This is a genomic window from Paraburkholderia sediminicola, assembly GCF_046027355.1.
GTDB lineage: Bacteria > Pseudomonadota > Gammaproteobacteria > Burkholderiales > Burkholderiaceae > Paraburkholderia > Paraburkholderia sediminicola_B.
Map to the genome: position 1 here is coordinate 1 of NZ_JAQQEK010000031.1, position 94050 is coordinate 94050.

80 protein-coding genes are annotated in these 94050 nt (G+C 63.4%); 48 read left to right on the plus strand and 32 right to left on the minus strand.

What is annotated here, in order from left to right; translation table 11 throughout:
- Nucleotides 1–24 precede the first annotated feature (24 nt).
- The 3 genes from PQR42_RS35725 to PQR42_RS35735 all read right to left on the minus strand — a co-directional run bounded on the left by PQR42_RS35725 (nt 25) and on the right by PQR42_RS35735 (nt 4438).
- Complete coding sequence (locus PQR42_RS35725) at nt 25–1431, minus strand: methyl-accepting chemotaxis protein (protein WP_408384254.1); 1407 nt, start codon at nt 1429–1431, stop codon at nt 25–27.
- A 454-nt stretch (nt 1432–1885) separates the two neighbouring features.
- Nucleotides 1886–2842: an alpha/beta fold hydrolase gene (locus PQR42_RS35730; protein WP_408384252.1), complete on the minus strand. Its 957-nt coding sequence runs from the start codon at nt 2840–2842 to the stop codon at nt 1886–1888.
- A gap of 105 nt (nt 2843–2947) precedes the next feature.
- Nucleotides 2948–4438, minus strand: a complete 1491-nt coding sequence (locus tag PQR42_RS35735) for a flavin-containing monooxygenase (RefSeq protein WP_408384249.1) — start codon at nt 4436–4438, stop codon at nt 2948–2950.
- A 144-nt stretch (nt 4439–4582) separates the two neighbouring features.
- On the opposite strand from PQR42_RS35735, the gene PQR42_RS35740 reads away from it, so the two are divergent.
- Nucleotides 4583–5266 (plus strand): TetR family transcriptional regulator, encoded by a 684-nt coding sequence (locus tag PQR42_RS35740; RefSeq protein ID WP_408384248.1) that lies wholly within the window; start codon nt 4583–4585, stop codon nt 5264–5266.
- A gap of 110 nt (nt 5267–5376) precedes the next feature.
- Here PQR42_RS35740 and PQR42_RS35745 read toward each other — a convergent pair whose 3' ends face one another.
- The 3 genes from PQR42_RS35745 to PQR42_RS35755 form a co-directional block, all read right to left on the minus strand.
- The gene (locus PQR42_RS35745) at nt 5377–6585 is read right to left on the minus strand and encodes a tetratricopeptide repeat protein (protein WP_408384246.1); all 1209 of its coding nucleotides are present in this window, start codon (nt 6583–6585) and stop codon (nt 5377–5379) included.
- An 88-nt stretch (nt 6586–6673) separates the two neighbouring features.
- The gene (locus PQR42_RS35750; RefSeq protein ID WP_132374200.1) at nt 6674–7354 is read right to left on the minus strand and encodes a PspA/IM30 family protein; all 681 of its coding nucleotides are present in this window, start codon (nt 7352–7354) and stop codon (nt 6674–6676) included.
- A gap of 569 nt (nt 7355–7923) precedes the next feature.
- On the minus strand, nt 7924–8559 hold the full coding sequence (locus PQR42_RS35755) for a hypothetical protein (protein ID WP_408384244.1): 636 nt from the start codon (nt 8557–8559) through the stop codon (nt 7924–7926).
- 491 nt (nt 8560–9050) lie between these two features.
- Here PQR42_RS35755 and PQR42_RS35760 point away from each other — a divergent pair, with 491 nt between their 5' ends.
- The 5 genes from PQR42_RS35760 to PQR42_RS35780 all read left to right on the plus strand — a co-directional run bounded on the left by PQR42_RS35760 (nt 9051) and on the right by PQR42_RS35780 (nt 17139).
- Nucleotides 9051–11552, plus strand: coding sequence for a penicillin-binding protein 1A (locus tag PQR42_RS35760; RefSeq protein WP_408384242.1), 2502 nt, complete (start codon nt 9051–9053; stop codon nt 11550–11552).
- Between the two features lie 405 nt (nt 11553–11957).
- On the plus strand, nt 11958–12836 hold the full coding sequence (locus PQR42_RS35765) for a lipid A biosynthesis lauroyl acyltransferase (protein ID WP_459252332.1): 879 nt from the start codon (nt 11958–11960) through the stop codon (nt 12834–12836).
- A 1098-nt stretch (nt 12837–13934) separates the two neighbouring features.
- Nucleotides 13935–16319 carry a DUF6531 domain-containing protein gene (locus PQR42_RS35770; protein ID WP_408384238.1) on the plus strand — a complete coding sequence of 795 codons (2385 nt, stop codon included), beginning with the start codon at nt 13935–13937 and terminating at the stop codon, nt 16317–16319.
- Between the two features lie 77 nt (nt 16320–16396).
- The gene (locus PQR42_RS35775; RefSeq protein WP_408220399.1) at nt 16397–16636 is read left to right on the plus strand and encodes a hypothetical protein; all 240 of its coding nucleotides are present in this window, start codon (nt 16397–16399) and stop codon (nt 16634–16636) included.
- A 236-nt stretch (nt 16637–16872) separates the two neighbouring features.
- Nucleotides 16873–17139 (plus strand): hypothetical protein, encoded by a 267-nt coding sequence (locus PQR42_RS35780; protein WP_408220401.1) that lies wholly within the window; start codon nt 16873–16875, stop codon nt 17137–17139.
- Between the two features lie 690 nt (nt 17140–17829).
- Here PQR42_RS35780 and PQR42_RS35785 read toward each other — a convergent pair.
- The 3 genes from PQR42_RS35785 to PQR42_RS35795 are packed head-to-tail and all read right to left on the minus strand — an operon-like array spanning nt 17830 to nt 23623.
- The gene (locus tag PQR42_RS35785; RefSeq protein WP_408220403.1) at nt 17830–19335 is read right to left on the minus strand and encodes an efflux transporter outer membrane subunit; all 1506 of its coding nucleotides are present in this window, start codon (nt 19333–19335) and stop codon (nt 17830–17832) included.
- Between the two features lie 2 nt (nt 19336–19337).
- A complete protein-coding gene (locus tag PQR42_RS35790; protein ID WP_408384236.1) occupies nt 19338–22475 on the minus strand; it encodes an efflux RND transporter permease subunit in 3138 nt (1045 codons plus the stop codon).
- Nucleotides 22472–23623, minus strand: a complete 1152-nt coding sequence (locus PQR42_RS35795; protein WP_408384234.1) for an efflux RND transporter periplasmic adaptor subunit — start codon at nt 23621–23623, stop codon at nt 22472–22474. Before PQR42_RS35795 ends, PQR42_RS35790 begins: the two co-directional genes overlap by 4 nt.
- 218 nt (nt 23624–23841) lie before the next feature.
- Here PQR42_RS35795 and PQR42_RS35800 point away from each other — a divergent pair, with 218 nt between their 5' ends.
- The gene (locus PQR42_RS35800) at nt 23842–24459 is read left to right on the plus strand and encodes a TetR/AcrR family transcriptional regulator (protein ID WP_408220409.1); all 618 of its coding nucleotides are present in this window, start codon (nt 23842–23844) and stop codon (nt 24457–24459) included.
- An 18-nt stretch (nt 24460–24477) separates the two neighbouring features.
- On the opposite strand, the gene PQR42_RS35805 is transcribed toward PQR42_RS35800, so the two are convergent.
- Nucleotides 24478–24690 carry a hypothetical protein gene (locus tag PQR42_RS35805; RefSeq protein WP_408220411.1) on the minus strand — a complete coding sequence of 71 codons (213 nt, stop codon included), beginning with the start codon at nt 24688–24690 and terminating at the stop codon, nt 24478–24480.
- 289 nt (nt 24691–24979) lie between these two features.
- Between PQR42_RS35805 and PQR42_RS35810 the strand changes: the two genes are divergently transcribed.
- Together PQR42_RS35810 and PQR42_RS35815 are read left to right on the plus strand one after the other, a co-directional pair.
- A complete protein-coding gene (locus tag PQR42_RS35810) occupies nt 24980–26041 on the plus strand; it encodes a LysR family transcriptional regulator (protein WP_408220413.1) in 1062 nt (353 codons plus the stop codon).
- Between the two features lie 146 nt (nt 26042–26187).
- A complete protein-coding gene (locus PQR42_RS35815; protein ID WP_408495062.1) occupies nt 26188–26637 on the plus strand; it encodes a GNAT family N-acetyltransferase in 450 nt (149 codons plus the stop codon).
- Nucleotides 26638–26684: 47 nt separating this feature from the next.
- On the opposite strand, the gene PQR42_RS35820 is transcribed toward PQR42_RS35815, so the two are convergent.
- The 8 genes from PQR42_RS35820 to PQR42_RS35855 form a co-directional block, all read right to left on the minus strand.
- The gene (locus PQR42_RS35820) at nt 26685–27074 is read right to left on the minus strand and encodes a cupin domain-containing protein (protein ID WP_408220417.1); all 390 of its coding nucleotides are present in this window, start codon (nt 27072–27074) and stop codon (nt 26685–26687) included.
- A 117-nt stretch (nt 27075–27191) separates the two neighbouring features.
- Nucleotides 27192–28073 (minus strand): AraC family transcriptional regulator, encoded by an 882-nt coding sequence (locus tag PQR42_RS35825; RefSeq protein ID WP_408220419.1) that lies wholly within the window; start codon nt 28071–28073, stop codon nt 27192–27194.
- Nucleotides 28070–28300, minus strand: coding sequence for a DUF2795 domain-containing protein (locus PQR42_RS35830; RefSeq protein ID WP_408220421.1), 231 nt, complete (start codon nt 28298–28300; stop codon nt 28070–28072). Before PQR42_RS35830 ends, PQR42_RS35825 begins: the two co-directional genes overlap by 4 nt.
- 189 nt (nt 28301–28489) lie before the next feature.
- Nucleotides 28490–28744: a hypothetical protein gene (locus PQR42_RS35835; RefSeq protein ID WP_408220423.1), complete on the minus strand. Its 255-nt coding sequence runs from the start codon at nt 28742–28744 to the stop codon at nt 28490–28492.
- A 280-nt stretch (nt 28745–29024) separates the two neighbouring features.
- Nucleotides 29025–30362, minus strand: coding sequence for a C45 family autoproteolytic acyltransferase/hydrolase (locus PQR42_RS35840; RefSeq protein ID WP_408384230.1), 1338 nt, complete (start codon nt 30360–30362; stop codon nt 29025–29027).
- 164 nt (nt 30363–30526) lie between these two features.
- Entirely contained in the window at nt 30527–32260 is a 1734-nt protein-coding gene (locus tag PQR42_RS35845) for a ClcB-like voltage-gated chloride channel protein (protein ID WP_408384614.1), read from the minus strand.
- A 112-nt stretch (nt 32261–32372) separates the two neighbouring features.
- Nucleotides 32373–33110 (minus strand): glutathione S-transferase, encoded by a 738-nt coding sequence (locus PQR42_RS35850; RefSeq protein ID WP_408220428.1) that lies wholly within the window; start codon nt 33108–33110, stop codon nt 32373–32375.
- Between the two features lie 169 nt (nt 33111–33279).
- Nucleotides 33280–34377, minus strand: coding sequence for a YeiH family protein (locus tag PQR42_RS35855; protein ID WP_408384228.1), 1098 nt, complete (start codon nt 34375–34377; stop codon nt 33280–33282).
- A gap of 121 nt (nt 34378–34498) precedes the next feature.
- Here PQR42_RS35855 and PQR42_RS35860 point away from each other — a divergent pair, with 121 nt between their 5' ends.
- From PQR42_RS35860 to PQR42_RS35895, 8 genes are all read left to right on the plus strand, one after another.
- The gene (locus PQR42_RS35860) at nt 34499–35389 is read left to right on the plus strand and encodes a LysR family transcriptional regulator (RefSeq protein ID WP_408220432.1); all 891 of its coding nucleotides are present in this window, start codon (nt 34499–34501) and stop codon (nt 35387–35389) included.
- Nucleotides 35390–35720: 331 nt separating this feature from the next.
- Entirely contained in the window at nt 35721–36494 is a 774-nt protein-coding gene (locus PQR42_RS35865) for an IolE/MocC family protein (RefSeq protein ID WP_408384612.1), read from the plus strand.
- Nucleotides 36495–36631: 137 nt separating this feature from the next.
- The gene (locus PQR42_RS35870) at nt 36632–37615 is read left to right on the plus strand and encodes a sugar kinase (RefSeq protein WP_408384225.1); all 984 of its coding nucleotides are present in this window, start codon (nt 36632–36634) and stop codon (nt 37613–37615) included.
- 125 nt (nt 37616–37740) lie between these two features.
- Nucleotides 37741–39036, plus strand: a complete 1296-nt coding sequence (locus PQR42_RS35875) for an MFS transporter (RefSeq protein ID WP_408495065.1) — start codon at nt 37741–37743, stop codon at nt 39034–39036.
- Nucleotides 39036–40001, plus strand: a complete 966-nt coding sequence (locus PQR42_RS35880) for a 2-hydroxyacid dehydrogenase (RefSeq protein ID WP_408447990.1) — start codon at nt 39036–39038, stop codon at nt 39999–40001. Before PQR42_RS35875 ends, PQR42_RS35880 begins: the two co-directional genes overlap by 1 nt.
- Before the next feature lie 43 nt (nt 40002–40044).
- Complete coding sequence (locus PQR42_RS35885) at nt 40045–41130, plus strand: LacI family DNA-binding transcriptional regulator (protein WP_408384219.1); 1086 nt, start codon at nt 40045–40047, stop codon at nt 41128–41130.
- Nucleotides 41131–41201: 71 nt separating this feature from the next.
- The gene (locus PQR42_RS35890; RefSeq protein WP_408384217.1) at nt 41202–42020 is read left to right on the plus strand and encodes a YhfC family intramembrane metalloprotease; all 819 of its coding nucleotides are present in this window, start codon (nt 41202–41204) and stop codon (nt 42018–42020) included.
- Nucleotides 42021–42115: 95 nt separating this feature from the next.
- A complete protein-coding gene (locus tag PQR42_RS35895) occupies nt 42116–42484 on the plus strand; it encodes a DUF3022 domain-containing protein (protein ID WP_408220444.1) in 369 nt (122 codons plus the stop codon).
- Nucleotides 42485–42623: 139 nt separating this feature from the next.
- On the opposite strand, the gene PQR42_RS35900 is transcribed toward PQR42_RS35895, so the two are convergent.
- Nucleotides 42624–44702: a hypothetical protein gene (locus PQR42_RS35900; RefSeq protein ID WP_408384215.1), complete on the minus strand. Its 2079-nt coding sequence runs from the start codon at nt 44700–44702 to the stop codon at nt 42624–42626.
- Between the two features lie 285 nt (nt 44703–44987).
- On the opposite strand from PQR42_RS35900, the gene PQR42_RS35905 reads away from it, so the two are divergent.
- Nucleotides 44988–46292 (plus strand): MFS family transporter, encoded by a 1305-nt coding sequence (locus tag PQR42_RS35905; RefSeq protein ID WP_408384214.1) that lies wholly within the window; start codon nt 44988–44990, stop codon nt 46290–46292.
- A gap of 98 nt (nt 46293–46390) precedes the next feature.
- On the opposite strand, the gene PQR42_RS35910 is transcribed toward PQR42_RS35905, so the two are convergent.
- Together PQR42_RS35910 and PQR42_RS35915 are read right to left on the minus strand one after the other, a co-directional pair.
- Nucleotides 46391–46828, minus strand: a complete 438-nt coding sequence (locus PQR42_RS35910; protein WP_408384212.1) for a PGDYG domain-containing protein — start codon at nt 46826–46828, stop codon at nt 46391–46393.
- Nucleotides 46829–47123: 295 nt separating this feature from the next.
- Complete coding sequence (locus tag PQR42_RS35915; protein ID WP_408384210.1) at nt 47124–47645, minus strand: Spy/CpxP family protein refolding chaperone; 522 nt, start codon at nt 47643–47645, stop codon at nt 47124–47126.
- Nucleotides 47646–47843: 198 nt separating this feature from the next.
- Here PQR42_RS35915 and PQR42_RS35920 point away from each other — a divergent pair, with 198 nt between their 5' ends.
- From PQR42_RS35920 to PQR42_RS35930, 3 genes are all read left to right on the plus strand, one after another.
- A complete protein-coding gene (locus PQR42_RS35920) occupies nt 47844–48728 on the plus strand; it encodes a LysR substrate-binding domain-containing protein (protein ID WP_408384208.1) in 885 nt (294 codons plus the stop codon).
- A 148-nt stretch (nt 48729–48876) separates the two neighbouring features.
- On the plus strand, nt 48877–49335 hold the full coding sequence (locus PQR42_RS35925) for an Lrp/AsnC family transcriptional regulator (protein WP_408221065.1): 459 nt from the start codon (nt 48877–48879) through the stop codon (nt 49333–49335).
- Between the two features lie 222 nt (nt 49336–49557).
- On the plus strand, nt 49558–50655 hold the full coding sequence (locus PQR42_RS35930) for a saccharopine dehydrogenase family protein (protein WP_408384206.1): 1098 nt from the start codon (nt 49558–49560) through the stop codon (nt 50653–50655).
- A gap of 130 nt (nt 50656–50785) precedes the next feature.
- Here the strand turns inward: PQR42_RS35930 and PQR42_RS35935 are convergent, their stop codons facing one another.
- On the minus strand, nt 50786–51406 hold the full coding sequence (locus tag PQR42_RS35935) for a P-loop nucleotide/nucleoside kinase family protein (protein ID WP_408221069.1): 621 nt from the start codon (nt 51404–51406) through the stop codon (nt 50786–50788).
- A complete protein-coding gene (gene cydX, locus PQR42_RS35940; RefSeq protein ID WP_408221071.1) occupies nt 51403–51552 on the minus strand; it encodes a cytochrome bd-I oxidase subunit CydX in 150 nt (49 codons plus the stop codon). Before cydX ends, PQR42_RS35935 begins: the two co-directional genes overlap by 4 nt.
- Nucleotides 51553–51922: 370 nt before the next feature.
- On the opposite strand from cydX, the gene PQR42_RS35945 reads away from it, so the two are divergent.
- The 12 genes from PQR42_RS35945 to PQR42_RS36000 all read left to right on the plus strand — a co-directional run bounded on the left by PQR42_RS35945 (nt 51923) and on the right by PQR42_RS36000 (nt 70209).
- Entirely contained in the window at nt 51923–52390 is a 468-nt protein-coding gene (locus PQR42_RS35945) for a hypothetical protein (RefSeq protein WP_408384204.1), read from the plus strand.
- 180 nt (nt 52391–52570) lie between these two features.
- The gene (corA, locus tag PQR42_RS35950; protein ID WP_408221075.1) at nt 52571–53548 is read left to right on the plus strand and encodes a magnesium/cobalt transporter CorA; all 978 of its coding nucleotides are present in this window, start codon (nt 52571–52573) and stop codon (nt 53546–53548) included.
- Between the two features lie 444 nt (nt 53549–53992).
- On the plus strand, nt 53993–54955 hold the full coding sequence (locus PQR42_RS35955) for a sugar ABC transporter substrate-binding protein (RefSeq protein ID WP_408384202.1): 963 nt from the start codon (nt 53993–53995) through the stop codon (nt 54953–54955).
- 302 nt (nt 54956–55257) lie between these two features.
- Nucleotides 55258–56856 (plus strand): sugar ABC transporter ATP-binding protein, encoded by a 1599-nt coding sequence (locus PQR42_RS35960; RefSeq protein ID WP_408384200.1) that lies wholly within the window; start codon nt 55258–55260, stop codon nt 56854–56856.
- Nucleotides 56853–57896, plus strand: coding sequence for an ABC transporter permease (locus PQR42_RS35965; protein ID WP_408221081.1), 1044 nt, complete (start codon nt 56853–56855; stop codon nt 57894–57896). Before PQR42_RS35960 ends, PQR42_RS35965 begins: the two co-directional genes overlap by 4 nt.
- Nucleotides 57897–58064: 168 nt before the next feature.
- Nucleotides 58065–59105: a LacI family DNA-binding transcriptional regulator gene (locus tag PQR42_RS35970; protein WP_408221083.1), complete on the plus strand. Its 1041-nt coding sequence runs from the start codon at nt 58065–58067 to the stop codon at nt 59103–59105.
- A gap of 598 nt (nt 59106–59703) precedes the next feature.
- On the plus strand, nt 59704–61473 hold the full coding sequence (locus PQR42_RS35975; protein WP_408384198.1) for a methyl-accepting chemotaxis protein: 1770 nt from the start codon (nt 59704–59706) through the stop codon (nt 61471–61473).
- 390 nt (nt 61474–61863) lie between these two features.
- Complete coding sequence (locus PQR42_RS35980; protein ID WP_408384196.1) at nt 61864–62625, plus strand: hydratase; 762 nt, start codon at nt 61864–61866, stop codon at nt 62623–62625.
- Nucleotides 62626–63434: 809 nt separating this feature from the next.
- On the plus strand, nt 63435–65357 hold the full coding sequence (locus PQR42_RS35985; protein ID WP_132374241.1) for a PrkA family serine protein kinase: 1923 nt from the start codon (nt 63435–63437) through the stop codon (nt 65355–65357).
- Between the two features lie 268 nt (nt 65358–65625).
- The gene (locus tag PQR42_RS35990; protein ID WP_408221090.1) at nt 65626–66897 is read left to right on the plus strand and encodes a YeaH/YhbH family protein; all 1272 of its coding nucleotides are present in this window, start codon (nt 65626–65628) and stop codon (nt 66895–66897) included.
- On the plus strand, nt 66894–68612 hold the full coding sequence (locus PQR42_RS35995) for a SpoVR family protein (RefSeq protein WP_408221092.1): 1719 nt from the start codon (nt 66894–66896) through the stop codon (nt 68610–68612). Before PQR42_RS35990 ends, PQR42_RS35995 begins: the two co-directional genes overlap by 4 nt.
- A gap of 292 nt (nt 68613–68904) precedes the next feature.
- Nucleotides 68905–70209 carry an MFS family transporter gene (locus tag PQR42_RS36000; RefSeq protein WP_408384193.1) on the plus strand — a complete coding sequence of 435 codons (1305 nt, stop codon included), beginning with the start codon at nt 68905–68907 and terminating at the stop codon, nt 70207–70209.
- 109 nt (nt 70210–70318) lie between these two features.
- Here PQR42_RS36000 and PQR42_RS36005 read toward each other — a convergent pair whose 3' ends face one another.
- The 3 genes from PQR42_RS36005 to PQR42_RS36015 all read right to left on the minus strand — a co-directional run bounded on the left by PQR42_RS36005 (nt 70319) and on the right by PQR42_RS36015 (nt 72183).
- Entirely contained in the window at nt 70319–70540 is a 222-nt protein-coding gene (locus PQR42_RS36005) for a hypothetical protein (RefSeq protein ID WP_012433250.1), read from the minus strand.
- A 159-nt stretch (nt 70541–70699) separates the two neighbouring features.
- Nucleotides 70700–71782, minus strand: a complete 1083-nt coding sequence (locus PQR42_RS36010; RefSeq protein ID WP_408384190.1) for a glycosyltransferase family 2 protein — start codon at nt 71780–71782, stop codon at nt 70700–70702.
- Between the two features lie 221 nt (nt 71783–72003).
- The gene (locus PQR42_RS36015) at nt 72004–72183 is read right to left on the minus strand and encodes a hypothetical protein (RefSeq protein WP_408221004.1); all 180 of its coding nucleotides are present in this window, start codon (nt 72181–72183) and stop codon (nt 72004–72006) included.
- A 229-nt stretch (nt 72184–72412) separates the two neighbouring features.
- On the opposite strand from PQR42_RS36015, the gene PQR42_RS36020 reads away from it, so the two are divergent.
- Nucleotides 72413–72664: a DUF1488 family protein gene (locus PQR42_RS36020; protein WP_132374246.1), complete on the plus strand. Its 252-nt coding sequence runs from the start codon at nt 72413–72415 to the stop codon at nt 72662–72664.
- Between the two features lie 53 nt (nt 72665–72717).
- Here PQR42_RS36020 and PQR42_RS36025 read toward each other — a convergent pair whose 3' ends face one another.
- Entirely contained in the window at nt 72718–73647 is a 930-nt protein-coding gene (locus PQR42_RS36025) for a LysR family transcriptional regulator (RefSeq protein WP_408384188.1), read from the minus strand.
- 251 nt (nt 73648–73898) lie between these two features.
- On the opposite strand from PQR42_RS36025, the gene PQR42_RS36030 reads away from it, so the two are divergent.
- Nucleotides 73899–74672 (plus strand): SDR family NAD(P)-dependent oxidoreductase, encoded by a 774-nt coding sequence (locus PQR42_RS36030; protein ID WP_408384186.1) that lies wholly within the window; start codon nt 73899–73901, stop codon nt 74670–74672.
- A gap of 18 nt (nt 74673–74690) precedes the next feature.
- Here PQR42_RS36030 and PQR42_RS36035 read toward each other — a convergent pair whose 3' ends face one another.
- Entirely contained in the window at nt 74691–76091 is a 1401-nt protein-coding gene (locus PQR42_RS36035) for a DHA2 family efflux MFS transporter permease subunit (protein ID WP_408384184.1), read from the minus strand.
- Between the two features lie 161 nt (nt 76092–76252).
- Here PQR42_RS36035 and PQR42_RS36040 point away from each other — a divergent pair, with 161 nt between their 5' ends.
- The 3 genes from PQR42_RS36040 to PQR42_RS36050 all read left to right on the plus strand — a co-directional run bounded on the left by PQR42_RS36040 (nt 76253) and on the right by PQR42_RS36050 (nt 79068).
- Nucleotides 76253–76651: a LysR family transcriptional regulator gene (locus PQR42_RS36040; RefSeq protein WP_408495071.1), complete on the plus strand. Its 399-nt coding sequence runs from the start codon at nt 76253–76255 to the stop codon at nt 76649–76651.
- Complete coding sequence (locus tag PQR42_RS36045; RefSeq protein ID WP_408495073.1) at nt 76548–77114, plus strand: LysR substrate-binding domain-containing protein; 567 nt, start codon at nt 76548–76550, stop codon at nt 77112–77114. The genes PQR42_RS36040 and PQR42_RS36045 overlap by 104 nt, the downstream gene beginning before the upstream one ends.
- 379 nt (nt 77115–77493) lie before the next feature.
- Nucleotides 77494–79068 (plus strand): methyl-accepting chemotaxis protein, encoded by a 1575-nt coding sequence (locus tag PQR42_RS36050; RefSeq protein ID WP_408495075.1) that lies wholly within the window; start codon nt 77494–77496, stop codon nt 79066–79068.
- Between the two features lie 12 nt (nt 79069–79080).
- Here the strand turns inward: PQR42_RS36050 and PQR42_RS36055 are convergent, their stop codons facing one another.
- Nucleotides 79081–79518 (minus strand): carboxymuconolactone decarboxylase family protein, encoded by a 438-nt coding sequence (locus PQR42_RS36055; protein WP_408220991.1) that lies wholly within the window; start codon nt 79516–79518, stop codon nt 79081–79083.
- Nucleotides 79519–79757: 239 nt separating this feature from the next.
- Between PQR42_RS36055 and PQR42_RS36060 the strand changes: the two genes are divergently transcribed.
- Complete coding sequence (locus tag PQR42_RS36060; RefSeq protein ID WP_408384180.1) at nt 79758–80807, plus strand: NAD(P)/FAD-dependent oxidoreductase; 1050 nt, start codon at nt 79758–79760, stop codon at nt 80805–80807.
- 83 nt (nt 80808–80890) lie between these two features.
- Here PQR42_RS36060 and PQR42_RS36065 read toward each other — a convergent pair whose 3' ends face one another.
- On the minus strand, nt 80891–81127 hold the full coding sequence (locus PQR42_RS36065; protein WP_408220987.1) for a hypothetical protein: 237 nt from the start codon (nt 81125–81127) through the stop codon (nt 80891–80893).
- A gap of 192 nt (nt 81128–81319) precedes the next feature.
- Here PQR42_RS36065 and PQR42_RS36070 point away from each other — a divergent pair, with 192 nt between their 5' ends.
- The 5 genes from PQR42_RS36070 (at nt 81320) to PQR42_RS36090 (ending at nt 86476) form a co-directional block, all read left to right on the plus strand.
- Nucleotides 81320–83290, plus strand: coding sequence for a PAS domain-containing hybrid sensor histidine kinase/response regulator (locus PQR42_RS36070; protein ID WP_408220985.1), 1971 nt, complete (start codon nt 81320–81322; stop codon nt 83288–83290).
- Nucleotides 83291–83486: 196 nt separating this feature from the next.
- The gene (locus PQR42_RS36075) at nt 83487–84665 is read left to right on the plus strand and encodes an acyl-CoA dehydrogenase family protein (protein WP_408384179.1); all 1179 of its coding nucleotides are present in this window, start codon (nt 83487–83489) and stop codon (nt 84663–84665) included.
- 25 nt (nt 84666–84690) lie between these two features.
- Nucleotides 84691–85296 carry a class I SAM-dependent methyltransferase gene (locus PQR42_RS36080; RefSeq protein ID WP_408384177.1) on the plus strand — a complete coding sequence of 202 codons (606 nt, stop codon included), beginning with the start codon at nt 84691–84693 and terminating at the stop codon, nt 85294–85296.
- Nucleotides 85293–85949: a glycosyltransferase family 2 protein gene (locus PQR42_RS36085; RefSeq protein ID WP_408220979.1), complete on the plus strand. Its 657-nt coding sequence runs from the start codon at nt 85293–85295 to the stop codon at nt 85947–85949. Before PQR42_RS36080 ends, PQR42_RS36085 begins: the two co-directional genes overlap by 4 nt.
- 32 nt (nt 85950–85981) lie before the next feature.
- The gene (locus tag PQR42_RS36090; protein WP_408220977.1) at nt 85982–86476 is read left to right on the plus strand and encodes a DUF421 domain-containing protein; all 495 of its coding nucleotides are present in this window, start codon (nt 85982–85984) and stop codon (nt 86474–86476) included.
- A 10-nt stretch (nt 86477–86486) separates the two neighbouring features.
- Here PQR42_RS36090 and PQR42_RS36095 read toward each other — a convergent pair whose 3' ends face one another.
- Nucleotides 86487–87884 (minus strand): MFS transporter, encoded by a 1398-nt coding sequence (locus tag PQR42_RS36095; protein WP_408384175.1) that lies wholly within the window; start codon nt 87882–87884, stop codon nt 86487–86489.
- A 228-nt stretch (nt 87885–88112) separates the two neighbouring features.
- Between PQR42_RS36095 and PQR42_RS36100 the strand changes: the two genes are divergently transcribed.
- Entirely contained in the window at nt 88113–88262 is a 150-nt protein-coding gene (locus tag PQR42_RS36100) for a hypothetical protein (protein WP_408220973.1), read from the plus strand.
- 298 nt (nt 88263–88560) lie between these two features.
- Here PQR42_RS36100 and PQR42_RS36105 read toward each other — a convergent pair whose 3' ends face one another.
- Complete coding sequence (locus PQR42_RS36105) at nt 88561–88698, minus strand: hypothetical protein (protein WP_408384173.1); 138 nt, start codon at nt 88696–88698, stop codon at nt 88561–88563.
- A 490-nt stretch (nt 88699–89188) separates the two neighbouring features.
- Between PQR42_RS36105 and mprF the strand changes: the two genes are divergently transcribed.
- The 3 genes from mprF to PQR42_RS36120 form a co-directional block, all read left to right on the plus strand.
- Complete coding sequence (gene mprF, locus PQR42_RS36110; protein WP_408221008.1) at nt 89189–91741, plus strand: bifunctional lysylphosphatidylglycerol flippase/synthetase MprF; 2553 nt, start codon at nt 89189–89191, stop codon at nt 91739–91741.
- Complete coding sequence (locus PQR42_RS36115; RefSeq protein WP_408384171.1) at nt 91738–93000, plus strand: virulence factor family protein; 1263 nt, start codon at nt 91738–91740, stop codon at nt 92998–93000. The genes mprF and PQR42_RS36115 overlap by 4 nt, the downstream gene beginning before the upstream one ends.
- A gap of 642 nt (nt 93001–93642) precedes the next feature.
- Nucleotides 93643–94050 (plus strand): pyridoxal-phosphate dependent enzyme (locus PQR42_RS36120; protein WP_408384169.1); only part of this gene is annotated, 408 nt, incomplete at its 3' end.

Genomic DNA, 94050 nt, shown 5'->3' on the forward strand with positions numbered 1-94050 from the left:
GACACAAAGCAAACCAAAAAAACCTCAAACCTTATACCCAACCCGAACCCCACCCCAATGCCGCCCACCAACAAAAACAGGCGCGGACGCATCCTTCATCAACACAAACTGGCCGCCGCCCATATCACGCCGATACGTCTGCAACAAAAACCGTTTCGTATGTGAAGCCGCGGCAATCCCAGTCCGATCATCGAACATCCGCCGGTTCCGGCAATTCGCCGTATTCCAGACCACGTCATCAGCACGCTGCGGCATAGAGAACTTCAGATTATGCGTCGGCAAATAACCCCGCAAATCGACCGCCGCACAAAACGCGACCCGTGGATCGAGAGCAAGCAAAGGCTCCTGAATAGCCGGCAACATCCGGTCGGTCAACGCAGTAAACCGCGTCAAGAACTGCGGAGGATGACTCCCAGCCACTGGCACATAGTGCTGATCGAACAGATCCTCAATCGACACTTCGCCACGCGCCACGGCCGTTTCGAATACCTTGCTCACGGCGGCTGCCGCCTGCTGCACGGCCTCGATAAAACGCGTGTCAGCCGTTTCCACGCCCGTCGCGGCGGTCAGTTCAATCAGGGTTTCGGACACACCGAGCAGATTCCCCAAACGGTCCTTCGCCTGCACGAAGTTTTCGCTCGAATCCTCGACGCCGCTTGCCATTTCCAGCACCTGCGCCTCAAGCCCGTCACACTGCGATTCGATCTCGCCGGTCAATACGGCGATCTGTCCCGCCTCGTCATTCAGATGCGCGATCGCATCGCCAGTCGCATGCACGACGTCGCCGATCTTGCGTGTGCCTTCGCGCACCCGGTGCGCCCGCGCGGTGTTGACGGAACCCTCGCTGATCAGCTGCTCGGTCTGTTGCGTGAGCTGCGCCAGCGTCGTCTCGATCTGCCCGGTGGCTTGCGCGGTCTTCGCCGAGAGGTTCTTCACCTCGGCCGCGACCACCGCGAAACTCTTGCCGGAGTCGCCGGCGCGCGCGGCTTCGATCGCGGCATTCAGCGCCAATAGATGAGTCTGACGCGCGATCAGCGAAATCTCCTCGGAGACGCGGCTTACATGCGCCAGCGCGCTACGCAGCGCGCCGATCTGACTCTCGATGACCGTCACGCCTTCCACGAGTCCGTGGATGTCGGCAAGCGACGCTTCGAGCGTCTGCTGCGATTCCTGCACGCCGGTCGCGGCTTCAGTGGATACGTGGCTCATTTTCCGCGCGGCAGCGGCAATGCGATGATTGCCCGCGAGCGTCTGCGCAGCCGATTCGCGCAGCGCGCGGCATACTTGCGCCTGGCGTTGCACGCGCGCGGCCACTTCCTCGACGTGGCCCGATACGTCGCAGATCTCGATGCCCAGTTTGCCGGCTTGCGCGGCAATATCGCCGACGACCTTTTGCGAACGGGCCGCGCGGCGAAAGCTGAAACGCATCATGGTGATCTCCATTGTTGACCAGAGTTGGTGCCAAGCACTTACTCATGGTCCCATGCAACATGTTTGCTGATGGCGCGCTCGGCGCATTCACTCGGCGCAGTCACCCAGCGCGGATGCAGCGTCTCCTCGACGCGTTTACGGCGGACTTTCAAGCGACTTGATACGGGGTATCCCGCAGTCGTTATGATGTGCGGTCAAACTGTGATCCACAGCCTTATCCGCAGACCTTTCCGTTTCTTACCGGCAACCCATGATCGACTCCTTCGCGCGCGTTTCGGGCTGGCAACAGCTCTATCACCTGTGGGAGCTGATCGTCATGCTCTGCAAGTTTCTCTGGGGACTGTTGCGTCTTCTGGGCGGCGGCTGAGCGCGTTGACGCGATGCGAAGGAAGGGCGTGCGACATCCGTGCGCGAAGTATCGATTGAATGAATCAGCGGGAAAGAAGCAGCCAGGTCAGGCCGGCGCACCGCGCGTGCCGAGAAACGCACGCAGATCGGCCATCACGCGCTCGGGCGCTTCTTCCATGGGAATATGGCCGAGTCCCTGGTACATGACCGACTTCGCGCCCGGAATGCGGCTTGCGAATTCGGCGGCGTGCGCAGTCGGAATCCAGCGATCCTTCGCACCCCATAGCACGAGTGCGGGCACATTGAGAGTCTTCAGCACGTCGGTGTCGACGTCCTTGAAATCGAGCGTGGGCACCATCTTGCCGATCGCGGTGCGGGTGTCTTCACCGTGGAAGAACTCGACGTAACGCCGCAGCATCACCGCGTCGATCTTGCGCGGATCGCCATAGACGTTGCGCACCGCGCTCTTGACGATGACTTCAGGCAGCCACCACGGCGAACTGACACGCACCAGCGCGCTGTTGAACAGGCTGATGTAAATCGGCAGTTTCATCGGAAAACCGGCCGAGTCGATCAGCACGAGCCGTTCAACGGCTTCGCGATGGCGCACCGCGTAGTCCCACGAAATCAGCCCGCCGAGCGAATTGCCGATGAAGGTCGCGCGCGAGATGCCGAGTGCCTGCAGGAACGTGTCGATGAAACGCCGATAGGTCGGCAGATTCATCGTTTCGATTTCACCGCCGCTGGAGCGCAGCGGTCCTGTCACGCCGAACGGCGGCAGATCGAGGCGGACCACGCGATGCTCGCGCTTGAGTTCATCGGCGACGCGGTCCCAAGTGTGCAGCGACGACGCGAAGCCGTGAATCATCACGATGATTTCGCCGCTGCCTTCGTCGACGTAATGCACGTCGGCGCCCATGATCTTCACGAATCTGGAGCCGCTTTGCGTGTAGCGCCGCCGCAATTCGTCGCGCGGCACGCTGGTGATGCCGAGGCGCGCGGCGAGCGAGCGCGGCGGCAGCGGGGATGTCGAGGCGGGCGTGCCGGAGTCGATGCTTGCCATGTTTGTTGTCTCCCTTGTCGTTCGATTTTGTAGTTCGCCTGGCTTCGACTCGGATTGCATCGGCGGCGTCTCGCGCTCCCAGTCCATCAGCCGCCGCTCACGGCGTCAGGGCGCGAAGCGATAGTCGTGCGGACGCACACGCCGCGTCCGTTTGCGAAAGCTGAAGGTGAAGCCGGGCCACAACGCGGTGACCTTGCCGCTTCGGGTCTGGTACCAGCTACGACATCCGCTCGCCCACACGGAGTGCTGCATATCCTTCTGCAAACGCGCGTTGAATTCGCGCTGTACGTCGGGCCGCAGATTCATCGTGCGTGCCTTGCGGCGACGCAGTACGCGCAGGCAATCGGCGATGTACTGCACTTGCGACTCGATCATGTAGAGCAGCGAGTTGTGGCCGAGCCCGGTATTCGGGCCGACGATCATGAAGAAGTTCGGGAAGTTCGCCACGCTGACACCGAGGTAGGCTTCGGGCCCGTCGCGCAGCCACAGGGCGCTGAGATCGGCGCCGTCGACGCCGGTCACGTCGAACGGTGCGCCGACGTCGTTGACCTGGAAGCCCGTGCCGCAAATGATCGCGTCGGCGCGGCGATGCACGCCGTCTTCGGTCACGACTCCGTCGGCGACGATCTCGCGGATGCCGCTCGTCACCACGTCGACGTTCGGCTGGCCGAGCGCGGGATAGTAGTCGCTCGAGAGCAGCACGCGCTTGCAGCCGAACCGGTAGTTCGGCGTGAGCTTGGCGCGCAGGGCAGGGTCCTTGACGCGTCGTTCGAGGTAGCTCAGGCCGAACTTCATCGGCACCTTCATCAGTTTCGGATTGACCACGAACGCGATGGCGCGCGATTCGAGTTGCCAGTAGATCGCGCTGCGCACGAAGCGCTGCGTGAATGGCAGATGGTGGAACAGCCATCGGGCGCGCGCGTCGATCGGCTTGTCGGGCTTGGGCATGACCCACGGCGCGGTGCGCTGGAACAGATCGAGTTGCGCGACGCGCGGCTGGATTTGCGGCACGAACTGGACCGCGCTCGCGCCGGTGCCGATCACCGCGACGCGTTTGCCTTCGAGCGGATACGCATGGTCCCAGCGCGCCGAATGAAACAGCTTGCCTTCGAAGCGTTCGAGCCCGGCGATCTTTGGCATGGCTGGGCGGGACAGCGGGCCGCTCGCGGCGATCACCACATCGGCCTCGATGTTTTCGCGCACGCCGTTCACATCGAGCTCGACATGCCAGACCTGGCGCGCTTCGTCGAAACGGGCCGCGGCCACGCGCGTGTTGCAACGCACGTAACGCTCCACGCCATACTTGCGGACGCAGTGCTTCAGATAGGCGAAGATTTCCGCCTGGCCGCCGAACGCGCGCGACCACGCGGGATTTGGCTCGAACGAAAACGAATAGAGATGCGAGGGCACGTCGCAGGTCGCGCCGGGATAGGTGTTGTCGCGCCAGGTGCCGCCGATATCGCCGGCCGCCTCGTAAATCGTGAACGACGTGATGCCCATTCGCAGCAGACGAATCGCCATGCCGATGCCGGCAAAGCCGCTTCCGACAATCGCGATGCGTGGCGCGGCAGGTAGGGCGGATGAAGCAGGCGTCACGGCGGTCTCCGGCATGGGGTGAAGTCAAGCGTCTACATGTGTCTACGGCAACATAACGCGCAGGGTAGACAACTGTGCACTTGGCGTCAAGATCGTTTAGAGTACTGCTATTAAACGCGCGTAGCGCGCATCGATTGAAAACACATGACATCCGTATCCGACGCGGCAGCCGCCGCGGAGCATGGCGTTGCCGCGGGCCAGGAATTGCCGGCCGGCAAGCGCAAACTGATCGAAGCCGCGTTGCGTCTGACGGCGGGCGGCCGCAGTTTTACGAGCCTGGGCTTGCGCGAACTGGCGCGCGAGGCCGGGCTCAATGCCAATACGTTCTATCGTCATTTCGACACGCTCGACGATCTGGCGCGTGAAGCCGTCGAATCGGTGAGCCGCCGTTTGCGGCCGATGCTGCGGCGTGAGCGCTGGCTCGCCGCGCACGACGAGCCGCATAGCGTGCCGCGTCAAGCCTGCGTCGCGTTCTTTGCGTTCGCGCTGGAAAACCGCGAGGCGTTTCTGAGCGCGCTGGCCGAATATCATGGTACATCGTCGGCATTGCGCGAGGCCGTGCGCGCGAACCTGCACGAGGTGTCGGCGGAAATGGCCGACGACGTGGTGCAACTGGAACTGATGCCGACGCTCACGCGTGAAACCGTCGACGAAGTCTGCACGCAGATCGTGCTGCAACTCTTTCATCTGTCGGCTGACTATATCGACGCGGACGACACTCGCCGCGATGCACTGATCGCGTATGCGGAGCGTTTCATTGTCAGGCTGTTCGCGGGGGCGGTGCTGCTGACGCAGCATGAGCCGGACAGGGTGCCGGTGCAGGCGTGAAGCCTTAAAACGAATCGCCATAATGAAAACAGGCTCCGTTCAGAAGGAGCCTGTTTTCATTGACGCATACACTTGTCCGGCTTGATTCGATTTCAGCCGCGCGGCGAAGCTCAGGTGTTGTCGTTCCAGCCGCCGGAGTCGTCGCTGCTGCCCAGATCGACACCGCCGCCGTTGTCATTCCAGTCGTTCGACCCCTGGCCGAAGTCGAGGCCGCCGCCATTGCCGCCGTCGTTGCCACGACGGCGCGCTTCGTCGTCGACGACCACGTCGCGCTCCACCACGCGCTCACGCCCGGAATTCAGCGCTTCGCCGAGCAGCACGCCGGTCAGCAGACCGCCCATGCCGCCGCCGAAACCGCCGCCGCCTTGCTGCACGATGACCGGCGGCTGTTGCTGATACGGTCCTTGCTGCGGATAGGGCGCTTGCGGCGGATTGCCGAAACGTTCGGCTTCCTGCGCGTACGGAGATTGCTGCTGCGAGCTGGCGGCCGGTGCGGCATACGGATCGGGCCGGCCCTCGAGGCGCGCGCGCATGCTGCCGAGTCGTTGCTCGAGTTCGTCGAGCTGATACGGCGGCAGCGGATTCTTGCTGTTCGACAGTGTTTCGACGAGGCCGCGCAACTGGTCTTCGGTTGCTTCGACTTCCTTCTCCAGCGCCTCATGACCTTGCACGGTGGAGAGCTTCACATCGAGCTTGAGCGAACGCACGGTGTTGAGCATCTCCGTGGCGCGCTTGAGTTGCACGCGACGCTCGTCGTCGGCACGCGTATCGCCTTGCGTGCGGGCGCGGCGCAAGGTCCAGCGCAGCACCAGCGCGATCACGCCGACGAGGACAAGAATGCCGATCCACATGCCCATGCCCGGACCATGCCGCTGCGGCGCTTGCGGCGCTTGCGGCGCCACGGCCGACTGTTGCTGCACGGACGGCGCCGTCTGCTGCTGTGCGAACGGGTTGGGCGCGCGGCTGGTCGTGTTGCCACCCGCGGCGCCTGCGCGTTCCGCGTCCTTGCGAATGCGCGCTTCGGTTTGCGCGAAACGGGTCGGGTCCGTGAAGCGGATTTGCGGGTCGAGTGTCTTGGCCTGTTGCACCTGGGCGAGTGCGTCGGCCGAACGGCCTTCGCGATCGAGCACCTGGGCGTACAGGTAGTGGGCGCGCGCATTGTTCGGATGCGCCTGCAGCACTTCGCTCAGACCGGCGTCGGCTTGCTGCCAGTTGCCTTGCGACATGGCCGATTCGATCTGCTGAACGGTGGGCACAGCGAACGCCGCGGCCGACACGAACAGCAGTGAGGCAAACGCGGTTGCGAGAAATTTTTTCATTTACGGACCGGGCGCGTTGCGCCCGTCTCCTTCAGTCGATTCCGGCGGCTCACACGAAGGCCGCCGGTATGTACTGCCGCTGACGCAATTACTGGGCCGGCGTATTGATCTGCTTCTTCAATGCTTCGAGACGATCTTCGACGGACGGGCCGCGGTTCAGATCCGCGAGTTTGTCCTCGAGCGCCTTGCCGCTCTTCACGTCAGCCGAATTCAGGCGTGCGTCCGAACGGGCATTCGACAACGCGACCTTGTCTTCCAGTTTCTGGAAATCTTCGGAAAGATTCTTTCCGCCGATGCCGCCCAATGCCGTGGCTGCCACATCTTTCGCCTGAGCGATCTGCTGCTTGGCTTGCAGAATGTTCGAGCGTGCGTTCAGGTCGTTGCGACGGGTGCGCATGTCTTCGATCTGACTCTTGAGCTGCGCCACCGACGGCTCCAGCGTAGTCAGTTCCTTCGCGAGCGCATCGCGTTCGGCTTCGGCCGTGGCTTGCGCGCCGAGGGCTTCGCGCGCGAGCGCTTCGTCGCCGGATTGCAGCGCGCGTTTCGCGCCGTCTTCGTACTTCTTCGCCTTGTCCGCGGCAACATCGCGCTTGCTTTGCTGCGTGGCCACTTGCGCCTGAATCTCGATCAGCGAGTTCTCGGCTTTGGCGATGCTCTCGTCGAGTTCGCGCACGATCTGGCGCGAGTCGCGCGACGGATCCTGCACGGAATCGGCTGCGTCGTTCAGGAGACCTTTAAGCGTGCGCGAAATGCTGTCAAAAAGCGACATGAAAACCTCCAAAGAATGTAAACGGCGCTGAATAATCCCGCGCGCTTAACTGCATTCAACTGCTACTTTACGCCGCTGCGCGCGAAGCTGCGCAACGTTCGGACCGGAGTTCGGGGCGCGCGCACCGATTGCAATAGCGGCGACGTAAATTGTTCGATTCGAATATCGAGTGACAAACAGCTCAAAGGTTAAATCGCGCGGCGCGTCATTCAGCCGCTCGCGGATATTACACCACGCGCTCTCTTAAAACCGACTTAAAGGGCGCGATGACAAATTGGTCAACTTTGCGCGCGGCAAGTGTCGCCGGCGTGAATAGATGCGGTGCGCGCGCGCTTTGTTTGCGGCCATTGTCGCCGTACGTGAGCATGGCTGAACACGTCTGGCAGCCGTGCATTAACGACACAAAAGACGCGTACGCCGAGCGTATTTTCAATGCGCAACAAGCCGCTGCGAATCGCTGGGTGAATGCCAGGCTTGCAACGCCGAAAGCTCGCGCATTTTGAATAACGCCGATGTAACGATATGCAACATGCCGATACGCGTCGTGCGATAGGCGTCGCACGTGTTCATTAAGCGAAACGGCCGCCTTTCGTGCTCGGGTCGCCGAGCGGATCATCGTCGTCGCGTGGGGTGTCGAGGCGCGGGCGTTTGAGCACGCTGCGCAATTGCGCTTCCGTATCGGTCTGCCGGGGCGCCGATCCTTCCGCCGAAGCTGCTTCGGCCGCTGCCATGCGCGCGACGGCTTCGGCCGTTGCCGCGGCTTCTTCGTCGATGCCGGCGGCGAGGGCGGCGGCGAGACCCGCCGGCAATAAAGGCGCGGATTGAGCCTCTGCTTGCCCTGCTGGCGCACTCGGCGACGCGCTCGCAGCCGGCGCCGGCGCATTGGAATCCGCCGCGCTATCCGTGGACGCGCCTGTCGTGCTGTCGCCACGCGTTTGCAAAGCCGGCGGCAAGGCGGCGCGCGCATGCCGCGTGCCGCGCGCGACCCGTTGCAGCGCGGCGTCGAGCGCGTCCGGCGCGCGGGGCGCGCGCAACCGGTCGACAATGCTCGCCGCTTTCACCTGTTCGCTGGTCGCGCCGAAGCTCAACACCGCGCGCCGCATCAGCTCGCTGACGCTAATGCCCAGATTCTCGGCGGTGGAGGTGATCGCGCGTTTCTGCGCGGTTGTGACGAATACGACGATGCGTTCGCTGGGCTTGTTCATAGTCGGCTCGCATACTTGTTGGCATGGGCGGTTCAAAGCGTGCATTTGGCGGACGCCGTGGCGCGAGCAGGTGTTGGCGCGCGCCGAGACCATCATATGACGAGTTGCTCCGATGCGGAACGGGCGCGACATGAAAATCCCGTGACATCAATGAGTTGTAGCGTTTGCGGGCGGCTTGTCCACAGGCCTTTCAACATTTTCTGTGAATAACTCCAGCCGCGCGTGAAAGCGCTCGGATGACCGCCCGAAACTACAGACTCCTTTCGCACGAAGGGAATTCTTACAAAAAAACTAACTTGGAGCGCGCTTGATTTCTTTTAAAATGCGCTGTTACGTTGCGTCGGACACGATCCGGGCGCGCCGTGCGGCCGGCCGGGGGCAAAGGGCCGTGCGGTGGTTTGCGCCTCAGGCTACGATGCTCGATCACGATCCATGTGCGCGCCAGGAGCGCGTGCAGAAAGGCGTTCAGTCATGCGCCCACTATTCCAGTCATGCCAATCATCAAACGACCGCATTCATCCAATTCTCCGTCTGGTGAAGACCGGGATTCCTACCAACGCACGCCAGGACGCAACGCAGCTTCGCGCGACGCCGAGGCCGGCCGCCGTTCCATCGGCGCGACCCTTGCCATCTGGTTCGCGAGCCTGCTCGCGACCATCGCGGTGGTGGGCGCGCTGATCGTCGGCTATGCGCTGGTGGTGATGGGGCCGCAACTGCCGTCGCTCGACGCGCTGACCGACTATCGCCCGAAGGTGCCGCTACGGGTCTATACCGCCGACCATGTGCTGATCGGCGAGTTCGGCGAGGAGCGGCGCTCTCTCGTGCGCTTCCAGGACATTCCGGACCAGATGAAGAAAGCGGTGCTCGCGATCGAGGACTATCGCTTCTACGAGCACGGCGGCGTCGACTTCATCGGCATTCTGCGGGCGGGGGTCTCCGACCTTTCGCACGGCGGCGCCTCGCAGGGCGCGAGCACGATCACCATGCAGGTGGCGCGCAACTTCTTCCTTTCGAGCGAGAAGACCTACACGCGCAAGATCTATGAAATGCTGCTCGCGTACAAGATCGAGCGCGCGCTGACCAAGGATCAGATTCTCGAGCTGTACATGAATCAGATTTATCTGGGCGAACGCGCCTACGGTTTCGCCGCGGCCGCGCGCGTGTACTTCGGCAAGGATCTGAAAGACATCACGCTGGCGGAATCGGCGATGCTGGCCGGCTTGCCGAAGGCGCCGTCCGCGTATAACCCGGTGGTCAACCCGAAGCGCGCGAAGATCCGTCAGGAGTACATTCTGCGGCGCATGCTGGAGCTGAGATACATCAGCCAGGATCAGTACGACCAGGCCGTGAAGGAAGAGATTCACACCAAGAATCCAGGCAACGAATATAGCGTGCATGCCGAGTACATCGCCGAAATGGTCCGGCAGATGATGTACGCGCAGTACAAGGACGAAACCTATACGCGCGGCCTGAACGTCACCACCACGATCGACTCCGCCGATCAGGACGCCGCCTACCGCGCGGTGCGCAAGGGCGTGATGGATTACGAGCGGCGCCATGGTTATCGCGGGCCGGAAGGTTTCGTGCAACTGCCCGCGCCGGGCGACGACCGCGATCAGACCATCGACGACGCGCTCACCGATCACCCCGACAACGGCGAGATCATCGCCGCCGTGGTGACGGACGCGAATCCGAAGCAGGTCAAGGCGCAACTGGTGGACGGCACGCAGGTGACGATCAGCGGCGACGGCCTGCGCTTCGCCGCCACCGCATTGAGCGCGCGCGCCACGGCCGCCACCAGGATCAAGGTCGGCTCGATCGTGCGTCTTCTCGCGGACGACAAGGGCAACTGGCAGATCACGCAATTGCCGCAGGTGGAAGGCGCGCTGGTGTCGCTCACGCCGCAGGACGGCGCGATTCGCGCGCTGGTGGGCGGCTTCGACTTCAACAAGAACAAGTTCAACCACGTCACGCAGGCGTGGCGTCAGCCGGGTTCGAGCTTCAAGCCGTTCATCTATTCGGCGGCGCTCGACAAGGGTCTCGGACCGGCCACGATCATCAACGACGCGCCGCTGTATTTCCCGTCGAGCACGCCGGGCGGCGACGCGTGGGAGCCGAAGGACGACGACCAGCCTGACGGTCCGATGCCGCTGCGTCTCGCGTTGCAGAAGTCGAAGAACCTCGTGTCGATCCGTATTCTGTCGTTCATCGGCACCAAGTACGCGCAAGACTTCGTCACGCAGCGTTTCGGTTTCGACGCCGACAAGACCCCGCCGTATCTGCCGATGGCGCTCGGTGCGGGCCTCGTCACGCCGTTGCAGTCGGCGGGTGCGTATTCGGTGTTCGCGAACGGCGGCTTCCGGATCAATCCGTATCTGATCAACGAGGTGACCGATGCGCGCGGCGAACCGCTCTCCAAGGCGCAACCGCTGACGGCCGGACGCGATGCGCCGCGTACGCTGGAACCGCGTAACGCGTACATCATGAACAGCTTGCTGCATTCGGTGGCCACGGCCGGCACGGGCGCGGGCACCAACGCGCTGCATCGTTCGGACTTGCAGGGCAAGACGGGTACCACCAACGACGCGAAAGACGGCTGGTTCGCCGGTTATCAGCAGTCGCTCGTGGCGGTGGCGTGGATGGGTTATGACCAGCCGAAGAGCCTCGGCAGCCGCGAATTCGGCGCGCAACTCGCGCTGCCGATCTGGGTGGAATACATGCAGCGCGCGCTGCGCGGGGTGCCGCAAGGCGAACCGGCGCAGCCCGACGGCGTGACTTCGGTCGACGGCGAACTGTTCTATACCGACATGACGCCGGGTAATGGCTTCGTCGCCAGCATCGGTCTGGATTCGGCGAATCCGACCGCCGGCGTGAGCGACGCGGTCGGCGGCGTGGGGCCGGCGGGCATGACGCCGCCGGCGGTGCCGCCGCCGAGTGTCTCGTCGAACGAGAAGAAGCAGATCATGGATCTGTTCGAATCGAACAAGCCGTGATGGGCTCCAGGGGCACGCCCCTGGAGCGCGGCGGGCGAGTGCGGGCCGTTCGAATCTTGTGACCGCGCACGCAATTGAGTTTTGAAAGAGCGGCGAAGCGCCGCCCGGCGCGGTTCTCGCGCCGTTTGTCGGGTGGTCCGTCCGGCGGATTGTGTGCCCGGCATACGCGGTGTGTTCTAATCACGCTGGCGGTGCTTTCATCAAGGGTCCTGAAGGACGCCTGATCCCTAACCGGTTTCGGTCTCCGGCACCACTGCGTCTCGCCGCGAGCGACACGTCCATTCTCGAACCCCCGCGCCGCGCGAGACCCGGTATGACGCGCGCGCATGTCACTTCGTCCGCCGGCAATGTTGAGGTTGCCGCGGCCGGCGTGTTTGCCATCCAGCATCCACCGGGTCCCGCCTTGTGAAGAGTCGAATCCTGATCTGTCTGATGACAGCTCTGCTGCGCGCGTTTGCCTTTCTGCCGTATAGCGTTGTCGCGCGAATCGGCACCGGTATCGGCGCCTTGCTGTACCGCATTCCCAGCACGCGCCGGCGTGTCGTGCATACCAATCTGAAGCTGTGTTTCCCGGACATGAGCGACGAGGCGCGCGAACGTCTGGCGCGCGCGCACTTTTGTCACGTGATCCGCAGCTACGTCGAGCGCGGGCCGCAATGGTTCGGCAATGCGCAGGCGCTGGCTCGGCTTGTCGAAGTGGAGAGCGCGATCGATCTGTCCGACATGGCGGGTCAGCCGACGATTTTCGTCGGCTTCCATTTCGTCGGTATCGAGGCGGGCTGCATGATGTACTCGACGCGGCATCCCGTCGCCTCGCTTTATACGCCGATGTCAAATCTCCTGCTCGATGCGATGGCCAAGCGGCAGCGCGGCCGGTTCGGCACGGAGATGATTCCGCGCAGCGATAGCGTGCGGCGAGCGTTGCGTGCGCTGCGCGAAGGCAAGCCGGTGATGCTGGCCGCGGACATGGACTTTGGCTTGCGGGATTCGGTGTTCGTGCCGTTCTTCGGCGTACCGGCTTGCACACTGACCTCCGTCTCGCGGATGGCGCGCGCGGCGAATGCGCGCGTGGTGCCGTTCGTGACGGAAGTGCTGCCGGATTATCGCGGGTACAAGCTGAGCATCTTCGAAGCGCTAAGCGATTTTCCGTCCGATGACGTGGCCGTCGACGCGCGGCGTATCACCGAGTTTCTCGAGACGCAGGTGAGGCGGATTCCTGATCAATATTATTGGGTGCATAAGCGGTTCAAGAATCGGCCCGCGGGGGAGGCGAGTGTTTATTGATGTGGGGCGGCGCGGAACGCGGCGGAGCGCGAATGTGGTGTTTGTTCAGGTATTTAGCGCGTGTCTCCAGGCGTTATCAACAGGGCTGTGCACTTAAACTGTGGATAAAGTGTCCCGCGATGCACAAGGTCTCCAAACATCTGTTCCGTTTGAATTCGACAACTTAGTAGTTGGCACACGGCCTCCGGTTGTCCGTGTCATCGGCACACGGCCGGTGTTTTGTTGGGAATATCGGAGGGGAAAATCGTTCGCAAACCTTTAGAAGGCGTGCTTCTTAAACTCAACACTGCGGATCATGGTCGCACGTGGACGACGGCACCGGCCTCTCCGGCCGAGTGCATACCGGGGCGAAGGGAACCAGTGTCCACATTCCGCTACCGCTTCGACGGCGAGTCGCGCGAAATGCCACTTGGTGCATGGCCGCGCGTGGCGTTCCTCGCGAGATCAACCGCGCAGCGCGCGGCCCTCGCAGCGGGAACGTTCGACCACAGCACGAACACACTCCTACAGACCGCGTCGTGCGGGCGGACCACTAGAGTCTGATATCAGCGCTTGATCGCTAAGGCGAGAATGCCGAGCCTATTTGCTGAAATGAAGGCGGGTCGCCAGCTCTGCATCTATAAAAACGTCGCAATCGTCCTCGGTGCTCCAAAAATTCTTGGTATGTTTGCACGTAGCAGAGATCGCGTGCCCTCCATACTCCCCTCGACCTCTGCCGCCTGAGCCGCCTGACAGCTGGTCGTGTGCTGCCAATTTTCCATTTACATAGGCCGCACTTCCCTTGGGTGGCCTTCACGGCACCCCATCTTTTTGCGGTGACGACTCCTCGTCCGAGCTTTGGCCGCCGGCCATTTTCCCGCGTGTTTTTCTCGCGTTCTCCGAGCGTGCGGCCGTTCGCCTGCAATTTTCCACAGCGTGCGTCGGCGACGTCTGACAGGTGTGTCATCGATTTCCTGCTTGCTATGTCAGAGCTGATGGAGCGACGTTTGGCTGAACGCAACGGCGCAGCGATTTTAGGAATTATCGGATATGCAGGCATTGCAATCTCAATAAGAGTTGCTGGGCATGTCGGCTAAACGAAAAAACTAAAGGAGAAAAGTGAAAGCGTGGAAAGTCTTAGGCAGAGTTTCGGGCGGCATCGGCCGCCTGATTGTCGCAACTGGCCTGCTCATGTCTGTTGCTCTCAGCCATGCGGCAACAGAAGACCAATGCATGAATCTCTTCCGAAAATCTTTGGGAGTTCCTGGGACACCGGAGTGCGCGATACAGACGGGCGGCACTATGCCAGGGAACGATGGTCCAGATGATCCCTTTAACTTCCTGAATTACTACAACTGCGGAACCTGGATACCGGATTACTGTGCCGGGGCGACGGGCGGCACTCCATCGGACGTCACATGTCCGGTCAGCGATCCCGTATTCGCAGCCAGCGGTGTCGTCAAGACAACTGAAAATGATTTCGTCAGCGGCGATGAAATTCCGCTCACATTCACGCGCACCTATCGTTCCGTACCTTACCCGTTAAACACCCCGGCGATGGGCACAAACTGGGTTCATAACTGGCAGCGCAAGCTGGGTATTGTTGGTACGGGCGACAACGCAGTAAAGGTCAATGCATACCGCGCAAACGGTGAACCGTTAACTTTCACCCTGACAAACGGCGCATGGCGAACTGCGGTTTTCAGCGGCCTGACCCTTGCCCGGAATGGCGCTGGATGGTTGCTCACCGATCTCGTTGCCGAGACGGTTGAGGCCTATTCCGCGCAGGGTCTACTGCTATCGGAGACGACCAAGACCGGGTTCGTCAGGACACTGAACTATGATGGATCGGGCCGTCTTGTCACCATCACCCAGCATGGCCCCGGAACAAAGGCTAAGTACGATCTCACGCTCCAGCTTGAATATGACCAGAGTGGTCGCCTTGCTCGACTGACCGACCCCACGGGTGGTATCACGCAGTACAAGTACGGTATCTGGGGCAATCTGACGTCGGTCACATGGCCGGACGGGAATGTTCGCCAGTATGCATACGCCGACGCGTATTCAAAGCGCGCGCTGACGGGGGTCATTGACGAGACCGGCTCGCGCATCGCGACGTGGACCTACGACACACAGGGCCGGGCAACTGCCGTTAGTCACCCGGACACAACTAAGAACGTGCAGTTTGTGTATGGGTCGGGAACGACCGCTCTCACGGATAGCAATGGCGCAAGAACGCTTTCTTTCTCGACGATAGCAAACACGGTTGTCCCGACCGGCAGTAGTGGCTACATAACAAATGGATTCAGCTGGGACGCGTCGGGTGCTCTGCTGGGCACCAACGCGGCGGCACGTAACGCTGTCTACGCATACGATGGCACCGGTCGCCCGGTAAAGGCAACGGTGCGGACCTCGTCTGGCGCCTCGGTTACCTCAGTGCAATACGCCGATGCAATGAGCCTTCATCCGGCATCCGTCGCCATGCCAGGAAAGCTGATGTCCTTCGTCTACGACGGCAATGGCAACGTCACGGGTTATAGCGAGCGCATCACAAACGATCCGACTGGCGAGGCCGGTTTTAATGCGACCTGGAACGGGCAGCAACAGCGGACCGTAGGCGCCCGATATGATCAGTTCAACCGGCTGGCCGAGGCGATCACCTATGTGAACAACGTCATGACCGCTGACTGGGTCTACGTCTACGATTACACGGGGAATCTCAACACCGCGCAGGATTTGGTCTCCAAATGGCTCTTCGGCGATCAGGACAGGGATGCAACGCACCGTGTCACGTGGCAGACCGGCAATTACCGGGAGGCCCGAATTGCGTACGACGCGAGAGGACGGGTCACACACTTCACATATGATGAACAGGCTATACCTGCAACGGGTCGGGCGCGTCGTCTGCTCACCGTAAATTACGGGTATTCGGCCGATGGCAAGCCGGTGTCTCGCAACGCAACTGTCGCGACAAATGGGAGCCCAGCGGCTGCCATCAGCAGTGACGACACGGACAAGTGGCTTGATAACTACCAGGCGGGGCTCGACCCAGTCGGACCTCCAGCCGGCGTTCTTGGCTGGGTAAGGTCACTGGCATCGGATGCGCCTGTGAGCATCAGCACCCTGTGTACTGGGTGTGGTTATATTCAGGCTCGCCCCGCGTGGTCCCTGTTCCTTCAGGACCTCTATGTCAATGCACAGACCGGAAAACCGGTCACTGATAACCCGGTAGAGATCCAGGTCGCGGCGCAGAACCAGTTACCGTTCCCGGTTTTAACGCCCAACCTGTCGCAACGGAACGCACTTTACGCAAAGCTGTTTGCAAGCAGTACAGTTGATTCAGCAGGGTTCATCAAATGTACCGACTCTGGAGATTGCGCGCAGGTAAGAACGGCGTGTCGGGCGAAATGCTCGAGCACCGTCCTGCCGACCCGTGATTATGGCGTTACGTTCTGGAATTGCGTCAACGATTGCGCTGAGCTCAAAGGGTGTCCGCGAATGTAACACGTACAGTTCATATGCCGGGAAGAAGCGCTGGTAACGAAATCTGAAAGAATCAACCTGACAAGGAGTGTGGAACAATGATTCAGGATAAAAGAGCCGCTGCGGAGGTAAGCAGCCGGATGCTGAAGATTAACGGTGCGCTGGATGATGCGATTTGTTTTGTTCGGGATCATTGTTCAGCGGAGGAACTAGAGCAATTCAAACTTGCTGTAGGAGAGGTTATGTATACGGTGTTCGAGAAGACCATCATCCCAATCTATAAGGAACATCCTGATTTGGTTCCCGATGGCCAAAGAGTGAGTGGAATTACCGACTGACAAGTGGCCATCGCAGCAACAGGACGAAAGAGCGATTCGTCCGGAAAGTACGGACCGTCCTGCCTTGCGTGAACATCATTCGGATGTGCACGGGCGTACCTCACCGGACGTCAAATATCTGTTGAGGGAGGTGACCAGTTCGCCTCCCACATCGCGCAACGCGCAAGCATGCGCCGAAGGCGATCAAGCGTGCACCGACAGAGGCGACGGCGTGAACTAGTCACGAGGAATGATTTATGGCGTTGAGTTTCCGGCCAGACTTGAGCGCCTGTGCCTTCATCGTGGACGGTCTTTACCGGTATCTGAAAGAACACGAGGGCGGGGAACCCGCGGAGCGGGTTCTGCACCCTCAACATAAACGTGTGCTGAACGATGAACTGCGTGTGCGACGTGCCGGGATCACGTACGACGCGTACAGCTTCAATAACATCGCTGTGCTGGAAGACCCCTGTTGCCGTGTTCCCTGGCTGGTGACAGCTGAGGGGCACCGTTGGGATCTGTAACCCTATCATCGCTCGCCGTGGGGAATGCGCCTGTCCTTCCCATGCGACGTGCACCGCAGCATCGACAATGCATCCCTCTATACTCCGAACAAGGCATATGTGTTGTTAGACTCGTTCCGGCGTTGCAATCGACTTAAACCATAGACCAAACGCACGTCTAGGATGTAGGGCCGTCCTTTCGTGGGGGGGCGAAGGTTCGCCGCACCGCAGGGTGTCGGGAAACGTGGGGGAATGGATGTTTGAGGGCGCGAGAGGAAAGAATTTCTCCTCACACGCCACCCGGACAGCCTTATGTGGCGGGGCTGTTTATCATAGGGTGTGATTTGCCCCCAGCCCTGTCAACACAAACTGTGGATAAACAGGAGCGGCACCGGTCATTCGAGAGTGGCCAATGCAACTGCATCCATCGGCACCGCAAGCGACAAACCCATTCGCATCAACGACTTAAGCCCGTAGCCCTGGACTTATCAACAACCCTGTGCACACAAACTGGGGATAACGTTGAGGCATGCCAGGCTCTTCGTTCTGTGAAAGAGCTGCCATTCAACGTCCACTGGTTCATTCCGTACCGCCCGCACAATTTCCTCTGCGTTCAACGCGTTAGCTTGCTTGTCAGATAGTTTTCAACAGGCTCATCAACAAAAAGTGGGGATAAGTGCGGGGCCGTCAGTACGGAATCCCCAGGCTTCGCTAGTTGACGAGCCCCGCGTTGGTTGCCGGAACGGCGGAGGCCGAAGCCGAAGCCGACTCCACCGGCGGATTCCCCATCGCCTGAAACAACGCTGCCGTGTCCGTCAGACGCGCGCTCGTATAGCGGATCTCATCGAGCTGCGCGTTGCGGAACTGCTGCTCGCTCGAACGCGCCGACGCGATCGGCAACGCACCCAACCGGTAGCGCCCCGAGGTTTCGTCAAAGATGCCTTGCGCCGAGCGCGCGGCAATGTTCGCCGCGTCCAGCGCCTGCGAGTCGTGTTCGAGCGCGGCGAGCGTGTCGGCGACGTTCTGGAACGCGGTCAGTACGGTTTGCTTGTACTGCGAGACCGTGGCGTCATAGGTATCGATCGCCGCGCGCCGTTGCGCGAACAGGGCGCCGCCATGGAACAACGGCTGCGACAGCGACGCACCGATGCTCCAGATCGCGCCCGCACCGGAGAGCGCCACTGGCCAGCTAAAGCCGCCTTGTCCCATCGACGCACTCAGCGACAGACTCGGGAACATCTGCGCGGTGGCCACGCCGACGTCGGCCGCAGCGGCCTTCAAGGCGGCGTCGGCGGCCTGAATGTCGGGGCGCGCGCGCAGCAGCTCCGACGGCACCACGACGGGCACCTGCTCAGGCACATGCAACAGCGCGAGTTCGAGATCGTCCGGCGCCGCGTCCGGTGTGCGGCCGAGCAGCACCGCCAACGCGTGGCGCGTGGTCAGCCATTGCTGCTTCAGGCCCGGCAAGCTCGCGGACAGACTGGCCGCGCTTTGTTGCGCGCTCAACTGATCGGCGTGGGTGACGGCGCCCAATGCATAGCGCCGCTGCGTGTCGCGGGCCTGATCGTTGGCGATCGTCACGAGCCGTTCCGTCGTCTCGATCTGCGCATGCAGCGCGGCGCTGGTGATCGCCGCGCTCACGATATTGGCGGCGAGCGCACGGCGCGCGGCGTCGAACTGATACGCCTGCACGTTGACGCGCGCGGCGAGCGCCGCGTCGGCCAGCCGCGCCGCGCCGAACAGGTCGAACGTGTAGTGCGCCTGCAATTGACCGACGAAGATGTTGTACAGAAACGTGTTCGGCCCGATCTCCGGAATCGCCAGCGCGCGATTGCGCGTCACCTGGCCGCCGGCGTCGATGGTCGGCAGCATCGAACTGCCGATCTGCGCGCGCAATTGCTCACGCGCGGCGGCGAGGCTCTTGTCCGTCGCCGCGAGCGTCGGGCTGTTGCGCAGGCCTTCATCGACGAGCGCGTTCAGCGCATCCGATCGATACAGCTTCCACCATTCGGGCACCGGCTTCGCGCCGACCACGAACTGCTGCGTGACGCCTTGCGCGGGCACGGTTTGCGTCGGTTGCGCTTCGGCGCCATAGTGCGACGGCTGTGGCATCGCGGGCGGCTCGCCGCTCGGTCCGAACGAACAGGCGGCGAGGGCGCATGCCATGCCAGTAAGCGCGGCGATGCGCGAGTATCGGAACAACGTGGGAGTGGCCATGCTCAATTCCCCGTATGCGTCGTGCCGGACGCGGACGGCGTCTGCGGCTCGCGTTCATCGACACGCACGCGGAACGACGCGGCGTACAGCGCGGGCAGATAGAACAGCGTGAGGATCGTGGCGCTCGTAATGCCGCCCATCAGCGCGGTGGCCATCGGGCCGAAGAAGTTCGAACGCAACAGCGGAATCAACGCGAGCACGGCTGCCGCCGCGGTCAGCGTAATAGGCCGGAAACGCCGCACGGTCGCGCCGACAATCGCATCGAAACGCTTATGCCCCGCGGCGATGTCCTGCTCGATCTGATCGACCAGAATCACCGAGTTGCGCATGATGATGCCGAACATCGCGATCACGCCGAGCATTGCGACAAAGCCGAACGGCTGGCCGAACAGCAGCAGCGTGAGCACCACGCCGATCAGCCCGAGCGGCGCGGTCAGCACGACCATCAGCACGCGCGCGAAACTTTGCAACTGGACCATCAACAGCGTGAGCACGGCGATGATCATGATCGGCATCTGCGCATTGATGGAGGTCTGGCCTTTGCCGCTTTCCTCGACCGAGCCGCCGATTTCGATCCGGTAGCCCACCGGCAGAGTAGCGCGTATCCGGCTCAGCGCCTTGTCCACGGCATGCGTGACGTCGATGCCTTGCGCGCCGGGCGCGACGTCGGACTGCACGGTGATGGTCGGCTGACGGTCGCGTTCCCAGATCACGCCGTATTCGAGGTCGTTGCGCAAATGGCCGAGCGTGCCGAGCGGCACGGGACCGTTCGGCGTGGGCATGGCGAGCGTAACGAGCTGCGCGGGGTCGACGCGTTCGGCCTTCGGCGCGCGCAGATCGACGCTGATCAGTTTGTCGCGTTCGCGGTACTGCGTGACGGTGTAGCCGGAGAGCGTCATCGCGAGGAAGCTCGAAATGTCGTCGGAGCTCACGCCGAGTTCGCGCGCTTTCTTCTGATCGACTTCGAAGCGCACCGAGCGCTCGGCGGGTTCGTCCCAATCGAACTGGACGTTACTGGTGCCGCGATCCGCACGCATGGTCGCGGCGACGCGCTCGGCGATCGAGCGCACGGTGGCGATGTCGTCGCCACTCACGCGGAACTGCACCGGATAGCCGACGGGCGGCCCGTTCTCGAGACGCGACAGACGCGTGCGGATTGCCGGGAAGTGGTTGCGCAATTCCGGTTCGAGCCATTGCGCCAGCTTTTCGCGATCCTTCACCGACTTCGCCGTGATTACGAACTGTGCGAAATTCGGTTGCGGCAATTGCTGATCGAGCGGCAGATAGAAACGCGGCGCGCCGGTGCCGACGAAGTCGACCGTGTGATCGATTTCCGGTCGGCCCACCAGCGCTTTTTCCAGCCGCGTGGCCTCACGCAACGAGGCTTCGAACGACGCGCCTTCGGGCAGGCGCACATCCACCAGCAACTCGGGACGGTCCGAACTCGGGAAAAACTGTTGCGGCACCAGCGTGAAACCGGCCATGGCCAGCACGAACAGCACGACGGTGATCGCCAGCACGACGAAGCGCCGCTCGATGCACCAGCCGACCCAGCCGCGCAGGCGCCGGTAGAAACGCGTGTCGTAGATATCGTGCTCGTGATCGTCGGGCAGATGCGACTCGTGCGCCTCGCGCTTACGCTCGGGCAGCAGGTGATAGCCGAGCAGCGGAATCAGCACGACGGCGGCGAGCCACGAGGCGATCAGCGCGATCGCCGACACTTCGAAGATCGAGCGCGTGTATTCGCCGGTGCTCGACTTGGCCAACGCGATCGGCAGAAAACCGGCGACGGTGACGAGCGTGCCGGTCAGCATTGGAAACGCAGTGCTGGTGTACGCATAAGCTGCCGCGCGCGTGCGGTTCCAGCCTTGCTCCAGCTTCACCGACATCATCTCGACTGCGATGATCGCGTCGTCGACGAGTAGCCCCAGGGCGAGCACCAGCGTGCCGAGCGACACCTTGTGCAGGCCGATGTCGAACAGATACATGCACAGCGCGGTGACGGCGAGCACCACCGGGATCGAGATCACGACCACCATGCCGGTGCGCACGCCCAGCGACACCAGGCTCACCACCAGCACGATCGCCACCGCTTCGGCGACGGCTTCGAGAAAGTCGTCGACCGAACGCGCGACCGCGTCCGGCATGCTCGATACTTCGACCAGTTGCAAGCCGGCGGGTAGCGCGCGGCGCAAATGCACCATCTGCTGATCGAGCGCCTTGCCGAGACGGATCACGTCGCCGCCCGGCTGCATCGTCACGCCGATGCCGAGCACGGCCTTGCCGCCGGCGCGCATTTGCGTGGCGACGGGATCGTCGTAGCCGCGTTTGATCGTGGCGATATCGCCGAGACGGAACGAGCGGTTGTTGATGCGGATCAGCGTGTCGGCGAGCGCGTTGACGTCCTTGAACTGGCCGGTGGGACGGACGAACACGCGGTCGTCGGCGGTGGTCAGCGTGCCGGCCTGCGAGACGCTGTTCTGCGAATTGATCGCCTGGCCGAGTTGCTGCGGCGAGATGCCGAGGCGCGTGAGTTGCGTGTTGGCGATCTCGATGTAGATGTGCTGATCCGGATCGCCGAAATAATCGACCTTGCCGACGCCCGGCACCCGCAGCAGCACCGTGCGCAACTGGTCCGCGTAGTCGTGCAGTTGCGCGGGGGAGAAGCCGTCGCCTTCGAGCGTGTAGATGTTGGTGTAGACATCGCCGAATTCGTCGTTGAAGAATGGCCCCTGAATGCCTTGCGGCAGCGTCGCCGCAATATCGCCGACTTTCTTGCGCACCTGGTACCAGGTCTCGGGCACGTCCTTGACCGGCGCCGAGTCCTTCATCGAGAAGAACATCAACGATTCGCCGGGGCGCGAGTAGCTGCGCACGAAATCGATGGCGGGCGTCTCCTGCAATTTGCGGCCGATGCGGTCCGTGACCTGTTCCTGCACCTGGCGCGCGGTGGCGCCGGGCCAGAAGGTGCGGATCACCATCACGCGGAACGTGAAGGGCGGGTCTTCGGATTGCGCGAGCCGCGTGTAGGCGAGGACGCCGAAGGCGGTCGCGAGCGCGATCAGGAAAACGACCAGCGCCTGGTGGCGCAGCGCCCATGCGGACAGGTTGAAGCGTCCTTCTTCATGCGTGGTGCTCATGAAGCAAAGTCCTCGGGATGCAATGGTGCAATCGCGCGGACTCTTTCGCCGGCGGTCACCGTATGCACGCCTTGCAGCACGACGCGTTCACCGTCCTTGAGGCCCTGACCGATCACGACGGTGCGCTCGTTGTAACGCGTGACGGTCACGCGGCGCAGTTCCAGTGCGTTATCCGTGGCGCGCACGATCCACACGGCGGGCTGCGTGCCGTCGTGGAACAGCGCGGTGGCGGGCACGGTAAACGAACCGTGCTGATCGGCCGAGGCGCTAGCTTGCGCGGCGAGTTCGATATCCGCGGTCATGCCGAGGCGCACGTCCGGGCCGGCATTCTCAAGCGTGAGTTTCGCGCGATAGGTGCGGCTTTGCGGGTCGGCGGCGGGCGACAGTTCGCGCACGCGTGCAGTGAACTTGCGCCCCGGCAGCGCGGCGAGCGTGACGTTGGCGGTTTGCCCGACCGAGAGCGCGGCGAGCGCGCTTTCCGGTACGTCGCACACCACGTCGATGTCGCCGCTCCACGCGAGGTTGTAGACGGCCTGGCCCGCGGAGACGTTCTGGCCGGTGTCGGCCTGTTCGGCGGTAATCACGCCGGCGTGATCGGCGGCGAGCGTGGTGTATTGCAACTGGTCTTTCGACAACGCCGCCTGCTGCGCGGCCTGATCGCGCTGCGCGACGGCGGATGCGTACGTATTGGTGGTCTGCTCGAGTTGCGCGGGCGCAATCAGGTTCTCCTTGGCCTGCGCCTGATCGCGATCGAGTTGCTGCTTCGCATACACGAGAGCGTGCTGGGCGGCGGCGAGCTGCGCCTGGGCGCTCGCGGCATTCTTCTGCGCGTCCGCCGGATCGAGCCGGGCGACGATCTGTCCGTTCTTCACGACATCGCCGAGACGCACGCGCCGCTCGACGATCTTGCCGCCGACGCGAAACGACAGCGGCGTCGAATAGCGCGCCTGCACCTCACCGGGCAAGGACGCAGCCTGCGTCGCGCTGCCGTCCGCATGCACGGCGACGGCCACCACCGGACGCGGCTCGGGCGCCACGGCTTCCTTCTTCGAACACGCGGTCAGCGTGACGACGCCGGCCAGAGCCAGCACGAATGCGGCTCGATGCAACCGCGCGCAATGACGATACCGATGGGACTGCGGGCGCATCGCGGACGATGCGGGAAGACCAGGACGCTTCACAATTACCCCAACTGGAGACAGCGAACGAACACGGCAAGCCACAGCGGCCCGCCAGCGAAGATGCGTCGGCCGTTCATGCAATTGGCATACGCATCTGATTTCGAATGTTGATTTGCATTCTAATACACACCTGTATTTGAATGTTGAGGTGAATTGGAATTCTTTTCAGTGCTAGACTTGCGCCCATGAAACGGCAACGACTGACACGCGAGCAGAGCAAGGACCAGACGCGCGAGCGCCTGCTCGACGCTGCGCAAGCGATTTTTATGAAGAAAGGTTTTGTCGCGGCGAGTGTCGAGGACATCGCCGAGGCGGCGGGCTATACGCGCGGTGCGTTCTATTCGAACTTCCGCAGCAAGAGCGAGTTGTTTCTCGAACTATTGCGGCGCGACCACGAGATCATGCAGGCGGGGCTGCAAGCCATTTTCGCGAGCGCGGCATCGCGTGAGGAAATGGAGGAGCGCGTGCTGCGCTACTACAGCAACCTGCATCGCGAGAACAAGTGTTTCCTGCTGTGGGCGGAGGCGAAGTTGCTCGCGGTGCGTGACGGACGCTTCCGGATTCGCTTTAACGCGTTCATGCACGAGAAGCTCGAGCAATTGAGCGCGTACATTCGCGAGTTTTCGGCGCGTGTCGGCACGCCGATGCTGATGCCGCCGGAGACCCTGGCGATCGGCTTGATGGGCTTGTGCGACGGCGTGCAGTTCTTCTACACGGTCGACCCGCAGAACGTGCCGGCGGAGCTGGTTGAAACGGTGCTGGCGGGATTTTTCGCGCGCGTGGTGTTCGGGCGCGACGCGTAAGCGCGTTGAAACGCGCTATCAGTTGGTCGGCAACTGCGCGCAGGCGTCGGCCACCGGCGTGGCGCACACGTACGAATACTGGCCGCTGTAGCGCAGCACTTCTTCACCCACGTGCAGGACCACCTTGATGTCCGGGCATCGTTCATAGGCAATGAAGGCCGAACAGGCCGCGGCGGACCAGCAGACCAGCGAGAACGCGATTTTTTCGAAAAGCTGAAAACGGTGTGTCATGGCGATTGATTGCGATTGATTTCCTTTCGGGCGCTATGTTACCAGAGTACTAGGGTTTATACCTAGTCGAAATCCGCAATAATGCTCGCAATAAAGCCCGCCATGGGCGCGCAAAAGTGACGCGAACGCCTCGGAAACCTGTCTGGATTGTCATGTTCAGGTCAGGGTTGGGACATGATCGGGTCGATACAATCGGATCGTTGGGCAAACCCGCGCGCGCCTTGCCGCACGGGTCGACACAGGCGCGAGGGGTGCGCCGGCCCGGCTTTACCGAGGCAGGAGTCGTCCCATGAACCAATTGCAGTCGATGCGCGTATTCGTCAAAGTGGCCGACCTCGGCAGTTTCGTCGGCGCGGCCGGCGCGCTGGATCTCTCCACGGCGGTCGTCACACGCCACGTCGCCGATCTGGAAGCGCGCCTCGGCACGCGCCTGCTCAATCGCACCACGCGCCGCCTGTCGCTGACGGAGTCCGGCACGACCTATCTGGAGCGCGTGCGCCACATTCTCGACGACCTCGAAGGCGTGGAGCAGATGGTGGTGGCGCGCAATCACGAGCCGGTCGGCACCTTGCGCATCGTCGCGCCGGTGGTGTTTGGGCTGCACAGCCTCGCACCCGTGGTGCAGTCTTATGCCGCGCGCTATCCGGACGTCGTGCCCGACGTCACCCTGGCGGATCGCCATGTCGATCTGGTGGAAGAGGGCTTCGACGTCGGCATTTTCGTGGCGCGGCACATGCGCAGCGCGAGCATCGTCACGCGGCGACTCACCACCGGTTATATGACCGTTTGCGCGACGCCTGCCTACCTGGCGCAGCACGGCACGCCGACCCGGCCTGAGCATCTGCTTTCGCATCCGTGCCTGAGCCGGCCGTCCGAACAGGGCGGCGAGGAGCGTGTGTTCACCGGACCGGACGGCGAAGTCCGCGTGCGCCCCACGAATGCGATCGTCGCGAACAATACGGAGATGCTCAGGCAGTTCGCGCTGCTGGGCATGGGCGTGGCGATCCTGCCGAGCTATCTGATCGGCCGCGATCTGGCGTCCGGGCGGCTCGTGCCGCTGCTGCGCGACTACCGTCTGCCGCAGATCGAAATCACGATCGCCTATCCGAGCCGCCTGCATTTGCCGGCGAAGGTGCGTACTTTCATCGATCACCTCGTCGAGTATTTCCAGCAGCCGGGCCAGCAGACGCGCGATCCGCGCGCCGTGGCGCCGACGCGTTCCGTGGCCCAGGCGGTGGAGGCTATAACGGAGGACGTGGACGATCTGCCGGTGACCGAATTGTCTTCCGACGCGGCGCGTCCCTTGCACAAGGCCGCGCGCTCGCGGATCGCGGCGTCGTCGCCGTTTTGATGTCGAGTGCGGGGGGCGTTGGCGTGTGAGTTGCGGCGCCAAGGTTTTCGGCTCAGACGTGCGAGACTGGGTTATCTTCTTCGATTCGAGGCTGGTGCAGCCGCACGAGTTCGATAACGACAAGATTACCCAGAGAGCCGAACCGCATGAACCTGAGTTTCGCCAGCACTACGTTTGCTGACATCGACACGCTTGTGCACATCCGCATCGCCGCGATGCGCGAAAGCCTGGAGCGCCTCGGCCGCTTCGATCCGGTGCGCGCTCGCGAGCGCTTCGTTGCATCGTTCAATCCGGCGTTTTGCCGGTTTATTCTGATCGACGGCGCGCAAGCCGGATTCGTGCTGTTCAGGTCCCAGGGCGATCACCTTGTGCTGGATCATCTCTACATCGTCCCAACGCAGCAAGGCAGGGGAATCGGGCAAGCGATACTAGCCGAGTTGTTCGCCGAGGCGGACTCGAAATCGCTGCCGATCAAAGTAGGCGCGCTGCGCGACAGCGATTCGAATCGTTTTTACCAACGCCACGGCTTCGTCAAAACCGGCGAAAGTGAGTGGGACATTTATTACGTGCGCGAGCCGCGCAGACGAATCTCGTAGATCAGCCCCGTGCCGCCGGCGCCGCGGCGAACTGCGAGATAGATTGCCTAAACCCACACGTCGTTCGCCGCGGTCCGTTCGCTGACTTCCTCGCCGGTATTCTTCACGCCGCGCGGCTCGATCAGCAGCAGTTTCACTTCGTGTTCGGCGTACGGCTTGTGCTCGGTGCCCTTCGGCACGACGAACATTTCCCCCGCCGAAATCAGCACGAAACCATCGCGCATGTCGATGCGCAATTGCCCCTCCAGCACGATGAAGGTTTCATCGGTGTCGGCGTGCTCGTGCCAGATGAAATCTCCTTCGATTCGCACCAGCTTGAACTGATAGTCGTTCATTTCGGCGACCACGCGTGCTTGCCACTGGTCGTTGAAGAGCCGCAGTTTTTCCGCCAAATTGATGGCCTGATACGGCCGTTGAGTGACCTGAGTGTCGGACATCGCAGTGCTCCTCCTGAGCGGTTATGTCAGGCAGGAGCGTACGGCGTGAGGTATCGCCGGGTCTTGAACGTTTGTGCGCGCGACCCATCCGGCGCGGCACGATCAGGCGCGCCTCGCTCAGCGCGCGCCGGGCGCCGACGAGCCGAGCATCTTCAGCCAGTGTGCCGGCGCGACGCCCCAGGCGTGCTTGAAGTGCCGCGTCATGTGACTCTGATCGGCAAAGCCGCTTGCCGCCGAGGCGTCGGCGAGCGACACACCCTTGAGCACCAGTTGCCGTACGAGATCGAGACGCCGCATGGTCAGATAGCGATGCGGACTGGTGCCGAACAGCACGCGAAAATCGCGCGACAGACTCCAGCGGTCGCGGCCCGCCGCGGCAGCGAGTTCGTCGAGCGTGACGGCGCGATCGAGCGACGCCAGCAAGTAGTCGCGCGCAAGCGTTGCCGCGCGGTAATCCACCGGACGCGCTGTATCCGGCGCGCCTGCCACCGTGTCGAGTGCGACGGCCAGATCGAAGAGTGCGCTGTCCTGTTCGAGCGGGTCGATGGCGCTGTCCATCGCGCGCAACAGGCTCTCGGTGGCGGCGAAGAGGCGCGGATCGTTCGACAGGCCGCCTTCCAGAAACGGCAGCGGCTTGCCGCCGAGCACCTGCTGGAACAGCGCCGGATCGACATAGATCATGCGGTAGTGGAAACCGTCGCCGGTGCCGGCCTGGCCGTCGTGCGGTTCGTCGGGATGCAGCACCATCGTGCCGCCCGGCAAGCTGTTGCGCGTGCTGCCGCGATAGCGAAAGCTCTGCACACCGGCCAGCGTGCGGCCGATCGCATAGGTATCGTGCCGGTGCATCGCGTAGCCGGCCTGATGAAAGAACGCCTCGATCCGTTCGATGCCGCTCGCGCCGGCCGTCTGCGGCGAGCGATAAATCCAGTCGCTACCTCGCTTCTGCCTGGACGAAAGCGGCTGCGAACGCGGCGGCGATGAAGCCGGTTCCTCGCTCATGCACCAAGCCCCGGACCGTAATTGCCGCTGATGTAGCGCGTCACGGACGCCACGTCGGCGTAATCCTGTTCCGGCAAGCCGTCGAGCATCGACAGCACTTCGTTGCTCGCGCCGGCTTCGCGCGCGGCGTCGACCAGCGCGTCCTTGTAGGTCGGAAATTGGACTTCGCTCAGAATGTCGGTGATCTGCAGGTCAATCGATTCGCCGGGAATAGCCGATGCGGTCATGCAAACGCTCCTGTTGATACGGTTGGACGTGATGAGGACGTGAGTGTTGCCGCTGAGCAAGGAGCCAAAGCCTGCGCGCCCCGTTGCACACCGCTTTGGAAAGTGCACAGCCGCGCTCGCGATCGTCGCCGTGTCAGGGCCACGAAGTCTCACGCATACAACCGGCGCGCAAGTCTGCACATGCTGGCGTCAGGTCTGCAAATGCTCGTTCTGTCCGGTAAAGCTTCGATCGAGATGCCGCGATTTGGGCAGCGCGATATGTTGCCATTGTTGCGGACGATTATCGTCCGTGGCGGCAAAGTCCGGCGCCGCGGGGGCGACGGGTGCTGCGTTGGCGCGTTCGGCAAGACTATTGGCGTTCGTGCTATCCGGCGCGGTGTGAACCGGCGCGGCGAAACACGAGGCTGACAGCGTCACCATGGTCAACAGTGTCGAGGTTTTCATCGCCCGACCTCCTAAGCTCATGCGGCGCTGACAGTTGAGCAAGCGCTGTGCCGTCCCCGCGTCGAAAGGACGGCGCATGCTACACGCGGTGCTGCCGAGGTGTCGCAGTCGGCGGCCAACGCGCATCTTCCATCTTAGGTGCGCAAAATTTGCAGGGCGCGCACATTTGCGGCAAAACGGTATTGTAGATTTCAGATAATGGCAGAAACGCGGCAACAACGCAGCAGCGCCGTCGCGAACGGTCGTGCGGCAGCTATGTTGCAGTGCGGCGAACGCGGTGCTAACGCAGTATTTCGAAGCGCGTCCACGGCCAGGAAGGCCGGTCGCGCATATAACCGTTCAGCCAGTTCCACTGCGGATGACGCTTCATGAACGCCTGTGCGTCGAACGGCCGCCCGCACGGATGCCCCCAGCGCGCGCTGAACGCCATCTCGCGCGCCATTTCGCTATCGACCACTTTGCCGTCGTTGGCACCCCACGGATTGAACGGTCCGTGATCGGTGCCGCCGAAGCGCGCATCGTCCAGTTCCAGATGCCCGCAGATGGTGCGCGAGCACGGGTTGTCGTTGCGGTCGAGGTAGACGTCGTGATGATCGGCGATCATTTCCTTGGCCAGTTCCACGTCGATCTTGCCGTGATGCATTTCCTCGAGCTGCATGAAGCGCAGACGCCGCGCGCCGTTCTTGCGCACGTCCGTATAGTCCTCGCCTTCGCCGAGGCATTCCTGGTTGCGGATCTTCAGATCGGTCGCGGTGTTGTAGCCGCTGTAGAAACCGTCCTTGGTGCTCTCGAAACCGGAGAAGTGCAGGCCCAGTTCGTAGCGGGCGATCTCGCCGGTCTTGGCGTCGCCGAGCAGCCAGCTATTCGCATAGCCGCCGTTATTGGCGATCGCGAACATTTCGCACCATTCGCCGATGCTGTTCGCGTACTGCGACGCGCGCCGCGAACGGTAGAACTCGGGCGCGCCGGCCGCGTTGTAGCCGGCGAAGTTCGAGATGGTGGTTTCCGTCACCATCAGCCCGGCGGCGGTGACCCAGAAATCGGTGAGGCTGGAAATGCAGCCGGGCAAGCCTTGCATGAGGATGCGGTTGCCCTGGTCGGGCACGATGTCGAAGATCACGTTGAACGCGTCGCCCGCGGCGTAGCGGTCCCACGAGTTATGCGCCATCACGATGCGGCCGTCGCGGGTCGCGTGGCCGGTGGCGATGAACGCGCTGCAATGGTGTCCGCGCCGTCCGCGCCACGGCTTCACGCCGAGGCCCGGCTGCTTCTGCGACGCGTGGGTCGGCCACCAGCTTTGCAGCAGATCCATGTAGCCGTTCCACGCCAGCACTTCGGCGAACGGCAGTTTCGCGCCGTCGGCGATGCCCTGGATTTCGTCGGCGAATTCGGTGTCGAGTTTGTTGGCGAACTGGGAGACGGCGGCGTTGACGAAAGTCTCGAAGTCTTCGCCGGTGTCCCACTTCGCGAGGTAGCGGGCGGTGTGGATCGCGTTGCGGATTTCGCTGGCGAGCAGCTGGCCGTGCTGCTCGCCACGATCGTACGGCTCGCCTTCGATATGCAGGAAAATCCAGCCCGCCTGATCGCGGCGCACGGCATCGAGGGACGGTTCGCTCATCTTCGCTCCGATCGAAGGACGGGCGTCTCGGTGCGCCCGTTCTGGCGTAACGCGCGCTGTCGGCGTTCGCCGCAGCGGTCTGTCCATTGTAGAGAATCTGCCGCGCTTTGCACGCGCCCCAAAGGGAGCGCGGGCGCGGCCTGAAGGCGAATTGCGCGCGGCGCCTAACGCGTCGGATTCATGCGGAAGTACGCGTCGAGCAGCGAGGTTTTATAGACCACGCCGGCGAGCGTGGGATGCGCGGCGCTTTCGATCACCGGCAGGCGCTCGCCCTGAAACGCGAGGAAGTGCTGCAACGCCACGCCGAGCGGCATGTCCGGCGTGAGCACGTCGAAATGCGGCTGCAGATAATCCGCCGCGGTCTTCGCGGACGTGTCGCTGCCGTCGAGCAGATCGGAGGTGATGTCCTTGAGCGCGACCACGCCGAGAAACGCGCCGGACTCGTTGGCCACATAGAGATACTTCACCGGATATTCGAGGAACACGCGCGTCATGTCCTGCACGGTCGCGTTGGGCGGCACGACGGTTTCGGCGGGCCGGATCAATTCGCGCATCTGCGTGGCGCGCAGACGCGAGCGCTCCTGTTCCTCGTGATTGCGGCGCAAGGTGATTTCATACATGGAGGTCTTGCCGATCGCGCGCGACACGAAATAGGCGACCACGCAGGAGAGCATCAGCGGCAGCACGACCTGATAGCTGAGCGTCATCTCGAAGATCATCAGGATCGCCATCAGCGGCGCCTGGGTAGCGCCTGCCAGAAACGCGCCCATGCCGACCATCGCATAGGCGAACGGCGCCGACGTGCCGTGCGGCCACAGCGCGTGCATGCCCTGGCCGAACAGCGAGCCGACCACCGCGCCGACGAAGAGCGTCGGCGTAAATACCCCGCCGACCGCGCCGGAGCCCGCCGTGGCCGCCGTGGCGACGAGCTTGAACACCAGCACGAGGACGAGCGCGGTCCATGTCCACGGCGAATGCAGAATCGAGTTGACGACGCTGTAGCCGTTGCCCCACACCTCGGGCGTCCAGACCGACAGAATGCCGACCACCAGACCGCCGAGCGCGAGCCTCACGGGCAGCGGCACCGGCAGCTTGCGAAAGCTTTTTTTCGACACGTCGAGCAGCCGCAGAAACTGCGGAGCCGCCGCGCCGCACAGCACGCCGAGCGCGACGAATAGCAGCACCTCGACGCCGGCCACCGGCGGAAACACCGGCATTTCGTACGGCGGCTTGTAGCCGGCGAATTCACGCATCGTGATGTTGGCCACCACCGCCGAGACCACCACGGGTCCGAAGCTCTCCATCGCGATCGAGCCGAGCACGATCTCGGTGACGAAGAACGCGCCCGCGATCGGCGCGCTGTACGCCGAGGTGATCCCGGCCGCCGCGCCGCAGGCCACCAGCAGGCGCAGCCGCGGCGGATCGAAATGCACCCAGCGTCCGATCAGCGAACCGGCGAGCGCCGCCAGTTGCACCATCGGACCTTCACGGCCGATCGACCCACCGCTCGAAATCGTGAACAGCGACGACACGCTGCGCCACAAGCTCAGCTTCACCGGCACCACGCCGTCGCCGATCGCGACCGCTTCCATGTAGTCGACGTGATTGCATTTGTCCTCGTAACGCCGCGCGATCAGCAGAACGAAGCCGGCGATCAGGCCGCCCGCCGCGGGCAGCCAGATTCGCACGGTCCACGGCAAGCTGCGCGCCATTTCAACGAAACTGCCGGACTTGCCGACGAGCGCGAATTGCAGCAGCGCGATGCCCTCGCGAAAGGCGATCGTCGCGAAGGCGCCCGCGACGCCGACCACGACCGACCAGATCAGCATCGTGTGGGCGTCGGAGAGACGGAACAGGTCTTGGGCGCGGGTGCGCAGCTTCAGCAGGAATGAAAGCACGTCGACGGTACGGGGCGTGAAAGTGGGTGGAAAAGCGCGCACGGCAACAGCATCGCGCCCGCTTTGGCCGGCGGGCGCGAGACGGTGAGCGAGCGAGGGAAGATGGCGTGGGTCAAGTCGCCGCCTTGTCGAGTTCCGGGTAGTGCCGGAAGATGCAGGCCTCGTTGTGTTCGATGCGCCGCTCTGACCGCAGGTACGCGGCGATGTTCGGCCGCTCGATCACCGCGTCGTGCAGGGCGGCGAGCCGCGGGTAATGTTCGCCGAAACGCTTGAGCGCGCGCGGGAATGCGTACAGCAAGCCGTCGATCAGCTGGAACATCGACAGGTCGACGTAAGTGAGCGCGTCGCCCACCATGAACTGATCGCCGGCCGGATTCTGTTTGAGCACGCGTTCGAAGTACGACATGAACTTCGGAATGCGGTTGTCGATGAAGTCATGCGCGCGCACTTTGGCGGCGTCTTTCTGGTCTTCGTAGTACAGCGCGCTGGCGAGCGGGTGATGCGTGTCGTGGGCTTCGGTGACCATGTCGGCGATGGTCAGTTGCAGCCCGTTGGCCACGTAGCGCAGGCTCTCCACCGTGGGCGCGAGATTCAGCCTCGGGCCGAGATAGAACAGGATGTTGGCAGTCTGTGCGATCACCAGGTCGCCGTCTTTCAGAAACGGCGGCGCGAACGGCGGATACGGCTCGTCCTTGCTCTTCATCACCGACATCATCGCGTTCGTGCCGAGACCCTCCGACCGTTCGCCGCGCGCCACTTCCACGTAATCGGCGCCGGCTTCTTCCAGCGCGAGCCGCACGAATTCGCCGCGGCCTTGCAGGCCGTCCCAATAGTAGAGTTCCAGACTCATCGATCGATCCTCATTCCGGTTGCATTGACGGGACGCATAAGCGGATTGCCTAAGCGATTGCATGAGCTGACGACGTCAGCAACCAGTATGCCGCGCGAGCGGGCCGGATGGGTCTCCAGAATGCGCAAAACCCCGCACGCGGCGGGGTGGGTGTGAAGGCGAGGGCGGCTTAGCCGAACAGGTGCTGGACAGTCCATGTAATTCCCAGTCCACCGGCAATCAGCCACACATATAGGATGAAGCCGGTGGTCAGTGCGCGGGGGCCGGCCTGACGGATCTGCGCAATACGCGTTTCGATGCCGAGCGCCGTCATGGCCATGGTCAGCGCGAAGGTGTCGAGCGTATTGAGCGTGCTGGTCGCGGCTTCCGGCAACACATGCAGGGAGTTGATCACGACGAAGGCGAGGAAGCCGAGCGCGAACCAGGGAATCGCCAGCTTGCGAGGCGCGTCGCCGTGGGCGCCGTCTTGCGTGCCGGCCGCAGCCGAAGCGCGGCGCGCCGAGCGGTTCACCCACATGCCGACTACCAGCAGCACCGGCACCAGCAACATCACGCGGGTCATCTTGACGATGGTGGCGATGTGCAGCGCTTCCGGGCTCACGTTGCTGGCCGCGCCGACCACTTGCGCCACTTCATGGATCGTGCCGCCGAAAAAGAGGCCTGCGCCGACGGTGTCCAGATGCAGCCAGCCTGCCTTGAAGAGAACCGGGTAAAGGAACATCGAGAGCGTGCCGAACAGCACCACGCTGCCCACGGCCATCGCGCTCTTGTGCGGCTTCGATTGCAGCGTCGATTCGAAGGCGAGCACGGCGGCGGCGCCGCAGATCGCGCTGCCCGCGGCGGTCAGCAAGGCCGTGTCGCGGTCGAGCTTCATGATTTTCATGCCGGCCCACGTACCGATCACCAGCGTGCTCACCACGATCAGGACGGATTCCGCGAGGCCGGGCACGCCGACCTGAGCGATTTCCTGCAGGCTCACGCGCAGCCCGAAGAAGGCCACGGCGATGCGCAACAGCTTGCGCGCCGAGAAATTGACGCCGGCCGCCCAGCTGGCGGGCATGCCGTCGCGCAGCGCGTTGCCGTAAATGGCGCCGGCTACGATGCCGACGATCAGCGGGCTCAAGCCCAATCCGGCGATGGCGGGAATCGCGGCGATGCGCGTGACGGCGGCGGCAAACAGTGCGACGAACAGAATGCCGTTGAGCTGCCCACGGGTGGAAAACCCGGCAGGCGTCGTACTGGCAGCGGTGAGATGAGCGGTGGACATGGAGCAGCCCTTTTCTGTGACTGACTAAGATTCGATGGGGCTAATCCTAAATTAGATATATCGATATGAAAAATCATGATTTAGAATGTAAGGTATCGCCTGAGCCGATATTTGGACCCCCATGACCCCGGATCAACTTATAACGTTTGCTGCCGTCGCCGAGCATCGCAATATCAGCCGGGCGGCTGTGGCGCTGCATTTGTCGCAGCCCGCGGTGTCCGGCCAGCTGCGGCAGTTGCAGGACGAATTCGGCGAACCGCTGTATCAGCGCGACGGCCGCGGCGTGCGCCTCACGCCCGCCGGCGAGCAACTCGCCAGCTACGCTACGCGGCTGCGCGACACCTGGCGGCAGGCGCATGCGTACCGCGACGCCTTGCGCGGCATGGAGCAAGGCACCTTGCGGATCGGCGCGAGCACCACGCCGGCGAGCTACCTGCTGCCGTATCTGATCGCCGACTTCCATCGCCGCTATCCGGACGTGACGCTGCATACCGCTGACGGCAACACCACGGAGATCGTCGGCGCGCTCGACTCGGTGGACATCGCGATGATCGAGGGGCCGGTCGGCGTGGATCTGCCGCCGGACACCGCGGTGCATGCGTGGCGCGAAGACGAAATCGTCGCGATCATGCCGCGCTCGCATCCCTTGGCGCAGTTGGGCGACGGCGGTCCGGCGGACCTCGCGGCCTTCGGCGAGCATCCGCTGGTGTTGCGCGAGGCGGGCTCGGGCGTGCGGCAGATCGTCGAGCGGGCGTTTGCGCGGGCGGGCGTGCCGATGCGCGTGGCGCTGGAGATTGCCGGCGTCGAAGGCGTGAAGGAAGCGGTGCGGGCGGGCATGGGCATCGGTTTCGTGTCGGCGATGTCGATGCGGCACGAGGACCGCGCGCTGTGCCTGCTGTCGCTCAGTCCGGAGCCGCTCACGCGGCGGCTGTCGATTCTGGTGCCGCATGCGAGCGCGCCGTCGCGGGTGGTGGAGCAGTTTCTGGCGATGTGTCTTACCGACGGACCTTGAGTCTTCGGAACTGGCAGCCGATGCCCCGCGTTCGGATGGTTTGGCGCAAAAACGCGGTCTGGCGCCCCGGCCTGCTACGGTCGCGGCTCGTTGCTAACGTCGGTGGAACCGTCGGCCGCCGGATGAATTTCCCCGGTGAGAGTCTTCAACCAGCCAAGCCGGCCCCCAAATCCCACACCGTGCCAACCCGCGCCTGGGGATTTCCACTATGGTGCATGACGGCGGCCTCGGCGACTATTCGGGCATCGGAAGCGCCTCGGCGCTTTTTTTCGAAGTGTGTTTGGAACCGGTTCCAAGTGCCGATCACGAGACAGATTTGAGTAAATTCGACATGACTGACGCAGTGGATGTGGTGATCGTCGCAAGCGCATTCGGGATGGACGCGGTCCGCACGGACGGTCATCTGAAGTGGGCGCAAGCGAGCAAGCAGGCCGGCGCGGCGGGTTTCGAAGTGCGCCGCGAACTGTTCGCCGACGAAACCGACGCCGCGCCGCACAACCTGCGCGAACTCGGCAGGCAGATCGCGGAACTGGGTTTGTGGACCGTGTACTCCACGCCGGCTTCGCTGTACACGGCGCAGGGCAAGCTCGACGCCGACGCGTTGCGCCTCTCGGTCGAAGAAGCGCTCGCCCTCGGCGCGCGCTTCGTGAAGTTGCAGCTCGGCGGTTTCACCGCCGACGCCAATGCTGCCGTGATCGCCGATCACATGCGCTGCGCAGAGCTGCGCCTCGTCGTCGAAAACGGGCAGTTGTTCGAGGGCGGCTCGCTCGCGCAGTTCACCGGTCTGTTCGACGCATTGGCGCGTGAAGGGCACGCCGACGTGCTCGGCATGACCTTCGACATCGGCAACTGGGCCTGGCGCGAGGTCGCGCCGCTCGAGGCCGCCGCGCCGCTGGCGGCGCATGTCGAATACATCCATTGCAAGACGACGGTGGGCGAGGGCGCACGACGTTTTCCCGCCGCGCCCGCCGCCGACGACGCCCAGTTTGCCGCCGTGCTCGACAAGCTGCCGCGCCATGTGCCGCGCGGCATCGAGTTTCCGTTCGATACGCGCCGTATCGACACGGACGCGGCGCATTACGTCGCATGGCTGGCCGCTGCGTGAGCGGCAGCAGGACCTGAGAGAAAGCAGCGACACCGGAAACAGCACGCGGCAAGAAGCACGCGGCGAACGGTAAGCGGCAAGCACCCACGTAAAACTCGCCAAACACGCGGCAAAAAAGGATCACGCAGGAGCGAAGCATGAGCAAGACAACCGCAGCACTCGATGTCATCACCTACGGCGAAGCAATGGCCATGTTCGTGGCCGCCGAAACCGGCGCGCTCGCGGGCGTCGGGCAATTCACGAAGCGCGTCGCCGGCGCCGATCTGAACGTGGCGATCGGTTTGTCGCGCCTGGGCTTCAAAGTAGGCTGGATGAGCCGTGTCGGCAACGATTCGTTCGGCCAGTACGTGCGCGACACGTTGACGAAAGAGGGCATCGACCAGGGCTGCGTCACCACCGACGAGCGCTATCCGACCGGCTTCCAGCTCAAGTCGAAAAACGACGACGGCAGCGACCCGGCGATCGAGTATTTCCGCAAGGGTTCGGCGGCGAGCCATCTGTCGCTGGCCGACTACGCGGCGGACTACGTGCTGCCGGCGCGTCATCTGCATCTGACCGGCGTGGCGCCCGCGATTTCAGCGAGTTCGCGTGAACTCGCGTTCCATCTGGCGCGCGAAATGCGTGCAGCCGGTAAGACGATTTCCTTCGACCCGAACCTGCGTCCGACGCTGTGGCCGTCGCGCGCCGCGATGGTCGAAGGGTTGAACACGCTTGCCGCGCTGGCCGACTGGGTGCTGCCCGGCATTGGCGAAGGCGAGATTCTGACTGGCTACACGCAGCCGGAGGACATCGCGAAGTTCTATCTGGATCAAGGCGCGCGCGGCGTGATCATCAAGCTCGGCGCGCAGGGCGCGTACTTCCGCACCGCCGACGATGCCGCCGTGATCGCCGGCCAGCCGGTCGCGAAAGTCGTCGACACGGTCGGCGCGGGCGATGGTTTCGCCGTCGGCGTGGTGAGCGCGTTGCTCGAAGGCAAGTCGCTGCCGCAAGCGGTGGCGCGCGGCAACCGCATCGGCGCGCTGGCGATTCAGGTGATCGGCGATTCGGAAGGGCTGCCGAGCCGCGCCGAACTCGACGCGCTAGAAGCAGCCGGCGCGCCGTCCGTCGCGGCCGCGGCCTGACAACCCGCGACGCCGGCAAGGCGTCGCGTTCAGCCAGCCCGCCTCGATAACAGCAAGAGCGCTCGAACAGAGCGCCCCATGACCGTCCATCATTGTTTCGGGAAAGCCGTCCAAGGAGACACCCCATGACCTCATCGCTTGCGATTCGCCGTTGGTGGACGATCATGCCGATCGTATTCATCACGTACAGCCTCGCGTATCTGGATCGCGCGAATTTCGGTTTCGCGTCGGCCGCCGGCATCAACCAGGATCTCGGCATCAGCAAGGGACTGTCGTCGCTGATCGGCGCGCTGTTCTTCCTCGGTTATTTTTTCTTCCAGATTCCCGGCGCGATCTACGCGGAACGCCGCAGCGTCAAGAAGCTCGTGTTCTGGAGCCTGATTCTGTGGGGCGGTTGCGCGTCGCTCACCGGCATGGTCAGCAATATCCCGTCGCTGATGGTGATCCGTTTCGTGCTCGGCGTGGTCGAAGCCGCGGTGATGCCGGCCATGCTGATTTTCATCAGCAACTGGTTCACCAAGAGCGAACGCTCGCGCGCCAACACTTTCCTGATTCTCGGCAATCCGGTGACGGTGCTGTGGATGTCGGTGGTGTCGGGCTATCTGGTGCATTCGTTAGGCTGGCGGCACATGTTCATCGCCGAAGGCGCGCCCGCGATTCTCTGGGCCGTGTGCTGGTGGTTCATCGTGCGGGACAAGCCGCAGCAGGTCTCGTGGCTCACGCAGCAGCAAAAGGACGACCTCGCTGAAACGCTGCGTGCCGAGCAGGCCGCGATCAAGCCGGTGCGCAACTATAGCGACGCGTTCAAAACGCCCGCGGTGATCAAGTTGTGCGCGCAATACTTTTGCTGGAGCATCGGCGTGTACGGCTTCGTGCTGTGGCTGCCGTCGATCCTGAAGAACGGCTCGACGCTCGGCATGGTCGAAACCGGCTGGCTTTCGGCGCTGCCTTACCTCGCCGCAACCATCGCGATGCTTGCAGCTTCGTGGGCATCGGATAAACTCAACCGCCGCAAGGTATTCGTGTGGCCGTTCCTGCTGGTCGGCGCGGTCGCCTTCGCGGCTTCGTACGCGCTCGGCTCCACGCATTTCTGGCTCTCGTATGCGCTGCTGGTGATCGCCGGCGCCGCGATGTACGCGCCGTATGGCCCGTTCTTCGCGATCGTGCCGGAACTGCTGCCGAAGAACGTCGCGGGCGGCGCGATGGCGCTGATCAACAGCATGGGCGCGCTCGGTTCGTTCGTCGGCTCGTATGTGGTCGGCTATCTGAACGGCGCGACCGGTTCGCCCGCCGCGTCGTATGCCTTCATGAGCGTGGCGCTGATCGCCGCCGTGATTCTGACGCTGATCGTCAAACCGCAGGCGCAAGAACAGAACAACGCGCCCGCCGCTCGCCACCCCGTTGCTAGGAAAATAAGCTGATGAAGAAGATCGTCGCCTGGAAGTCGTTGCCCGAAGATGTGCTCGCGTATCTGCAACAGCATGCGCAAGTCGTGCAGGTCGATGCCACGCAGCACGACACGTTCGTGGCCGCGTTGAAGGACGCGGACGGCGGCATCGGTTCGAGCGTGAAGATCACGCCGGCGATGCTCGAAGGCGCGACGCGGCTCAAGGCGCTCTCGACCATTTCGGTTGGCTTCGATCAGTTCGACGTGGCCGACCTCACGCGCCGCGGCATCGTGCTCGCGCACACGCCGGACGTGCTGACCGAGTCCACCGCGGACACGGTGTTCTCGCTGATTCTCGCGTCGGCCCGGCGGGTGGTCGAACTCGCCGAGTGGGTGAAAGCGGGGCACTGGCAGCACAGCATCGGACCGGCTCAGTTCGGCGTCGATGTGCAGGGCAAGACGCTCGGCATCGTCGGGCTTGGGCGGATCGGCGGCGCGGTGGCGCGGCGCGCGGCGCTCGGCTTCAACATGAAGGTGCTGTACACCAACCGCAGCGCGAACCCGCAGGCCGAAGAGATTTACGGCGCGCGGCGCGTCGAGTTGGCGGAACTGCTCGCCGTGTCTGACTTCGTCTGCCTGCAGGTGCCTTTGACGCCGGAAACGAAGCATATGATCGGCGCGGCTGAATTGAAATCGATGAAGAAAAGCGCGATCCTGATCAACGCGTCGCGCGGCGCGACCGTCGACGAAAAGGCGCTGATCGAAGCGCTGCAAGACGGCACGATCCACGGCGCCGGTCTCGACGTGTTCGAGACCGAACCGCTGCCGGCCGACTCGCCGCTGCTGAAGCTGGCGAATGTGGTCGCGCTGCCGCATATCGGTTCGGCGACGCTTGAAACCCGTCACGCGATGGCGCGTAATGCGGCGGAGAACCTGGTCGCCGCGCTCGACGGCACACTGACCAACAATATCGTCAACCGCGACGTTCTCGCCAAGTGAGGCGATCAATGAGCCGAACGACCAGCCGATCCACGAGGAGCCGATGAGCACGACGCCGCAGGCCACGCCACGCCGCGCGACCATCACCGACGTCGCGCGCGAAGCCGGCACCGGCAAGACCAGCATCTCGCGCTATCTGAACGGCGAGATGAGCGTGCTGTCGCCTGAATTGCGCAAGCGAATCGAGGCTGCGATCGCGCGGCTCGACTATCAGCCGAACCAGATGGCGCGCGGCCTCAAGCGTGGCCGCAACCGCCTGATCGGCATGCTGCTCGCCGACCTGACGAATCCCTACACGGTCGAAGTGCTGCAAGGCGTGGAGGCGGCATGCCACGCGCTCGGCCTGATGCCGCTGATCTGTCATGCGGCGAACGAAGTCGAGATGGAGCGGCGCTATCTGCAACTGCTCACCACGTACCGGGTGGAAGGCGTGATCGTCAATGCGCTCGGCGTGCGCGAGGAAACGCTGCGGCCGGTGGGCGGCGGCGGGATTCCGGCGGTGCTGGTGGACCGTTCGGTGGATGGGCTCGTCACGGACATGGTCGGTCTCGACAACCGGGCGGCGGCTGAACTCGGCACGCGGCATCTGCTGGACAACGGCTTTAACGATATCTGGTTCGTCGTTCAGCCTTTCGAGCAGGTCAGCTCGCGGCAGCTGCGCGAAGCGGCGTTTCGTGAGGCGATGAGTGCTCAGACCGAGCCGGATGGAAAGAGCGCCGCGCGCGGTCACACGCTGGTGCTGAACCTTGCGGATGCCGCCGACGTCGAGCGCAGCCTCGCCGAACTGGACCGCGCGATCGACGCGGCCGCCCACGCGCGCGACGCCGGCGCCACCGGCAACGCCGCGCGCGTCGCCTTGTTCGCGGCCAACGCACCCGTCGCGCTGTGTCTCGCCTTGCATCTGAAAGCGCGCTACGGCGCCGACTGGCAGGCCCGCGTCGCGCTGCTTTCCATCGACGACCCCGACTGGGCCGAATTGACCGGCGTCACGACGATCCGCCAGCCGACCTACGAGATCGGCTACCGAGCGGTCGAGTTCCTGCACGAACGCATCGAAGGCGTTCAGACCACTGCGCGCGACTGCCTTTTGCCGGGCGAATTGATCGTCCGCGCCTCCACTTTGCGCTGAATTCTCGCCGATCTGCGATCATTCGGGCTGCGGCGCGCAGCGGGTGCGCGCCGGACATCGCAAGGAAACTCATGGTTGTTGCACCGCTTACCCTCTCGAGCCTCGCCCTCGCGACGCTGCTCGTCGCCGCTTTACCCTTTCTGATCTACCGCCGTCTGCGCCGTCCGCTCGCGCTCAAGCCGCGTGACGCCATCACCGGCATCGCCGTGTTCGCGCTGTTCGCCATGGTGATCGAGCGCGCGCTGAACGACTACGTGCTGCATCGGAATGAAGTGACGGCGAACTTTTTGTCGAATCCGCTCGCCTTCGTCGTGTACGGCGCGTTGGCCGCGGGTATTTGCGAGGAAGTCGGGCGGTTCATCGGCATGCGGTTGCTGCTCAAGCGTGCGACCGCGAAGTCGGGCTCCACGGCGCTGGCAGCGGGAACGAATGATGGCACCGCGCTGACCTATGGCCTCGGCCACGGCGGCGCCGAAGCGTGGCTCGTCGGCGTGCTGGTGCAGATTCAGTGGATCCTGTTCGCCGTCTTTGAAAATCGCGGCCAACTGGACGGCTATCTCAGCAATCTGCCGACTGATTCGTTGATGCGCATCCACCTGATTCTCGCCAGCCTGACGCCGCAGACGGCCGGCATTTTCGCGCTCGAACGCATCGCCGCGCTGGTGTTCCAGATCGGCTTGTCGGTGTTGATGTGGCGCGGCTTGCGGGCCGGCTGGCGCGGTATCCTGCCGCTCGCGATCGTGTTGCACGCGCTGGTGGACGTGCCCGCCGCGATGTTCCAGGCGCAACTCGTGCCCCTCGCGGCGGTGGACGCCGTGTATGCGGTGGGTGCCGTGATCGTCACGGGATTGCTGTTCCGGGCGTTCAGGCGTCCCACGGTAGCCGCTTGATGCCGCTGATGCCCACTTGATGCGCGCTTTACGTTGAACCGTTCGCCGTTCCCTACAATCGGCCTCCCATCACGCCTATCCTTTCGGCACACCCCATGGAAGAAGCTTACCAATACGACTGCGCCAATCCCGAGTTCGAGGAGCTGGCGCGCGTTATCAGCGATCTGTTTCCCGAGCAGACGCAGTTCATCCAGCGCGCCGCGGAAGACGGCACGCCGACGCTGGCGATTCACTGGGTGGCGATGCGTTTCGGCGCGACCGCGCGCCGCATCGTGATGACCGTGGTGATCGCGCCGGCCGCGTTGGCGCGTTATCGCGCGCTGCCGGCGCGGCTGCGCGGCCGCAGTTTTGCGGTGCTGCGCGCGTATGTCGAAGCGAGCATCGGCTCGCTCGAGGAGCAGTATGCGAACGGCGAAGCGGTGCCGCGCGATGTCACCGTGGATCTCGGCGAGGAGTTTGCGTAACGGCGTTCGCTTGAATCATCGGTGGATCGCTCGTTGCGATGTCCGCGGCAGAACGATGCGATGGCACTTCGCGTTCGTATGAGCATGAGCATGAGGCGGCCCGACGTGCGAACGGCGTCGTCGCGCACGTCGGCGCTGCTCAACCTCCGTCGAAGGGCTCGGAGATCGTCTTGCCGGGGTGCTTCGCGTTGTATTCCTCGCGTATCTGCACCTGCAGGTTGTACTTATCGGTCTCGAGCATGCGGGCGTCATACTGATCCGCCATTCCGCCGACGATCAGCCCGAGTGTCGCCAGCGCGAACGACAGCGCGGGGCCGACAACCGGCACGAATCCAACTATGCCGCTCGACAGATTGACGACGGATGCGGCGAAGTCCAGCCGGTCCTGTGGCGTCAGCGTACCCGCACTCTGCTTTTTCAGATACGTATCCAGCGCAACGCCAAACGACGCGCTGCCAAGGACGGTATTGATCGCGGCGGGCACCATTTGCATGCGCAGCGGCTTGGAGATCTTCATCCAGTCGGGCCAGTTGTCGGTTTTCGCGAGTATGCTGGCTTGACGTTGCCCGAAGAACTTCGTGTATTTGTCGGTCCACTCCTTCAACTTCGATGGACGCTCGCTCGCGGGCGTGTCCTTCAGCAGCCTGCCGAGGTCGGCGAAAGCGGTTTTGGCATCGGCGAGCGCGTTTTCCCGCTCTTGCATTGCGCTGTTGAACTGGTCGTAGGCTGCGTGTTTCAGGCCCGCCAGTTGATCGAGCTGTTTGCCGAGTTCGATCGCGTCCGGCTTGCCCGACTGGCGCGCGGCGTCGGCTGTGTCGAAGCCCTGGCTCTTCAGTTTGGCGATGACATCCTGCGCCTTTGCATCGATCGTCTTGATGTTTTGGTGGGCGTCGTTGGCCGCATCGACCGCCGAATCTTTGAATTGCTTCGCCATGTCCTTCATCTCGAAATAGCTGGGCGCGAGATCTTCCGTCGCATCCTGCAATTCGAGCTGCTGTACATCACGATTCGTCTTCTCGAGCTTCGCGATCACATCGTTGCGCAAGGCTTGCTGTTGCTGCGTGAGTTGGTCGTCGATGTGTCCAGCGGTTTTCTTTTCGAGTTCGTCGACCTCGTCATCGAGCTTGTCGTGCGGGTCGAAGTCGGCGAACTCCGCTGTCTGGCTGGGTCCGGCGACCGGTTCCGAATGGCCTTGCGTCGCGCCGCCGGGGCGTTGGCCAACCTGGCCCGTGGACCCGCCAGTGCCGGTGCTCTGCGGTCCGGGCATTTGAACCTTTGCTTTCGCCTGCTGCAGCTTGACCAGATGATTGCCCACATCGGTACCGATGCCGACTGTGACCTCGTTGATGCCCTGTCCAATGGTCGCACCCGCCGTGATGAAGTCCTTCGTCGGATCCTGGCCGTTGCGCAATTTCTCCATGCCGGACAGAAACGATAGCCCGCCTTTTGTGAAATAACTCGCGGCGGCATTCAGACGGGTGCCAGTCAGGATGCCTAGCCGGCCGTTCGGTCTCAGAGGATCGAGTACGCTCTTGTTCGGCCGCTGCCACGCTGCGAAAGGCGTGTTCTTCAGGAGAGCGGAGTTGTTGAAGCGCGCTTCGTCGAAGATGAATGCTCGTGTGTACGTGCTCGCCGCCTTGCCATATTTTCCGTAGTTCGAAGCGGGATCCGGATGATGAGTCAACGCGGACAGGTCGACGTTGGCTTGCTGGCCGATGGCCTCCAGCGACTCATCGCCTTTGGAGTTCTGCAGCGCGGTCGTGAGCCGGTCGATCTTTGCCTGCAATTCGGGCGTCGGTTTGTCCGATGCGCTCAATTGCAGCACCCGGCTGTAGGCCGACGCCGCTGCGATCATGTGGTCGGTCGTATCGAGATGGTGTTCGACGTCGTCATCAACCGTGGAGAGCGACGCATAGAACGTTTCCATATCCGCTGCGATCTCGTTGCCTATCACCGCCTTCGTCGCAATGGCGTTAGCTTCGATATCGACCTTGTTGGCTGCGGCGGCCCGGGTCGCGACGGGCCCTTTGGACGGCGAACGTGGATCGGTTTTTGGAGCTAAGCCGGCGTTTGCGAGGGACGTGGAAGGCTGGTTCGAACGCTGCCCGTGGCCGGCAGCCGCCGGCGCGGCACGACTCTGCGAGCTCTGCGCGTTGTCCTGATTATTCGATGACGTTCCGTCTGGCCAGAGCGGGTAAGAGCCGGTATTGACTTTCATTGAAACTCCTGCAGGAAGGTGCCTCGTTCAGTCACAGCTTGCCGTCGGGGCACATTGAACGGCGTCTCATGTTCGCGCCGCCCAATGGTCCGGAGGAAGTGAACATACATTTGGTGACACGTAGCTCGCTGGTCGACGCGCTCGATGCGCAATTTAGAGATGCAGAATATCGAGCTGCGCGACGTGACATTCATTTAGAATGCCGAGCCAAGAAGTGAATAAAGCGTGGCGGACCCGCGCACTACAAATACAAATCAACAGGGACATCTAGGAGTACAAAGATCAATGACAAATCTCAATATTCCGGCGGCGGTTTCCGCACTCGACACCCGGCGCCGTATCTTCGCGATCGTTGGCGCTTCATCGGGCAATCTCGTCGAGTGGTTCGACTTTTACGTGTATTCGTTCTGCGCGCTGTACTTCGCGCCGGCGTTCTTCCCCAGCGGCAACACCACCACGCAGCTGCTCAATACGGCGGGCGTGTTCGCCGCCGGCTTCCTGATGCGTCCGATCGGCGGCTGGTTCTTCGGCCGCCTCGCTGACAAGCGCGGCCGCCGCACCGCCATGATGGTGTCGGTGTTCATGATGTGCGGCGGTTCCCTCGTGATCGCCGTGCTGCCCACGTACGCGCAGATCGGCGCGCTGGCGCCGGCGCTGCTGCTGGTCGCGCGGCTGTTCCAGGGCTTGTCGGTGGGCGGCGAGTACGGCACCAGCGCGACCTATATGAGTGAGGTCGCGCTCAAGGGCCGGCGCGGTTTCTTCGCGTCGTTCCAGTACGTCACGCTGATCGGCGGCCAGTTGTGCGCGCTGCTGGTGCTGGTGGTGCTGCAACAGACGCTTTCCACCGAGGAGTTGAAGGCATGGGGCTGGCGCGTGCCGTTCGTGATCGGCGCACTGGCGGCATTGGTCGCGCTGTATCTGCGTAAATCGCTCGACGAAACCACTACCGCCGAAACGCGCCAGCGCAAGGAAGCCGGCACGCTGCGCGGCCTGTGGCTGCACAAGGGCGCGTTCATGACGGTGCTCGGTTTCACGGCCGGCGGCTCGCTGATTTTCTACACGTTCACCACCTACATGCAGAAGTACCTGGTCAACACGGCCGGCATGCATGCGAAGACGGCCAGCAACGTGATGACCGCGGCGCTGTTCGTGTACATGGTGATACAGCCGGCGTTCGGCGCGCTGTCGGACCGCATCGGCCGCCGTCGTTCGATGCTGTTTTTCGGCTTCTTCGCGACCATCGGCACCGTGCCGCTGCTGCACGCGCTGAAAGACGTGACGAGCCCGTATGCGGCCTTCGGTCTGGTCGTGGTGGCGCTGGCGATCGTCAGTTTCTATACGTCGATCAGTGGTCTGATCAAGGCGGAAATGTTCCCGCCGGAAGTGCGTGCACTCGGCGTGGGGCTGTCGTACGCGGTGGCGAATGCGATCTTCGGCGGCTCGGCGGAGTATGTCGCGCTATGGCTGAAGTCGGTCGGCAACGAGTCCACCTTCTACTGGTATGTGACGGCGATGTGCGCGATCGCCGGTGTCGTGTCGCTGCGGATGCGTGATCCGTCGAAAGAGGGGTATCTGCGTCACGAGCCTTGAGGCTTTGAGGCTCGTTCGAAAAACGCGCTTAGGCGCTGATCGCGCAAGCGTGGCCGTTATCGGTCAGGCGCCCGCGCGGTCGGCGTCGTTGACGACGCCTAGCTTGCCGCGCGATAAACTTTCGCGAAGCGGGCGGCCTGCACCACGCCGTAGTCGCCCGGCGCGTATTGCATGACCCAGTCGCCGGCGGCGCCGCGCAGCACGTCGCCGCCGTTTGCCGAGCGCGCGAGCGTGAACGCTTCATGCATCTGTTTGGCCAGCACGACGGCGGGGCGGTTGCGGTACGCGCCGGTTTCGCCGTGCGAGACGGCTGCGTCGGCGGGAACGTATTTGGCGTCGAAGCGTTCGCGCGAAACGACCCAGCGGTCGCCCGTCGAGCCGGTGATCAGCGCGTCGCCGCGAACGTAGCGGTTCGGGCCTTCGAGACTCATCAGTTCGCCTTCGGCGGCGGCGAATTCGACGCTGACCGTTTCGTCTTTGACGACACGGCGAGCGTCGGCGTCTTGACTCAGGTCGAGATTTTTCAGTTCGGTCATGAAGCGAGCAGGTGTGGAGAGTTTTGCGGCGGCACCGGACTTCAGGTGTTCAGTGCCGCGTACGACTCGCATCATGCCAGATGCATCGGGCGACCGGTTTCTTTTGCAATGGACGGCGGCGCGGATCGTCCGTCTGTCGTGCATAGTCGCAAGGACGGAATATGCCGGACTGGCATGCAGATTCGAGGAAAGATCGACGTGCCGCAAGCGTGCCAGCCGATGCAGCCGCCCAAGGCAAAAGATCCGGCGCGCGCCGCGCGGCAAATCCGCGCTGCGCGCCAGCGATTTGTTACGGTTACGGCTTCACCGTGGCGTCGCTTGCCGGGGCAGGCGCGGCCTTGCCGCCTTTGCCCTTGCCTTTGCCATGGCGACCGTGGCCTTCCACGCCGCCCGGCTGATGGAAGGTCACGTCAGCCAGCTTCTTCTGTTCCGGCGAGAAGCTGTTGTACAGCGGATCGAACGCATCGACGAGCTTCTTCATGCCGTCCGCATGCGCTTGCGCGATCGTCGCGTATTGCTTCATGTCGTCGAGCGCCGACACGTTGGTTTCGGCCCGGCGTTGCTGGAATAGTTGGCCCATCGTTTGGCCGTTGCTGCGCATCACGTCGGCGAACGTGTTCCACTGCGATTCCTGCGCCGAGGTGATCTTCAGTTGCGAATGCAGGTAGGCGATGCGGTCTTCGACATTGCGCTCATGGCCGGCCTTGCCGGCGGGTGCGGAAGCGGCGCTCACCGGTGCCGACGCCGGCGCGGATGTTTGTGCGAACGCGCCGCTCATGGCGACTGCGGTGGCCAGCATTACCAGTGCTTTTTTCATCGAAACTCCTGATGTCTATTCGAATTGGGACAAGGCTCGCGTGCGAGCGGCCCCTGGTGCGTTAGTCATGCGCGGGTCATGATGATGCACGGCGGCCGGCTGCCCACTTTGCCGTCCCCGCTATTAGTATCACGATATCCCTACAATGCGGCTCTTATGCGACAAACGCTTACAACCGAAACGAACAGGAAATAGCGGGTGGATAAATTCGTCAGCATGGAAATCTTCGTCGCCGTGGTCGAGGCGGGTAGCCTGACGGCGGCCGCCGAGCGCTTCGACATATCGTCGGCGATGGTGGGCAAGCATATCCGTGCGCTCGAAACGCGGCTCGCCACGCGGCTGTTGACGCGCACGACACGGCGGCAAAGTCTGACGGAGATCGGCCGGCAGTATTACGAGCAATGCAGGCGCATCCTGGCCGATGTCAAGGAAGCCGAGTCGCTCGCCGAGGCGATGGCGGCCGCGCCGCGCGGCGTGCTCAAGGTGACCGTGCCACTCACTTACGGCGTGGAAGTCTTCGCCCCGGCGATGACCGAGTTCCTCACCGCATGGCCGGATATCACGCTCGAGCTCGATCTGTCGAACCGTATGATCGACCTGGTGGAAGAGGGCTTCGACGCGTCGGTGCGCATCGGCCAGTTGCCTGATTCGAGTTTCGTCGCGCGGCCGTTGAAGCCGTACCGGATGCGCGCGTGCGCGTCGCCGGCGTATCTGGCGCGCGCCGGCACACCGCGCACGCCGGAGGATTTGATGCATCACGAATGCCTGGGGTTTCTGCATTGGGGCCGCGAAGGTTTGTGGCGCCTCGGCGGCGAGAGCGCGACCGAGTGTCAGTTGCGCGCCGGCCGCTTTCGCGCGAACAACGGCCAGGCGCTCAAGGTGGCCGCATTGCGCGGCTTCGGGCTGGTGTTGCAGCCGGAGGCGCTGCTCGCGAGGGAGATTGCCAGCGGCGAACTGGTGTCGGTGCTGGAAGATTATTTGCCCGAAGGCGCGCCGGTCCATCTGTTATATCCGCGCGATCGGCGCGCCACGCCCAAGCTCACCAGCTTTATCGATTTCGTGATCGAACGGTTCGGTGCATGAGTCCGGCGGCCGATGCGATGCGTCCGTGACGCGCGGAACGCCTGCCATTTCGCTCATGATGTTCAAGGTGGCCGGTTTGGTGACTTCTCCATTTGTCGCAGAAGACGCGCGATAATCCGCCTCACCTGAGCCACTTCCTTTTCCCTCGATGAGACCTCCGCGCCTCGACCAACTCGACGACCTCGACCGCAACCTCGTTGCGCTGCTACAAGTCAACGCTCGCGAGAGCGTCGCCAATCTCGCTCGCCAGCTGGGCGTGGCGCGCACCACGGTGATCGCCCGAATCGCGCGGCTCGAGCGCAGCAACGTGATCGCCGGGTACAGCGTGCGGCTCGGCCAGGACGTGCTCGACTCGAGCATCGTGGCTTATGTCGGCATCATCATCGCGCCAAAGCATGGGCCGGCCGTGCAGAAGCGCCTCGGCAAGATGCCCGAGGTGCAGTTGCTGTGCGCGGTGAGCGGCGAGTTCGATTACGTTGCGTGGTTGCGCGCCGATTCGCCCGATCGTCTGAACGATCTGCTCGATCAGATCGGCGGGCTGGAAGGCGTGGAGCGGACCACGACTTCGATCATCCTCGCGCGCAAGATCGATCGCGGCATGGTGTGAGCGCGGCCCGACGTTTACGCCGTTTTAACAAGTTTTCGACATATCGACTGACACGTTCGTCATAACGTCGAACTTCATGGTCATAGCGCAGCATTTTGCGCGTATAAACTGTTTTTGCTTCTCCCTAAACTGTTGCTCAAGGGTTCAGCCCGCAGGGCGCCGCGCCACAAGCGCAGCGCACTTCCGAAGCTGGAGACAGCACACATAAAAAGGAGAAGCGCAATGAAAGTAGCTATCGTTGGTGCAGGTTTGATCGGTCACACCATCGCTCACATGTTGCGCGAAACCGGCGACTACGACGTCGTCGCGTTCGACCGCGACCAGCACGCGCTCGACAAACTCGCCGCCCAGGGCATCCCGACCCGCCGTGTGGATTCCGCCGACGCCGCCGCGCTGCGCGCCGCCGTGCAAGGCTTCGACGCGCTCGTCAATGCGCTGCCGTATTACCTCGCCGTGAACGTGGCCTCGGCGGCCAAGGGCGCGGGCGTGCATTACTTCGATCTGACGGAAGACGTGCGCGCCACCCATGCGATCCGCGCGATCGCCGACGACGCCGACCACGCCTTCATGCCGCAGTGCGGTCTCGCGCCGGGCTTCATCGGCATCGCCGCGCACGAACTGGCGAACCGCTTCACGGAAATCCGCGACGTCAAGATGCGCGTGGGTGCGCTGCCGGAATTCCCGACCAACGCGCTGAAGTACAACCTGACGTGGAGCGTCGACGGTCTGATCAACGAGTACTGCCAGCCGTGCGAAGCGATCCGCGACAGCCGCACGCAGTGGGTGCAGCCGCTCGAAGGTCTCGAACATTTCTCGCTCGACGGCACCGAATACGAAGCCTTCAACACCTCGGGCGGCCTTGGCACGCTGTGCGAAACGCTGTCGGGCCGGGTCGAGTCGCTCGACTACAAGTCGGTGCGCTATCCGGGCCACCGCAACCTGATGCAGTTCCTGCTCGAAGACCTGCGTCTTGCCAGCGACCGCGACACGCTCAAGAACATCATGCGCCGTTCGGTGCCGTCCACCGCGCAGGACGTGGTGCTGGTGTTCATCACGGTGAGCGGCATGCGCGATGGTCAACTGGTGCAGGAAGTGTTCACCCGCAAGATCTTTGCGAAGACGGTGTGCGGCGTGCCGATGAGCGCGATCCAGATCACCACGGCCGGCGCGATGTGCGCGGTGCTCGATCTGTTCCGCGAACAGAAGCTGCCGCAAAAGGGCTTCGTGCGTCAGGAGCAGGTGTCGCTGCGCGACTTCCTCGCGAACCGCTTCGGCCAGTTGTACGAAGGGCAGTCGCTGGAGACGATGGCTACTGTCTGAGGGATCGGCACCGAGGGCCGTGCGACAACGCGGCAGGCGATGTGAATGGTCCGCCGCGAGCAGGATAGACGGCTCCGCAGAGAGCCGAGGAAACGCCCCGTTATACGGGGCGTTTTTATTGGCACCTATGCTATACGGGCACCGGCGGCATGATCGTCGCCGCTGCCTGCGGCCCGCCCAGGATGCGCGCGAGCAGGGCTTCATGATCCGCCGAAGTCGGCGCGGTATTGTCGAACATCAGCAGGTCGTCGCAGATATCGCCGCTGGGCACGAAGCGGCGCTGCCGATACTCGTCCCAGTGCGCGAGTTTGTAGGCGTCGTTCGGATTGGCGCGCTCCATGATTCGCCGATGCGCCGTCTCTTCCGACGTATAAACCCACACGACCCGTAACGTCACGTCCGCACCGACTCCCAGCCACGCGCGATCGAACAGGCGCCGCTCGCGCACTTCGCGCGAAAGCGGCCCGACCACCATCGCGCTGATGCCGAGTTCGAGGTTGTCGCGGGCGGTATCGAGCAGGCCGCGATACTCGGGATCGCGCAGATGCTCAAGGAACAGCGGGCTGTCGCGGTCGTTCGGGTCGCCAGTCAGCATGGCCATGGCGGCCGCGCTGTAGCCGCCGTAAAGCGTGTCTTTATCGAGCAGGCAGAAGGGCGTGGCGCTCGCTTTCATCAGCGGGCCGAGCAGCTTTTTGGCGAGCGTCGTCTTGCCAGTGCCCGCGTGACCGCAGAAGAAAACCAGATGAGTCACGAAGGCGTGTCCTCGGGCGTGGCGGGTACGGCACCCGCGCGCGGCGGGTCACGCGTGAACTTGTCGCCGGCCTCGAGCCACATCACGTTGATGATGCCGAAGCCCAACGCCACGCCGATGCCGAGAATCCAGGTGAAATACCACATTGCAGTCTCCTTGGTCGTATGTCGGGCAGGTCCGGCGCCGAAGCGTTGCGGATAGTCGGTAAAGCGAAGCCGGCAGAAGTGGCGTGTGCTGGAACCCGGGGTAAATCCGCAACGGAAATACCGCACGCGGCTGCCCACGGGACCGCCCTTTGCAGCGATCATGAAGAAGAACGCGGCGCCATGCAAGAGGCTGCGGGGTCGTCCGTTCGGCCAGGCTGGCGGAAAGGGCGCGCGTTGCTATCATGCATGGCAAAGCTTGAGTGCTGGCAATGAGCGGCAGCAATCAGGATGGCCAGGCATCGTCCTGCATGCCCATGAGAAAGTAGAAGCACGAAAGCAAGACCACAACTAACAACACGGGAGACCCACCATGCCGACGCGTCCGGATCACCACCGCCAAGCCGTGTGGGTCGCATTGGCGAAGCTAGGCGCGCTTGCCGCGCTGAGCCTCGGCGTGCTCGCCGGCTGCGCCTCGACACCCGCCGAACCGGTGCCGTTCAAGCCGGTGCCGGCCGCGCGCATCGTCCAGCCCGGCTACACGGAACCGGGGACGGGGCTCGTCGCCGTGGATGTCCGCCGTGAGCGTTCCCGCGACGTGATTGTCCGCTTTCGCGACGCCCTGGTGTATATCGACGGCGAACAGGTCACCGATCTGATGAACGGCGAGCATGTGGTCTTCTATCTGAGCCCGGGCGTGCATCGCATCGCTGTGTCGACGCAGTTCGATCCGGTCGTCGAAGTGCGCTTCACGGTGACGGCCGATACGCGCTACACGAACCGCGCCTCGGTCACGTTCGGCGACGATCACCGCATCGCGCTGCGCCGGGTCGCGCAATAGCGTGCTCTGTCTCGTGGGCGTGGCGCACCGGCATCCGCGCGGCTTAACAATTCGATACATGAGCTTCGCGCATAGCCCTTAACATGGCGGCTAAAGTAAGTTCGTTCATGCAGATTCGCCGTCAGGCTTACGTATCGTAAGCGTCCGGCCGGTCTGTTCCGTTTTCAAGGTAAGCCAAACATGCTGATCAATTGCGCCGCCTATCAGGACGGCCGGAAGCTGGCAGACATCGACATCGATAGCATCAGCGACTACGTGGCGCGGCCCGAATGTTTTGTCTGGGTGGCGCTGAAGGACCCGGGCCCGGGTGAGCTGGCCGTGATGAAACACGAGTTCGGTCTGCATGAACTCGCGATCGAAGATGCGCAGAACGGCCACCAGCGTCCCAAGATCGAGGAGTACGGCGAGTCGCTGTTCGCCGTGATGCACACGGTCGAGATGGACGAAGAGGGCGAATTGCTGATCGGCGAAGTCGACGTGTTCGTGGGAAGCAACTATGTGCTCTCGGTGCGGCGCGGCACGCGCATCGGCTTTCAGAACGTGCGCGCCCGCTGCGAGCGCGAGCCGCAACTGCTCAAGGAGGGCGCGGCGTTCGTGCTGTATGCGCTTGCCGACGACATCGTCGATCGTTATTTCCCGATCATCGAGGCGATGAACAGCGAGATCGAGGCGCTCGAAGACCGCATTTTCGACCGCAACAATTCGGCGGCGTCGCGCGCGATCATCCAGGATCTGTACTCGCTCAAACGCCGCCTCGTGATTCTGCAGCACCATATCGCGCCATTGCAGGAAGCGATCAGCAAACTGACGGGTGGCCGCATTCCGAGCGTCTGCGAGGGCATGCAGGCGTACTTTCGCGATGTCTACGACCACCTCGAGCGGATCGTCAGGATCATCGACGGGCGGCGCGAAATGGTCGTCACCGCCGTGCAGGTCAATCTCGGCATGATTTCGCTGGCCGAGAGCGAGGTGACCAAACGGCTCGGCTCGTTCGCGGCGCTATTCGCGGTGCCGACCATGATCGCCGGCATCTACGGGATGAACTTTCAGAGCATCCCCGAGTTGCACTACCAGTACGGCTATCCGATCTGTCTCATGGTCATGCTGACCGTCGACCTCGTGCTGTACTGGCGATTCCGCAAGGCCGGCTGGCTTTGAAGAGCGGGCGGGGCGGCGTCCGTGGGCGCCGCCCTTCATCCAGCTCTCACCGGCCGGAATGAGCGACACCGCGCCTGCACCTCGATCCCGCAGTAGATCCACCCGCGGACCGTCCGGCGTTGTCCCCGCTTGCACCGCGCGCAATAAAAGTCCAGCATAGGCGGCCCGTCGGCCTATGATCTTGCAGCCGGCGGCAAATTTGCCACGCACGGACCCAGCGAGGAACCCTTTGCCACACGCCGTCTGCCGGCGCGCTGCAACAGCGCGCCGCTCCGATTCGACCGGGCGCACAGCACCGCTGCGCGTCGCCACGCGCGGATGCACTGCAACACCGCGCACCGTTGACAATCAGAATAGACTGCGCTGAAAATGGGCCTCGCAAACGTTTGCGCACTAATTAAAAATAAGGCTCCGCCGCGAGCCTGACAGACCCTGGAGATATGCATGAGCCAACGCATTCGCCGCCGCATCCTGACGGCCGCCGTCCTCGCCACCGCCACCGCCGCCTTGCCGTTTTCCTCCGCGTACGCGCAGAGCTCGCCCGCTCATAAGCCGAAGGTCGCGCTGGTGATGAAGTCGCTTGCCAACGAGTTCTTCCTGACCATGGAGACGGGCGCGAAAGACTATCAGAAGCACAATCCGTCGCAGTTCGACCTGATCACCAACGGCATCAAGGACGAGACCGATACCGCGAACCAGATCCGCATCGTCGAGCAGATGATCGTCTCGAAGGTCGACGCGATCGTGCTGGCGCCGGCCGATTCGAAGGCGCTGGTGCCGGTCGTCAAGAAGGCGGTGGACGCGGGCATCATCGTCGTGAACATCGACAACCGGCTCGACCCGGACGTGCTCAAGTCGAAAGACCTGAACGTGCCGTTCGTCGGCCCGGATAACCGCAAGGGCGCGCAGAAGGTCGGCGACTACCTGGCCAAGAAGCTGAAGGCGGGCGACGAGGTCGGCATCATCGAAGGCGTGTCGACCACCACCAACGCGCAGCAGCGCACTGCCGGTTTCAAGGACGCGATGCAGAAGGTGGGCGCCAAGGTCGTCTCGGTGCAATCGGGTGAATGGGAAATCGACAAGGGCAACGCGGTGGCGTCGGCCATGCTCAACGAATACCCGAATCTGAAGGCGCTCCTCGCCGGCAACGACAACATGGCGATCGGCGCGGTCTCGGCCGTGCGCGCGGCGGGCAAGCAGGGCAAGGTGCTGGTGGTCGGCTACGACAACATCAACGCGATCAAGCCGATGCTCAAGGACGGCCGCGTGCTTGCCACGGCGGATCAGTACGCCGCCAAGCAGGCCGTGTTCGGTATCGACACGGCGCTGAAGGCCCTCAGCGAACACAAGAAGCAGGCGGATCTGTCGGGCGTGGTGGAAACGCCGTGCGATCTGGTTACGAAGTAAGCATTGCCCGGTCAGTGCCGGGGTAAGTCGGGTACGCGGGTTTGCGCCGGCGCCGGTTCGTGCTCAATGCATGACATACGCTCGCAAACCCGCGTCTATTCAATAAACGCTCAAGAAACCTGCCGCGCCGCCGTTAATTCCAGAGGTAAGCGTCATGACGGTGCCGCGCGACGGGAGGGTGCGTGGCTGTTAGCGCCTGCGCATTCCGCGCATTGGGCCGGCATGACACGGGGCGGGCGGCTGCGGCTTCATTCGAGCGAATCGCATGAGGCCGCGGCCACCGCCCCGGAACCAGGATTGCGATGGATTCAACCGACCACGACGCCGTGCCCGCCGTCCTGTCTGTCAGCGGCATCGGCAAGACCTACGCCGAACCGGTGCTCACCGACATTTCGCTGTCGCTGCGCGCCGGCGAGGTATTGGCGCTGACGGGCGAGAACGGCGCGGGCAAGAGTACGCTGTCCAAAATCATCGGCGGCCTGGTCGACCCGACCACCGGAACGATGCAGCTCGGCGGCACGCCTTATGCGCCGGCGAGCCGCACCGAAGCCGAGGCGCTCGGCGTGCGCATGGTGATGCAGGAGCTGAATCTGCTGCCGACCTTGTCGGTGGCCGAAAACCTGTTCCTGAACCGCTTGCCGCGGGTCGGCGCGTTCAGCTTCGGCTGGATCGACCGGCGCAAGCTGCGCGAGGACGCCCGTCAGGCGATGGCGCAGGTGGGCCTCGACGCGATCGATCCGGACACGCTGGTCGGCGAACTCGGTATCGGTCATCAGCAGATGGTGGAAATCGCGCGCAATCTGATCGACGACTGCCGCGTGCTGATCCTCGACGAGCCGACAGCGATGCTGACCGCGCGCGAAGTCGATCTGCTGTTCGAGCAGATCGACAGGCTGAAGGCGCGCGGCGTGGCGCTCGTCTACATCTCGCACCGGCTCGAGGAGCTCGCGCGGGTGGCCGAGCAGATCGCAGTCCTGCGCGACGGGCGACTGGTGCATGTCGATGCCATGGCCAACCTGACCAGCGACGAAATCGTCACATGGATGGTCGGCCGGGAACTCGGCGAGCGGATCGATCTGGGCGTGCGCAACATCGGCGCGCCGCTGTTGAAAGTGGACCGGCTCACGCGCGGCAAGGTGGTGCGCGAGGTGTCGTTCGAAGTGCGCGCGGGCGAGATTTTCGGCATCAGCGGGCTGATCGGCGCGGGCCGCACGGAGTTGATGCGGCTGATCTACGGCGCCGATCCGAAGGACGGCGGCACCGTGTCGCTAGCGCAAACGCCTGGTGTGCCGCCCACGCCGGTGCAGATCGCTTCGCCCTCGGACGCGGTGCGCGCGGGCATCGCGCTGATCACCGAGGACCGTAAAGGCGAAGGCCTGCTGCTGCCGCAGCCGATCGCGGCCAACGTGTCGCTCGGCAATATCGGCAGCGTGGCGCGGCACGGCATCGTCGATGCGAAGCGGGAGAACGCGCTGGCGCAGACGCAGATTGCGGCGATGCGGATTCGCACTTCCGGGCCGGGGCAGATTGTCGGCGAGCTGTCGGGCGGCAACCAGCAGAAGGTCGTGATCGGCCGCTGGCTGGCGCGCGACTGCCGCGTGCTGTTATTCGACGAACCTACGCGCGGCATCGACGTCGGCGCGAAGTTCGATATTTATGGCCTGATGGGTGCGCTGGCCCGTGAAGGACGCGCGCTCGTCGTGGTGTCGAGCGACCTGCGCGAGCTCATGCTGATCTGCGACCGGATCGGCGTGATGTCCGCGGGCAGCATGACGGGTGTGTTCGAGCGCGATAACTGGTCGCAGGATGCGTTGCTGGCCGCGGCGTTCGCCGGCTACCGCAGCCGCGACGCGTTGCTGCACGCCGCCCCCGACACCAGCGAAGCAGGGAGTCTGTCATGAACGATCAACCGTTGCGGGAAGCATCGGGCGACAAGCCGGGCACGGGCACCGTCACGCCGCCGGCCGATCCGTCGGCGCCGCTCGCGAGCGGCAAACCGGCCGGCACACGCCTTGGCTTTTCGAATTACCTCGGGCTCGCCGGCGCGTTGCTGGCGATGATCGTGCTGTTCTCGCTGCTGAGTTCGCACTTTCTGACCTACGACACGTTCAGCACGATCGCCAACCAGATTCCCGATCTGGTGGTGATGTCGGTGGGGATGACCTTCGTGCTGATCATCGCCGGGATCGATCTGTCGGTGGGATCGGTGCTGGCGCTGGGCGCGTCGGTGGTGAGCGTGGCCGCGCTGAAGTGGGGCTGGGGGCCGTTGCCGTCGGCGCTGCTCGGCGTCGCCGCGGCGGCGCTGACCGGCACCATCACCGGCGCGGTGACGGTGGGCTGGCGGATTCCGTCGTTCATCGTCTCGCTCGGCGTGCTCGAAGCGGCGCGCGGCATGGCGTATCAGATGACGAATTCGCGTACCGCCTATATCGGCGACGCGTTCGACTTCCTGTCGAACCCGATCGCGCTCGGCATCTCACCGGCGTTCCTGATCGCGGTGGCGGTGATGGTGATCGCGCAACTGGTGCTCACGCGCACGGTGTTCGGCCGCTATCTGGTCGGCATCGGCACCAACGAGGAAGCGGTGCGGCTCGCGGGCGTCAATCCGCGGCCGTACAAGGTCATCGTGTTCGCGCTGATGGGCGCGCTTTCCGGGCTGGCCGCGCTGTTCCAGATTTCGCGTCTGGAAGCGGCCGATCCGAACGCGGGCCAGGGCGTGGAACTGCAGGTGATCGCGGCCGTGGTGATCGGCGGCACCAGCCTGATGGGCGGGCGCGGTTCGGTAATCAGCACCTTTTTCGGCGTGTTGATCATCTCGGTGCTGGCGGCCGGGCTCGCGCAGATCGGCGCGAACGAGCCGACCAAGCGCATGATCACCGGCGCGGTGATCGTGGTGGCGGTGGTGCTGGATACGTATCGCAGCCGCCGCAAGCGCGCCTGACCGGTGGCCGGCACCGCAAGCCGGGAGAATAACGCAACGAAGGCAGTCGCAGCGTCATGAGCGGTAAAGCGTAAGAATTCATGGGTTTGGTGTGTCTTCGATGAAGACGTCCGGTGGGTCGCCAGATGGCGCGGCCGGCGGGTAAAACAGGCGGGAGAGCAACAGGTTATGGCGACGATCAAGGATGTAGCGGCTGCGGCAGGCGTGTCGTTCACGACGGTATCGCACGTGGTGAACAACTCGCGGCCGGTGTCGGCGGACGTGCGCGCGAAGGTCGAACACGCGATCCGTCAGCTCCACTATGTTCCGTCGGCGGTGGCCCGCTCGCTGAAGGCACGGGCGACGGCGACGATCGGGCTGGTCGTGCCCAACACCACGAACCCGTATTTCGCGGAGCTGGCGCGCGGCATCGAGGACGGTTGCTCGCGTAACGGCTACTGCGTGTTCTTCTGCAATTCCGACGACGATCCCGCCAAGCAGCGTAACTATCTGCGCGTGCTGCAGGAAAAGCGCATCGACGGCCTGATCGTCGCTTCCGCCGGCGACGACGCCGTGCTCGCGCAGACGCTCGCCGACTCGCACGAGCCGTTGGTCATCCTGGATCGCAACATCGAAGGGCTCAACGCGGATCTGGTGCAGATCGACCACGAGAAGGGCGCGTATCTCGCGACCCGGCATCTGCTCGAACTGGGGCACGTACGGATCGGCTGCATCACCGGGCCGGTTCAGACGGCGGTCAGCGCGATGCGCGTGCACGGCTTTATCCGCGCGATGACAGAGCGCGGCATCGAGATTCCGCCCGATGCGATCGTGGAAAGCGATTTTTCAGGCACCGGCGGCCACCGCGCGGCCGCGCAGCTGTTCGACACGGTCAAGCCATCGGCGATTTTTGCCGGCAACGACATGATGGGTATCGGCGCGTTGCGCGCCGCCGCGGAACGCAATATCAGCGTGCCGCGCGACTGCTCGATCATCGGTTTCGACGATATCGAGCTGGGGCGTTTCACCTATCCCGCGCTCTCGACCGTCGGGCAATCGGTGCGCGCGCTCGGCGATATGGCCGCGCAGACGCTGATCGAACGGATTGCCGGCACCTCGTCGGGCACGCCGCGCGCGCCGGGCCGCCGGCGCGTGGTGTCGCCGCGGCTGATCGTGCGCGAGTCCACCGCGACCTGGGCCGGCGCGGCCAAGCGCGATCTGGCGGCGTGATTGGACGCCTTGCGCGGATTTCATGCGCGCATTTGCGGTTAGCGGCGCGGGCCGTTCGCGCCGGGCGATTCGCTTTCCGCAACACGTAGCCTTCGATTTTCGTCCGCGGCGGACTGAACGGTTCGGATGATCCGCTGAGGTGCTCTCAAGCGAGGCGCGCGAATCGCGCGCGTGTCCTCGCGCTTAATAACGCCTCGGCGGCAGCGCTTGCCCTCGTCGTAGCAAAAACGCAGGCCGATCGGATTCAACCTTGTGGCGCGCTAGCTGTGCTCGCGTATTAAGAACCCGCGGCGCGACGCTGTCAGCACACAGTCGCGGCCGTCGTAACGGCTTGCCATCCCTCGCTTCCATCCCTCAACCACCGGCGCGCCCGTTCCGCATCACCGGCCCGCAAACCCACAGCCTGTCAGTACCTTGTAATTCCTTCTGGTTGCTTACAGCGCCTTTCCTCATACCATATAAATCCTTCAAGTACGCAGTCACCATGCCGTAAACAGGACTATTAGAGCGCGGCATAAAAAAGCGCCATTACGCAGATGCCACACGCCAAACCGCGCTGCGTGCGCAGCCTCTTATTTTGTTAAGCACAGGAACAAGCATGTTGAACAAAGGCATTACGATCAAGGCGCGGATAGGCCTCACGATGGCTTTTCTCGCCGCGCTGCTCGTCGCCATCGGCGTCTTCGGTTTGTTCGGCATGGGCCGTTCGAACGATGCCTATAAGGACACCTTCACCAACGCCATGCCGAGCGCGGTCAATATCGGCAACGCCGAGCTGTATGCGGCGCGCGAACGGCTGGCGCTCGACCGCGCGGCGTTCATGATCGGCACGCCGGAAGCGGCGCCGACGCTCGAGCGCGCGCGCACCATGCGCGCCACCTCCGACACGTGGTGGAAGAAGTACACGGACCTGCCGCGCGACCCGGATGAAGACCGCCTCGCGCAGGATGTCGTCGCCAAACGGGACGCGCTGCATCAGCAGATGGACACCTTTGCGGCGATCGTCGCCGCGAACGAGCAGCCCAAGCTGGTCGACGGCGCCAAGCGTCTGCAAGTGGCCTACAACGACCTCTCCAATTCCGATGATGCCCTGCGCAAATTCCAGTTCGTGTCGGCGAAAGACGGCTACGACGCCGCACAAGGCAGCTTCGAAGTGTTCCGCATGGTCAGCGTGGGCGCCTTGCTGATCGGCGTGCTGGCCGCGGCGATCTCGTACCTGACGCTCAGCCGCGCCATCGCCCGGCCGCTCGATGCCGCCCTCGGTCATTTCGACGCGATTGCAGCAGGCGATCTGCGCCGCCCGGTCGTCGTGACCTCGCGCGACGAAATGGGGCAGTTGCTCGAAGGCATCGCCAAAATGCAGCGCAGTCTCACCGAAACGGTGCGTACCGTGCGCAGCGGCAGTGAATCGATCGCGACGGCCACGCGCCAGATCGCGGCCGGCAATATCGACCTGTCCTCGCGTACCGAAGAACAGGCTTCCGCGCTGCAGGAAACCGCGTCGAGCATGGAAGAGCTGACCGGCACGGTCAAGCAGAACGCCGACAACGCCCGCCAGGCGAGCTCGCTTGCGGCCAATGCGTCGGAGATCGCCAACAAGGGCAGCGCGGTGGTCGGCCAGGTGGTCGGCACGATGGGCGACATCAATCAAAGCTCGGCCAAGATCGCCGACATTATTTCGATCATCGAAGGGATTGCGTTCCAGACCAACATTCTGGCCTTGAATGCGGCTGTGGAAGCGGCGCGGGCCGGCGAGGAAGGGCGCGGCTTCGCGGTCGTGGCCGGTGAAGTGCGCAGCCTCGCGCAGCGCTCGTCGGCGGCGGCGAAGGAAATCAAGGAACTGATCGACACGTCGGTGGAGCGCGTGCAGTCGGGCTCGGCGCTGGTCGACGAAGCCGGCCGCACCATGACCGAGATCATCGGCGCGGTGCAGCGCGTGACCGACATCATGGGCGAAATCGCCGCGGCGTCGGAAGAGCAGAGCAGCGGCATCGATCAGGTAGCGCGCGCCGTCACGCAGATGGACGAAGTCACACAGCAAAACGCCGCATTGGTCGAAGAAGCCGCGGCGGCAGCGTCGTCGCTCGAAGACCAGGCCGGCAAACTGCGTACCGCGGTGGCCGTGTTCCAACTCGAAGAAGGCGGTTACAAAGCGCCCGTGAGTGCGCCGCCGAAGCGCGCGGCAACACCGCTGCGTTCGGTGGTCGCCCGCAAGGTCTCGCCCGCTCGTGCCGCGCAACCCGCACCGCAAGCCGCAGCCGCGACGAAGGTGCCGGCCGCGACGGCACAGCCCGCTGCCGCACCGGCACGCGCGCCTGCTAAAGCGATAACGACCGCTGGCAGCGATCAGGATTGGGAAACGTTCTAAGCGGAAGTCAGTCGCAACATTCATTCCCGGCGCTGCAGTCAATCCCATTAGATGGGTAGATGCCGCGAGAGGATGAACGCCCCAGCTTCAAAAAGACCGCGATTGCGCACGCATTCGCGGTCTTTTTTTATGGTGTGCGCATTAAGTAACGTTTGCGACGGCAGTCGGTCCCCTGGCGAGCGCCATGATCCGGTACATTGACGGACGCACCGAAGCAACTCCCCCTGGGGGACGCTACCCGGCGTGGTGCGGCGATCGCCGACGCGGCCCGTTAGCCCACGAGCGTGGTTCCGTCTCCTTCGACCGCCGCAACGCATGGCCCAAAGCATGGCCACCACCCACTAGCACGCCACGACCAACCGCTCAATGCGCCAGCCACAAAGGACCGACATGACGCCATACGACCTCGCGAACCGCCTCGTCGAAGCACGCCGGCAGCATCGCCCGATCGATGCGCCCGCACCCGACAGCCTGCCACCCGATGCGGCAACCGCGTACGCAATCCAGCAGGCGGTCATCGCAGGTCTCGGCGACTCGACCGGCGCCTGGAAGATCGGTGCCAAAGCGCCGGGTGGCGCCGCCGCGGGCGCGCCGATTCCGGCCTTGCTGGTGCTGCGCTCGCCGGCGCGCGTCGCGCATGACGGTTTCTTCCGGGTGCTGGTCGAGCTGGAAATCGCCTTCCGCTTCGCCGAGCCGATCGAACCGCGCAGCCAGGCCTATGCGCGCGACGAGGTGCTCTCGAAGGTAGGCGTCGTCTTGCCGGCCATCGAGATCGTCGATAGCCGCTTCGCCGAGTGGCCGAATGTCGCGCCGCTCGCGCAACTGGCCGATGCGCAGAACAACGGCGCGTTGATCACGGGCCATCCGGTCGCTTATGCGGGTCTCGCGCGCGGCTTCGATTTCGTTTCACCCGAACTGGAACTGAGCTTCGACGGCGATTCGCTGCTGCCGGAAGCCACCGGCAATCCGGCCGGCGACCCGCGCGAACTGCTGGTGTGGTTCGTCAACCATTGCGCCGCCATGGGCATCACCATCGAGCCCGAGTGGACTATCACCACAGGTTCGTACGTCGGCGCACACAGGCTGGACAAAGCGGGCATCGTGCGCGGCCACATCGACGGCCTTGGGGAAGTGGAGATTGAACTGACCTGAGAGGCCGCGCTTGTAACAGCGCCGCTTGTAACAACGCATTACGAAGCTTCATTCAAACGGCTGCCTGCGGGTAGCCGTTTTACATTCTTCGCATCTGTGCCGGCGGCTTTGCCGTATACACCTATGAAGCGACGCATGGTCTTGTCGTCATTCAGTTATACATGCGGCTAACCATGCTATCGACGCGGTTAATGCCCCGCGCGCTTCGCACGACGATTCATGACGCGCCATGTCAATGACGCGGAACAAAACCGTTCGTGGCTTGACGAACCGCATGAAGCTGCACGGACTTTGCTTATGCGTGAAACGGCGCGTGAATCACGCATGAACATGTAACAGGCATGTGTCGGTGTAGACCGAACGCTTGTGTCGCGCGTTGAGGAAAAAGGTAGCCGGACACACAAAGCGTGCAGACGTCCGCGCTTTCAGCAACAAAGTGTGCGTGTGCAGACATGCCGTCCGGTACAGCAGTGGGATCGTTCGATGAACGTAACGGCTGACGCAAGAGAGTATTGCAGGACAGTGAGAGAGGAGCACTGAGCAGCACTGCAGTAGAGTGCTGATGAGGCGTCAAGGCAGCAGCGCAAAGGCAGGGACGTATGGCCGCAATCGCTGCGATATGAGTGCAAGATTGTAGGTGGTCGAAACTTTGTTTCCAAGTGAGGAATGTCGGGAGGCGAACACGGCGCGATTTTCGCAACGTAGTTCGTGAAAAAAAATTTAAAAGGGTTTAGGATGAATTCGAGCGATGTCGTTTCCGAATAGCGCGCCGCGCACGACATCGGTCTAGACTTCGGCGAGGAGGTAGCATGGATATCTACAGCAGTTTCGCGACCCGCTTCGAGAAAACGCGAGAAGATGAGCTCTCGCTCGAGGAGTATCTCGCGCTCTGCAAAGACAATCCCGCCGCGTACGCCACGGCTGGCGAACGCATGTTGACGGCGATCGGGGAGCCGGAACAGATCGACACTCGTAACGATCCGCGCATGTCGCGCATCTTCGCGAACAAGGTCATCAAGGTATACCCCGCATTCCGTGAGTTCTACGGAATGGAAGAGGTGATCGAGCAGGTGGTCGCCTACTTCCGGCACTCGGCCCAGGGGCTCGAAGAAAAGAAGCAGATTCTGTATCTGTTGGGCCCGGTCGGCGGCGGTAAATCGTCGATTGCGGAACGTCTGAAGCAGCTTATGGAACGTGTGCCGTTCTACTCGATCAAGGGCTCGCCCGTGAACGAGTCGCCCCTCGGTCTGTTCGATTACGAGGAAGACGGCCCGATTCTCGAAGAACAATACGGCATTCCACGCCGCTACCTGAAAAGCATTCTGAGCCCGTGGGCGGTCAAGCGCCTGCACGAATTCAACGGCGACATCCGCAAGTTCCGCGTGGTGCGCCGCTACCCGTCGATCCTTCGCCAGATCGGTATAGCCAAAACCGAGCCGGGCGACGAAAACAATCAGGACATTTCGTCGCTGGTCGGTAAGGTCGACATCCGCAAACTCGAACAGTACGCACAGGACGACGCGGACGCATACAGCTACTCCGGTGGCTTGTGTCTCGCCAATCAGGGCCTGCTCGAGTTCGTTGAAATGTTCAAGGCGCCGATCAAGGTGCTGCACCCGCTGCTGACGGCTACCCAGGAAGGCAACTTCAAGGGCACGGAAGGCTTCGGTGCGATCCCGTTCGACGGCGTGATTCTGGCTCACTCGAACGAGTCCGAATGGAAGGCGTTCCGTAACAACCGCAACAACGAAGCACTGCTCGACCGGATCTTCGTGGTGAAGGTGCCGTACTGCCTGCGCTACGGTGAAGAGGTCAAGATCTACGAGAAGCTGCTGCGTAATTCGTCGCTGGCGAATGCGGTATGCGCGCCGGGCACGCTGAAGATGATGGCGCAGATGTCGGTGCTCACGCGTCTGCAGGAGCCGGAGAATTCGAGTCTGTTCTCGAAGATGCAGGTGTACGACGGCGAGAATCTCAAGGACACCGATCCGAAGGCCAAGTCGTATCAGGAGTACCGCGATTTCGCGGGCGTGGATGAAGGGATGACCGGCGTGTCGACCCGCTTCGCGTTCAAGATCATGTCGCGCGTATTCAACTTCGACTCGACCGAGGTCGCGGCCAATCCGGTGCACCTGATGTACGTGCTCGAACAGCAGATCGAACGCGAGCAGTTCCCACCGGAAACCGAGCAGAAGTATCTGTCGTTCATCAAGGACGTGCTCGCCTCGCGCTATGCGGAGTTCATCGGCAAGGAGATTCAGACCGCGTATCTGGAGTCGTATTCCGAGTACGGTCAGAACATCTTCGATCGCTATGTGACGTATGCGGACTTCTGGATTCAGGATCAGGAATTCCGCGACCACGACACCGGCGAGAGTTTCGACCGCGCGGCGCTGAACGCCGAACTGGAGAAGATCGAAAAACCCGCGGGCATCAGCAACCCGAAGGACTTCCGCAACGAGATCGTGAACTTCGTGCTGCGTGCGCGTGCTGCCAACGGCGGGAAGAATCCGGCATGGGTCAGCTACGAGAAGCTGCGCGTCGTGATCGAAAAGAAGATGTTCTCGAACACGGAAGAGCTGTTGCCGGTGATTTCGTTCAACGCCAAGGGCTCGGCGGAGGAACAACGCAAGCACGAAGACTTCGTCAATCGCATGGTGACGAAGGGCTATACGCCGAAGCAGGTGCGCTTGCTGTGTGACTGGTATCTGCGCGTGCGCAAGTCGTCATGATGCGCATTGCGTGCCGCCCGCGCGGTCCGACCACGCGGGCACCCTGCGAGGCGCAAGCTGCATGGACATAGCGTGGCACGGAGCAGCGTGCGTCTCGCGCACCGGAAATTAGCGCAGCTGCATGGGGATTGGAGTAAGAGCTTTGCATGAGACCGGAGTAAGCGTTAAAGCGCCAACACCGATCGACAGCTAAAGCACCAACTCTGGTCGACATGTGGTGCATGGGATGGGCGAAAGCGCTAACGCCCATCGACACGGGAGACCGGGCGTGCTTCATCAAATCATCGACCGCAGGTTAGCAGGCAAGAACAAGAGCATTGCGAATCGCGAACGTTTTTTGCGTCGCGTTAAGAACTATATTCGTCGCGCCGTTTCGGAAGCCGTGCGCGATCGCAGCATCAAGGACATTCAGAACACCCAGAGCATCACCATCCCGCGCAAGGACATTGCGGAACCGTCGTTTCGGCATGGCCCCGGCGGCAAGCGGGAAATGGTGCATCCGGGCAATTCCGACTACATCCGTGGCGACAAGATCCAGCGCCCGCAAGGCGGCGGTGGTGGTGGCGGGGGCAATCAGGCCAGCAATGAAGGCGAGGGTCAGGACGACTTCGTGTTCGAGCTGAGCCGCGAAGAATTCATGCAGTATTTCTTCGACGACCTCGAACTGCCGCGTCTCGTCAAAACCCATCTGATGGCCGTGCCCACGTGGAAAAGCATCCGCGCGGGCTGGGCGGCCGAAGGCACGCCGAACAACATCGACGTGGTCCGTTCGCTGCGCAGCGCGCTCGGCCGCCGCATCGCGCTCGGTGCGCCGCTCGTCAACCAGTTGCACGAGATGGAACGGCAACTGGAAACGATGAAGGCCGATCCCGACGATCGTCGCGAAGACATCAAACTGCTCGAAGAAGAAATCCACCATTTGCGCGGGCGCATCTGGCGGATTCCGTTTATCGATCCGTTCGATCTGCGCTATGTGAATCGCGTGAAGCAGCCCACGCCTTCCAGCCAGGCGGTGATGTTCTGTCTGATGGATGTGTCCGGTTCCATGGACGAGCAGCGCAAGGATCTCGCCAAGCGCTTCTTCATCCTGCTGTATCTGTTCCTCAAGCGTAACTACGAGAAGATCGAAGTGGTGTTCATCCGCCACCACACGCGCGCCGAGGAGGTCGATGAAGATACGTTCTTCCATTCGACCGAAAGCGGCGGCACGGTCGTGTCGAGCGCGCTGGAGCTGATGCAGAAGGTGATGGACGAGCGTTATTCGCCGACTGAATGGAATATTTACGGCGCTCAGGCGTCGGACGGCGACAACTGGACCGACGACTCGCCGAAGTGCCGCAAGATACTCTCGGATGACATCCTGGAGAAGGTGCGCTATTTTGCGTATATTCAGGTGACGCCGGAAGAGCAGAATCTGTGGCTCGAATATGCGCAGTTGGCCTTGAGTCAGCCGCACATGGCGATGAAGAAGGTCGAAACCGCGGCCGACATCTATCCGGTGTTTCGCGAGCTGTTTGAAAAGCAGGCGGCTAATTCATGACGAACAAGCACCTGCACAACGAAGCGCGCGGCTATCAGCCGGAGCGCGGGAAAGGCGTGCCGCAGCAGCAACAGTCGGGGCATGCCGAGGCGAAGGCGGACGATACCGGAACCGCCGCAGCCGGAGCAGTCGACACCGCTGCAGCACGGGGACACACCGGAACGCCCACTGCGGGGCAAAGGGAAGTCCGTATGAACGTAGCCGATAGACGGCCTCTGCCGTGCCCGTCCGACTGGACCTTCGAATTGATCGAAGAGTACGACTCGCATATTGCCCGTGTTGCAGAGCAATATGAACTCGACGTGTATCCGATCCAGCTCGAACTCATCAGCGCCGAACAGATGATGGATGCTTACGCGTCCGTCGGCATGCCGGTGAACTACCGTCACTGGTCGTTCGGCAAACACTTTCTCTCCACCGAAAAAAGCTACCGTCGCGGGCAGATGGGGCTGGCGTACGAGATCGTCATCAATTCGAACCCTTGCATCGCGTATCTGATGGAAGAGAACACGATGACGATGCAGGCGCTCGTCATCGCCCACGCGGCCTATGGGCACAACTCGTTTTTCAAGGGCAACTATCTGTTCCGGCTGTGGACGGATGCGCACGCGATCATCGACTACCTCGTCTACGCGAAGAATTACATCGCGGAGTGCGAGGAGCGCTTCGGGCTCGACCGGGTCGAGGAGCTGCTCGATTCGTGCCACGCGTTGATGAATTACGGCGTGGACCGTTACAAGCGGCCGCAGAAGCTGTCGCTGGAAAAGGAGTTTGCGGCACGCCGCGAACGCGAGGCCTATCTGCAGTCGCAGGTCAATGAACTGTGGCGCACCTTGCCGACCCGGCATACGCCGTTGCCGGAGGAGATCGAGGAGCGCTATCCGCCGGAGCCGCAGGAAAACCTGCTGTATTTCGCGGAGAAGAACGCGCCGCTGCTGGAGCCGTGGGAGCGGGAAGTGATCCGCATCGTGCGCAAGGTTGGCCAGTATTTTTATCCGCAACGGCAGACCCAGGTGATGAACGAGGGCTGGGCGACGTTCTGGCACTACACCTTGCTCAACACCATGTACAACCAGGGCAAGCTGGAAGACGGCTTCATGATGGAGTTTCTCCATTCGCACAGCAACGTGGTCTACCAGCCGCCGGTCACGAAGCCGTACTACAGCGGCATCAATCCGTACGCGCTCGGTTTTTCGATGATGAGCGATATTCGCCGCATCTGCGAGGCGCCGACGGAAGAAGACCGCAAGTGGTTCCCGGAGCTGGCGGGCAGTCCGTGGCTGCCGGCCATGCACTACGCGATGCGCAATTTCAAGGACGAGAGTTTCGTTGCGCAGTATCTGTCGCCGCATCTGATCCGCGAAATGCGCCTCTTCTCCGTGCTCGACGACGACATGCGCGATGCGCTCGAAGTCTCGGCGATTCATGACGACAGCGGCTATCAGTACGTGCGTCAGGCGTTGTCGCGGCAGTACGACATGCATCACCGCGAGCCGAACATCCAGGTGTGGTCGGTGAACACGCGCGGCGACCGGAGTTTGACGCTGCGGCACTTCATGAGCGACAACCGGCATCTGTCGGGCGATAGCGAAGAAGTGCTCAAGCACATGGCGCGGCTTTGGCAGTTCGACGTGTATCTGGAAAGCGTCGATGAGAACGGGACGGTCCGCAAGCGTTACGAGTGCCGCTATGTGCCGCCGGCGGTGAGGGTGTGACCGGCGGGTTGCGGCGTAATGCAACGCGGTCGATGCGATAAAAAGCCAGCTTTCGAGCTGGCTTTTTTCTTGGCCGCTCAGTCGCAATCAGCACAAGACATTAGCGCTGCTGCGCCGCAACATCGCCACGCCCCCCTGCCTGGCGCCCCCTAACAAACCCCCATCTTTTGCTTGCGATTCTGTAAAATCCGCGCACGCGCGCGAAGCGGGCTCCTGCGGCAGCTCGACGCACGCGTGATAAAGGCGGCGCCACGACCGTTACCTCCGTTCTAAGACAAGGAAAGAGAACAGCATGACCGACCTAACCGACCAAACCGTGGCCTCCGCACACGACACCCGGCGCCGCATCTTCGCGATCGTTGGCGCTTCATCGGGCAATCTCGTCGAGTGGTTCGACTTTTACGTGTATTCGTTCTGCGCGCTGTACTTCGCGCCGGCGTTCTTCCCGAACGGCAACACCACCACGCAGCTGCTCAATACGGCGGGCGTGTTCGCCGCCGGCTTCCTGATGCGTCCGATCGGCGGCTGGTTCTTCGGCCGCCTCGCCGACAAGCGCGGCCGCCGCACCGCCATGATGGTGTCGGTGTTCATGATGTGCGGCGGTTCCCTCGTGATCGCCGTGCTGCCCACGTACGCACAGATCGGCGCGCTGGCGCCGGCGCTGCTGCTGGTCGCGCGGCTGTTCCAGGGCTTGTCGGTGGGCGGCGAGTACGGCACCAGCGCGACCTATATGAGTGAGGTCGCGCTCAAGGGCCGGCGCGGTTTCTTCGCGTCGTTCCAGTACGTCACGCTGATCGGCGGCCAGTTGTGCGCGCTGCTGGTGCTGGTGGTGCTGCAACAGACGCTCTCGACCGAAGAGTTGAAGGCATGGGGCTGGCGCGTGCCGTTCGTGATCGGCGCACTGGCGGCATTGGTCGCGCTGTATCTGCGTAAATCGCTCGACGAAACCACCACCGCCGAAACGCGCCAGCGCAAGGAAGCGGGCACGCTGCGCGGCCTGTGGCTGCACAAGGGCGCGTTCATGACGGTGCTCGGTTTCACGGCCGGCGGCTCGCTGATTTTCTACACGTTCACCACCTACATGCAGAAGTACCTGGTCAACACGGCCGGCATGCATGCGAAGACGGCCAGCAACGTGATGACCGCCGCGCTGTTCGTCTACATGGTGATGCAGCCGGCGTTCGGCGCGCTGTCGGACCGCATCGGCCGGCGTCGTTCGATGCTGTTTTTCGGCTTCTTCGCGACCATCGGCACCGTGCCGCTGCTGCACGCGCTGAAAGACGTGACGAGCCCGTATGCGGCGTTCGGTCTGGTCGTGGTGGCGCTGGCGATCGTCAGTTTCTATACGTCGATCAGTGGTCTGATCAAGGCGGAAATGTTCCCGCCGGAAGTGCGTGCACTCGGCGTGGGGCTGTCGTACGCGGTGGCGAATGCGATCTTCGGTGGTTCGGCGGAGTATGTCGCGCTATGGCTGAAGTCGGTCGGCAACGAATCCACCTTCTACTGGTATGTGACGGCGATGTGCGCGATCGCCGGTGTCGTGTCGCTGCGAATGCGTGATCCGTCGAAAGAGGGGTATCTGCGTCACGAGCCTTGAGTCTTTGAGGCTCGTTCGAAAAACGCGCTTAGGCGCTGCGTGAAAACGGCGGTCCGGGGCAATCCCGGCCGCCGTTTTTTATGGGCCTCGGCGAATGCAAGCCGGCTGCTCACGCCACGACGATCTCCGTGCCCAACGCATGCAGCAGATCGCGCAGCGTCTCGGCCTGCGCCATTTTCGCGTCGCTGCGTAAATGAATCTGCAGCGCTCGCCCCGCGATTCCGTCGACGGGTTGCGCGAGCCATAACTCCACCGCGAGGCCCAATCCTTCAGGCTGATTGACGACGACCGGTTCGATCACACGCGGCTTGAAACAGGCACTGTCGGACATGGCGAGCCACCTCGGGGCTGGTGAAGGTTCGCCTTTATCGTAATCAGCGCACCACGCCGGACCAAGCAACAAATACGCGTTTGCTTAGCAGAGGATGCTTAGCAGAAAACACGCTTATTGCACGGGGGCTTGGCGGCGTTCAGCGCCGGCGTTGCCGCGTCAGACCGATTCCGAATGATCGCTTACCAGTTCCGAGACGAGTTCCTTCACTGCGGCGTCCGGATCCGCGGCAACAACAGGCGCGGCCGCCACCGCTGCGACCGCGGCCGTCGCGACAGCTTGCTGACGCGCGCTCAGCGCTCCTCGGCCAAGCATCAGAAGATGGTAGTAAAGCCGCGCGCTCAAGCCATAGTTGTACGCGAACAGATGGGCAAAGGCGACCTTGAAGCCGGCCAGCGCCTGACGATTCTTCGAGTGAACCGACACTACAATCGGCGCGAGACGGCGCAACGCCAGCTTGCGCGACGGCTCCAGCTGCGCCGGCAGCTTCAACGCCTTGACGAACGCATACGCGCTGACCGTTGCCGCGACCGCCGTGCCGCGCGTGCTATGCGAGATCGAGCTTGCCGTCTTTCGATACACTGAGACATAGTCGTGCAGATAGAACACCTTGCGCGCGGCGAGACAGAGTTCGGTGCCGAACACGAAGTCGCAGCACACGCCGTATTCTTCCTTGTAGCCGATCCGTTTCACGAGTGCGGCGTTGGCCATCCAGCCGTTGTTCGGAAACATCTGGATCAGACCGGTTCTGCCCGGCAGAGACTGTAGGCCTTCGGCATCTTTCGTACGCCGAAACGCGGCGTTCAGGTTCGCGCTCGCCTCGAAGTCGATGGCGCCGCCGTGATCGGCTTCGTACTGGTCGCCGAATGCCACATCGAGTTGCGGGTGAAGCGTCCATAGCGACACGAGCTTTTCGACGCCGTCCGTGGTGAGCAGGTCGTCGTCGTGGATCAGCAGGATTTTGTCGCCGCTCGCGCGCTCGAACAGGTTCGCGACGTTGCGCGCCTGGCCGAGCGGCGGCCGGTTCCTTGCGTAGCGCACGCGCGGCTCCCGCGCGTAGCGCGTGGCGATCAACTGCTCGGTGCGTGCGTCCTTCGAGTCGTCGCCGATCACGATCTCCAGATCATCGTAGCTCTGCGCGAGGCACGAATCGATGCACGTCGCGATCAGCTCAGGACGGTCGCAGGTCGGCAGGCAGATGGAGACCTTGGGACGGTGGGGGAGAGTCGAGGAGATGGACATGAGCGTCGCCTTTGTTATCTGTTGAGGGGCGGCAGCCGGTCCGCTTGGCGCACACATCGCTGCAAGCAGAAAAATAGTCCATCACGGAGAAAAAATAATCGGTAAAAATTAGGAAGAAATGTTTGGCTTATGAAAGACGTTAGAAGGGAAAAATTTATGCGGCTTCGCTGTGGAAATGCAGCAAAGCCGCTCCCGGACTGCCTGGACTGACGTTCTATATTTCAACCGACCGGCGGCTCGCCCTCGCCGGATTTTTTGCCCGGACGGTCTGCCGGGGACTGATCGCGTCCTTCATCGGCGCGTTCGGGCAGCTTGCTCTTCTCGTTGTCGCTATGCGTGGCCGGTTGCGGATGTTCGATATCGGCCGGTTGGTCCTTGGCCTGTTCTTTGGTATCGCTCATGATCCTCTCCTGGTGGGATGACATGAGCATTGCAGCAAGCCGCAGACCCGGGCGCGTGATTCGTGTCCTGATCGGGTCTCTCGCACTGGATTGACTGACCCGAACTCGAAAACCACGCCATGACCGGACAACGGCGATCCCGCTCCGCACACTTACAAACAACCCCTTGACCCGTTCCCCCATTCAGCGCACCGTGGAAGGAGAACCCTATATATCCCGGGAGTACGATATGTCCCTCAACTTCCCGAATCCCAGCCGCAGCTATGACGCCTCTCACCACTGCGTCAATTTCTGGGGCTACGACAATGCGCGTGAAATCGCTTTTACCGTCAACCGTTCAGTGATTTCGAACCTGAGCCCGAGCGTGGGCTCCGACGAACCGGCTGTGCTCGCCGCGTTCGACCGGCATCGCGAGCAGATCCTTACGCTCGCTCGCGGCCTGTACCTCGGCGGCCCGCAAAACCGTTACACGATTTCCTGACGCAGCGCAGCGCCTTTCGCCGGCGCGGACGTCGCCGACCGCCGAACGCGGCCTCAGGCCGCCGGTTCGCGTGGCGCGGCGCCCGTTAGCGACACGATAAAATCGTAAAACGCCCGGACCTTCGCCGGCGGATGATGCCGCGAAGGATAGAGCGCATACAGCGGATAAACCTCGTCGCCCCAGTCGGGAAATAGCTCGACGAGTTTTCCGCCCGCCACCAACGACTCGGCGCCGAGCGAGAGAATCTGCGCGACGCCCTGGCCCGCCGTGCAGACGCTATGCAAGGTGCCCACGTCGTTCACGGTCAAACGGCCGTGCGGCGTGATCACCATCTTCTTGCGGCCGCGATGAAATTCCCAACTGAACGGGTAGCCCGTGAGCGGATCGCGAAACTTGATGCAGACATGCTTGCCGCTTTCGAGTTCGGCCGGATTCACCGGGTGCCCATGCTTCTTCAGATACGACGGCGCGGCCACGGTGAGAATTCGCGTGTCCAGCAGTTTGCGAGCGATCAGCGTCGACACCGGCGGATCGCCGAAACGGATCGCGAGATCGAAACCGTCGGCGACAAGATCGCCCATCTGGTCGCGGGTGATCAGTTCGAGCTGCAGATCGGGATGCTTGTCGATAAAGCCGCCCAGCCGCGGCCCGAGCACGAGACGCGAAAAGAACGGATCCATGTTCACGCGCAAACGTCCACGTACGGCGGTCGCGCCCTCTGCGGCGGAAGCCGCGGCTTCTTCGAGTCCACCGAGCAGCGGCACGATCTGTTCGTAGAAGCGGCGGCCTTCGTCGGTCAGCGTGACCGAGCGCGTGGTGCGGTCAAAGAGCCGGATGCCGAGACGCGCCTCGAGCCGCGCGACCGAACGGCTCACCCCGGATTGCGACATGTCGAGCGCAACGCCTGCCGCCGCAAAACTGCCGCAATCGACAATCGCCGTCAAGACGCCCATGCCGTTCAGCACGCGCTCGTCAAATGGCATGTGATAGTCCTTTGTTATTCATTAATGCGTGACATGCTAACGCGAAAGTCCGTTTGAATTCACCTGCCGACGCGGGGAAGCGCCGTCAGGTAAGGCGGACGAATGATGTCATGTCATGAGTGGAATGACAGCCAGGCTATCGCGTCAATCGCGCGGCGGACGTTAATCTGTTGACGGTCGCCCGAAACACCAAGGCATGCGATTCTTGTTATGCATCGGGCATATTTGGACTGAACAACGGAGAACGCCCCATGTCGCGTATTTTTATTACCGGTTCCGCCGATGGTCTCGGTCAGATGGCCGCGCGTCTGCTCGTCGAGGCCGGCCATCAGGTGGTGTTGCATGCGCGCAGCGCCGCGCGCGCCGACGAAGCGTTGCAAGCCGTACCGCAAGCGGAAGCCGCGCTGGCCGGCGATCTGTCGAGCATCGCGGCCACGGTCGCGCTCGCGGAGCAGGTCAACCGGCTAGGCCGTTTCGACGCGGTGATCCACAACGCTGCGGTCGGTTATCAGGAGCCGCGCCGGATCGCCACCATCGACGGCTTGCCGCACGTGTTCGCGGTCAATACGCTCGCACCGTACGTTCTGACCGCCCTGATCGAGAAGCCGAAGCGGCTCGTCTATCTGAGCTCGGGCCTGCATCGCAGCGGTGACGCAAGCCTCGACGATCTGGCCTGGGAGCAGCGCCCCTGGCGGGGTACGGCGGCGTACTCCGACTCGAAACTGCACGACGCGTTGCTGGCGTTCGCGATCGCGCGGCGCTGGCCGCAGGTGTTATCGAACGCGCTGGAGCCGGGTTGGGTGGCGACGAAAATGGGTGGGCCGGGCGCACCTGACGATCTACGGGCCGCCCCGAAAACCCAGGTGTGGCTTGCCGTCAGCGACGAACCGGCGGCCACCGTCAGCGGCGCGTACTTCTATCACATGAAGCCGTGCGAGACGCATCCGGCGGTGCACGACGTTGCCGTTCAGGAGCGTTTGATCGAGGCGTGCGCGGGGTTTTCCGGTATCCGCTTGCCGGACTGACGTGGCGTGAGGCGCCGGTCAGCGGCCCGCGCCCTGCGTCGCTTGCCCGCGCACTGGGCGCGAGGCAGGCGCTTCGTCGAGGTGACGAAACACCCAAGCCGACACCAGCGTGATCACGCCGACGCACACGAACGCGAGACGAAAGCCGAGCGCGGCCGATCCAACTTGCGCGGAGAAGAGATTCACCAGCCCGCCGCCGATCGACACGCCCAGCCCGATGGCCAGCATCTGCACCATCGAAAAGAGGCTGTTGCCGCTGCCGGCATCTTCATGCGAGAGGCCTTTGAGCGTGACGCTGTTCATCGCCGCGAACTGCATGGAGTTGGCCGCGCCGAACACGGCGAGAATCGCGATCTCGACCACGAGCGGCGTGCCGCGCGTAATCAGTGCGAACGCAACGATCGACGAACCGACGATGATCGTATTGACCAGCAGGAACGTGTCGTAGCCATAGCGGCGCACGAGCGGCGCGATCCAGCGTTTGGCGACGGTGCCGGCCAAGGCCGCGGGCAGCATCATCAGACCGGAGTGCAGCGGCGAGTAGCCTAGTTGCAATTGCAGCAGCAAAGGCACGAGAAACGGCACGGCGCTCGAACCGATGCGGCACACCAGATTGCCGATCAGGCCGACGCTGAAATTCGGCTCGCGAAAAAGCGTCAGCTTGAAGAGCGGATTGACGCGGCGTCTTGCATGCGGAATGTAGGCGAGCGCGCTCACGGCGGCGAGCGCGAACAGCGCCACCGACCATGCCGCCCGATGCGTGGGCATCGGCGAGTCGACGGCGAGCGAGAACGCGATCATGCACAACGAGAGCAACCCGCAGCCGACGAAGTCGAACGGCGGCGCCTTTGCTTCGCCATGCGACGGCAAGAAGCGCTGCACCGCATACAGCCCCACCGCGCCAATAGGCACGTTGATCAGGAAAATCCAGTGCCACGTGATCGCCTGAACGAACCAGCCGCCGAGCGTCGGCCCGGCGATCGGCCCCAACTGTCCGGCGACCGAAATGAACGCCAGCGCCGCCACGTACTGGTCGCCCGTAACGCTGCGCAGGACGGCGAGCCGTCCGATCGGCAGCAACATCGAGCCGCCGACGCCTTGCAGGACGCGCGCCATCACCAGTTGGCCGAGCGTATGCGCGCTCGCACAGCAGATCGACCCGAGCACGAACACGAGGATCGCCGCGAAGTAAACGCGCCGCGTGCCGAAGCGGTCGGCGAGCCAGCCGGAAGCGGGCGTGAGCATCGCCATGGTCAGGGTGTAGGCGACCACGATCGGCTGCATGGCGAGCGGCGCGACGTGCAGGCTGTTCGCAATCGACGGTAGCGCGGTGTTGACGATCGTCGTGTCGAGCGACTGCATGAAAAAGCCGGCGGCGACGATCCAGAGCAGAGCGGTCTGGGAAGAATCCTTGGTCATCTTTTAACAGAGCAGCGGGGCGGCGGCATGGGCGGCCGCCCCGGCTCCGAGCATTCAGCGGGGGCAATTCCGTCATCATATTGACATCCTCGTCAATCGGGAACCCCACTAGGGACGCTGACTGTTATCGACTTTGCCGATGAGCAGCGCGACAATGCCCCATGCTCAATCCCATCTGGCTCAAGACCTTTTCGACCGTCGCGGCCTGCCACAGCTTCACCGAGGCGGGGCGGCGGCTCGACCTGACGCAATCGAGCGTCAGCGAACACATCCGGCGGCTCGAAGAGAGCGTGGGGCGGCGCCTCTTCGTGCGCGACACCCATTCGCTCGCGATGACGCCGGACGGCGAAGCCATGCTCGCGCACGCCAGTGTGATTCTGCAGGCGCTCGCGCGGGCCGAGTCGCAATTTCGCGCGCCGCGTCTGAAAGGCCGCGTGCGGCTCGGTTCCTCGGACGATGTCGCGCTCGGCCCATTACCCACCGTGCTGGCCGCGTTTCGCGACGCGCATCCGGACGTCGAACTGGAAAATCACCATCGGCATGACGGGCAAGCTGTATGAGTTGCTCGAAGCCGGCGCGATCGATCTGCTGGTCGGCAAGCGGCGCCTCGGCGACCGGCGCGGCGTGCCGCTCTTCACCGGGCGGCTGGAGTGGCTGGCGCGCGCCGGCACGCTGGTCGATCTGAGCCAGCCGTTGCCGCTGATTCTCGTCGCCGAACCGAGCGTGACGCGGGCCGTGGTGCTCGACGCGCTCGCCGAGGCGGGCTTCAGGTGGCAGTTGGTGTGCACGAGCAGCAGTCACGCCGGTTGCATCGCGGCCGCGCGCGGCGGCCTCGGCATTACGGTTCGTCCGCAATATCTGGCCGCGCGGGGTCTCGCGGCGCCCCTGAACATGGCGAGTCTGCCGACGCTGCCGTCAGTGGAATTCATCGCTCTGGCGGCGAAGCGGCTCAGCCGGCCGGCGGGCACGCTGCTGCAATTGCTGCACGACAGTGACCTGCGTGGGTCGTGGATCGGGGAATAGCGGCCAGGCGTGCGGTGTCGGGATCGACGCCACGAATTGACGTGCCGGCGACGGCTTGCGCATCGGCATGGAGAATCTGTGCGGTGCGTGCCATATAGCTAGGATTCCAGAATAAACCGCAGCGGCGTGTCGTTGTTTGGCGGTCCGTCAATTGAATCTATTCAAGCCGGGTGGCGCCGCCCATCGGCGGAACAGGCACACCACGGCCTGTTGCGCGTTTACCGCGCCCGCCAATTTTTATTTCTTCGCCAGAAGCGAATCGCTATACTTTCCATATACGGTTCATTGTTCCATATAAGGAACGTTTAATCGTTCACGTGCGCGGGGGCCGCACGTCATAAGCCAGAGCGCCAAACCAGCCAGAGCAATAAAAACCACGATGACCAAGAACCTGACCATCAATCTACGGATCGCGATCACCATCGCGTTTCTCGGCGTGCTGCTGATCGCCACCGGCGTGCTCGGCATTCTCGGCATGAACGAAAGCAACGAGGCGCAGCGCGATGCCTACACGGTCCATTTCGCCTCGGTCGTCGCGCTCGGCAAGTCGGGCACGGCCATGTCGCGCGCGCGTTTCGGACTCGACTGGGCGATGAGCAATCCGCACTCGCCGCAACTGAACGCGCAACTCGAGCGTGCGCGCATGCTGCTCGGCGATTCGGATAAATGGTGGAACAGCTTTCGCGATCTGCCGAAAACGCCCGAACTGCAGCGCCTCACCGACGACCTCGACACGAAGCGCACCGCCGTGCGCCGCGACGGCATCGACAAACTGATCGAGGCGATCCACACCGGCGACGCGAGCTGGATGGACGAAAGCCGCGCGAACCGTCTGATCGGCCTTTACACAGCGATGAACGCGAGCCAGGGCGCGCTGGAGGACTATCTGAACCAGCAGGCGAGCGATGCGAGCGAGCGCTCGGCCACGCTATTTCATACGCTGCTGTATGCGTGCATCGGCAGCATTCTGGTGGGATTGACCGTCGCCTTCATCAGTTGGCGCACGTTGCGCCGCGCGATCATGGCGCCGCTGAACGACGCGTTGCGCCAGTTCGACGCGATCGCCGCCGGCGAACTGACGACCCACGTGCCGATTCGTTCGAACGACGAAATGGCGACACTCTTGCGCGGCGTCGCGTCGATGCAGGACAAACTCGGCGCCACTGTCACCACCGTGCGGGCCGGCTCGCATTCGATCGCGTCGTCGACGCAGCAGATCGCCGCCGGCAACCTCGATCTGTCGCAACGCACCGAGGAACAGGCCGCGTCGCTCGAAGAAACCGCGGCGGCGATGGAGCAGCTCACGTCGACCGTGCAGTTGAATGCCGAGAACGCGCATCACGCGAGCGAGCTGGCGTCGCGTGCCTCCGAGATGGCCGGGCGCGGGCGCACGTCGGTCGGCAGCATGGTCGAGACGATGCGCGTGATTCACGCGGGTTCGTCGAAAATGACCGGCATCATTACCGCGATCGAAGGCATTGCGTTTCAGACCAATATTCTCGCGCTGAACGCGGCCGTCGAAGCGGCGCGCGCGGGTGAGGAAGGGCGCGGTTTCGCGGTGGTGGCGGGCGAGGTGCGCAGTCTCGCGCAGCGTTCGGCGGCTGCCGCGAAGGAGATCGGCTCGCTGATCGCGGAGTCGACCTCGCGCGTCGAGAGCGGCGCGGGGCTCGTCAACGAGGCAGGCGAGACGATGCAGGAAATCGAAGCCGCGATCGGGCGCGTGGCGCGCATTGTCGGCGAGATCGCGGCGGCGTCGAAAGAGCAGAGCGAGGGCATCAAACAGGTGAGCCTCGCCGTCACGCAGATGGACGAGGTCACGCAACACAACGCGGCGCTGGTCGAGGAGAGCGCGGCGACCGCGAACTCGCTCGCGGATCAGGCGCGGCAATTGAGCGAATTGACCGCGGCCTTCAAAGTCGCGAGCGATGCGGCGCAGCGCGAGGTAGTTTTCTGAACCTCAGTGGATTCAGGCAGGCAACTTGCGGAACGAAATCGCGAAGCGGTTCCATGCATTGATCGCGGAGACCAGCAGCGTCAGATCGACCAGTTCTTCATCGCCGAAGTGCGGGCGCACCGCTTCCCAGACCGCGTCGGGGACATGGTCTTGCGACACCAGCGTCAGCGCTTCGGTCCATTCGAGCGCGGCGCGTTCGCGGTCCGTGAAGAACGGCGTTTCGCGCCAGACCACGACGGTCGCGAGACGCCGGTCGGTTTCGCCGCCCTTGCGCGCGTCGGTGGTGTGCATGTCCACGCAGTATGCGCAGCCGTTGATCTGCGAGGCGCGCAGCCGAACCAGTTCGGTCAGCGATTTTTCCAGGGCCGATTTGCCGATGCGTTCTTCAACGCCGATCATGGCCTTGATCGCAGCGGGGTTGGCTTTGTAGAAGTCGAGACGTTGTTCCATGATTCACTCCTGAGTTGGGTTGAACGCATTCCGTGATGCGATGAGTGAAGGTTAGGCCCATGACTGGTTTTGGGAAATGACCGATTTTGGCTATTTTCAGGTAACCACTTCGACTCGGTAACGGCGAACACGCGCAGCATGCCGAGCGTCCTTACCGATGGTAATGGCATCGTTGCCGCGCATCGGGCGATTCGGTATGGTGGGTTATCCCTCCATCTACCCATCCGAAGAGATCGCGCATGACTTCCGCCACAGACCACCAACCGCCGCCGATCCGCACCGACGTCCTGATCGTCGGCGCCGGCCCCGTGGGGCTTTTCGCCGCTTTCGAGGCGGGCGTGATCGGCCTGTCCTGCCAGATCGTCGACGGGCTCGACAAGGTCGGCGGCCAATGCATCGAGCTCTATCCGGACAAGCCGATCTACGATATTCCCGCTATTTCATCATGCACCGCGCGCGAACTGGTCGAGCGCCTGCTGGCGCAATGCAAGCCGTTCGATCCGCCCATTCATCTCGAGCAACGGGTCGAGTCGGTCGAGCAGGGGGGCGACGGGCGCTGGACAGTACGTACCGATCGCGGCCTCGTGTTCGACGTCGCGGCGATCCTGTTGGCCGCCGGCAATGGCGCATTCGTGCCGCAAAAGCTGACGCTGGCCGAAGCCGTGCCGCTGGAGTCGCGCCACGTGCACTACAGCGTGCCACGTCTTGCCGACTTCGCCGACAAGACGGTGGTCGTGGCGGGCGGCGGCGATTCCGCGCTCGACTGGGCGCTGGCGCTGCGCAAGGTCGCGCGCCGGGTGACGCTGGTGCATCGGCGCAGCGGTTTCAGCGCGGCCGATTCGAGTGTCGAGTCGATGCGGCGCGCGGTCGAGGCGGGCGAGATGGACTTCGTCGTCGGCGCGATCGCGGGGCTCAACGTCGAAGGCGACGCATTGAAGTCGATCACGTTGCGACATATCGAGGGCGAGACGCAACTCGCGGCCGAGCATCTCGTCGCGTTGTACGGACTCGTCGCCGATCTCGGGCCGATCGCGCAATGGGGGCTGTCGATTCATGGTGGGCGCGTGGATGTCGAAACATCGAACTACGAGAGCTCGCGGCCCGGCATCTTCGCGGTTGGCGATATCGCCAACTATCCGAATAAGCAGAAGCTGATTCTGTCGGGTTTTCATGAGGCATCGCTGGCATTGCGCCGCGCGTACTCGTACGCCTATCCGGACAAAAAGCGCGTGCACGTGCATTCCAGTTACGACGCGAAGCTGGCGGAAAAGGTCAGCGCTGCCGGGTGACTATGTTGCGGAGATATCGAGTTCCTGATTGATTGAGCCGGTGGTGATTCACAGATCACTACCGGCTCTTTTCTACCTGCCGCCTATTTCCCGGCGGGTTGACTCGCGGCCGCGGCGGCGCTGGCCTCTTTGTCTTTCTTCTTGGCCTCGTGGTGACCGACCGCGCAGCCGGCGGCCGCGCCCGCTACGCCGTGGTCACCCGCAACGTGGCCGGCGACGCCGCCCACGACCGCGCCTTTCGTACAGCCTTCTGCTTGCGCGGCGGTGTGGGTGAGTGCCAGCGCTGCGGCGAGGGCGAGAGTGGTGAATGCTTGTTTCAATTGCGGCTCCTGGTTTCTGATGAGTGTGCGATCAGCGAGTAGCAATTGCGGGGCCCGGCGATTCCACTCGCGCTTTTGTCGACGCGGCAGACGGCGCCGGACCTTTCGCGGGGACCTCAGGTAAAACCATAGGCAAAGCGGACGGTGACTGGCGGTGTATGCTTTTGGGCGTAGCCCTTATTCCGGATCACCATGAAACAGCTTGATGTCCCCTCCGCCGGCGAAAACGGCAAGCCTGCCAAGGTCCCGGCCACGGCCCGCCCGAGTGCGGCTGTCGACGTCGACTACTGGACGCTGGTGCAGGCGATCGAAGACTATGCGATCTTCCTGCTCGACGCGACCGGGCGGATCGTTAGCTGGAATGCCGGGGCACAGAAGCTGACGGGTTACACGGACGAGATCATCGGCCAGCACTTTTCATGCTTCTATGCGGAGGAAGCCGTGGCGCGCGGCTGGCCCGCCTACGAACTGCAACAGGCGTCGCTGACCGGCCGCTTCGAGGACGAAGGCTGGCGGGTCCGCAAGGACGGCACGACGTTCTGGTCGAACGTCGTGATTACGTCGATCCGCAATGACGCGGGCATTCTGACCGGCTTCGCCAAGATCACGCGCGATCTCACCGCGCAACGCGAGTATCTGGAAGCGCTGCGGCAAAGCGAGGAGCGGTTCCGTTTGCTGGTCGACTGCGTCAAGGACTACGCGATCTTCATGCTCGATCCGCAAGGCTACGTGGTGAGCTGGAACGCCGGCGCCGCGCGCATCAAAGGCTATACACGCGAGGAAATCGTCGGCCAGCATTTCTCGGTTTTCTACGTGCCTGAGGAAGCGGCGGCAGGCAAGCCCGCGCGCGAACTGGCAATCGCCCGGCAGATCGGACACGTCGAGGACGAAGGCTGGCGCGTGCGTAAGGACGGCACGACCTTCTGGGCCAACGTCGTCATCACCGCGGTGCATGACGAAACGAACCGGCTGCGCGGCTTCGCCAAGGTCACGCGCGATCTGACCGAGCGGCGTCAGCGCGAGGAACTGCAGCGTTCGGGCGAACGCATGCGCCAGTTTCTCGCCACCCTCGCTCATGAATTGCGCAATCCGCTCGCGCCGGTACGCAATGCGATCGGTGTGATGCAACTCGAAACCGGCGTCAGTCCCACGATGGCGCGTTCGCGCGATTTGATCGATCGCCAGGTCACGCACCTCACGCGCCTCGTCGACGATCTGCTCGACGTCGGCCGGATCATGTCGAACAAGGTCGAGCTGCGCCTTGGACGTGTCGATCTGGCCGAGGTGATGGCGCGTGCGATCGAGGCCGCCCGGCCGTTTACGGACGCGCACGAGCAGCGGGTCGTGCAGCATATGCCGGACGATCCGGTGATCGTGCGCGGCGACATGACGCGCCTCGTGCAGGTGTTGCAGAACCTTTTGCACAACGCGGCAAAATTCTCGCCGGTGGGCAGTGCCATCGACGTACTGGCGCGTATCGATTACCACATGGCCGTGCTCGAAGTGCGCGATGCCGGATGCGGCATTCCTGTGCGCTCGCTCGACAAGATCTTCGAGCTGTTCGCTCAGGAGAAGGACGGACAGAATGCCGGCGAGGGCGGTCTCGGCATCGGCCTCACGTTGTGCAAGTCGCTCGTCGAGATGCATGGCGGCAGCATTATCGCGAGCAGCGAAGGGCCGGGCTGCGGCAGCACCTTCACGCTGAGTCTGCCGCTGGCCGCCGCGCCCTCCGAAGCAACGGGCGATGAGGCGAACGCGGCCAACACCGAAGTCGCGCCACTGCGCATTCTGCTGGTCGATGACAATCGCGATTCGGCCGACAGTCTCGCGATGCTGCTCGAGCTCAAAGGCCACGAGGTGCGCATCGCCTACGAGGGCGAGCAGGCCGTTCAGGTCGCGCCGCGCTTCGCGCCCCACCTCGCCGTGATCGACATTGCGATGCCGAAGATGGACGGCTACGCGACCATCGCGGCGCTGCGCGCGATGCCCGAGCTGGCCCATACCCTGTACGCCGCCATGACCGGCTTCGGCCACGCGAGCGATCGCGAGCGCACCCGCGACGCCGGTTTTCATGCGCATCTCGTGAAGCCGGTGGAACTCCATCTGTTCGATGCTTTGTTGGCCGAGGCGGAAGCGCGGCGTAGCGGGCACGGTCCCGGCTAGCTGTTCGCGCAACGCACGCTTCCTTCATACCCGAGCAGTGTGATGGCTGGCGTGCATCGGCATTTCTCATTCCGAAGAAAATCGTTCCGTGTCCCGGCGTCCGGCGCCTGAGGCACGCCGCTTGCTGAGCTTCTTTTGTGCGCGGCGGCCCTTGAGTGTCCGCCGGCACTCGATCGAACAGCTTCAGGGAGGCACGATGCTCGATACGCGTGATCGTGCGGCCGGCGTCAATGCGCGGCCGCCGCAAAGCTCCGGCATGACCGCGTCTCGCGATTCCCATGCAGCGGCGAGTAGGGCACGGAAGGAGGCGGATCCTGCCGGGTCGCTTGAAAATTTTCTGCGTGACACGCGTTTCGATCCCAACGACCCCGCCGCGCTCGGCGACGTGTTGCGCGCGCTGGTCGAACACGGGTATGACCGCGCGCCTTTTGTGCCCTTGCCGGGACACGGCGAGACGCTCTCGCGCTGGCGCGCTCTCGCAGCGGTGGCCGCGTGCGATCTCGGACTTGTCAAGCTGTTCGAGGGCCACACGGATGCGCTCGCAATCGTCGCCGAATTGCAGGGACTCACGCCGCCTGCGGGAAGCCGTTGGGGTGTCTGGGCCGCCGAGCCGCCCGATGCGCGCGTGCAGGCGCTCAAAGTAGGAATCCGAAGCGATGGCGAGGATCTTCGTCTCGCCGGCACGAAAGCCTGGTGCTCGGGCGCGGGTGTCGTCACGCATGCGCTCGTTACCGCATGGCTGGACGATGAGCCGGTGCTGGCGGCCGTCGCGATGGATCAGCCAACTATCTCGATCGATTCGTCGAAGTGGCAAGCGGTCGGCATGCGGGCCACGGCAAGCGCTGACGTGACCTTCGACCAGGCATCGGCGACGCTGGTGGGCGGCGCGCATTCCTATGTGCGGCGGCCAGGCTTCTGGCACGGCGGCGCCGGTATCGCCGCGTGCTGGTATGGGGCCGCCGCGCAGATCGGCCGGATGCTGAGCGACGCGTGCACGCAGCGCGCGGATCCACATCGGCTCGCCCATCTCGGTGCGGTCGAGGTGGCATTGGCCGGCGCGGCCGCCGTATTGCGCGAGACCGCCGCGCACATCGACGCCAATCCGTTGGCTGACTCGCAACGCGAGACGATGCGCGCGCGCCTCGTGGTCGAAGAGGCCGCGACCGCCGTGATGAATCACGCGACGCGTACGCTCGGTGCCGGGCCGCTGTGCCGCAACGCGCGCTTCGCGCGTGCGCTGGCGGATCTGCCGGTGTTCCTGCGGCAGAGCCACGCGGAGCGCGATCTTGCGGCGCTCGGTGAACTGAGCGCGGCGGCAGGTTCCGCCGACTGTCGTCATGATTCTGCTGGCAGAGGTTCCCCGTGGACGCTCTGACGCCATGCACCGGAGGGCCGTTGACATGAGTTCTCCAGCCACTTACTTCGACGAGCTCTACCAGCAGAGCGACGATCCCTGGAAACTACGCGAAGGCTGGTACGAGAGCCGCAAGCGCTCGCTCACGCTCGCCTTGCTGCCGCGTCCGCGTTACCGGAGCGCGTTCGAACCCGGCTGCGCGAACGGCGAACTGACCGCTGAGCTGGCGAAGCGTTGCGATACGCTGCTCGCCGCGGATCTGCACGAGCGCGCGGTGCAACTTGCGCGCGAGCGCGTTGCCGGCGCGGCTCACGTCCGTGTCGAACAGCGCACGGTGCCACTCGAGTGGCCGACCGAAGCGGGGCCGTTCGATCTGATCGTGATCAGCGAATTTGCGTACTACCTCGATTCCGCGGAGCTCGAAACGCTGGCTTCACGGATCGCCGCCTCGCTCACTACAGACGGCACGCTACTCGCCTGCCATTGGCGCAGGCCCTTTGCCGAAGCGCTCGAATCCGCCGACGCCGCGCATGCGCTGTTCGATGCGCGCTGCGGCCTCACGCGCCTTGCACATCACGATGAAGCCGATCTGCTGATCGACGTCTGGTCGCGCGACGCCCGGTCGGTCGCGCAACGCGAGGGGCTCCTATGATCGGCGTGATCGTTCCGGCACATAACGAAGAGGCGTTGCTGGCGCCTTGCCTCGCGGCCCTGATCGCCGCCTCGCGCCACGAGGACCTGGCGGGAGAAACGGTGCGCATCGTGGTCGTGCTCGACGCTTGCGACGACTTCACCGGCGCGATCGCGCGCGCCTACGGCGTCGAGACGCTGACGCTGAAAGCGCGCAATGTCGGCATCGCGCGCGCGACGGGCGCGGACTTCCTGCTGGCGGACGGCGCGCGCTGGCTCGCGTTCACCGACGCCGACAGCCGCGTGTCGTCGGGCTGGCTGGTCGCGCAGTTGTCGCTGGATGCGGACGCGGTGTGCGGTTCGATTGCCGTCGACGACTGGACCGCGCACCCGCACAGCGTGCGCGAATACTTCCGCAAGACTTACGTGGATGCCGACGGTCATCGTCACGTTCATGGTGCGAATCTCGGCGTGTCGGCCGACGCTTACCGGCGCGCGGGTGGTTTTCCGCCGCTCAAGTGCAGCGAGGATGTCGCGCTGGTTGATCGGCTGATCACGATCGGCGCGCGCATCGCGTGGAGCGCGGCGCCGCGCGTGATCACGAGCGCGCGCGCAGCGGCTCGCGCTCGCGGCGGCTTCGGCGATACGCTCGTGGCGTGGGCGGCGGCCGGGTAAGAGGGCGCCGTCCGCGGTAACAGGAGGGCGACATGATGGAAGCGATCTTGCTGCTATTCGGTCAAGGCAGGATGCTCGATCCGCTGCAGATGGGCATGCGCGCGATCGTGGTGTTTCTGGTCGCGCTGGTGCTGATCCGCATCTCGGGCCGGCGCTCGTTCGGACAACGCTCGCCGTTCGATTCGGTGGTGGTGATTCTGCTCGGCGCGACGTTGAGCCGGGCCATCGTCGGCGCGTCGCCGTTTATCGCTACGGTCGCGGCGTCATTCGTGATCGTCATCTGCCACCGGGCGCTGGCGTGGGTATGCATGCGCTCGCGTGCGCTGGAGCGGCTGGTGGGCGGTGTCGAACGCGAGGTGTTCAGCAACGGCGCGTTCAACGCGCGCGAGATGGATGCCGCGCTCATTAGCCGAACCGACGTTCAGGAAAGCGTGCGGCAGAAAACCGGCTCACGTTCGATGGATAACGTGGCCGCGGCGATTCTCGAACGCAACGGCGAAGTGAGCGTGATCCGCAAGAAGGCTTGAGGCGAACCGCTCAGCCCCGGCCGCCGCGCGAGATTTCCTCGCCGGCGCCGTGCGGCATGCGCAGCGTGACCGGAATCGACGCGAACGAGCACAGCCCGACCACCAGAAACGCCGGCCAGAAATCCGACCATGTGATGCCCGGATGCCCATGCAGCACGCGCGAGATCTGCAACACGATACCGCCGATCGTCACGCCGAGGCCGAGCGACATCTGCTGCACGACGCTGCCGAGACTCGTGGCGCGGCCCACGTCGCGACTGGCGATTTCCGCGTAAGTGAGCGAGTTCAGACTCGTGAACTGCAGCGCGGGGAAGAAGCCGCCGAGCAACACGACCAGCCAGATGATCCACGTCGGCGTGCCGGGGAAAAATAGTCCGCAGGCCGCAATCGAGAGCCCCGACAACGCGGCGTTGACCACCAGCACCGAACGGAAGCCGAAGCGGTGCAGCACGCTCGAGGCGACCGTGCGCATGAACATGCCGCCGAACGCGGACGCGCACGTGATCAGGCCGGATTCGAACGCGCTCATGCCGTGGCCTTCCTGCAGCATCAGCGGCAACAGGAACGGCAGTGCGCCCAGACCGATCCGAAACAACGAACCGCCGAGCACGCTCGCCTGGAACGTCGGCACCTTGAAAAAGCGCAAGTCGAGCAGCGGCAGCGGGACGCGCTGCGCGTAGGCGACATAGGCCGCGAGCAGAACCGCGCCGCACGCGCACATGCCGAACGCGTCGCGATTGGAAATCAGTTCGCCGCCGACCAGCGACAGCCCGAGCAAAAGCAGTACCGCACCCGCGGCCGACAGAAAAAAGCCGATCCAGTCGAGGGGACCCGGGTCCGGTTCGCGCGTGTTGGCGATGTGCTTGTTGGTCAGATAGATGCCGAGGATGCCGATCGGCACGTTGATGAAAAAAATCAGCCGCCAGTGCAGATAAGTCGTGATGAAGCCGCCGAGCAGCGGTCCCGCGGCGGGGCCGAGCATCGCGGGAACGCTCAGGTAGTTCATCGCGCGGATGAAGTCGGACTTGTGCACCACGCGGAAGATGATGATCCGCCCGACCGGCACCATCATCGCGCCGCCCACGCCTTGCACGAAGCGCGCGAGCGTGAAGGTGGCCAAGGAATTCGACGCGGCGCACAGCAGCGAGCCCGTCACGAAGATGCCGATCGCCGTGCGGAAGATCGTGCGCGCGCCGAACCGGTCGGCGAGCCATCCGCACACGGGAATGAACACGCCGAGGCCCAGCACGTAGCTCGTCACCGCGATTTTCAGCGTGACCGGATCGCGCCCGAAGTCGCGCGCCATGGCCGGTAGCGCGGTGACGATCACGTTCGCGTCGACGCTTTCCATGAACATCGCGCACGCGACGATAAGGGGCGCAATCAGGGCTTTCTGGACGGCGGTCATGAAGGCGGGCTGCGGCGAACGGTCGCGGGCAAAGGGGCCATTATTGCACCTGTACGGTGCGGATTGTTAACAGCGCAGGGTCCGATGCCACCCTTTTTAAGACCGGGTGATTGCGCATGTGACCGTCGTGCAACAGGTCCACGGCTTTATTGATATTTGTTGCAGTGCGGCAGGAGAGGGCTATAATCGGGTTATTGCCTAGGTATAAACCCTATATAGGAGTCCGCCATGAACACCGCATCCAACGCTTCCGCCGTCCGCGCTACCGCCGCCAACAACACCTTCTTCGGCAAGCTGCGCGCCTTGGCACTGCATGCACTGAACCTGCACCTGCAAAACTGTGCCGTGATCGCGGAAGCGCATCGCCGTCCGGAGTAAGACAAAAGCCGCGCGCCGCACGCGCTGACCGATAGAGCAGGGCGCAGACATGCGCCGGGCCCGTCGTGCGCACGGCGCCACCGCTTAGCATCATTTCTGCGTCATTCATGCCCGTCAGGCCGCGATTTCAACAGCGGCCTGCAGGCACGTGCAGCGAGCGCTGTGCGATCTGGTCTCATCATTCAAGTTTCTTTGCAGCGGCGGCACGCGCGCAATTCGCGCCGTGTGAGCGTCTTTTGTGACGCCGCTCGTGTTTCCGAACTCGTACGGCAACGACCCCCGTACATCATGGCTTGAGTTAGTCGCGGGCGCGGCTCGACACCCTCACGGCCTTGCGCTCCATGGTCGCTCGCGTGGCCAGTGCGCTCATCAACAGTGCCATCGACACCAGCCCGACCATATACACGCCTGCCATCATCCAATCCTGTTCCGCCATTTTCATTCTCCTTCGATTACCGAACTTCACCCGGCAAGTGCGCCGCGTTTCACTGAGCTATTGCTCTCGATTACGGCACGCGAAGAGAAAATCTTGATGCTGCGATTCAACGCTTCGAGCGACATGGCATGCGCACACAATCGACGCAACGTCGAATCTTCATTCGCAGTGCACGAATAGCGTTTAAACTTCAGCCCCCTGTCGACAACCAGGCGCGCCTTATCGCGGCCCAATCGGCAATTTCGACCGTTTTATTTACGCGTACCGCTGTGTTGCGCAGCGCAGCGCATTCAGACTCAATGGCCGGGCCCAGGTTAAACCCCTCGATACAGCTGACGCTGTCAACCTTTTCACCCCTGTGCCGTTATCCATTTGTAATCGCCAATAACCGGCGACGCCGCAACGGACAATCCGACGCGACAGCTCCACGCAAGGCCCTGCATTGACCATGTTCCATCGATATAACTATAAATTCGACCGGCTAGGCGCGATGTTCGACCGTGCATCGAAAACGCTTTGCAGCAGGGGATTTCTCTCGCCTGTGCTCGCGCTCGTGATTGGCGCGCTGCTGCTGGTCGTTTTGCAACACCTCTCGCAAGCAGTCGACTATCGCTCGGTGATGCGTCAGTTGCGTCAACTGACGGCCGGCGAGTGGACCGCCGCGCTCGGCGCCACCGCGCTCAGCTATGTGGCGCTGGTCGGCCGCGACGCCGTTGGTTTGCGCTATCTCGGCGCGGTCGTGCCGCGTGTGGCGTTGTGGATCGGCGCGACCGCCGGCTCGGCACTCGGCAATGCCACTGGCTTCGGCGCGCTCACGGGCGGCGCCGTGCGCGCGCGCGTCTACGGCGTGGCGAGCGTCACGCCCGCGCAGATCGGCCGCATGACGGTGTTCACGAGCGTGTCGCTCGCGCTCGCACTGGTGCTGATGACGGCGCTCGGCATGGTCGGCGTGGCCGGCACGCTCGCGCCGATGCTGCATCTCGAACCCGTCACGCTGCGTTGGATTGGCATGGCGCTGCTCGTCGTACTCGGATTGACGGCCGCCGCATGCCGCAATGAAACGCGCCCGCTGCGCACGCGCTTGCATTGGCTCTCGTTCGATATTCCCGCGCGCCGCGACCTGCTGGCGCAAGTAGCGCTCGCGGTGCTCGACGTGGTGGCCGCCGGCCTCGCCTTGTGGGCGCTGCTGCCGCATGCGGACGTGAGCTTCGTGACCTTCATCACGGTCTACGCCGCGGCCATGCTGCTCGGCATGATCGGCCACACGCCCGGCGGCGTCGGCGTGTTCGAAGCGGCGATGGTGTTCACGCTGAACGGCAGCGTGCAAACGCATCAGATGGTCGCCGCCTTGCTCGCGTATCGCGCGATTTACTTCGGTGTCCCGTTGATCGTCTCGGCCGCGCTGCTCGCCGGTTTCGAAGGCCGCGCGCTGAAAAGCCGTTTGCCGCTGCAACACGCCGCTGCGGCGTCGAAGCTTGCGCCGCTGTTCCTTAGTCTCGTCACGTTCGTGGTCGGCGGCATGCTGGTGATTTCCAGCGCGACGCCCGCGTTCTGGCAACGCATTCACATGTTGCGCGATGTGCTGCCGCTGTGGGTGCTCGAAAGTTCGCAGATGCTCTGCAGCGTGCTCGGCGTGCTGCTGCTGTTCGTCGCCCGTGGTTTGCTGCGGCGGCTGGACGCCGCATGGTGGATGACGCTTCTGCTGGCGGTGCTGAGTCTCGCGTTGTCGCTGACCAAAGGTCTGGCGTTCGTGGAAGCCGGGGTGCTCGGCATGCTGGTCGTGTTGCTGCTGTCCACGCGCCGGCGTTTCAACCGGCATTCGTCGCTGTTCGCGGAGCGCTTTACGGCGGGCTGGCTGGTGTCGGTCGCGATGGTGCTGATGCTGGCCACGTGGGTGATGCTGTTTGCTTTCCGCGACGTGCCGTACACGCGCGACCTGTGGTGGCAATTCGCCTTCGACGAACGTGCGCCGCGTGCGTTGCGCGCGACGCTGGCCGCGAGCCTGTTCGCCGCGACGTTCTCGTTCTGGCAATTGCTGCGTCCCGCGCCGGGGCGCTTCGTCAAACCGGCGCCGGAAGATCTGCACGACGCGGCGCGTATCGTGCGTGCGCAGGAACGCAGCGACGCCGGTCTCGCGCTGATGGGCGACAAGAGTTTTCTGTTCTCCGAGTCGCGCAAGGCTTTCCTGATGTACGCGAAATACGGCCGTACGTGGGCCGCTTTGCACGATCCGGTGGGTCCGCGCGAAGAGTGGGCCGGCCTGATCAGCAAGTTCGTCGCGCTCGCGCATACGCACGGCGGCCGCGCGGCGTTCTATCAGGTGCGCGCCAACGCGTTGCCGCTTTATCTCGACGCCGGTCTCACGCTGATGAAGCTCGGCGAGGAAGCGCACGTCGTGCTCGACGATTTCGACCTGAAGGGCTCGCATCGCGCGCATCTTCGCTATGCACTCAAGCGCGGCGAGCGTGATGGCTTCACCGTCGAAGTGATCGATCAGGCGAACGTGCCCGCGTCGCTCGACACGCTGCGCGAGATTTCCGACGGCTGGCTCGACAGCCGCGACGCGCGAGAAAAGAGCTTCTCGGTGGCCGCCTTCACGGACGAGTATCTCGCCGCCCAATCGGTGATGCTGGTGCGCCAGAACGGTGAGCCGGCCGCGTTCGTCACCTTCATGACGACCGACATGAATACCGAGGCGACGGTTGGCGTGATGCGTCATGTGGAAAGCGCGTCGCCGTATGCAATGGAGTATCTGTTCACGCAACTGGCGCTGCATCTGAAGCAGGCGGGTTTCCGCTCGCTCAGCCTCGGCATCGCGCCGCTCTCCGGCATGCAGCCCACGCCGCTCGCTTCGCGCTGGCATCGGTTCGCCGGCATCGTGTGGCGTTTTGGCGGCCGTTTCTATAACTTCCGCGGACTGCGTGCTTTCAAGAGCAAGTTCCAGCCGCATTGGGAGCCGCGCTATCTCGCGGCGTCGGGTTCGGTGGGCGTGTTCTTCACGCTCGCGGACCTGTCATTGCTGGCAGGAGGCCGGCGTTCATGACATTGCATTCGTTGTTCAAGCTCGCCGTGGCGGCGAGCCTCGTGACCGGCGGCGCGCTCGCGCACGCCGCGACCACCACTGTGCCCGGCGGCCGTTATGGCGACGTCACGGTGACGCAGCCGGCCGGCCCGTTGCGCGGCTTCGTGGTGCTGTACTCGCAAGCGAGCGGCTGGAGCGCGGCGGACCAGCAAAGCGCCGACGCGCTCGCCAAGGCCGGCGCGTTGACCGTCGGCGTCGACACCGCCCGCTATGCCGCCAATCTGGTTGCGAAGAAAGAGGCCTGCCATCAACTGGTGGGCGATGCGGAAGCGTTGAGCCATCAACTCGAACGGCAATCGCAATCGAGCCATTATTTCGCGCCGATCGTCGCGGGTACCGGACAGGGCGCGACGCTCGCCATGCACGTGCTCGAACAGGCGCCGTCGAATACGATTGCCGGCGCGGTCGCGGTGGACGCCGAGCACGTGCTCGATCCACGCTTTCAGCCTTGCCCGCCGGACCCGACAATTATCCGCGACAAGGTGCCGGGCTTCGTCGAAAAGGCGGCGACGGGTAACGCCGATCGCACACGCCTCGTCGCGTTGGTCAAGCCGCATTTGCAGGCGGTGTCGACGAGCGCCGACGACGTCTCCGATCTGCCGCTCATCGAATTGCCGGCCGCGCATCCGAACGGCCTCATGGCGATCGTGATATCCGGCGACGGCGGCTGGCGCGATCTCGACAAGACAATCGCCCAGGCGTTGCAGAAAGACGGCGTCTCCGTGATCGGCTGGGACAGCCTGCGCTATTTCTGGAGCGAAAAGCCGCCCGCGCAAACGAGCCGCGACCTCGCGCGCGTGATGCAGACCTATGGGGCACGCTGGAACGCGCAGCATATCGCGCTCGTCGGCTATTCGTTCGGCGCGGACGTGATGCCGTTCGCCTATAACCGTCTGCCGGAAACGCTGCGCGCGAAGGTGTCGCTGATCGCGTTGCTCGGCTTCGCGCCGGATGCCGATTTTCAGATTCGCGTGGGCGGCTGGCTCGGCATGCCGGCCAGCGACAAGGCGTTGAAGGTCCAGCCGGAATTGACGCGCGTGCCGCCGGCCATCGTGCAGTGCTTCTACGGCGAGAACGAGAAGGACACCTTGTGTCCGGCGCTGACCAAAACCGGCGTCGAGGTGATTCGCACTTCGGGCGATCACCACTTCGGCGGCGATTACGATTCGCTCGAAAAGCGCATTCTCAGCGCTTTCAGGAAGCAGAGCGGCGTGCGTTGATACTCATGCGTAGCTTGGAGCGCAAGGGCGTCCAGACTACGCTGATGTATGGTTCACTCGACGAAGGATTGGACGCGCTGGAAATTTATTTCGGATCCCGTGGTAATTGCCTGGGCAAGCTGAAGAACATCGACGTGAAACTGGTCGGTCAAGATCGACCACGCGTTCTTTTCACAGACCGCGCGCGATGTGGCGATGACGCAGATCGACCGGTTTCTGCGCGAGCGTGAGTTGAATGCGCGGCGTTCGCCCGCTGTGGCAGATCGCGGTTTGCGCGTCGCGCAGGCTCTACGGCGTTGAGGTCATCGCGATGGTGAGCCTATGGTCTGCGATGCTGTGCATTACAGCCCGTAAGCACGGCGTCGAACGGCTTTCGCAGCCAGGCAGAGAGCACACCGCGGCGCGTATTGCAATCGACAGGGATTGACAAAGCGCCTCAAGTCAACGAAGATCGAACACATGAACTGCCTCGACATCCGTATTGCGCTGATTATTAGCATCATTCATCGAATGGTGGGTTAGCGCGCGTCTGATAGCAGTGACACATAACCCGCCCCACGAGGCGGGTTTTTTTATGTCCGCTTGCAGCCCGCCTCCTGGTGAACTCTCTGCTGATTCGTCCTTGCCGCACAGGAGCTTGCCTTGTCGTTACACCAACTCAAACAGGCCGCTGAAGCCGCCGATAGCGTCGCGCTTCGTCACGACTACCTGAAAAAAACCCTGACCGCACGCGTCTACGACGTGGCCCGCGAAACCGAACTCGAACGCGCGCCGAATCTGTCGGCCCGTCTGCGCAACCCGGTTTATCTGAAGCGCGAGGACAACCAGCCGGTGTTCTCGTTCAAGGTGCGCGGCGCGTACAACAAGATGGCGCATATTCCTTCTGAGGCGTTGGAACGTGGGGTGATTACGGCGTCGGCGGGTAATCATGCGCAGGGCGTGGCGCTGTCGGCGGCGCGCATGGGTGTGAAGGCGATCATCGTCGTGCCGGTGACGACTCCGCAGGTCAAGGTCGATGCGGTGCGCGCGCACGGCGGCCCGACCGTCGAA

Bases quoted from the DNA above. Each gene is read 5' to 3' on its own strand.
- PQR42_RS36075 (WP_408384179.1), top strand. From the start codon at position 83,487: ATGCTCGATACGCGTGATCGTGCGGCCGGCGTCAATGCGCGGCCGCCG.
- PQR42_RS36055 (WP_408220991.1), bottom strand. From the start codon at position 79,518: ATGGAACAACGTCTCGACTTCTACAAAGCCAACCCCGCTGCGATCAAG.
- PQR42_RS35995 (WP_408221092.1), top strand. From the start codon at position 66,894: ATGACGAACAAGCACCTGCACAACGAAGCGCGCGGCTATCAGCCGGAG.
- PQR42_RS35800 (WP_408220409.1), top strand. From the start codon at position 23,842: ATGAAACGGCAACGACTGACACGCGAGCAGAGCAAGGACCAGACGCGC.
- PQR42_RS35945 (WP_408384204.1), top strand. From the start codon at position 51,923: ATGCCGACGCGTCCGGATCACCACCGCCAAGCCGTGTGGGTCGCATTG.
- PQR42_RS35985 (WP_132374241.1), top strand. From the start codon at position 63,435: ATGGATATCTACAGCAGTTTCGCGACCCGCTTCGAGAAAACGCGAGAA.
- PQR42_RS35870 (WP_408384225.1), top strand. From the start codon at position 36,632: ATGAGCAAGACAACCGCAGCACTCGATGTCATCACCTACGGCGAAGCA.
- PQR42_RS36085 (WP_408220979.1), top strand. From the start codon at position 85,293: ATGATCGGCGTGATCGTTCCGGCACATAACGAAGAGGCGTTGCTGGCG.
- PQR42_RS35810 (WP_408220413.1), top strand. From the start codon at position 24,980: ATGAACCAATTGCAGTCGATGCGCGTATTCGTCAAAGTGGCCGACCTC.
- PQR42_RS35750 (WP_132374200.1), bottom strand. From the start codon at position 7,354: ATGTCGCTTTTTGACAGCATTTCGCGCACGCTTAAAGGTCTCCTGAAC.
- PQR42_RS35880 (WP_408447990.1), top strand. From the start codon at position 39,036: ATGAAGAAGATCGTCGCCTGGAAGTCGTTGCCCGAAGATGTGCTCGCG.
- PQR42_RS36105 (WP_408384173.1), bottom strand. From the start codon at position 88,698: ATGGCGGAACAGGATTGGATGATGGCAGGCGTGTATATGGTCGGGCTG.
- PQR42_RS35865 (WP_408384612.1), top strand. From the start codon at position 35,721: ATGACTGACGCAGTGGATGTGGTGATCGTCGCAAGCGCATTCGGGATG.
- PQR42_RS35790 (WP_408384236.1), bottom strand. From the start codon at position 22,475: ATGAGCACCACGCATGAAGAAGGACGCTTCAACCTGTCCGCATGGGCG.
- PQR42_RS36000 (WP_408384193.1), top strand. From the start codon at position 68,905: ATGACCGACCTAACCGACCAAACCGTGGCCTCCGCACACGACACCCGG.
- PQR42_RS36030 (WP_408384186.1), top strand. From the start codon at position 73,899: ATGTCGCGTATTTTTATTACCGGTTCCGCCGATGGTCTCGGTCAGATG.
- PQR42_RS35830 (WP_408220421.1), bottom strand. From the start codon at position 28,300: ATGACCGCATCGGCTATTCCCGGCGAATCGATTGACCTGCAGATCACC.
- PQR42_RS35835 (WP_408220423.1), bottom strand. From the start codon at position 28,744: ATGAAAACCTCGACACTGTTGACCATGGTGACGCTGTCAGCCTCGTGT.
- PQR42_RS35980 (WP_408384196.1), top strand. From the start codon at position 61,864: ATGACGCCATACGACCTCGCGAACCGCCTCGTCGAAGCACGCCGGCAG.
- PQR42_RS36050 (WP_408495075.1), top strand. From the start codon at position 77,494: ATGACCAAGAACCTGACCATCAATCTACGGATCGCGATCACCATCGCG.
- PQR42_RS36035 (WP_408384184.1), bottom strand. From the start codon at position 76,091: ATGACCAAGGATTCTTCCCAGACCGCTCTGCTCTGGATCGTCGCCGCC.
- PQR42_RS36045 (WP_408495073.1), top strand. From the start codon at position 76,548: ATGTCGCGCTCGGCCCATTACCCACCGTGCTGGCCGCGTTTCGCGACG.
- PQR42_RS35890 (WP_408384217.1), top strand. From the start codon at position 41,202: ATGGTTGTTGCACCGCTTACCCTCTCGAGCCTCGCCCTCGCGACGCTG.
- PQR42_RS35975 (WP_408384198.1), top strand. From the start codon at position 59,704: ATGTTGAACAAAGGCATTACGATCAAGGCGCGGATAGGCCTCACGATG.
- PQR42_RS36040 (WP_408495071.1), top strand. From the start codon at position 76,253: ATGCTCAATCCCATCTGGCTCAAGACCTTTTCGACCGTCGCGGCCTGC.
- PQR42_RS36060 (WP_408384180.1), top strand. From the start codon at position 79,758: ATGACTTCCGCCACAGACCACCAACCGCCGCCGATCCGCACCGACGTC.
- PQR42_RS36005 (WP_012433250.1), bottom strand. From the start codon at position 70,540: ATGTCCGACAGTGCCTGTTTCAAGCCGCGTGTGATCGAACCGGTCGTC.
- PQR42_RS35850 (WP_408220428.1), bottom strand. From the start codon at position 33,110: ATGAGTCTGGAACTCTACTATTGGGACGGCCTGCAAGGCCGCGGCGAA.
- PQR42_RS35900 (WP_408384215.1), bottom strand. From the start codon at position 44,702: ATGAAAGTCAATACCGGCTCTTACCCGCTCTGGCCAGACGGAACGTCA.
- PQR42_RS35805 (WP_408220411.1), bottom strand. From the start codon at position 24,690: ATGACACACCGTTTTCAGCTTTTCGAAAAAATCGCGTTCTCGCTGGTC.
- PQR42_RS35755 (WP_408384244.1), bottom strand. From the start codon at position 8,559: ATGAACAAGCCCAGCGAACGCATCGTCGTATTCGTCACAACCGCGCAG.
- PQR42_RS35740 (WP_408384248.1), top strand. From the start codon at position 4,583: ATGACATCCGTATCCGACGCGGCAGCCGCCGCGGAGCATGGCGTTGCC.
- PQR42_RS35820 (WP_408220417.1), bottom strand. From the start codon at position 27,074: ATGTCCGACACTCAGGTCACTCAACGGCCGTATCAGGCCATCAATTTG.
- PQR42_RS36070 (WP_408220985.1), top strand. From the start codon at position 81,320: ATGAAACAGCTTGATGTCCCCTCCGCCGGCGAAAACGGCAAGCCTGCC.
- PQR42_RS35895 (WP_408220444.1), top strand. From the start codon at position 42,116: ATGGAAGAAGCTTACCAATACGACTGCGCCAATCCCGAGTTCGAGGAG.
- PQR42_RS36025 (WP_408384188.1), bottom strand. From the start codon at position 73,647: ATGCCATTTGACGAGCGCGTGCTGAACGGCATGGGCGTCTTGACGGCG.
- PQR42_RS35775 (WP_408220399.1), top strand. From the start codon at position 16,397: ATGATTCAGGATAAAAGAGCCGCTGCGGAGGTAAGCAGCCGGATGCTG.
- PQR42_RS35730 (WP_408384252.1), bottom strand. From the start codon at position 2,842: ATGGCAAGCATCGACTCCGGCACGCCCGCCTCGACATCCCCGCTGCCG.
- PQR42_RS35760 (WP_408384242.1), top strand. From the start codon at position 9,051: ATGCCAATCATCAAACGACCGCATTCATCCAATTCTCCGTCTGGTGAA.
- PQR42_RS35915 (WP_408384210.1), bottom strand. From the start codon at position 47,645: ATGAAAAAAGCACTGGTAATGCTGGCCACCGCAGTCGCCATGAGCGGC.
- PQR42_RS35860 (WP_408220432.1), top strand. From the start codon at position 34,499: ATGACCCCGGATCAACTTATAACGTTTGCTGCCGTCGCCGAGCATCGC.
- PQR42_RS36015 (WP_408221004.1), bottom strand. From the start codon at position 72,183: ATGAGCGATACCAAAGAACAGGCCAAGGACCAACCGGCCGATATCGAA.
- PQR42_RS36090 (WP_408220977.1), top strand. From the start codon at position 85,982: ATGATGGAAGCGATCTTGCTGCTATTCGGTCAAGGCAGGATGCTCGAT.
- mprF (WP_408221008.1), top strand. From the start codon at position 89,189: ATGTTCGACCGTGCATCGAAAACGCTTTGCAGCAGGGGATTTCTCTCG.
- PQR42_RS36100 (WP_408220973.1), top strand. From the start codon at position 88,113: ATGAACACCGCATCCAACGCTTCCGCCGTCCGCGCTACCGCCGCCAAC.
- PQR42_RS36080 (WP_408384177.1), top strand. From the start codon at position 84,691: ATGAGTTCTCCAGCCACTTACTTCGACGAGCTCTACCAGCAGAGCGAC.
- PQR42_RS35815 (WP_408495062.1), top strand. From the start codon at position 26,188: ATGAACCTGAGTTTCGCCAGCACTACGTTTGCTGACATCGACACGCTT.
- corA (WP_408221075.1), top strand. From the start codon at position 52,571: ATGCTGATCAATTGCGCCGCCTATCAGGACGGCCGGAAGCTGGCAGAC.
- PQR42_RS35725 (WP_408384254.1), bottom strand. From the start codon at position 1,431: ATGATGCGTTTCAGCTTTCGCCGCGCGGCCCGTTCGCAAAAGGTCGTC.
- PQR42_RS35905 (WP_408384214.1), top strand. From the start codon at position 44,988: ATGACAAATCTCAATATTCCGGCGGCGGTTTCCGCACTCGACACCCGG.
- PQR42_RS35745 (WP_408384246.1), bottom strand. From the start codon at position 6,585: ATGAAAAAATTTCTCGCAACCGCGTTTGCCTCACTGCTGTTCGTGTCG.
- PQR42_RS35925 (WP_408221065.1), top strand. From the start codon at position 48,877: ATGAGACCTCCGCGCCTCGACCAACTCGACGACCTCGACCGCAACCTC.
- cydX (WP_408221071.1), bottom strand. From the start codon at position 51,552: ATGTGGTATTTCACCTGGATTCTCGGCATCGGCGTGGCGTTGGGCTTC.
- PQR42_RS35785 (WP_408220403.1), bottom strand. From the start codon at position 19,335: ATGGCCACTCCCACGTTGTTCCGATACTCGCGCATCGCCGCGCTTACT.
- PQR42_RS35910 (WP_408384212.1), bottom strand. From the start codon at position 46,828: ATGACCGAACTGAAAAATCTCGACCTGAGTCAAGACGCCGACGCTCGC.
- PQR42_RS35930 (WP_408384206.1), top strand. From the start codon at position 49,558: ATGAAAGTAGCTATCGTTGGTGCAGGTTTGATCGGTCACACCATCGCT.
- PQR42_RS35795 (WP_408384234.1), bottom strand. From the start codon at position 23,623: ATGCGCCCGCAGTCCCATCGGTATCGTCATTGCGCGCGGTTGCATCGA.
- PQR42_RS35840 (WP_408384230.1), bottom strand. From the start codon at position 30,362: ATGAGCGAACCGTCCCTCGATGCCGTGCGCCGCGATCAGGCGGGCTGG.
- PQR42_RS35780 (WP_408220401.1), top strand. From the start codon at position 16,873: ATGGCGTTGAGTTTCCGGCCAGACTTGAGCGCCTGTGCCTTCATCGTG.
- PQR42_RS35875 (WP_408495065.1), top strand. From the start codon at position 37,741: ATGACCTCATCGCTTGCGATTCGCCGTTGGTGGACGATCATGCCGATC.
- PQR42_RS36020 (WP_132374246.1), top strand. From the start codon at position 72,413: ATGTCCCTCAACTTCCCGAATCCCAGCCGCAGCTATGACGCCTCTCAC.
- PQR42_RS35855 (WP_408384228.1), bottom strand. From the start codon at position 34,377: ATGTCCACCGCTCATCTCACCGCTGCCAGTACGACGCCTGCCGGGTTT.
- PQR42_RS35885 (WP_408384219.1), top strand. From the start codon at position 40,045: ATGAGCACGACGCCGCAGGCCACGCCACGCCGCGCGACCATCACCGAC.
- PQR42_RS36095 (WP_408384175.1), bottom strand. From the start codon at position 87,884: ATGACCGCCGTCCAGAAAGCCCTGATTGCGCCCCTTATCGTCGCGTGC.
- PQR42_RS36115 (WP_408384171.1), top strand. From the start codon at position 91,738: ATGACATTGCATTCGTTGTTCAAGCTCGCCGTGGCGGCGAGCCTCGTG.
- PQR42_RS35965 (WP_408221081.1), top strand. From the start codon at position 56,853: ATGAACGATCAACCGTTGCGGGAAGCATCGGGCGACAAGCCGGGCACG.
- PQR42_RS35955 (WP_408384202.1), top strand. From the start codon at position 53,993: ATGAGCCAACGCATTCGCCGCCGCATCCTGACGGCCGCCGTCCTCGCC.
- PQR42_RS35825 (WP_408220419.1), bottom strand. From the start codon at position 28,073: ATGAGCGAGGAACCGGCTTCATCGCCGCCGCGTTCGCAGCCGCTTTCG.
- PQR42_RS35960 (WP_408384200.1), top strand. From the start codon at position 55,258: ATGGATTCAACCGACCACGACGCCGTGCCCGCCGTCCTGTCTGTCAGC.
- PQR42_RS36010 (WP_408384190.1), bottom strand. From the start codon at position 71,782: ATGTCCATCTCCTCGACTCTCCCCCACCGTCCCAAGGTCTCCATCTGC.
- PQR42_RS35970 (WP_408221083.1), top strand. From the start codon at position 58,065: ATGGCGACGATCAAGGATGTAGCGGCTGCGGCAGGCGTGTCGTTCACG.